The sequence below is a fragment of the Microbacterium sp. NPDC090281 genome, from assembly GCF_044769635.1.
Lineage (GTDB): Bacteria > Actinomycetota > Actinomycetes > Actinomycetales > Microbacteriaceae > Microbacterium.
This window is the reverse complement of the sequence record NZ_JBIVYH010000001.1, coordinates 1,986,532-2,099,938: the sequence shown is the minus strand read 5'-3', so window position 1 is coordinate 2,099,938 and position 113,407 is coordinate 1,986,532. Positions and strand designations below refer to the sequence as shown.

Sequence of the window (113,407 nt, the reverse complement as noted above, 5' to 3'; positions counted from 1 at the left end):
GGCGTCCAGGGCCGAGATGGCGGCGGCCTGGCCGGTGAGGTTCGCACTGGAGACGGCGAGAGGACCGGTCTCGGCCAGCAGTTCGAGGGCGACGCGTCCTTCCGGCATCCGGACCGCCACGGTTCCGAGGGTCTCCCCGAGGTCCCACACCAGCGAGGGCTGCGCGGGAAGCACGATCGTGAGTCCGCCCGGCCAGAACGCCTCGACGAGACGCTCCACCGGCTCGGGAACGGACTCGGCCAGGGCAGCGAGCGTCTCCTTCGTGCCGATCAGCACGGGCGGCGGCTGATCGCGACCTCGGCCCTTCGCGTCCAGCAGCCGCTGGACGGCGGTCGCGGAGAAGGCGTCGGCGGCGACGCCGTACACCGTGTCTGTGGGGATGACGATGAGGTCGCCACGGCCGATCGCCTGGCGCGCGTGGCGCATGCCGGCGAGCAGCTGCGACTCGTCGCTGCAGTCGAAGATGGTTGACATGACGGTTCGATTCTATGCGGCACGGATGATGCGGATGCTCTGAGTCAGCTGATCAAGGTCGGAGCGCGGTGGTGGTGCGATCCCGCGAGGTCAGGTCGCGATGCGTCGATGCCGCACGCCAGCCGTCTGCGGTGAGGATCTCTCTGATCGATTCCCCCTGCAGTTCGCCGTGCTCGATGACGAGCAGACCACCGGAGCGCAGCAAGCGGAGGGCCCGCGAGCTGAGGACCCGCACGATGTCGAGGCCGTCCTCTCCCCCGTACAGCGCCATGGCCGGGTCGAAGAGCCGTACCTCGGGATCGCGCGGGATGGCGGCGTCCGGCACGTACGGCGGATTCGAGATGACCACGGATGCCGTGCCGTCGAGCTCGGGGAACGCCTCGCCGAGGTCCGAAAGGATGAGCGTGAGGTTCTCGACCCCCTCGACGTTCCGGCTGGCCCAGGCATGAGCGTCTTCGGAGAGCTCAGCGGCGAAGATGCGCGCGTGCGGCACCTCGGTGGCCATCGCGAGGGCTATCGCGCCGCTGCCGGTGCCGAGATCGACGCCGATCGGTGCGGGTTCGGCCGAGTTCAGCAGTTCGTCGATCGCGTACTGCACGACGGTCTCGGTCTCGGGCCGCGGCACGAAGACTCCGGGCCCCACCGACAGCTCGAGATGCCGGAACGGCGCGGTGCCGGTGATGTGCTGCAACGGCTCTCGCGCCGCCCGCCTGTCCACCAGGGCGTCCAGTGTCGCAGCAGCCTCGTCGTCGATGCCGTCGCCGCGGATGATCGCCGCTTGAATCTCGCCCCGACGGTGGCCGAGCACGTGGCCTGCGAGAAGCTCGGCGTCGACGAGTGGATCCGGGACTCCGGCGTCAGCCAGGCGCTGCGCCGTCGAGCGGACGACCGCGGCGAGGGAGATGTCAGACATGGGTTCAAGCGTAGAGTGCGAGCAGCCGTCACAAAGCCTCCTCCATAGGTCCCCTCCCCTAGGCTGGTCCGGCAGCGACCCCCGCACAGGAAGGCTCCTCATGCCCGGTATCCACTCCGACATCACGACCGCTTTCGGCAACACGCCGCTCGTTCGCCTGAACCGGGTGACCGAGGGCCTCGGGGCCACCGTTCTCGCCAAGCTCGAGTACTACAACCCGGCCTCGAGCGTGAAGGACCGCATCGGCATCGCGATGATCAACGCCGCCGAGGCATCGGGCGAGCTCCTCCCCGGGGGAACGATCGTGGAGTCGACCAGCGGCAACACCGGAATCGCCCTCGCGATGGTCGGCGCCGCACGCGGCTACCGCGTCATCCTGACGATGCCCGCCTCGATGTCGAAGGAGCGTCGGATCCTGCTGAAGGCGTTCGGCGCGGAGATCGTACTCACCGACCCCACCAAGGGCATGAGCGGGGCGATCGAGGAGACCAAGCGCATCGTCGCCGAGACTCCCGGTGCGATCTGGATCCGCCAGTTCGAGAACGCAGCGAACCCGCAGATCCACCGCGAGACCACGGCGCAGGAGATCCTCCGCGACACCGACGGCGCCGTCGACATCCTCGTGGCCGGCGTCGGCACCGGCGGAACCGTGACAGGTACCGGCCAGGCGCTCAAGGCCGCGAAGCCCGGCGTCCAGGTGATCGCCGTGGAGCCCAAGGACTCACCCGTCCTCACCGAGGGACACCCCGGCCCGCACAAGATCCAGGGCATCGGCCCGAACTTCGTCCCCGACGTGCTCGACCGCGAGGTGCTCGACGAGATCCTCACCGCCGAGTTCGACGAGTCCATCCGTGTCGCGCGTGAGCTCGCCGCCAAGGAGGGCCTGCTCGTCGGCATGTCGTCCGGTGCGGCCGTCGCCGCCGCACTGAAGGTCGCGGCCCGTCCCGAGAACGCCGGCAAGACGATCGTCGTCATCATCCCCGACACCGGTGAGCGCTACCTCTCCACCGCGCTGTTCGAGGACCTGCGCGAAAGCTGAGACCGTCGATGGGCATGATCGGGCGAATGCGCGAGGACATCGCGGCGGCTCGCCTCAGGGATCCGGCCGCGCGCAGCGGCGTCGAGGTCGCTCTGCTGTACCCCGGACTGCACGCCATCTGGGCGCACCGCATCTCGCACGCGCTCTGGCGCCGTCGCCTGCGCCTGCTCGCACGTGCAGGCTCGCAGGTCTCGCGCTGGCTGACCGGGATCGAGATCCACCCCGGCGCGCGGATCGGCCGACGCTTCTTCATCGACCACGGCATGGGCGTGGTGATCGGCGAGACCGCAGTGGTGGGTGACGACGTGATGCTCTACCACGGCGTAACGCTCGGCGGACGCACACGAACCTCGGGCAAACGGCATCCCACGCTCGGAAACGGGGTGGCGGTGGGCGCCGGCGCCAAGATCCTCGGCGCCGTCACGATCGGGGCAGGCTCCGTGGTCGGTGCGAATGCGGTGGTCACTCGTGATGCCCCGGCCGACAGCATCCTCGTCGGCGTCCCGGCGAAGCCTCGTCATCGCACGGTCGGCGAAGACACCAGGGCCCTGCTCACCGCGCCGGACCACTACACGATCTGAGCAGGCCGGAGCCTGAGGCCTACTTGCGTGCGGTCTTGACCGACTCGACCTTCTTGCGAAGGAAGATGAGCGGGAGCAGGACGCTGCCGAGGGCCGTGATCAGCCACACGATGACCGACCCGAGCAGCCAGCCGGTCAGATCGGTGATCCGCAGTCCTCCGATGGGCAGCAGCACGACGATGATGAGGGAGATCAGCGTCGAGAAGATCCCGATGCCGCCCATCAGCACCGGCGCGTAGCGTGTGGCGATCTTGCCCACCCAGGGCGAGAGCACGCTCTGCAGGATCGCGAAGATCAGGATGCAGATGACGAAGCCCCACCACTTGTCCCACTCGATCTCGAAACCATCGAGCAGGAGGTCTGCGGCGATGAGGCCGAGACCGGCGGACACGACGTACATCAGGCCGCGGAACAGAAGTGTGATCACGGGCTGAGCATATCGCCCCGCATGCCGAGACTCACTGCGCCACGAAGAACGGGACGGCACCGGTCAGGATGCCGACAGCGAGCATGACCAGCGACACGATCACCGCGCGCCACAGCACCTTGCGGTGGTGGTCACCGAGGTTCACGCTCGCAAGCGAGACCAGGAGCAGGATCGCCGGCACGAGCGGGCTCTGCAAATGCACGGGCTGACCGGTGATCGATGCCCTCGCCATCTCGACCGGGTCGATGCCGAAGCTCGCCGCACTCTGCGCGAGCACGGGGAGGATGCCGAAGTAGAACGCGTCGTTCGACATGAAGAAGGTGAACGGGATCGACAGGACACCCGTGATCGGGGCGAGGAACGGGCCGAGCGCCGGCGGGAGCACGTTCGTGATCCAGGTCGCCATCGCATCGACCATCCCCGTACCGGTGAGAACGCCCACGAGGACTCCGGCTGCGATGACCATGGAGACCACACCCACGATGCTCGGTGCGTGCGCGACGATCTCCGACGCCTGATCTTTGATGCCCCGGAAGTTGATGACCAGCGCGATGCCGGCACCCACCATGAACACGTAGGGCAGCGGGAGGATGTCGAGCACCAGGAGCACCATCACCGCGACCGTGAGCACCAGGTTGAACCAGATGAGCTTCGGGCGGAGGGTCGGGCGAGCAGGATCCAACATCGTGTCTGCCATCGCGGTGTCGGCGGGATCGACGTTCGCCGCTGAGACCGGAGCGCGTCCACCGGCGACGACCACGAGGTTGCCCGTGCGCAGCGAGGCACGCGCGCCCGGCTTGGGCTCAGCGCCCCGGAAGATCTTCGGCACCGTCGACAGGGAGCCGCCGTCGGCACCCGCGAGCAGCCCATCGGAGCCGAGGCGACCGAGTCGACGGCGCTCCTGGAGTCCCAGAATCCACGCGAAGCCGAGCGTCACGATGAGACCTGCCCCGAGTGCAGGGAGCATTGGCACGAAGATGTCGGTCGGCTGCAACCCGAGCGCGGTCGCTGCGCGCACGGTGGGACCGCCCCACGGCACGATGTTCAACGTGCCGTTCATGAGGCCTGCCACGCAGGTGAGCACGACGGGGCTCATGCCCAGACGGAGGTAGATCGGCAGCATCGCCGAGGTGGTGATGATGAACGTCGTCGAACCGTCGCCGTCGAGCGAGACGGCACCGGCGAGGATCGCCGTTCCGAGCACGACCTTCGCGGGATCGTCTCCGAGCAGACGGGTGATCAACCTGATGAGCGGGTCGAACAGCCCGACATCGATCATGATGCCGAAGAACATGATCGCGAACATCAGCAACGCCGCAGTCGGCGCCATCGTGCCGATCGAGTCGAGGATCATGTCACCGAGGCCGAGGCCTGCCCCGGCGAAGAGTCCGAACGCGGTCGGAACGAGGATCAGGGCGACCATGGGCGTGAGGCGCTTCGTCATGATGAGCGTCATGAACGCGAGGACCATCGTGAACCCGAGGAGCACCAGTACCCACTCTGGCGGCACGAACGCCACATCGTACGTCGGCGCCTCTTCGGCGGCCGCGAACAGGCCGGTGAGTGCAGCGGGCATGCATTGACTCCTTCGTCATCGCTCCGTCGTCGACGACGGATCCCGATGAGACTAGGCAATCCTCGAGCTCCGGGTGCGGTATCCCGCATTCACGGCCCTTGTGCGCGTAGCGTGAGTTCTGCGCATATTGCGCACGGAAGGAGCACGGTGTCAGAGATGACAACGACCAGGCCGCGGTTCGCCACGCGCGCGCTGCTGCTGCACCTCGCCACCGTCGCTCTCGTCGTCGCGCTCTGCACCGGCGTCTATCTACTGCTCGCCGTCCAGCAGTTGCGGGCCGAGGCCGAATCCACCGCTCTGGGCATCGCCAGAACCGTGGCGGAGGATCCACAGGTGCGCGCCGAAGTCACCCGCATCTCCTCCTCGGACAGCGAGCCCGATGCCGATGCACTCCGCAACGGCAGCCTGCAGCGCATCTCCACCGATGTCACCTCGCGCACGGGGGCGCTTTTCGTCGTGATCACCGACGACAACGGCATCCGCCTCTCCCATCCCACACCTTCACGCATCGGCGAGGAGGTGAGCACCCCGTACGAGGAGGTGCTCGCCGGCGCGGAGGTCGTCGACTGGCAGACCGGCACCCTCGGCGAGTCCGCACGGGCGAAGGTACCGGTCCGCGACGCGGCCGGGACTCCGGTCGGCGAGGTCAGTGTCGGGTTCGAACGGGCCGGAGTCTTCGATGACCTCCCGCCGCTGCTCGCCGTGATCGGCTGCACGGCGATCGGCGCGCTGGGTCTGGCCTTCCTTGCGTTCCTCCTGCTGCGGCGTCGCTGGGAGCGGCTGACCCTCGGAGTTCAACCGGAAGAGCTCGTGGCACTGGTTCAGAACCAGACCGCGGTGCTCGACGGAGTGGACGACGGAGTGATCGCCATCGACGCGCAAGGGGTGGTGCGGGTGAGCAATGCCGCCGCCGATCGTCTGCTCGATCTCGACGACCCCGTGGGCCGCCCCCTCGACGCCCTCGGTCTTCCCGCGGCCGTACTCGCTGCCGCGCGTGGAGCGATCACGCGCTCCAATGCAATCGTCGGCGACCGGATGCTCTATCTCGACTCGCGTCCTGTGGAGCGCCAGGGCCTCGCGCTCGGCGAAGTGCTGATCGTGCGCGATCGCACCGACCTCGTCGCGCTGACGGAACGCCTGGAGACGGTCCGGACCATGACCGCGGCGTTGCGCGTGCAGCGGCACGAGTTCGCGAACCGCATGCACGTCGCAGCCGGACTCATCGATGCCGATCGGATATCGGATGCTCGCGCCTTCCTCGGCGAGCTCGTGGAACGCGGATCAGTCGCCTTTCCGGTCTCGGGTCTCCACCTCCTCGGGGATCCGTTCCTGCACTCCTTCCTCGGCACCAAGGGCGTGGAGGCGAGTGAGCGAGGTGTCGCGCTGCGGATCGCGGAGGACACCCAGCTGATCGGGAGTGTGATCGAAGCGGAAGACGTCGCGGCCGTTCTCGGCAACCTCGTCGACAATGCCGTGACTGCGGCCGTGTCGGGTGGCCGAGAACCGCGCTGGGTGGAGGTCGCGGTGCTGGACGACGGAGATGCGCTCGTATTCACCGTCTCCGACTCGGGAGCCGGTCTCGGTGACACCGACCAGGCAGCAACCGGACGAGCGGATGACGATACCGCTGACCGCGTGCACGGGCATGGGATTGGCCTGCCTCTCGCCACGGAGATCGCCCGCCGGAGCGGGGGCGATCTCTGGGTGATCGATCCAGGCGGTGACGACCATGGCGCAGTCTTCGCTGCCCGTATCGGCGGAGCCGTCGACCTGTCCCACGGCGAAAAGAAGGAGAAGAAATGACCGAGCCCCTCCGCGCGCTCATCCTCGACGATGATTTCCGCGTGGCCCAGCTGCACCAGAACATCGTCGACGATCACCCTGGCTTCACGGTGACCGAGACGGTGCGCTCGCTGGCCGAGGCTCGGGAGAGCATCCGCTCCTCGCGTCCCGACCTCCTCATCGCGGATGTCTTCCTCCCTGACGGGGACGGCATCGCACTGGTGCGTGACTCCGGAGTCGACGCGATCCTCATCTCGGCGGCCGACGATGCCCCGACAGTGCGCCGAGCTCTGAGGTCCGGTGCGGTGGGCTATCTCGTGAAGCCGTTCGAGCGGAGAGCTCTGTCAGGACTCCTCGACCGGTACTCCCGCTATCGCAACCTCCTCGCCGGCGACCGACCTCTCCGCCAGGAAGACCTCGACAGGGCACTCGCGATCCTGCACGGTGCGGGTGAGTCGATATCGATGTCGCGCTCGGCGACGGAGCAGCTCGTGCTCGCCGCGCTCGGCGACGAGGAGGCCTCGGCGGCAGAGGTCGGCGAACGCGTCGGCATCTCGCGGGCCACTGCACAGCGGCATCTGGCCGCATTGGCGGCCAGGACGATCGTGGAGGTACGCCTCAACTACGGCGCGACCGGACGCCCCGAGCATCGGTACGCAGCGCGCACCTGAGCCGAAGCGACGACGCGCTCGTCAGGAATCGGACCCGACCGCAGCCAGACGTGCTTCCTCGTCGGTCGTGATCGCGCTCTCGATCAGCGGATCGAGTGCCCCGTCCATCACCTGGTCGAGGTTGTAGGCCTTGAAGCCGGTGCGGTGATCCGCGATCCGGTTCTCCGGGAAGTTGTAGGTGCGGATGCGCTCAGAACGATCCATGCCGCGGATCTGCGACCGGCGAGCGTCGGATGCCGCAGCGTCCAGCTCTTCCTGCTGCCTCGCGAGCAGGCGGGCACGCAGCACGCGCATACCGGCTTCACGGTTCTGCAGCTGAGACTTCTCGTTCTGCATGGAGACGACGATGCCCGTCGGCACGTGCGTGATGCGGACGGCGGAGTCGGTCGTGTTCACCGACTGGCCGCCGGGCCCGGACGAGCGGAAGACGTCGATCTTGAGATCGTTCTGGTCGATCTGGATCTCTTCCGGCTCATCGACCTCAGGGAACACCAGCACACCGGTGGTGGAGGTGTGGATGCGGCCCTGCGACTCCGTGGCCGGCACACGCTGCACGCGGTGCACTCCGCCTTCGTACTTCAGGTGCGCCCAGACCCCTTGCGCCGGATCGGACGACGAGCCCTTGATCGCGACCTGAACATCCTTGTAGCCGCCGAGGTCGGACTCGTTGCGCTCCAGCAACTCGGTCTTCCAGCCCTTGGAGGCCGCGTACTGGATGTACATGCGCAGCAGATCGGCGGCGAACAGTGCGGACTCCGCACCGCCCTCCCCCGCCTTGATCTCCATGATCACGTCACGGGCATCATCCGGGTCGCGAGGGATCAGCAGACGCCGCAGACGCTCCTGAGAGTGCTGCAGCTCCTCCTCCATCGCCGGGATCTCCGCGGCGATCGACTCATCCTCGCGAGCGAACTCGCGCGCCGTCTCGAGGTCATCGGTCGCGGCGACCCATGCCTCGTACGCGGCGACGATCCGAGACAGCTCGGCGTAGCGACGATTGACGCGCTTCGCACGGGCGGCGTCGGCGTGCACCGCCGGGTCGGAGAGTTCCTCCTGCACCCGGCGATGCTCGTCGATCAGAGTCTGGACGGACTCGAACACGTCAGCGGCTCAGCGGATGTTGTTGTCGTGCCCGTGCGCGCCCGAGGGGAGCGTGGGGATCGACTTCTGCATCTGCACGAGGAACTCGACGTTCGAGTTGGTCTCCTTGAGCTTGCCGAGCACGACCTCGAGGGCCTGCTGCTGGTCGAGGCCGGCGAGGGCGCGACGCAGCTTCCACGTGATCTTGACCTCATCGGCCGAGAGCAGCATCTCTTCGCGGCGGGTGCTGGACGCGTTCACGTCGACCGCCGGGAAGATGCGCTTGTCCGCGAGGGCGCGGGACAGACGAAGCTCGCTGTTTCCGGTGCCCTTGAACTCCTCGAAGATGACCTCGTCCATCTTGGAGCCGGTCTCGACCAGCGCCGTGGCGAGGATCGTGAGGGATCCGCCGTTCTCGATGTTGCGCGCAGCACCGAAGAAGCGCTTGGGCGGGTACAGCGCCGAAGCGTCGACTCCACCGCTGAGCACGCGGCCGGAAGCGGGAGCCGCCAGGTTGTATGCCCGGCCGAGACGCGTGATCGAGTCGAGCAGCACGACGACGTCGCGACCGAGCTCGACGAGACGCTTCGCGCGCTCGATGGCGAGCTCGGCGACCGTGGTGTGGTCTTCTGCCGGACGGTCGAACGTCGAGGCGATGACCTCGCCCTTGACCGAGCGCTCCATGTCGGTGACCTCTTCGGGGCGCTCGTCGACAAGCACGACCATGAGGTGGACCTCGGGGTTGTTCTGGGCGATCGCGTTGGCGATCTGCTGCAGGACGATGGTCTTACCGGCCTTGGGCGGCGCGACGATGAGACCGCGCTGGCCCTTGCCGACCGGGGCGACCAGATCGATGATGCGCTGCGTCAGCTTCTCGGGCGCCGTCTCCATGCGCAGGCGCTCCTGCGGGTAGAGCGGGGTGAGCTTGCCGAACTCCACGCGGGTGGCCGCGTCATCGATCGAGAGGCCGTTGATCGAGTCGACCTTGACGAGGGCGTTGTACTTCTGGCGGCCCTGCTGCTCGCCCTCACGGGGCTGCTTGATGGAGCCGACGACCGCGTCGCCCTTGCGGAGGTTGTACTTCTTGACCTGTCCGAGCGAGACGTAGACGTCGCTGGGGCCAGCGAGGTAGCCGGTCGTGCGGACGAAGGCGTAGTTGTCGAGGACGTCGAGGATGCCGGCGATCGGGATCAGGACATCGTCCTCGCCGATCTCGGTGTCGAACTCGTCGGTCGGAACCCCGGTGCGGCGCTTGTTGCGCTGACGGTTGCGGTTGTTGCCACCGGCCTGGTCGTCGTCGGCCGCGGGCTGAGCCTGCTGCTGCTCCTGCGCCGCGCCGTTCTGTCCGCGTCCGCGGTTGCGGCTGCGGCTGCGGTTGCGACCGCGGCCACCCTGCTCCTCGCCACCTTCGGACGAGTCGGAGTCACCGTTCTGCTGAGCCTCGGCGGGCGCGGCGTCGGAGGTGGACTCCGCGGCCGGCTCTGCGGCGGGGGCCTCGGCGTCTGCAGCGGGCTTCTGCGCACCACGACGACCACGGCCGGTCGACTTGGGGGCGGTTTCCGCCGGAGCTTCGGTCACGGCCTCGGCTGCAGGCGCTTCCGCGGGAGCGGCCTCAGCGGCAGGAGCCTCGGCATCCGCCTTCTTCGCACGGCTGCGACGAGGGGCCTTCGCCTTCGGGGCGGCTTCGGTCGCCTCAGCGCCCGCCGGAGCGGACGCGGGGGCTGCCGTTTCAGGTGCGGCGTCGGACTTCGGCGCTGCCTTCTCAGCCTTCTCAGCCTTCGCGGCCTCGGCCTTCTCGGCCTTCGCCGCCGCCGTTGCGGTGCTCGCACGACGCGGTGCGCGCTTTCGCGGCGGGGCGGCCTCGGTCGTCGATGCTGCAGCTGACGCAGGCGCTTCGGCTGCAGGAGCCGACTGGTCGTTCTGGGTCTCGGAGAGGTTCTCCACGAGTACTCCCTTATATGTCATGGGGAATGAGCGTTGAACGCACACAACGGGTGCTGCGCGCGATCGCACGGGCTGACGCTCGGCGCCAGCCAGCCTTGGCACGTGTGCCACAGGGATTTGCGTGCGGGTCTTGCAAGAGTTGCAATGGGGCCAGATTCACGTAGTTACGTGGAGCCCTCCGCTCGAGTCCCCACTGTACCACCACGGACGTCGACTGCGAGCAGGAGCGCCTCCCACGGGGTGTCGGTGACTCGATCGGCAAGCTCGACCGCATCCTGGCGGCTGCCAGGACCGTCGGCGAGTACGAGCACGCTGGGGCCGGCGCCGGAGACGACCGCCGCGAAGCCCGCTGCGCGCAGCGCCTGAACGAGTCGCTGCGTCTCGGGCATGGCACCTGCCCGGTAGTCCTGGTGAAGCCGGTCGGCGGTCGCATCGAGCAGAAGCTCGGGGCTCTGCATCAGGGCCGCGATCAACAGTGCGGAGCGGGACACGTTGAACACCGCATCAGCGGTCGAGACCTGCGGCGGCTGCAGCGACCGCGCCTGCGACGTCGACATCGTGTAGGCGGGAACGAGCACCAGCGGCGACACGCCACGGTGCACGAGGAGCTTCTTGTGCTGCGCCCCGCGTTCTGACATCCAGGCGATGGTCAGGCCGCCGAACAGGGCAGGTGCCACGTTGTCGGGGTGGCCTTCGAGCTCGGTCGCGAGGCGGAGGAGGTCGGTGTCGCCGATCTCAACGTCGCCTTCGAGAAGGCCCTTCGCCGCGAGGACTCCAGCCGCCACGGCAGCCCCCGACGAGCCGAGACCGCGACCGTGCGGGACGCCGTTCTCGGCGACGATCCGCAGACCGGGAACCGGGCGCCCCACATCGGCGAAGACGTGGGCGATCGTACGGACGATCAGGTTCGAGCCGTCGCGCGGGATCTCGGTCGCGCCGGAACCGGTCACCTCGATCTCGAGCTCTCCCGCAGGCAGTGCCGTGACCTGGAGAGTGTCGTAGATGCTGAGCGCCAGGCCGAGCGTGTCGAACCCCGGACCGAGATTCGCGCTCGTCGCGGGGACTCGCACCTCGACGGTTCGTCCTTCGACGGCACGGCCCTCGGCAGGGACGAGAGCCGCTGTCATCGTCACTCGCCTTCCACCCGGAGCACCGAGACCACGCGGGCGACGACCGCACTGTCGGCCAGTGCCTCGACGGTGGCGCTGAGCGCCTGCTCGGTCGCACGGTGGGTGCCGATGATCAAGCGGGCCGTCGGCTCGTCCTCACCCTCGACGGTCTGCACGACCGTCGCTACCGAGACGCCGCCATCGCTGAGGGTCCCGGCGACGGTGGCGAGCACGCCGGGCGCATCCGCGACCTCGAGCGTGATCTGGTAGCGCGTGGTGACGTGCCCGATCGGCACGACCGGGAGGTTCGCCCTGGTGGACTCCCCCACCCCGACGCCGCCGGCGATGTGGCGACGAGCGGCCGAGACCACGTCGCCGAGCACGGCGGATGCGGTCTGCACGCCACCGGCACCCGCGCCGTAGAACATCAGGGAACCGGCGGCCTCGGCTTCGACGAAGACGGCGTTGTTGGCGCCGTGCACGGATGCGAGAGGATGCGACGTCGGCACCAGCGCCGGGTAAACCCGCACCGAGATCGACTCGGCACCGTTCGCCTCGATGCGCTCACACACCGCGAGCAGCTTGATCACGAAGCCCGCGGCGCGCGCCTCCTCGATCATGGATGCCGTGATCGAGGAGATGCCCTCGCGGTACACGGCCTCGAGCGGCACGGCGGTGTGGAAGGCGAGGCTCGCGAGGATCGCCGCCTTCTGCGCGGCGTCATAGCCCTCGACATCGGCGGTCGGGTCGGCCTCGGCATAGCCGAGCCGCTGGGCATCGGCGAGCACATCGGCGAAGTCGGCGCCCTCGGTGTCCATGCGGTCGAGGATGTAGTTCGTCGTGCCGTTCACGATGCCCATGATGCGCACCACCCGGTCGCCGGCGAGCGAGTCGCGCAGCGGGCGGATGATCGGGATCGCCCCCGCGGCAGCGGCTTCGTAGTACACGGACGCGCCAACGCGGTCTGCGGCCTCGAACAGCTCGGGACCGTGCGTCGCCAGCAGCGCCTTGTTGGCCGTGACGACGTCGGCGCCGGAGCCGATCGCCTGCAGGATGCTCGTACGCGCCGGCTCGATGCCACCGATGAGCTCGATCACGATGTCGGCCCCCAGGATCAGCGACTCGGCGTCGGTGGTGAAGAGCTCCTTGGGCAGGTCGACATCACGCGGAGCATCGACGTCGCGCACGGCGATGCCGGCGAGTTCGAGTTCGGCACCGGCACGGTCGGCGAGCTCGTCGCCGTGGCGCAGCAGGAGCGCCGCGACCTGAGAGCCGACCGCTCCGGCACCCAGCAGTGCCACGCGAAGTCGTCGGTATTCAGTCATGGTTGCTCCTTCGGAGGTGGGTCATTGGTCTCCCTCAGGGGCGTACGCCCCGTCGATGCCCGCGTCACGGGCCAGCACGTCGTCGATGGTCTCACCACGGACGATGACCGTCGAGCGTCCGTTGCGGACGGCGACGACTGGCGGACGCGGAACGTGGTTGTAGTTGCTGGACAGCGAGACGCAGTACGCGCCGGTCGCCGGTACGGCGAGCAGATCGCCGGGCACGAGGTCTTCCGGAAGGTACTCGTGGTCGACCACGATGTCGCCGGACTCGCAGTGCTTGCCGACCACACGGCTGAGGCGAGGCTCGCCCCCTCCGACGCGCGAAGCGAGTCGTGCGGAGTACTGCGCGCCGTACAGAGCCGGGCGCGCGTTGTCACTCATTCCGCCGTCGACGCTGATGTAGCGGCGCACGGCGCCGGAATCGATCGTCACGTCCTTGGTGGTGCCGACCTCGTAGATCGTGACACCGGCCGTGCCGACGATGGCGCGACCGGGCTCGAACGACAGCGCGGGAACGGGAATGCCCCGGGCGGCGCAGTCCTCCGCCACCGCGGTGATGATGGCGCCCGCGAGTTCCTCGATCGGTGTCGGGTCTTCGACGCGCGTGTAGGCGATGCCGAATCCGCCGCCGAGGTTGAGCTGCGGCACGGGACCGCCTTCGAGCAGCGACGCGTGCAGGTCGAGCACGCGGGAAGCTGATTCGCGGAAACCGGCGACACCGAAGATCTGTGAGCCGATGTGGCAGTGCAGACCGGCGAACACCAGGTCGGGGATCTCGCGGATGCGTGCGACCGCCTTCTCGGCCTCCGGAAGGGGGAAGCCGAACTTCTGGTCTTCGTGAGCGGTGGCGAGGAAGTCGTGGGTCTCGGCATGGACACCGCTGATCACGCGCACCATCACGCGCTGCGTGGCTCCGGTGCGGGCTGTGATCGCCGCGAGCCGCTCGATCTCGATGGCGCTGTCGACGATGATCGTGCCGACGCCGACCTCGACAGCCCGCTCCAGCTCGGTGACCGACTTGTTGTTGCCGTGGAAGCCGATGGAGTCCGCTGCGACTCCGGCCGCGAGGGCGACGGCGAGCTCTCCCCCGGTGCAGACGTCGACGCGCAGTCCCTCATCGACCACCCACCGTGCAACCGTCGTGCAGAGGAACGCCTTGCCCGCGTAGTACACCTGGGCCGTGGTGCCGTTCTCCGCCGCGGCCCTGTCGAAAGCGAGCCGGAACTGCCGCGCGCGACCACGCACCTCGTCTTCGTCGAGTACGAGCAGCGGCGTGCCATAGGTGCGTGCGAGCGTGGCGGCACTGACGCCTGCGATGTCGAGAGCGCCGTCGGCGTCGCGCACCGCGGAGGCGGGCCAGACGCCGTCGGCGAGATCGTTCGCGTCATCGGGGACGGCGAGCCATTCCGGAGCGAGCGAATCGGCAGGGAGAAGCACTGATCACCAATCGTGGGAAGGACCTCGGGCGGGGCGTGCACATCGAGGCTGACCCGATTCTAGGGCACCACCCGGATCACCTTGGCCAGGGTGACGCGCGGCGTCAAGCCCCTGCATCCGTCGGCGCACGCCTCCTAGGGTGGGGGCGTGGCGAACACCGAAACACCGACAGACTCCCCCGCACGTCCCGGGTTCATTCCGCGCATCACCGGACCGGTCATCGCATGGGCCCTCGCGCGACGCCCGGTACGCGCTGCCCTGCTGTACACCGAACGACGCGGCCCCATGCTCGCCGACAGCGTCACCTACCGCGCGCTCTTCAGCGTCTTCGCCGGTGTGCTGCTGGGCTTCTCCATCGCCGCGCTGTGGCTCGCCGGGAACCCGGTCGCGTGGCAGGCGATCATCGACGCCGTGCAGTCCGCGGTGCCTGGACTCATCGGCGAGGGCGGAGTGATCGACACGAAAGATCTCCGTGCGCCGGCGTCGCTGTCGATCGCCGGGATCGTGTCGCTCATCGCCCTCGTGGGGTCGGCCCTCGGCGCCATCGGCTCTCTGCGCACAGCGGTGCGCGTGCTCGCCGGCACAGTGCAGGACGACATCCTGTGGATCTGGGTGATCGTTCGCAACCTCGCACTCGCCATCGGTATCGGCCTCGCCTTCGTGGCCTCGGCCTTCCTCACCTTCGCCGGGCAGCTCGGTGTCGCCTGGATCACCGACCTGCTCGGTCTTCCCGCCGACTCCCCCGTCGCAGCGTGGACCGTGCGCCTGCTGTCGCTCGTCGTGGTGTTCGCGCTCGATGCCGTGATCATCATCGGCGTGTTCCGCCTTCTCTCCGGCCTGCGCCCCTCGACGCGTTCTCTGTGGTCGGGCGCGCTGCTCGGCGCCCTCGGGCTTCTGGCGCTGCAGGGGTTGTCCGGACTGTTCGTCGGCGGCGCGACGAGCAACCCGCTTCTCGCGTCGTTCGCGTCGCTGCTCGCGCTGCTGATCTGGCTGAACTTCTCAGCTCAGGTGATGCTGTTCGCCTGCGCCTACATAGTGACTGCCGAGGAGGAGAAGTCTGATCGGGTGCATGCCCGTTTCGCGGCGACGACGTTCCCGCAGCGCCGGCTGCAGCGCGCCGAGGTCGAGGTGCGGATCGCGACGGCGGAGCTCCGCGCCGCACAGAAGGCCGCATCGACCGATGGCTCCTCCTGACCCACCCACTCTCGTTATGACCGAATCGGGTATTCTGGTCATAACGAGAGGATGCCATGAACGCACGACGCACGTGGATCGAGCTCCCGCACGCTGTGGTCTCCGCCCTGGAGTGGCTCCCGCAGACGGACACCGGAGCGCCGGTGCTGCTCCTGCACGGCGGCGGTGCTGACAGCGCCGAACTCTCCTGGGGCGAGGTCGGCCCCGCCCTCGCCGAAGCCGGACACCGCGTCATCGCGCCCGACCACCCCGGTTTCGGACGCAGCCCTCATGCGGCCTGGTCCCTCACGCAGGAAGGACTCGTCAGGCATGTCGGCGAGCTCGTCGACGGTTTCGGTCTCGTCGACTACGCGATCGCCGGTCTCTCCCTGGGCGGCGGAATGGCACTCGGACATCTCCTCGATCAACCCGGCCGTGCCCGGACCGCCGTGCTGCTCGGCTGCTACGGCCTGATGCCTCGCCTGGCCGACGGGCTCATCGGCTCGATCACCCACTTCAGCACCTTCCTCCTGCTGCGTTCGGGGGTGCTGGGTGCGATGACCCACTCCTACGCGCGCAACAGCCGTGCGATGGAACGCGGCCTCCGCGACCTCGTTCGCGCGGAGCAGGCGCGTACACCGCAGCTGGTCGATGCAGTACTGGCGGAAGCGGCCACGGGCACCGGTCTGGAGACCTTCGGGGAATGGCAGCGCGACCAGGTGCTCTGGAATCGGCTGCGCACCGACTACACGCCCCGGTTGTCGTCGATTCGCACGCCCACACTCCTGGTGCACGGCGATCACGACTCGGGCGTTCCTCTCGCACGCATCGAGACCGCCGCGGACCTGCTGCCTGCCGGGTCGCTGCGGATCGCCCCCGGGGCCGGCCACTGGGTGCAGCGCGATCGCCCCGACCTCGTCATCCCCGCGATGATCGAACACCTGAACAGGAGCGACGATTGAACAGGAGCGACGATGCCGCGCCCGCGCGTCCCTGACCGCCGCGACCGCATCCTCGATGCCGCCGAGCAACTCGTGCTCGCACACGGCTTCGACTCGATGAGCGTGGCCTCGATCGCCGACGATGCCGGGATCGGCAAGGGAGCGGTGTATCTGGAGTTCGCCGGCAAGCGGGAGATCCTCGACGCCCTGCTGCAGCGCGGGACCGCACGCATGAACGAGCGCGTAAGTCGTGAACTGGGCGACCACCCGCGTCTGAGTTCCGCGTATCGTGCCTCCGCGCGTGCTCTGAGCGACGACGCGCTGATGACGGCGGCGTTCCTCGACGACCGCGGCGTCCTCGGCGCGCACGTCGCCGAAGTCACGGACGGCAGGTATCGCGAGCGGCAGCGGCGCGTCGTCGAATGGCTCCGCGGCCTGCAGGACCAGGGCGAGATCGTGGCGGACGTCGACGTGGAAGCGCTCGCCCTGGCGCTCTCGAGCGCATCGATCGGGCTGCTCTCTGCGGCGCGACTGCTCGGCCCGTTCGAGCCCGCACAGCTCGACCGGGCGATCGACACGATCGGTCGCATGGCCGAGACCTTCGAGAGGAACTGACGATGCATGTGGAGGCATTCGGCGCACGCGGCGGACGGCCGTTGCTGCTCCTGCACGGTGGAGGCGTCGCCGGATGGATGTGGGACCCGTTGCGCGCCTACCTCGACGGCGGACACCGTGTCGTCATCCCGGATCTGCCCGGTCACGGCCGCAGCGCAGGAGAGACGTACGTGTCCCACGCGGCGACCACGGCCGCACTTGCCCGCGTTCTGGATGATGAGGCCCGGCCGGCAACCGTCGTCGGGTTCTCGCTCGGTGCGCAGTTGGCGGTGCTGCTCGCCGCGGAGCGCCCCGATCTGGTGAGCAGCGTCGTCGTCGTCAGCGCGCAGGCCGTGCCGATGCGGGCCACTCGTCCGACCCTCGCACTCCTCGGCGCGATGGCAGGACTTGCGAAGAAGGAGTCGTTCGCGCGATTGCAGGCTCGGCAGCTGTTCGTGCCGGATGAGCTCCTGGACGACTACGTGCAGACGTCGGCGGCCATCTCGCGGGAGACACTCCTCCGATCCGTCGAGGAGAACCTGAGGTTCATCCCGCCCACAGCATGGAAGTCGTTCCCCGGAGCAGCCTCCATCCTCGTCGGCTCCGAAGAGAAGTCGCTGATGAAGCGTTCGTCCGAAACGCTCCACGCGGCGCTCCCCCACAGCACCTTGGAGGTCGTCGACGGCTGCGGTCACGGTATCCCGCTGCAGCGACCCGCGTGGCTCGCCGAGCACATCGAAGCTCTCGACGCTCGATCCGGAAACTACCAGAACTGACAGCTGTCGCCGGGGTCAGCTCGGGCAGACGCCCTTGTCCTGCAGCGAAGCATCGGTGACGATGGCTCCGTTCACGTCGATGTCGATCACTGCCGCGCCATCGACGATCTCGAGTCCGGTGAGCGTGAGGCCCGCCGGGAGCCGATCGGCGATGCACACCCGTTGCGGCTGCGTGAATCGCTGACCGAGCGGGCCCAGGATAGAGCCGGCCTTGTCGAGATCGATGTCGAGTCCGCCGACGCTCGCCGCGACCGGTGTGAGTTCGAGGTCGCCGTCGACAGCGCCGGGGGTGAACGTGAGCGAGAGCGGCACGGCCGCCCCGAGCAGGTCGATCGATCCGCTCACCGTCGCGTTCGGGGCATCGAACTCGACGGATTCGACCGGCAGATCTGTGCCGGCGAGCAAGGGGGCGAACTCGGCCTGATCGATGCGGATCGTGCCGGCGGCGCCGCCGAGATCACCGCCGCGCAGCGGCACGTCGGTCGCAGTCACGTCGGCGGCACCGGTGATGCCCTCGAGCGTGACGGAGTCGGTGGACAGGTGCAGCGTGTCGAGCGTGCCGCCGATCAGTTGGGGCAGCAGGATCCCCTCCGTCTCGACGTCGAGCTGCTGGTCGGACGGAAGATCGAGCTTCTCGACGACGATCGAGCGAACGACTCCGGGCAGTACCGCGCGAGCGATGAGTTCCGCCGCGACCGCGAGCACGGCGACCACGACGACAACGATCAGCAGCACCCACGGCCAACGGCGGCGCTTGTTCGGCGCGGCCTCCGTCGCTTCTTCGGAAGCGGAGCCCGGGATCACCAGCGTCGGGTGCTCGGCCCCTGCGTCCGGATACGGCAGGGTGTGGTTGTCGTCGCTCATGCCTGCCATCCTGCCGTACCCGGCAGGATGGCAGCGCCCCCTACATGCGCTCGGGTGCGGACACGCCGAGGAGGTCGAGTCCGTTGCGGAGCACCTGACCGGCAGCATCGTTCAACCAGAGACGGGTGCGGTGCACGCTCTCGATCGGGCCGTCGCTGAGCGGGATCACGCGGCAGTTGTCGTACCAGCGGTGGTAGAGACCCGCCAGTTCTTCGAGATAGCGCGCCACACGGTGCGGTTCGCGCACCTCGGCGGCGAACGCGACGATGCGCGGGAATTCCTGCAGCACGCCGAGAAGGGCTGCCTCGCTCTCGTGCGTGAGCGTCTGCGGAGCGAACTCCGAACGGTCAACGCCCGAATCCGCGGCATTGCGTGCGACATTGTGCGTGCGCGCGTGGGCGTACTGCACGTAGAAGACCGGGTTGTCGTTGGTGCGCTTCTGCAGCAGCTCGGGGTCGAGGTCGAGCGGCGAGTCGGCGGGCGAGCGCTCCAAGGAGTACCGCAGCGCATCGGTGCCGAGCCAGTCGAGCAGGTCGTCCATCTCGATGATGTTGCCGGCGCGCTTGCTGAGACGGGCGCCGTTGATCGACACCATCTGGCCGATCAGCACCTCGACGTTCTTCTCGGGGTCTTCTCCTGCAGCGCCCGCGACCGCCTTGAGGCGGTGCACGTAACCGTGGTGATCGGCGCCGAGCAGGTAGATCTTGTTCTGGAAACCGCGGTCGCCCTTGTTCAGGTAGTACGCGGCATCGGCGGCGAAGTACGTGTACTCGCCGTTCGAACGGCGGATGACGCGGTCCTTGTCGTCGCCGAAGTCGGTCGTGCGCACCCAGACGGCGCCGTCCTCGTCGAACACATGACCCTGTTCGCGGAGGCGATCGACGGCCTGATCGATCAGGCTCACGCCCGAGGCGTCCTTCTCGTGCAGCGTGCGCTCCGAGAACCAGACGTCGAACGGCACGTTGAAGCGCTCGAGAGAGCTCTTGATCTCGGCGAGCTGGAACTCGTAGGCGAGCTCCATCGCGACTCCCAGCTGCTCGTCTTCGGGAAGCTGCAGCAGGTCGGGGCGCGCTTCGAGCACGCGGCCGGCGAGCGTCGTGACGTACGCGCCGGGGTAGCCGCCTTCGGGCGTCGGCTCGCCCTTCGCCGCCGCGAGCACCGAGAGGGAGAAGCGATCCATCTGAGCGCCGGCGTCGTTGATGTAATACTCGCGGACGGCGTGGGCGCCACTCGCGAGGAGCAGACGCACGATCGAGTCGCCGAGGGCAGCCCAGCGCGTGTGTGCGATGTGCAGCGGGCCGGTCGGGTTGGCCGACACGAACTCGACGTTCACGCTGACGCCCGACTGCGACGTGTTCGTGCCGTATGCCGCACCGGCGTCGACGATGACCTTCGCCAGTGCGCCGGCGGCAGCAGCGTCGAGACGGATGTTGATGAACCCGGGACCTGCGACCTCGGTGCTCGCGATGCCTTCGACCTCGGCGAGGCCATCGGCGATCTGCTGCGCGAGCTCTCGCGGGTTGGTGCCGAACGGCTTGGCCAGACGCATCGCGATGTTCGAGGCCCAGTCGCCGTGGTCGCGGTTGCGCGGACGGTCGAGCACGATGTCGGATGCGGCGAGCTCGAACGGCTCGCCGGGACGTCGTTCCTCGGCGATCGGTGCGAGGACGGCGAGGAAGGCTTCGGCGAGGGTTTCGGGATTCATAGCGTCCCCAGTTTACGGGGCCGAGAGGCCGCATCCGACGGTCTGGAACGCGCGGAGTTTGCGTTCTGCTCCCGGTGATCTACTCTCATGCCATGAAGCCCGCTGCCGCCCGACGTCGAATGGGCGCCGTCGGCATCGTTATCGCCCTGCTCCTCGCCGTCGCGGCAGTCGTTCTGGGGGCGTGGCGACCATGGACTCCTGCCCCTTCCGCCGCCCCGATCGGCGCCGCAGCCGAAGGCGCGACCGGAGCCTCGTCAGTCATCGCCCCTGCCCCGCTCGTGCTCCCGGATCGCCCCACCGTCCTGGTCTTCGGCGACTCGTGGACGTATGGGTCCGCGGCAAGCGTTCCCACCCTCGGATACGCGTATCTCCTGGCAGATCTGCTCGGCGGCGAGACGATCGTTGACGGTGTCCGCGGAAGCGGCTACCTCAAGCCGGGGCTCGACGGCCCGACCTTCGGGGAACGGATCGCCGCACTCGATCCTGCACTCTCGCCGGACCTCGTGATCATCCAGGGCTCCATCAACGACCGTGCGCAGGGAGTGGCCGGATACCGCGAGGCCGTCACCGCAGCCTGGGACGCGATGGCCGCGACGTATCCGGATGCAACGATCGTGGTGCTCGGCCCGGCACCGCATGAACTTCCGGTGGGAGCCGCGACAGCGCGCATCGACACGGATCTGTCCGCACTCGCCGCCGCGCGGGGCTGGTGGTACATCTCCCCCATCGCCCAGGACTGGATCACCGAGCAGAACTACCTCGACGTCATCGACGTGGAGGTGGGACGCAAGCACCCATCGACCGAAGGACACCGCTATCTGGCCGAAAAGCTGGCAGCGGCGCTAGAGGAGCTGCGCGCCGCGCCGGTCACGGTGGCCGGTGGGTCGGAGACCACGCCCGACGAGTGATATTGTCGATCGGTACGCCTCCGTAGCTCAGTGGATAGAGCGCCGGTTTCCGGTACCGTAGGTCGCTGGTTCGATTCCAGTCGGGGGCACACACGCTGCATGACCTCAGAAAACCCCGCCCGAATGGGCGGGGTTTTCTGCGTCTGGCACGGCGCCACTTCACGACCCGGGGCCTCCCTCACTGCACCGCGGCGTAAGGAAGCCGCGCTACCGCGTGGGGTCAGGAGGCCACGAGCGGCAGCTGCAGGTAGGAGGCGCGTTCGCCGCCGGTGTGGATGACGTGCTCACCGCTGTTCGCGCCGACATACTCTCGGATGCCGGGCATCATCGTGCCCATCAGGTTCCGCGCACTGACGATGAACCGCAGCTGCTCCCCCGGGTGGAAGACGAGACCGACCGGAAGCAAGTCGATGTCGATCTCGACGACCTCGCCGGCCGAGATTTTCTCGATGCGGTCGAAGGAGTGCGCCGGCACGTCGTCGGTCGTCAGGGATTCATCGAGGTGGCGAGCGGAGACGCGGAGCCGACCGTCGGAACCCTTGTACTTGAGGATCGTGGCGCCGTGGTCGGTCAGGTCGTGGATGGCAGCGCTGCGGTTGGGGACGGTGAAGGCCTCGAGCGGAGTGCCGTGGGCGTCGAGCTTTTGCACGAGCACGAAGAGATCCATGTCGTCGGAGCCGCGGGCCTCGACCCAGAGGTGTGCCTTGGGGTACCCGACCAACACGGTCTCCTCGTCGAACCGCGTCAGGAACGAGACGGCGTTCGGGTTCGAGTCGGTGAGATACGAGACGGCCACCTCGTTCGTCGGCGCACCCGCGGTGAGGGTGCGCGTGCGGCCGTCGAGGTAGAACTTCACCGAGGAGACATCGGCCGGCGGGAACTGATCGGCGGGGAGGTCGACGACGTCGCCGCCTTCCAGATCGAGCACCGAGTAGCGCACGCGCGGTGTCTGCTCCCATCCGTTGTCGTGCCCCTTGAGGAAGTGGTCGAAGAAGAGACGGAGGTCGTCCGTGTGGTCTTCGTCGTAGTAGTCCGGCCATTCCTGCGTGTTGTGGATGCGCAGCCACTTCTCCTCCGAGGCGATCCGACGCCAGGCGCGGAAGGTGCCGGCGGTGTGCAACGTGTTGGAGTAGCTCGCGACGATGTAGGCCGGCACCGTGATCTGGTCGAACGCGGGGGTCTTGTTCTCCCACAGTTCGTTCATGAGCGGGTACTCGTCGACCTCGGCGAGGATGTCCTCCTTCCGACTCTTGCCGAAGAAGCTGCCCTCCTGAAGCTGGCGGGCGAATCCGGTGTCTGGCATCCCGCCACGCAGGGCGAGGTCGCGGTAGACGTCGCTCACACCCTCCCAGGGGTTGATGGCAGCCAAGTGCGGCGGCTGTTCGGCCGCGGCGAACCACTGGGAGACGGCGAGGTACGACGTGCCGGTCATCCCGACCTTGCCGCTGCACCACTCCTGCGCCGCCAACCACTCGATCAGGTCGTAGGCGTCGCGGCCGTCCTGCCGATCCCACAGCACGCTGTCGCCGTCGGAGTCCACGACGCCGCGGATGTCCGGATTGCAGACCGCATAGCCGTGCGCGCACCAGTAGGCGGGGTCCGCTCCCTCGAACTTCTCCAGCCCCGAGACGATGGCGTTGCTCAGGCCGACAAGTCCGAACACTCCCATGACGCTGCCCGATGTGCCCTGCGCCTTGCCATAGGGGCTCCAGCCGAAGATCACCGGCACCTTCTCGGCCCCGACCGGACGGAACACATCGACGTAGATCGTCGTGCCGTCCCGCAGCTCGACAGGCGTGTCCTTCTCGAAGACGATGTCGACCGGGAGCGGCATGAACGGCGGCGCAACGCGGAATCCTGCCTCAAGCGTGCGGGTCCCGGGTTCGAACGGTGTCAGCACGCCGGTGCGCGCCGGAGGGAGCGGTTGGGAGGGAACGAAGATGTGATGATCACTGGTCATGACGAATCCTTTGCTGTGATTCCCGGGACCGACTCTCGGGTCGCAGTGAGCGTACGTCCGATTCGATCAAAACTCAACACGCGTTGAGAAAAAGGAGCGATGGAGCTATCGTTGGTCTCGTGGAAGACCAGAATCAGGAGCAGCCCATCGCGCGCGTCCGTGGACGACGGCCCGGACCAGGAAGCACGAGGCAAGCCGTGCTCGACGCCGCGCGCTCGCGGTTCGCGGTGAACGGTTTCGCCGCCACGACGATCCGCCTCGTCGCAGCGGATGCCAGGGTCGACGCCTCGCAGGTCATGCAGTTCTTCCGCTCGAAGGACGATCTCTTCGCCGCCGTCATGGCGATACCTCGCTCGGCGTTGGACCGGTTCGACACTGCGTTCGAGGGCCCGAGTGAGCACCTGGGCGAGCGGGTGGTCCGCGCCTACCTCGATGCCTGGGAGGGGCCGGCAGAAGAATCCGAGCCACTCATGGCGATGCTCCGAGGGTCGATCGTCAACGAGCAGGCGAACGAGCAGCTGCGGGAGTTCATCCAATCGCGCCTGATCGAGCACGCGGGCGTCCCCGCCGCGGACGATGTGGTCCTGCGCGCCGGACTGGCGTCGGCGATGCTGGTCGGTGTCGTCACCAGTCGCCGGATCATCGGAGTGCCGATGCTCGCCGAGGCCGAGTCGGAGGAGATCGTCCGCCTCGTGGCACCCGCCATCCAGGCCATCCTCGCACCCAAGATCTCCATCGGGATCTAGCGCCCGTCGCCCGACTGCGGGAGCATCTCGATAAAGGAAAGGACCACCGACATGGTCTCACCCTCGCGCGACGACTCGACACAGCGCCGCAACAGCGTCTTCCGTCGACAGCGTCCTGCCGAGAACACGACTACCACGGCGACGACGAGGCGGACACGCTACGTCGATGCCGGGCACCTCGTGCGAGCCCCGCGTGACACCACCGTGGGCGACGCGCAGACCTTCACCGAGGGAGATGCCGAGCGCACCGCCCTCCTCCTCTATCCGCACCCGACCCCGGCGGACATCGCCGAGCTCGCCGAGTCCTGGCACTTGCACCCGCTCCTCGTGGAAGACCTGCTGCATGCCGGGCAGCGCCCGAAGCTGGAACGCTACGACGACACGCTTTTCCTCGTCGTGCGCTCCGCCTGGTACGTCGATTCCGCCGAGGATGTCGACTTCGCCGAGTTCCATATCCTCGTGCGCCCGCAGGCCGTAGCGATCTTCTGCCAGGACCGCCGCTGGATCGACGGCCTCGATGCCGACGATGCCTCCGGTGCGGCCGACCGCGGCGATCACACCCTCCTCGACGACGAGCGCCTCCTCGAACACGGCCCGGAAGCGGTACTGTACCGCCTGCTCGACGCCATCGTCGACGGCTACGCCCCGGTGCTCCGCGGACTCGAAGTCGACAAGGAACAGATCGAGCGGCAGGTCTTCAGCGGCGACGCGACCGTGACCGAGCGCATCTACCGCCTGAGCCAGGAAGTAATCGACCTGCGGCAGGCGACGTCAGGACTCACCGAGGTGCTGCACGCCCTGCGCAAGGGCTTCGACCGCTACGGCATCCCCGAAGCACTGCAGACCTACCTCCAAGACGTCGCCGATCATCTCAGCCGCGTCGACACGCAGGTCGCGGAACTCCGCGAATCGCTGTCACAGATCCTCACCGTCAACGGCACGCTCGTCGCCCAGCGTCAGAACGAGGACATGAAGAAGATCTCCGGCTGGGCCGCCATCCTGTTCGCCCCGACACTGATCGGCGCGATCTACGGCATGAACTTCGACAACATGCCCGAGCTGCACTGGACCTTCGGGTATCCCCTGGCGATCGGCGGCATGATCGCCTTCGCACTGGTACTGTTCCTGGTCTTCAAACGCCAGAAATGGATGTGACGCGACCGTCGATCACTATCACGAACGCGTCGGTTCTCGTTCGATGAGCGTGACCGGCACCGAGAACTCCTCGTCGGTCTCCGGCTGCTCGCGGATCCTCGAGTCGCCCCACCGCCTGGACCTGGTTCCGGTGGCAGCACAACGAAGGATCGATGCTCCCGGGCCGCCGAGGGGGACGGACTCCCACCCCACCCCGACAGGCTGGTCGGGTGCCCCTCCTCTCGATCGCCGGTTCGACGCGTGCTCCGCACCGTCTGCGCTCGGCGACCCCGGGGCGGTGGTCTTCCTGCGCCATTCACCCCTTCTCTCGCGTGAGGTCTTCCCGTGTCCCCGAATCCTTCCCCAGCCCGTTTCTCTCATGCTCCGCACGCCCTGTGGCAAGGCATCCGCTCCAATGCCCGCAGCGACGTCCTCGGCGGGTCGCTCCTCCTCGCGGCCACGTTCGCGGCTCTGATCGTCGCCAATAGTCCTGGCGCCTCCTGGTACGAATCGGTGCGGGACTTCACGTTCGGCATCCCTGAACTGCACCTCGAACTCAGCATCATGGCAGCGCTGCGGTTGGGGACGGTGAAGACCTCGAGCGGAGTGCCGTGGGCGTCGAGCCTTTGCACGAGCACGAAGAGATCCATGTCGTCGGAGCCGCGGGCCTCGACCCAGAGGTGTGCTTTGGGTAGCCGATCAACACGGTCTCCTCGTCGAACCGTGTCAGGAATGAGACGGCCCGCTGTCGTGTGCGGACGACGATCCTCAGCGCACTCCTTTCGCATGTTGCCGATCAGACTCACATTCACATGGCCCGCACGCTCGGTGCAAAGCACTGCGCGGCGAGCGATCTCGCTCGGCCAGAGTCTGATGAGGCCTGAGGCCTGAGGCCTCAGGCCTCATCTATCAACCCCTGCCGGGCGAGCACACGCCAGAAATCCTCTGGAATGTGTGCCGCGTAACGCTCGGCGGTACCGACGACCTGGTCGATCGTGCGCATGCCGACAACGATCGAGACGACGGCCGGATGCCGCAACGGATAGGCAACTGCCGCCTCGGGCAGCGCGACTCCGAACTCTTCGCAAACGTCGGCAATGGCGTTCGCCCGGGCGATCACCGCAGCAGGCGCAGGGCCATAATCGTATAGCGCATCAGCCGCGGGACGCGGGCGCGAGAGCAGCCCCGAGTTGTACACGGCAGCAGCGACGATACCGACCCCGCGCTCGACCGCGAGCGGCAGCAGGTCGTCAAGCGCGCCCTGCTCGAGTAGCGTGTAGCGCCCGGCAAGCATGATCACGTCGATGTCGTGACGGCGCACGAACTCGGTCGGCATAGCTGACTGGTTCATGCCTGCACCGACCGCCCCAACAATGCCTTCATCACGGAGCTCGATCAGCGCCGGGATCGCCTCCGCATGCGCCTGCGGTCCACGATCATCGGGATCGTGCAAGTAAGCGATGTCGATGCGATCGAGTCCGAGTCGCTCTAGGCTTTCGTCGACCGAGCGGCGGATGCCGTCGCGGCTCAGGTCCCATTCCCGCCGCGTCGTAGCGGGAACCACGAATCCCCCGTCGTCCATCGTGCCGTCGCTAAAGCCGCTCGGCACGAGAAGGCGCCCGACTTTCGTCGAAAGCACGAACTCATCGCGAGGACGGTTGGATAGCGCGGCACCGAGGCGGCGCTCGGACAGGCCCAACCCGTAGTGCGGTGCGGTGTCGAAGTAGCGGATGCCGGAGTCCCAGGCCGCATCGACCGCAGCATGTGCCTCGGCATCGGTGGTTTCGCGAAACAAGTTGCCCAGCTGCGCCGCACCGAATCCAAGCTCGGACAGAGACTGGCCGGCTCGCAGCGCGCGGCTCAGCATCGGTCGCTTCCAATAGACATAGTGATCCCTATCAGGCGGATCGTGCCCCCGAGCAGGACGTTCATCTTCATCCCATTCCGCATGACGAACACGATCAAAGTACTTTGTGGCGGTCCCACACCTCCCGTAACGAAGCCCCAGCGAGCAGTTCCTCGAGCACTGTGGATTCACGGGCTGCACGTTCTCGCGCCAATTCGAGGATTCGATCCTCGTGATCCGCTGGAACGACGACCACTCCATCGTCATCGGCCATGACGATCGCTTCGGGATCGATCCGGACGCCTCCGATCGTGACGGGAACATCGACCTCGAGGACCCTCATCCTCGCGCGGTAGTCGATCGGGCGCCTCGAAGCCGAGAAGGCAGGAAATCCGAGTGATGCGATGCGATCAGTGTCACGGAGGTTGCTGTCGGCGATAACGCCCACCACGCCAGCTCCGAGAGCAGCGGCACTGAAGAGCTCGCCCCAGAACGCCGAATCATTACTGGCGTCTGTGGCGATCACGACCAGCTGCCCCGCCGCGAGAGAATCGATGAAGTCGATCGTGTCGCGGTACGGGTCATCAAGATCATCGGCGAGCGATGGAGCGAACCGGATGGTTCGCGCGCGTCCAGTCGCTCTCATCCCCGGCGCAATCGGACTAAGACGGCAAGCGATCACCTGCCAGCGTAGGCCAGCCGCGTCACATGAATCGCTGAGAATCGCGGTCGTGAGCCGCTCGTCACCGGGCACAGGAACGAACCCACGATTGTTCGATGGCCTATCACGATTGTTCGATGGCATATTCCTTCTCCTGGTTGAAGCACGTGCTCGTACTCGATCTATTGCTGATTGAACGCCCGATTCCGGATGTCGCCAGGAAGGCGACCCACCGCCGCGGGTCCGGACACACGGGTGCCGAGTTCTTCGCGAAGGGGAGCTGGCGAAAGTATGGTCCTCGCAGAAGCGAGGGAACGACGACACTGCGAGCCTGATCGAGAGTCGGGATGAGGTTTGTGATCTCTGTCTCACCTTCCGCCGAAGCCTCCGAGTGCGATTCCTTTCGTCACGTACCTCTGGAAGACGAGGAAGACGAGGATGATCGGGATGGTGCCCATTGCGAGGCCGGCGAAGATCGCCGTGAAGTTCGAAGTGAACTGACTCTGGAACGAGAGGAGACCGAGCGGGATCGTCTGGCTATCGGGTGATTGCAGAAGCACGACCCCAAGTTGCGTCTCGCCCCACACGTTGATGAGCGAGAGGATGCCGACAGCGACGATCACGCCCCGCGACAGCGGCAGGACGATGGTCAAGTACGTACGCCACGGTCCCATTCCATCGATAGATGCAGCTTCCAGGAGTTCTTTTGGAAAGTCTGCAAAGGCAGCTGCGCAGATGAGCATGGTGCTCGGCAGCCCCAGCGCCCCATACGCGATACCGACAGCGACTGGGTTGTTGACGAGACCGACAGCGTTGAATCCTTGGTAGAGGGGCACCAGGAGGACGATGATCGGCATCACAGTTGCCGCGAGCACGATACGCAGGTACCAGGCTTGACGACGCGGCGTCGCATGGGAGATGAAGTATGCCGCCGTCACTCCGGCGGCGAGATTGACGATCAGCGCGCTCGCAGCGACGATCATGCTGTTCACGAAGAAGACAGACATTGCCCCGGAGCCGCTGGCGCCCAACCACGCTTCTCTGTAGCCGTCGAGCGTCAGGTCGCCGCCCAGCCCCAGACCACTGGTCGTGATGTCACCATTGTTGCGAAAACTGAGGAGGACGATCAGGACGAAGGGGATGATGGCCAGAACTGTCCAGGCAACCAAGCCGAATTGTGCAGAAGAACGACCGAGAGTAGAGCGAAGCGTCATTGTTTACTCCGTGTAAGGGCCAGACCGATGGCACCGAGAACGGTGAGAATAACGGCTCCGACCATCGCAAGCGCGGCCGCCGTTCCATAGTCGGCAAACTGGAACGCCTGTTTATAGACAGCGATGGGCAACGTTGTTGTCGATGTTCCAGGGCCGCCCCTCGTCATCGCCCAAACCGTCGTGAAGCCGTTGAAGGTCGCGATCAGGGTGAGAATCGCCGTCGTCGCGATCACCGGCTGGGCCAGTGGCAGCGAGATGCTGAAGAACGTGCGCACCGGCCCAGCTCCGTCAATACGGGCTGCCTCGTAGATGGTGGGCGGTACATCTTCAAGGGCACCAAGGATGAGGAGGAACGCGAACCCGACTGAGGACCAGATCGTAACCAGCACGACCGGAATCAGCGCGGTGCTGCCGGTTGCCAACAACGCAGATTCCCCGCTCAACCCAAAGAGTTTCCCCACCTCGTTGACCGCTCCGAACCGGGGCTGGAAAGCGGTCGACCAGAAGATCGCGGCGGCAGCGGCGGGGGCTATGCCAGGGAGGAACCAGATGACACGATAGGCAACGCTGCCCCAGACGCGGGCGCTGACGGCCGCCGCGAGTAGCGTCGCGACGGCGACTACACCTGCAGTGCTGCAGAACGCGTAGACCGTCGTAACGCGCAGCGCTTCCCACATCGCGGGGTCCGCCAGAATCTTGGTGTAGTTCTGAAGGCCAACGAACTCCAGTGGGCCAATGCCATGCCACTCGCTCAGGCTGATGACGATGGCCTGAATGATCGTCGCACCGAGAAAGACACCGAGCAGAATACCGGCAGGAACGACACCCAAAACGCCCCACCGTCCAGTGAGCGATCCGACCCTGCTGCGACCGCCCCGCCGACGCTTTCCCGACGGGGAGACAACCGCACCGGCGGGTTCCCGGGGCTGGGGAAGGGTAGTGAGAACAGCCATGAGTCAGCCTGCGTTCTCTCGTGTTTCGAGGAGGTGCGCCTGCTGCTTCGCCGCGACCTCGTCCGGGGTGAGGTCACCTGCGAACATCTGCTGCATCAACGGATCAATGAACTGCTGCCCGAAGCCACCGGGGACACTGGCCGTCCAACCGGGCTGACTGCCGTTCTCCTTGATATCGGCGAGGAATTCCTTGGAAAGGTCGGGCAGCTTCGCCAGAGCCTCTTCGGAGAGGGAGTTGACCGAGGGAAGCGCCGCTCCTGCACCGATGATCGCCTCTTCTTGCATCCGATCGCTGAGCACGAACTCGACGAACTTCTCTGCCCATTCCTTCTCCTTGGCCTGAGCGGGAATTCCGATGGCATCGCCGAAATACATCGAGATCTGAGTCGTCGCGTCATCATCCATCGGCGGCAACAGTGCCCAGGCCGGGGTGAACGCCGCATCCTCGAACGAGGCCAATGATGCCGTGGCCCCGAGCGCCATGCCTGCGAACCCTTGCACGAACGGGCCCTTCGCGATCGCAGAGTCCTGGCCCAGGAAACCGTCTTGGAACACACCCGACTTCGCCAGCTTGTCGATGCTTTCGAGCGTCTTCTCGAACGCGGGATCCGTGTACTTCGCAGTGGCCTTCACATCGGGGTTGAAGCTGGAAAGATAATTGGCCATCTGCTCTCCCGTCGCGATCGTGGGGAGCATGGCGTCGATCATCCAGCTAGCCTCGTAGCCCGAACTCCCACCGATCTGCATCGGCCCCAACCCCGCTTCGCGGAGGCGTTCGGCAGCATCGACCAACTGATCCACAGAAGTGAAACGGTGATTCTCCGGGGCGTCGATACCGACTCTCTCGAAGAGTGCTGGGTTGTAGAAGACGACGTTATAGCCGACCGAGGTGACCGTCGCGACGTACGGTACGCCGCTTACCTTCAAAGCGCTGCCGGCGTCACCGTACCGCTCGTCGAGATCAGAATTCTTCCAAACTGCGCTGAGGTCGGCGAGCGCGTCAGCTCGAGTGAGTTGGGTGAACGCTTCGCTGTTCACAGGCACGACTCCGACGTCCGGCGGTGAAGCGGATGCAAGCACGGAGAGGTTGGAACCGTTCTTCTGCTCCTGCGAAACCGTCACGAGCTTCACAGACACGTTCGGGTTCTCCTCCTCGAACTTGTCCGCGATGTATCCCATGATCGCTTCCGAGCCCGTCTGCTGCTGAACGGTCAGCGTGACCGGAGCATCGGTGTCGGGCGCGGCACCTGAAGAGTCGCCGCCTGCGGCGCACCCGGTGAGGGCAAGCGCACTGACGGCGCCGATAGCGGCTGTGAGGCGCAGGATGGTGTGACTGTTCATGTGTCCTCCTTGACATCAAATGAGTTCCGCAGTTACATAGTAAATGGAATTACCAACTGGTGGCAACCCCTGCCTTCAGTTGCACTCTCTGGAGGAGACGTATGAACAACGGCATGCAGATGCGACGACGCATCCCTGAGCTCCGATCGGACGCTGCATGGTTCGACGACGCCAAGCTGGGCATCATGTACTCGTGGGGGCTGTACTCTGTGCCGGGCTGGGCACCCACCGATCCACGGCTCGTCGAGCACTTCGCAGGGCGAACTCAGAGTTTAGAGAGCCCCTGGGCTCATATGTCACCGCTGGCGACATCCAGCTACGCGGAGTGGTATCAGAACTCGATGAACCTCGTAGGATCGCCCACATGGTTTTATCACCAGGCGCGCTGGGCTGGACGAACCTATGAGAGCTTTCGTCAAGAGTTCGAAGCAGCGACTGAATCAGTCGATCTGTCGAGTTGGGCAGAACTCGCGCGCGCAGCCGGCGCGAAGTATCTCTTGCCGCTCGCAAAGCACCATGACGGCTATCTGCTGTATCCGTCCGAGGTTTCGTCCCCGTACCGCCATGGTTTCCATTCTCCGCGCGACGTGATCGGTGAGCTTAAGTCACACACCATCGCCGCTGGGCTGCGATTCGGCGTCTACTACTCCGGCGGGTTGGACTGGACAGCGGCTGGCCTTCCTATCGCGCACAACGAGGATATGCTCGGCGACCGGGAAGCACGCACGGAACGTTTTTGGCCGGAGCGTTACGCGCGGCTGGCGAACGCGCATCTTCGTGAAGTCATCGACCGCTACGAACCCGCGGTGCTGTGGAACGACATCGGATACCCCGATCGCGGGGACGCCAGAGGCATCATCGCCCACCTCAGGTCCGTCGTGCCTGATGCCGTCGTCAATGACCGCTTCGATCACGAGGACTACGACTTCGATAGCCCGGAGTACAAACCGAACTTCGACTCGGATCGCAAGTGGGAGCTCTGCAGGGGCATCGGGATGTCTTTCGGATACAACCGCAATGAAGGTTCCGAGCACGCGCTAACCGGAAGAGAGGCCATCGATCTTCTGATCAGTGTTGTCTCCCGCGGCGGAAACCTGCTCTTTGGGGTTGGCCCCGACGACACCGGCGCGATCAGCGCAGAGCAGCAGCGTCCACTGCGCGAGCTCGGAAGCTGGCTGGACATAAATGGGGCCGCCATATATGACACCGCACCGCTGGCGGATCCGCCGCAGATCGCGGACGTGCGATTCACTGCGACCACTGAGCGGGTCTTCGCTCTGACCGAGCGGTCGCGCATAGATCTCGATCTCGGTGTCTCCCAAGTGCGGGCGCTCGACCCACGTATCCGCGCGCACCTCACAGAGGGGACCCTCGTGATTGACAACCCGACGGGTGCCGTAGCCGCTATCGAGTTGAGCTAGCCGAACTGATGACCAACACTGAATTGGAAGAGATGTCTGCGCCTATCCGGATCACGGAGCTCCGTCCAGTACTACTCAGCGCTGTTTATCCCCCGGGGGAAGAACTCAGGTGGATCGGCGGCACCATCAAGGGGTGGGATGCCGCGCTGGTCGAGGTCACCCTCGACGACGGCACCACCGGTCTCGGGGAGGCCGGGGCGGGCATCATGGCCGCGATGGCCGTGCCTGGGATCGTCGAGGCGTTCCGCGCGTATGTTATCGGCACGGAATTCACTCATGCGCTGGAGGTCGGGCCTCATCTGCGCGCTTACACCGCCTTCTGGGCACGAGGGGGCATCGCCAGTGGCGTTGCCGGAGCGATCGAGATCGCTGTGCTCGATGCGGCCGCCAAACGGGTTGGCGTCCCCGCTTATGAACTACTGGGCGGGCTCACGAAAGCACGAGTCGAGGCATACGCGAGTGGTGGTGTGGGCAGCACATTCGGCGAGGTCCGGCAATGGATACAACAGCAGCTCGATCACGGCTTCCGCACTGTCAAATTCCGGGCGATGCAGGATGTGGACACGACCCTGGCGCTCCTCGATGAGATCGTGCCCTCGCTTCCCGCCAACACGAGGTTCGTCTTAGACGGAGTGCAGGCAAGCTCCTCGCATCCCTGGTCGTGGAACGAAGCACTCATCGTGGCCGAAAGACTGGAGCGCGCCGGAGCCAGATGGTTCGAGGAACCCTGCGGTGCGGACGATATCGACGGGTATGCAGCACTGCGTGCGCACACTTCTGTGCCGATCTCAGGCATCGAATCATCCAGTCGCACGCAGGACTTCGAACGCTTGTTTGCGGCAGGGGCTGCGGATATCGCACAGCCCGACGCCACATTCGTCGGCGGCATTTCAGCGTTCCATGCAGTCGCGGACGCAGCTGCACGAGCCGAGATTGACGTCGTTCCGCACGTCTGGGGTTCGGGTGTCACCCTGATGGCCAACCTGCATGCAACTCTCAGTCACGATCAAGTGCGGCTATTCGAATTTTGCCGTCTCCCGAACCCGCTTCGGGAAGAGCTGCTGCTCGAGCCGATCGACATCGATGCCGACGGCTTCATCGCTGCGCCGTCGGCGATCGGACTTGGCGTCAGATTAACCCCCGAGATCGAGCACCGATTCTCGTATGACCAAGCATCCGGGCATGTGATCAGATGAGCCGACCCTGGTCTTTTGTCAAAGATTAGCGCAGGGGTTCCGAACGACTCGCCAGAGTTCTGAGGCGTTCGGAACCCCTGCTCGTGCACTCACTCCGCTCGCACCGATTTGCGGTGGATGAGTTCAGGCACCGGTGTCGAGATAGTCGTTTCCCCCGCTCCATCCGTCTGCGCTAGCCGTTCCACCGCTGCCGTACCCAACTCGAACAATGGCATCTTGACGGTTGTCAAAGGCGGCCACACGGCGTCGGCGTACCAAACATCGTGGAGCGCCACGACCGAGAGATCATGCGGAAGCGTGGCGCCCATGACGTGCAACTCAGCGAGCGCGCCTACCGCAGCATTCACGTTCGCTACGACCACGGCGGTCGGTCGTTCAGGCAACGCCCAGATGCGGCGGATTGCAGTGTGTCCGTCGGTGCTCAGATACCCGTCTTCCACTATCCATTCGCGTCGGACGTCCAGCCGATGCGAGCGAAGCCCGTCAACGAACCCCTGCTCGCGCCGATCGGCCGATTCGAATCCCGGCGCTCCACCAAGAAAACCGATCCGACGATGACCGTTGTCGACTAAGTGATCGACAGCTGTCCGGATTCCCAAAGCATCATCCAGCGTCACCGACGGTAGCTCGAGCCCTGCGACACCGGAGAGCACGGTGACGACGGACGCCCGAAGGTTCAGCAGCTCGTCGCGCTGTTCGTCGCTCATGTGGGGAGTCGGCTGGATCAGCACACCATCCGTTCTTCCCTCCTCGACCATGCGAGTCAGCCATCCTGGACGTTCAAAGGCCGTCTCTGCGCCGGCGATCACGACTTGAAGATCATTGCGGAGTGCAGCAAACTCAACGCCGCGGATTAGTTCGGCATACATCGCACTCGTCGGCTCCGGCGTCACCAGGGTGATTGCAGATTTGATGTTCATCCGCAGCGCCCGCGCGGCGCGGCGCGGCACATAGTTCATGTCCGCGATTGCGGCGAGCACCCGTTCCCGTGTTTCACGAGAGATGCGCAGCGTTGGATCTGAGTTGTAGACGCGGGACACGACGGCCGGCGAAACACCGGCCCGCTTGGCGACGTCCTGACTGGCAGACACAGAGCTCCTCGCCTTCGAGTGGTAAATCGATTATATGGTGCCACTCGCTCGAAACAGGCGGCTCGCTTGAAGATCTCGCCCGCCCACGCCGGGGCCCGGTCTCAGTCCGCTTACGCTGAGACGCACTGAAGACCTTCGCACGAGCAACCGGATGCCACAACTTCGCTGCCGTAGAAGCGGGCCGGCCGTCGAAGACACGAGCACTACGCTGATTGGGCAGCTCAACTGGTCAATGTTCCAGAGTACTCGGGGACGTCGCGACGTCCGACGTCTGTTGCGCCAGGCTCTCCCCGCGTATAGCACTGGCAGGGTCGTGACGACGGTCCGTTCAAGGCCGTGAGCCTTGTGGTCCACGCGGTAGGTGGACTACGTCCATGCCGTGAACGGATCAAAGAAGCTGGGCATCCGAATAACTCGTGCGGGAATGTCTCGTCCCAGTCCGAGCATTCCTGCCACGTGATGTTCCAGGTCGGGAGCCATCGATACCGCCCCGGGCATCGTCCTCCGGTCTGCGATGAAGACGTTCCCCGTTGGGCCGCGCCCATCCCGATAGGCTGGTCGGGTGCCCCTCCTCTCGATCGCCGGCTCGACGCGTGCTCCGCACCGTCTGCGCTCGGCGACCCCGATGAGGGAATGGATGCGGGTCGTCATGCACCCGGGAACGAACGGATGGACCAGCGTCTGGGGCACCCTCTCGCACGGTGAGATCGCCGGCTGCCCGCCGCCACGGAACTAGACCACGCCTCGAACGGGGCGGTGGTCTTCCTGCGCCATTCACCCCTTCTCTCGCGTGAGGTCTTTCCGTGTCCCCGAATCCTTCCCCTGCCCGTTTCTCCCTTGCTCCGCACGCCCTGTGGCAGGGCATCCGCTCCAATGCCCGCAGCGATGTCCTCGGCGGGTCTCTCCTTCTCGCCGCGACATTCGCCGCGCTCATCCTCGCCAATAGTCCTGGCGCCTCCTGGTACGAATCGGTGCGGGACTTCACGTTCGGCATCCCTGAGCTGCACCTCGAACTCAGCATCGGCGCATGGGCATCCGACGGCCTCCTGGCGATCTTCTTCTTCGTCGTCGGCCTCGAGCTGAAGGAGGAGTTCGTCGCCGGGCGTTTGCGCGACCCACGCCGGGCGGCCCTGCCGATCGCGGCGGCCGTGGGTGGCGTCGTGGTCCCGGCGGTGATCTTCGCCCTGATCAATGCCGGCAGCGGAGCGGATGCGCTGCGCGGCTGGGCGATTCCCACGGCGACGGACATCGCCTTCGCCGTCGCCGTGATCGCGGTGGTCGGCAAATTCCTCCCGCCGGCGCTCCGCGTGTTCCTGCTGACACTCGCGATCATCGATGACCTCATCGCGATCACCATCATCGCCACCTTCTACACCGACACCATCCGGTTCCCATGGCTGATCCTCGCGCTCCTGCCGCTGGCCGGTTTCGCCGCCCTCGTGGCGAAGGGCGTGCGAGCGTGGTGGCTCCTGCTCCCGCTCGCCGTCGCGGTGTGGGTATGCATCCATGCCTCCGGTATCCACGCGACCGTCGCCGGCGTGCTGCTCGGCTTCGTCGTTCCCGTCAGGGCGAGCGAACGCGCCAGAGTGCGCACGGGTACCGACGACGCAGGGCGACCGATCTACGACGGCATGGCAGCGCATTTCGCCGACCGCTGGGGCGTCGTGGCATCGCTGTTCGCCGTCCCCGTCTTCGCCTTCTTCGCGGCCGGCGTCACCATCGGCGGATTCGAGGGGCTCGCGTCCGCGTTCGCCGACCCGATCACGATCGGCATCATCGTCGGACTCGTCATCGGCAAGCCCATCGGCATCCTGGCCACGACGTTCCTGTTGAGTCGCCTCCCGGCACTGCGACTGGATGAGACGCTGCGCTGGCCCGACCTGACCGGCATGGCGTTCCTCGCGGGCATCGGCTTCACGGTCTCCCTGCTCGTCGGGGAACTCGCCTACGGATCGAGCTCGGTCGCCGACGAGCACGTGAAGATCGGCGTGCTCGTCGGCTCGTTCGTCGCCGCCGTCCTCGGCGGGATCGTCCTCGCGGCCCGCAACGCCCGCGCACGGCAACGGCACGCCCCCGCATCCATCACCATCGAGTGAGGAAGGGACCGACGCGAAGCAGGCTACGCACACGAGGCGCCTGATCCGCAGCAGGTACGCGTGCGGTCGCTGCTCACCACCCGGTGCTGAGCAGCGACTGCACGACGATCGCGAAACCGATCTGCAGACCCAGCAGCCACCGACGCGTCGACGGCCCGAAGAGTGCGAGACCGAGCGTCGCCCACGGCACGAACGGCAACCAGATGCGTTCGACCTCCGCCCGGCTCATGTTCGACAGGTCGGCGGCGAGCACCATCAGCCACCCGGCTGCGGCCAGCATCAGCAGAACGACGCGCGGATCCCACTTCGCTCCCCCGCGCCCGCCCGCCACGACGTCCCTCGCGACGAACTCGCTCCCGCGCTCACGTGTGCGCCCGCCGAGCATCCCGACCGCTGCAGCGCCGACCGCGGCGATCGAGGCACCGATGGCGGGGCCTGCGCTCACGCCGAATGCGGCGAGATTGCCCCACAGCCAATACCCCGGCGGTCGCCGCGATGCCACGCCATCCCAGTAGCGCTGCTGCAGCACAGGGAATGCCTCCCACCAGGCGAACCCGTTGATCGCGAACAGTCCGACGACCCCCAGAGCCGCAGCAGCGGCGATCGGCAACGGAACCCACGACTTTCCCGCCCACAGGACCGCGACGGCCAGGATGCCCAGCAACGGCAGGCCATACGACATCATCACGCAGTATCCGAGCAGCACGCCCGCCGTGAGCGACCACACCACCCGTCTCGCGCCGGTGGTCGCCGTGGCCAGGGCGAGTGCGCAGATCCCCCACGCCGCGACCGCCATGAACAGTCCGTCGCCCGACACCGCGATCCAGATCGCGGCGGGCGTGAACACCAGGAAGAGCACCGCCCTTCGCGCGTACTCCTCGGCCCCCAGCGCCCGCAGCGCGATCATGACCGCCATCACGGTGGTGGCGCCCAGCATCAGCACGACGAACCCCGCGGCGAGCGCACTGCCGAGCCCGAGCCGGACCAGCGCGACGAAGAACAGCAGCGCTCCCGGTGGGTGACCGGCGATGTGCACCGGCCAGTTGTCCGCGTGGGCGTAGGGGATGCGTTCGATGTATTCGCGCAGGGTGGCGCCGACATCGTCGATCTCCCGCGCGGTGCCCAGATACTCATACCGGTGATCGAGGATCGTGCCGATCCCGTCGAGACCGTCGACTGTGGCGAGCGCGAACAGCCACAACGCTGACGCGCCGAAGGCGATCAGCAGCAGGTGCCCCCACCGTGCTGACGATGCGATGCGGGGACCCCAGACGATCGCTGCGATGCCGAGAAGGACCGCGAGCGGCGTGCCGGGCCCCAGCCGCGGCATCCATTCCGCGTGCAGCGGCGGGAACGAGTTCACCCGCACGTTCCAGCCCGTCAGAGCGGGGACGGCGATGGCCGCGGCGATCAGGAGGAGCGCCCCCACGACGCCCCAGACCGCCAGCCGCGAACCGGCGCGGGATCTCACCTCGCTCACCCCACGGCCCTGTCGCGCAGCGGTTCGTGCGCGAACTCCCGCACGCCCTCCTCGAACCCGACCCGAGGATTCCATCCCAGCTCCGCCCTGATGCGGTCGGCGGATGCGGTGATGTGCCGAACGTCGCCCATCCGGAACTCGCCAGTGCGCGGTGGCTGCTCGCTGCCGAACGCGGCGGCCAGCCCATCGGCGAACTCGCCGATGGTGTGCGGCACGCCGGTGGCGACGTTGAACGCCCTCGCCGTCTCCGCCTCGGCCGTCTCGGTCCAATCGAGTGCGGCGATGTTGGCGCCGGCGACGTCGCGGACGTGGATGAAGTCCCGTCGCTGCTCCCCGTCTTCGAAGACCCGTGGCGTCTCGCCGCGTTCCAGCGCCGAGCGGAACAGCGACGCCACACCCGCATAGGGCGTCCCCTGCGGCATCGCCGGACCGTAGACGTTGTGGTACCGGAGAAGGGCGGCCCTTCCACCGCTCTGCGCCCAGGAGCGGGCGAGCAGCTCCTGCTCGAGCTTGGTCGCCGCATAGACATTGCGTGGATCGCACGGCTGGTTCTCAGAGATCGACAGCGGTCGAAGCGGTGCGCCGGTCCGTGCCGACAGCGGGTCGAAGTGTCCGGCCTCCAGGTCGGCCCTCGTGCGCGGCGGCGGCTGCACGATGCGGTCGTCGTCGAGATACAGCCCCTCTCCGTAGACGACCATCGACGAGGCGAGCACGAGCCTGTCCACGCCGGCCTCCGTCATCGCCGCGAGCAGCGTCGCCGTGCCGAGCGAGTTCGACGAGACGTAGTCGGGAGCGTCACGGATGCCGAGGCCCAGACCGACTTTGGCCGCCTGGTGGCACACCGCGTCGACGTCGATCAGTGCCCGGGCGACAGCATCTTCGTCACGCACGTCCGCGCGCACGAACTCGACCTCACCGTGCGGAGGGCGCTGTGCCGCCGCGTGCACATCGGGACGCAGCGAGTCGAGGACCCGCACCCGCCATCCGGCGTTCAGCGCTGCATCGACGACCGCGGAGCCGATGAAGCCAGCCCCACCGGTGACCAGGAGCCTCCCCGTCATACCCGCGCCCCCTGCTCGTGCTCCCCGCGACGGAGGAGCGCATCGACGACGTCGGGTGCGAGTCGGGGAACGACCGCGCGTCCGGTCGGGATCGCGTCGATGATCGCCGCGACCGCCGCGCTGAGGCGAGGCTGTGCTGCCGCCATCACGGCGAAGACCCGTTCCGCAGTCGCCGAGGTATCGGCATCCGCCCCTCCCCGCTCGGTGTCGGTGTCGGTCACGATCGCGAGATTCACGTGGGCGAGGCCCACCTCCGCGGCGAGCGCGGCTTCCGGCAGCTGCGTCATGTTGACCAGACGGGCCCCCATCGCACGGTGCCAGTCGGCTTCCGCTGCCGTCGAGAAGCGAGGCCCCTGGATCACGACGCTCGTGCCGCTCGCATGCACCCGCTCCCCCAGCGACTGCAGGGCCGTGAACGCGATCCGGCGCAGGTCGGCGTCGTACGGCTCAGCGAACGGCAGATGCTGCACCCCCGACACCCCTCCGATGCCGTCGAAGTACGTGTCGGCTCTGCCGTTCGTGCGATCGATCAGCTGATCGGTGAGCACGAAGTCACCCGGACGAAGCGAGGCATCCAGACCCCCGACGGCGTTCGTCGACAGCAGCACCCGCGCTCCCCTGCGCCGCAGCCCCCACAACAGTGGCCGAGGATCGACCAGATGCGGCGGCACGCGGTGCCCGACACCGTGGCGCGGCGCGAATCCCACCCGGCGCCCGTTCAGCAGCCCGGTCACGATCTCCGGAACCGTGCCCCACGGTGATCCACTCGGCGCGATCACGACCCGGTCGGCGAGATCGAGCTTCTCGAAACCCGATCCCCCGATCACCGCGAACTCGATCTCGACGTCGCTGGCGTCCTGCTGTGCATCACTCATCACCCCAGAGTGCGCGAGCGGCGGCCGTCCAGTGTCCCGATTTCCTTACATCGCGATGACATCTGACCCGTCATCACTCTGTAAGGGGATCGGCGACTCCGCGCCGCGTCTGCTTCGCATACTGGGGCCATGGGCACTCCCCGCACGAGAGACTCCGTCACCGAGCGCCTCTCGAACGCGCTCCAAGAGAGGTCCGAACGGGCGCGCGCCGCTCTCGGTTCCCCGTTGCGCACCACCAGGACGACGGTCGTCGTCGGCCGTCTGCTCGGGGCAGCGTTCCTCATCTGCTTCCTCACCGGGATCTACAGCAATCTGCTGCAGAGTCCGCTGCCATGGCTGTCCCCGCCGCCGGGGCCCGCCCACCTCTACGCGTGGACGCAGGGGACGCACGTGGTCGTCGGTGCGATGCTCATCCCCCTGCTGTTGGCCAAGCTCTGGGTCGTGTTCCCCAAACTCTTCACGTGGCCTCCGGTTCGGAGCCTCCCGCACCTTCTGGAACGTGCGAGCCTGGCGATCCTCGTCGCCACCGCCCTGATGGAGCCGATCACCGGAGTGCTCAACGCCCTGAAGTGGTACCCGTGGGACTTCTCGTTCCGCCGCACGCACTTCGCTCTCGCGTGGGTGCTCATCGGCGCCATGATCGTCCACGTCGCCGTGCACCTGCCGGCGATCATCCGCGCCTGGCGGAGCGGCGGTCCCGAGGACGCCGTAGAACCGGAGCAGGCTCAGACCCCGGAGGAGAAGCAGAGCCCTGAGGAAACGCAGAGCCCGGAACAGGATCCGCCCGAGAGCAGAGACCAGGATGCGGACGGAGACCAGACCGAGGGAGCGCCGAAGACGACCGCCGTCTCCCGGCGCCTGTTCCTCGGAGTCGTCGGGGGCGCCTCGGCGCTGACCGGTGCTGCCGCGCTCGCACACGCGGTCACCCCGATCGGCCCGTTCAGCCTGAAGGCACCCCGGGCCCGTGTGTATGCCGCACAAGGGGTCACCGTCAATCGTTCCGCCCGACAGGCCGAGGTGACAGAGCTCGCGAGCGACCCCGGATGGATGCTGCGACTCGGAACCGGCGACGGTGCGCTCGCCCTGAAGCGCGCTGACCTCGAGGCCCTGCCACAGCGGACAGAGGTGCTGCCCATCGCCTGCGTCGAGGGATGGACGATCGATGCGACCTGGACCGGCGTGCGACTCCGCGATCTGCTCGACCTCATCGGCATACCAGAGGATGCGACGATCCGCCTGCGCAGCATGCAGCGCCGCGGCGCGTTCCGGGAGACGACCATGCCGGCCGCGTACGCACGTGATCCGCGCACCCTGATCGCCCTGCGCCTGAACGGGGAGCCGCTGGACCTCGATCACGGGTATCCCGCACGGGTCATCGCTCCTGGAAGACCAGGGGTGCTCCAGACGAAGTGGCTCGAGTCCATCGAGGTGGCCTGATGCGTTACATCCGCCCTGCACTGCTCATCGTCGGAGGTCTGGTGCTCGCGTGGGGAGGATGGCTCCTCCTCTCGGCGCAGTCCGTCGACCAGCTGTTCAGCGTCGCGGTCTGGCTCGTCGCCGTGGTCGTGGTGCACGACGGGCTTCTGGCTGTGATCAGCGCCGCGCACCATAGGCTCGTCGGGCGTCGCTCAGACCTGGCGGCGGAGCCGGACGAAAGCGCGCCCTGACACGGTCCAGCTCTCGACGAGGTCGAGAGCTGAGCCGTGCAGCCGACGCCGCAGCGCCGCGGCCCCGATGTCGTACCAGGGGAAGGCGGAGCTTGATCGTCCGTCGTCGTCGACCACGGTGGCCACGAACCCGCGGTCGACTTCCGGGTCGGGATCGACCTCGACGAGGATGCTGCCGAGAGGGGTGATGATCTCGGCGCAGCGTTCGAGCAGCACTGCGGGTGACCCGCCGATGCCGATGTTGCCGTCGAGGAGGAGCAGCGACTCCCACGCACCCTCCTGCGGAAGCGCGTCGAAGACCGACAACTGCAGTGCCGGCAGTCCTCGTTCCCGCGCGTGCTCGACGGCGGTCCGCGAGACGTCGACGCCGAGACTGAGCTGCCCGGAGCGGATCGCCGCATGCAGGATCCGCCCCGGTCCGCAGCCCACGTCGAGCACCGGGCCCCTGATCCTCGAGATCACCGAGTCGTCGGCGGCATCGGCAGCGGCCAGGAACCGGCCGATCTCGACGCGTCGCTCGCCCCCCGCTGCCACCTCGACCAACCGCAGCACACCGCCTCCGTTGCGCAGAGCGACGTCGTACGGAGCGTCTCCGCCCGCGCCGAAGTGCGCAGTCGCCGGGGCACTCATGACGCACCGGCTTCGAGATCGACGCCCAGATGGGGCAACAGGCGGGCGAGGTGTCCCCCTGCCGGCAGCACCGACGACACCTCGCGCAGGGAGGCGAGGTCGTCGATGTCCGTCAAGGGCGGGGCGGAGGCGATTCTGAGCCAGGCGTCGACCAGGCGCTCGCGCTGGAGCAGCCCCGTGTCCGGCGCCGACATCGGAACCCCGCGCACCAGATCGCCGCGTGGGCGGCCGCCGAGTCGCTCCCGCGGCAGGTCGTCGAGGCCCAGCAGCCAGAATCCGCCGTCCTCGGCCGGACCGAACCAGGCGTCGACATCATCGGACCACTCGTCGGCGAAGGCGCGCAGGAGCACCGGATCCACCTGGGGCGTGTCCATGCCGATCAGCAGAACGCGGCCGGTGCAGGAATCCAGTGCCGCGGCGATCCGATCGTCGAGGCCCCCCGCGACCTGCGGGATCGAGTCGAAGCCGGCGGGGAGTGCGATCTCACCCTGGGCGCAGACGACGACCGGCAGCCCGGTCGCGCCGACGGCGGCGAGAGTATCTGCGAGGCTCGCCGCCGCGATCCTCGCCGCGTCTTCCAGCGTGAACGGCGGATGCAGGCGCGTCTTCACCCGCCCGGGGACGCACTCCTTGGCCATCACGACGATCGTCGTCGTCTTCGTGTTCGTGTTCGTCGTCTGGCTCATGCGAACCTCCGCAGGGCGCTGCGCATGTCGACGACGGCGGTGACGGTGCCGCGGACGGTGCCGGTGACCTTCGATCGTCCGAGTCGCGGCCGGTAGTCCACGTCGACCTCGTCGATCCGCAGCCCCTCCTTCCACCCCCGGAGCAGCAGTTCGAGGGGGTAGCCGCTGCGGCGGTCCTCCAGACCGAGGGCGAGAAGCTGCTCGCGTCGCCCGGCACGAAAGGGGCCGAGATCCTGCAGGGTGAGGCCGGTGCGACGGCGCACCATCGCGAGCAGCGCGGCATTCGCGACGCGGGCGTGCACGGGCCACGACGCCGAGCTCGTGACCCTGCGCCGACCGAAGACGAGGTCGCTCACCCCCCGGTGGACGGGCTCGGCGACCCGATCGAGCTGGCCGAGGTCGAAAGAACCATCGGCGTCGCAGAACGCGACTACCGGCGCGGTGGCGGCGCAGAGCCCCGCGTGCACCGCGGCCCCGTAGCCGCGCTGGTGCGCCTCGATGACCAGGGCACCGGCGGCGCGTGCGACCTCAGCCGAACCGTCGGTCGAGCCGTTGTCCACCACGATCGCCCTCGCGCCCCGCGGGAGCGCGGCGAGAACGCCCGGCAGTGCCGCCGCCTCGTCGAGGCACGGCAGGACGACGTCGGTGCGGAATCTCATACACCGACGCTAGGGATCGCGGTCTTCTCCGACCCCGCCAACTCCTTACGAACCGAGGAAGGATGCCGGGAACGGCCGGATTCCCCGCGAGGAAGAGCACCCTCGAACCTACGATGGGAGCATGGTCCAGCCGCTGTCCGACTCCCCCGAGCTCGCGGATCGTCGCGTCCTCGTGATCGAAGACGATGCGACCGTCTCCGAGATCGTGCGCACCTACCTGCAGGCCGCCTCGTACATCGTGGACATCGCCACAGACAGTTTCGCCGGACTCGCCGCCGTCTCCGCCGGTGCACCGGACCTCGTCGTGCTCGACCGGATGCTGCCGGGCATCGACGGCGCCGAGGTGTGCCGTCGCATCCGCGCCGACTCCTCCGTGCCGATCATCATGCTCACAGCGCTCGGCTCCGAGGACGACCGCATCGACGGCCTGGAGGCGGGAGCGGATGACTACGTCGTCAAGCCGTTCTCCCCCAAGGAGCTGGTGCTGCGCGTCAACTCGGTACTGCGCAGGAGCCTCCCGGAGTTCGCGCGCGAGGCGCCGTTCCAGATCGGCCCCTTCCATCTCGATCCCTCTGCCCGCATCGCGACCAAGCATGGTGCTCCGCTCGAGCTGTCGGTGCGTGAGTTCGATCTCTTCGCGTTCCTCCTCAAGCACCCTCGGCAGACTTTCGACCGGCCGACTCTGCTGCGAAGTGTCTGGGGCTGGGAGATCGGCGATCTGTCGACGGTGACCGTCACGACGCGTCGCCTGCGCGAGAAGATCGAGGAGGACCCTGGCAACCCGACGGTACTCGTCACCGTGTGGGGCGTCGGCTACCGCCTCGAGCTGGAGCCCGCCTGATGCCCGCCGCCGATGTCGCGGCGATCGCCGGTATCGCCCTGATCTGCGCACTGCTGGTCGGTGTGTTCGGTGTGATCGCGCTGTGGCTGCTTCGTCGCCGCTCGCTCGTGGTGCAGCTGTGCGTCGTCATCCTGGCGGTGGTTCTCGCCTTCGCTACCGGGGTGCTCGCTGTCGCCGAGGCCATGTACATCTCCCGCCACGACCTCCTCGTGGTCGTGGTGGTGACCGTGATCTCAGCCGTCGTGGCGCTCGGCGTGGCCGTGCTGCTCGCCATGCAGTTGCTGCGGGGCGTCCGCTCCCTCCAGAAGCTGACGCACTCGGTGGGCGACGGCGAACGCCTCGACACGACCGGCGCGATCGCCGTGAATGCCGACTTCGCCCGTGTGGCCGAAGAGCTCGTCACCACCAGTGAGCGACTCGCCGCCGCGAGGGACGAGGTGCAGCTCCTCGACCGCTCCCGGCGCGAGCTGATCGCTTGGATCTCGCACGACCTGCGCAGCCCGCTCGCCGGTCTGCGGGCGATGACGGAAGCCCTCGACGACGGGATGGCCGATGATCCGGCGAGATTCCATCGCCAGATGCGCCGTCAGGTCGACCACATGACCGATCTGGTGGACAGCCTCTTCCAGCTCTCCAAGATCACCTCCGGTACTCTCGTGCTCCACCCGGAGCCGATGTCGCTCCACGACCTGGTCAGCGACGCCGTCGCCGAGCTGGCACCCGTCGCCCATGCGCGGAGCATCGCGCTGGTCGAGCTCACGAGCCCCGATCACACGATCGTCGGCGATGCCAGGGAGCTTGCGCGCGTGATGATGAACCTCCTCGCGAACGCGATCGAGCACACCCCGAGCGGTGGGACAATCCGCATCAGCACTGCACGCGAGAACGAGGTGATGCTGCTGTCGGTGGAGGACTCGGGAACCGGCATCGCCCAGGCCGACCTCGACCGTGTGTTCGAACCCGGATGGCGCGGCACCGACGCCAGGACCCCTGGCACCGGAATCCATGGCGCGAGCGGTGCAGGACTCGGTCTCGCGATCGCCCGCGGCATCGTGGAGGCGCACGACGGCGTGATCAGCGCCCACCAGGCGAACGTAGGCTCACGCTTCGACATCCGCCTGCCCGCCGCACAGACGGTGACGGCATAGGGCCCTCCTGCCTGCACCCGAGGCGGACATGGTCGATCCGCTCAGTGGTGGAAGGCCGATTGGGGCTTCTCGGCGGGCATGGGCGATTCGAGCGCGTCGAGGTACGCGACCTCGGTCTCGATCGCCTGCAGCAGGTCGGCCGCGAGGTCCATGCTCAGCCCGTTGCGGACGACGATGCGCTGCACCGTGATCTGCTCGAGGTCGGCCGGCATCGGGTAGGCGGGGATGAGCCAGCCCTTCATCCGCAGCCGATCCTGCAGGTCGTAGAGCGTCCAATTCTTCGTGTGTCCCTCGATGAGCCGCCAGGCGAACACCGGGATGTCACTGCCGTCATTCCACAGCTCGAAGGCGTCGAGCTTGCCGATTCCCGCGGAGAGGAACTTCGCGACGTCCTGCGACGTCTGCTGCACGGCCCGGTACCCCTCGAACCCCAGCCGCAGGAACAGGTAGTACTGGAGCACCACCTGCGCGCCAGGACGGGAGAAGTTCAGGGCGAACGTGGGCATCTCGCCACCGAGATAGCTCACCTTGAACACCAGATCCTCCGGCAGCCACTGCGCGTCGCGCCAGACCACCCACCCGAGCCCGGGATATACGAGCCCGTACTTGTGCCCCGACGTGCTGATCGAATGCACCCGCTCGAGCCGGAAGTCCCACACCACATCGGGCTGCAGGAACGGCGCGATCATCGCTCCGGAGGCACCGTCGACGTGGATGGGGATGTCTAGCCCCGTGGTCTTCTGGATCTCGTCCAGAGCTGCGGCGATCTCGGCCACCGGCTCGTACATGCCGGTATAGGTCACTCCCATAATCGCGACCACGCCGATGGTGTTCTCATCGACGTACTTCGCCAGATCATGCCCGTCGAGCGTCTTGTGCTCCGCACTGATCGGCACGTACCGCGGCTCGACGTCGAAGTAGTTGCAGAACTTCTCCCAGCACACCTGCACCGCAGACGACATCACGAGGTTCGGGCTCGAAGCATCCTTCCCCGCCGCACGCCTCGCCTGCTGCCACCGCCGCTTGAACGCGAGGCCACCCAACATGCACGCCTCCGACGAGCCGATCGTCGAGGTGCCGATGCTCTTCTCCGCATCCGGCGCGTTCCAGAGATTCGCCAGCATGTGCCAGCAGTTCTCCTCGATCGCCGCCGTCTGCGGGTACTCATCCTTGTCGATCATGTTCTTGTCGAACGATGCGGCATAGACCTGCTTGGCGTCGTCGTCCATCCAGGTGCTCACGAACGTCGCGAGGTTCAACCGCGCGTTGCCGTCGAGGATCGTCTCGTCCTCCACGATCTGCTTCGCCGTCTCAGGGAGCGACTCGCCGGCGGGGATCACATGACGCGAGGTGAGCGTCGCCTCCCCCGCCCTCGTGAAGATCGGCTGCTCGTCGGCGGAGGGAGTGCTCATGTCCGGAACCTTTCGCTTCGCTTATCGCGTCACGCCACTCTTGCAACGGAAGCGGGCTAGCGCTACCGACGTTCGACCAGTCCCGCTCCTGCGATTCCACACATGTGCTCGGGGCACTCAGGCATCAGCTGCATGTTCGGCAGGCGCCCGCACGAGCATCTCGGGCGCCCGGGAGACGAGGAGCCAGGTGGGGAGAATCGCGATGCAGAGCACTGCCAGCACCGTCACGCTTCCCGTCACCGCGACCGCGATGAACAGGGCGATCCACCCGTCGCGGGAGATCGCGAGCACCATGCCGAGCACTCCTCCCGCGATCGCCACGACGATGGGGACGCCAGGGACGAGGGCATTGGCGAGAACCCCGATCGCCGTGCCGATGAACACGGCGGGGAAGATCCGGCCACCCCGGAAGCCCGCTGCCGCCGCGATGACAAGGGCGACGATCTTCACCGCGACGATGATGAAGAGCTGCCCAGAGTCGTAGTCGTCGCGGTCCATGACGAGGGTGGCTGTCTGCTCCAAACCCTTGAACAGGGTGATCGGCCCCCCGATAATTCCCAGTACCCCGAGGACCATGCCACCGAGAGTCACGTACAGCACCGGGTTCCGCAGCAGCCGGAACGTGCGATGCATGAGCGGGAAGACGGCAGCAGCGCCGATACCGAGAAGCGCGGCGAAGACCGCGATGACGGTGGCACTGAGCAGGTCGATGGCGGCGATGCTGTCGTACGACGGCATCGGTACCGCGAACGACGGTTGAGTCAGCAGCGACATCGTGACCGCACCGGCACCGGCGGCGAGCAGCGGGAGGAAGAGCTTGTCCCAGAGAGCCTGACCACCGGCCATCGCCCCCACGACACCGGTGAACACGAGGGCGGCGGCAACGGGCGTGCCGAACAGCGCGCCGATCGTCGCTGCCGCGGTGATGAGCACGATCAGCTGCCCGGAGACTCCCGGCCAGAACCTGGCGAAGACGGCGACGAGGATGCCGGTGTTGATCGCGATGATCGGGCTCTCCGGTCCCAGGCTCACCCCTCCGGCGAGCGCGAGCACGGCGACCAGGGCGAGAGAGGGCAGTGCGCTCAGAGGAAGGGGCGGCGCGATGAGCTCGGTGAGGGCTGAGTCCCGCCCGCCGTGCCCCGGAAGCAACCAGATCGCGATCCCCACGGCGAGTCCGGTGAGCGTGAGAACCGTGAAGATCCACCACGCCGAGTCGGGATCGAAGCCGGCCGCGTGCGGGAGTCCCTGCCACAGCGCATTCTGGAGGACCAGCGCCAGTTCCTCGACCACGAACAGGATCAGCGCGGAGACGACCCCGATGATGACCGCTGGCAGCGAGAGGACGACGAGCCGCCGAACGGTCGTCGCAGAAGTCAGTTCGCTCTCATCAGTGGCCATCGCGCCTCTTCCGCTGCTTGTGCTTCACAAGCGCAACGGCGCAGTGATCACCGCATTATCTCCACAGGTCGGCCTCTGCATCAATTCCCGCGTGGTGGCGGACGAAGGTACCCCGGGTGAATTCCTGACCGCACCCGCGTTTCGCTGGAGCGCCGCAGTTAGCCTGACCTGAAGCGGGAGCCACCGTGGAGTGGCCTCCTGTCGCACACGGCTGAGGGTGGTCGACTCAGCCCTGAACAAGGGAAGTCGCCCCATGGCCGAACTGATCGTCATCTCCTTCGACACCGAGCCTCAAGCAGAAGGCGCCTACGACGAGATCCTGTCCCTGCAGAACGACCTCGTCGTCGAGCTTGCAGGTCTCGCGCTCGTGAAGGTCGATGAGAAGGGCAAGACGAAGGTCGAGTACCCCGGTGCCGCGGGCAACGTGGGCGTTGGCGCCGCAGGCGGAGCGCTCTTCGGCGTGCTCATCGGCCTGCTGTTCTTCGTGCCGATCGCGGGTCTCCTCTTCGGCGGCCTCTTCGGAGCACTGTTCGCCGGGCTCGACAAGTCCGGCATCGATGCGGAGTTCCGCGACCGCGTGAAGAGCACGGTCTCCGCCGGGAAGTCGGCCGTCGTCGTGTACGCGACGAAGATCACGGAGGACAAGTTCGCTGCCGCGCTCGCGCCTTTCAACGGCACCGTCGTGCAGACCTCCCTCTCCGCCGAAGACGAGAAGGAGCTCATCCACGACCTCGGCGGCGCACAGTAACCAGCGCACTTCGATGCCGGGCACGGGCAGGGAGCGATCCGATCCCCGTGCCCGGCATCGGTGCATCCGCTCGATCCCGTATCCCCACGAAGCCACCCCACCAGAAGAAGGAACTTCCATGACCGCGGAACTGCCCGGTTCGATCCTGCCGCTTCCCGACCGTGATTATCAGGGACCGGTCGTCTTCGACGCGAAGAAGTCGGAGGCCGATTTCCCTCCGCTCGTCGCCAAGCGCCCGCCCAAGAGCGCCCCCAACGTTCTGGTGATCCTGCTCGACGACGTCGGCTTCGGTGCATCGAGCGCTTTCGGCGGACCGATCCACACGCCGACAGCGGAACGCCTCGCGAACTCCGGTCTGAAGTACACGCGGTTCCACACCACCGCACTGTGCTCCCCCACTCGAGCAGCGCTGCTCTCAGGGCGCAACCACCACGCCGTCGGCATGGGGCACATCACCGAGACCGCCACACCCTCGCCCGGATACCGCTCCACACGACCGAACTCCGCGGTGCCGCTGCCGGAGATCCTGCGCCAGAACGGTTACAACACCGCCCAGTTCGGCAAGTGTCATGAGGTGCCCGTGTGGGAGACCGGTCCCACCGGACCGTTCGACCACTGGCCCGCGTTCTCGGGCTTCGAGCGGTTCTACGGTTTCATCGGCGGGGAGACCAACCAGTGGACCCCTGCACTCGTCGATGGTGTGACCGCCGTCGAGCCACCGACGGATGAGGGATACCACCTCATGCCCGACCTGGCAGATAAGACCATCGACTACGTGCGGCAGCAGAAGAGCCTGACCCCGGACAAGCCGTTCTTCATCTACTTCGCGCCCGGGGCGACGCACGCCCCGCATCACGTGCCGAAGGACTGGATCGCGAAGTACAAGGGCGCGTTCGACCACGGTTGGGATGCGCAGCGCGAGCAGACGTTCGCCCGTCAGGTGGAGCTCGGAGTGATCGCAGCCGACTCGAAGCTCACCGAACGCCCTGAGGGTCTGCCGGCGTGGGATGACGTACCGGAGGAGCAGAAGCCGATCCTCGCGCACCAGATGGAGGTCTATGCGGCATTCCTGGAGTACGCCGATTTCCACACCGGCCGGGTCATCGACGCGTTGGAAGAGCAGGACATCCTCGATGAGACCCTTGTCTACTACATCATCGGCGACAACGGGGCGAGCGCGGAAGGCGGCATAAACGGCGCCTACATGCTGACCACCGCCTCCAACGGAGGCGGCCAGTTCGAGACCGTCGAGTTCTGGAACGAGCACCTCGACAAGGTCGGCGGCCCGGAGGCGTACAACCACTACTCCGTCGCCTGGGCGCATGCGATGTGCACGCCTTATCAGTGGACCAAGCAGGTGGCTTCGCACTACGGCGGCACGCGCAACGGCACCATCGTGCACTGGCCGAGCGCGATCGACGGCGCAGGCGAGGTCCGCAACCAGTGGCACCACGTCATCGACATCGCCCCGACCATCCTCGATGTCGCCGGACTCGCCGAGCCGCACACGGTGAACGGGGTCACCCAGATCCCGATGCACGGCGTCTCGATGGCGTACACGTTCAATGCGCCCGACGCCGACGAGCGGCATGTCACGCAGTACTTCGAGCTGATGGGCAACCGCGGCATCTATCACAAGGGGTGGACGGCACAGACGAAGCACCGCACCCCCTGGGACGTCGTCTCGAAAGCGCCCGACTTCTCCGCCGACGTGTGGGAACTGTACGACACCTCCGTCGACTGGACCCAGTCGAACAACCTGGCGGCCGAGCACCCCGAGAAGCTGGCGGAGATGCAGCAGATGTTCCTGATCGAGGCGGCGCGGCACAACGTGTTCCCGCTCGACGATCGGGCGGCCGAACGGATGAACCCTGCGATCGCCGGCCGGCCGACCCTGGTCACCGGCGACTCGTTGCGGCTCTACCCCGGCATGATCCGGCTCGGTGAGAACGTCGCATTGAACGTGAAGAACCGGTCCTACTCGGTGACCTCTCAGATCACGGTCCCCGCGGACGGCACGCTCGAGGGCGCGCTCGTCGCGCAGGGCGGGCGCACCGGCGGCTGGTCGTTCTTCGCGGAGGACGGGAAGCTCGGATACCACTACAACTACTGCGGGCTGGTCCGCACGACGGTGATCTCCGACAACCGGATCGGCGCTGGGGATCATCTCGTCCGCGTGGAGTTCGCCTATGACGGTGGCGGGATCGGGAAGGGCGGGGATGTCTCGCTGTTCATCGATGGCGTCGCGGCAGGCTCGGGACGCGTCGAACACACTCACCCGCTGTACTTCTCGTTCGACGAGGGCATGGACACCGGCGAAGACACCGGGATGCCGGCGTACGAGGGCTACAAGGAGTGGGGTGGCAAATTCAGCGGCACGCTCTCCTGGGCGGAAGTCGCGCTGGGCACCGACGATCACAACCACCTGGTCGACCCGGAGGAGCACCTGAACGCCGCGCTGCGGCATCAGTAGAGACCCCCGCTCACGAAAGGAGGACCCCGTCCGCGCGGACGGGGTCCTCGACCCACCAGAGACTCACCCACGCGGGGTGACCGAGACATGTCGACAACGCCGGGAGAATGCCACCCTGGAGCTTCTGCCGGCACTCGACGAGACCGAGGATCAGACATGACCGCACACCCCTCACTGCCTTCCTGGCGTGACACCCGCACCCGGAAAGACATCGAGGCGTTCGTAGCCTCCGTCACCGAGGGGCCCGACGCCGTCCCGGTAGAGGAGCGCGTCGCGGTGTTCGACAACGACGGCACCCTGTGGTCCGAGAAGCCGATGGTGACACAGCTGCACTACGTCGTGGAGCAGTGGCGGGCAGCAGCAGAGCGCACACCCGAACTCGCCGAACGCCAGCCCTACCTCGCAGCGGTGAGCGGCGACTTCGGATGGCTGGGCACCGCGATCGACAAGCACTACCGTGGCGACGACTCCGACCTGAAGATCATCATCCAGTCGCTCGTCGGGCTGACCGACGGGATGAGCGTGGAGGACTATGCGCGCTCCGTCGAGGAGTTCTACCGCACAGCGCAGCATCCGAGCCTGAAGCGCCCCTACTCCGAGACCGTGTACCAGCCCATGGTCGAGCTGCTCCGCTACTTGGAGCTCCACGGTTTCACCTGCTACATCGTCTCGGGGGGCGAGCGTGACTTCATGCGCCCCATGACGCAGGCGAACTACGGCATCCCGCCGGAGCGCGTCGTGGGATCCGCCTTCGGGCTCGCCTGGAACGAGGCCGACGCGACCGTGCGGTACTCATCGTCGCTCGCCTTCTTCGATGACGGCCCGGAGAAGCCCATCCGCATCTGGACCCGCATCGGCCGGCGCCCCCTGTTCGTCGGCGGTAACTCCAACGGCGACATGGCCATGATGGATTTCGCACGCCGCGGTCCACGGCCCGGCTTCGCGATCCTGGTCCACCACGACGACCCGTCGCGCGGCGACATCCCCTACGACGCGGGTGCGGAGAAGGCTCTCGCCGATGCCGAGGGCAAGGGGTACACGGTGGTGAGCGTCAAGGACGACTGGGCGAGCGTGTTCCCCGAATCCGCTTCAGCGAGTACCTGAGCCGTCACGCAGGAATGCCCGGGGAGCGCTGCTCTCCGGGCATTCCTGCGTGATCCGGTCGACCGATCAAGTAGTCGTCGAGGAGATGCGGGTGTCCGGGCCCGTAGCCTCATCATCTGCAGCGTCATCGTCTGCCGACTCCGGCTCCTCGGGGTCGTCCGTCACCGTTTCCGGTTCGTCGGTCTCGGCCACGTCGGCGACAGCGATCGGCTGCGGACGCCGCAACAGCTCGATCACTATGGCGAAGACGATGAGGCCGATCGTCACGCCGAACACCGTGCCGAACGAGACTGGTCGCGACGTGATGAGGATGAGCAGTGCGAGTGCCATCCCCACGATGAAGATCGGTCCGTGGAAACGCTCGACCGCCAGGCCGAACCGTCCGGTGGACAGCCCTCTTCGCTCCCAGGTGCTCCGGATCGCGGCGAACCCGCTCTCCAGGACTCCGCGGATGGCCACGGCGCCGCGGCTCGATCCCGCGATCCAGGCCCAGACGGCGACGAGTACCCCGACCAGAGCGAGCGCGACGATGGTCGAGCTCAGCAGAGACGTCACCTCATCGAACAGCGACTGGGCCGCCGCAGCCGGCATGATCGACGGGCTCACCGCTCCGATGAAGAACGTCCTTCCGATTCCCATCCCCGCTGAGAGGAGCAGGAAGGTGACGGCGAACGCGGCGCTGGTCCAGAAGAGGGCGCGCGTGCGATTCCGTGCGATCAGGACGCCGGCGACGACGAGACCGAGCACGACCCAGGGCAGCCAGAACCCTGCCGCGACCGCGATCTGGTAGATCGTGCGCACCAGGACCAGAGCATCAGCCTGGGCGATCGGGACGGATCTGTCGATCTCCGGAATCAGATCGGCGAATCCGACGCCCCGCTCGGTCAGCACCTCTTTGACGCGGTCGACGACCTGCCCGAGGTCGATGGACAGCACTCCGTCGTCAGCGAGCTGCAAGGCGGCGTCCGGGCTGTTCTGCAGGATCGCGACCGCGCGTTCATGGGTGAAGCGCAGCGACTGCGCCCAGATGTCGGCGAACTGGTCTGATGCCACGACGTCGTGGATCACGCCGTCGACGAGCGACGTGAGTCCGCTGGCCGCCGGAGCCTCCAACAGCGAGAGGGCGGACGAGGCGCGGGGCGGAAGATCGAGTTCGCGGATTCCGTCGAACACCTCGCCGACGATCGCATTGAAATCCACCTGCTCCTGGATCGCCGTGCTGACCTGATCCGCGACGAAGTCCTGCACATCGGGATCCTCGGCGAGAGGTGCGAACGTAGCGACGAATCGGTCGGCATCGACCAGCTGCAGACGAGCCCAGGTCCCCATCGCCGCGATCGGAGCCATCAGCACAGCCAGGGTCAGCACGATTCCGGCGACGATGCTTCTGCCCACCGGTCGGCGGGGCTTCTTGAGCTTCCCGTTCTCCTGCTCGAGGAGGAGGACGCGGGCACGCAGGTCTTCCAGTTCACTCATTCGTTCTCCTCCTCGAGGCACAGGGTTCAGCCATCGTCCGCACCGCGGACGATCCGTCTCGTCAGCTCAGGAGCTTCTGCTTCGCCGCGGCGAATTCCGTCTCGGAGAGCACCCCGGAGTCTTTGAGCGACGCGAGCTGCTGCAGCTTCGCGATCAGGTCGTCGGTGGCTGCCGGTGCAGCGGGGGGCGGCGACGAATACTGTGCTGCCGCGTTCTGCGCGGCAGCATCGACCTGCGCCTGCTGCTGCGCGGCCTCGTACTGCTGCTGCTCGTATTGACCCTGCGCACGCTGCTGCTGATTCCTCGACATCGCACCTCCGACGGCGCTTGCCGTGCCTGCGACGACGGCGGTCCTCGCGGCGAGGCCGATCAGGCCGGGACGACCGAATCTTCTCAAGGGCATGTCATTCACCTTCCTGGTCGAGGATGTCCATCATGGCGTTCACGACGGGTGCCGGCACGCGCTCGCTGCGGAGCACCTGCCCGCCGGCGGCGGCGAGATTCTGTGCGAGTGTGCGGGCGAAGGCGAGTTCGAGCACGACCAGAGCGGCAGACTGCCCGGGGGCGAGCGAGGCGGCCAGCGCCTCGACGTCTTCCTCGCCGGCGAGACCCGCCGCGATGGGCTCGAAGTCATCGAGCTCGAGTATCCCGTCCTCATCGTCGAGTTCGACGATCTCGACCTCTCCGGTCGCCGACTTCGCGAGCACGACGAAGTCGAGCAGTCGCACGACGCCGGTGTCGACGAGGTCCGTCAGTGCGCGAAAGGTCGCCGGGTCGGGACGCGCTCCTTCGAACCCGACGAGGTAGAACTCGGCGGGGCCGAAACGGAAGTCATTCATGGATTGTCCTTTCTCACGGGGCACACGGACCGCGACTGCGACCCATACTTACATCGCCGTCGCCGAGGCGATCGACATCCTCACCCCTAGCGGATGAGTGCTTCATCATCCGGCGCCGCGGTCTGACGGTTCTGACGCGGAATCCAGACTTTGCGGACGACGATCAGAAGAGAGGCTGTCAACGGGATCGCGACCAGCGCGCCGAGCAACCCGAGCAGCGTGGCGCCGATCATCGCCCCGATGATGACGAGCACCCCCGGCACAGCAGCAGCCTTGCCCATGACCCGCGGCGTGACCACGTACGCCTCGACCTGGATGTACACGAGATACGCGATCACGAAGACGAGTGCGGCGGTCGGACTCACGAAAAGTGTCGCGACTGCCCCGATCACCAGGAACACGAGCGAGCCGATCATCGGCACCAGCGTGATGAAGAACGCGACGATCGCCATGACAGCGGGGACGGACGAGCCGACGGCGAGCTGGATCACGAGAACGACCAGCGCATTGATCAGCGAGAGCGTCACTCCGCCGGCCACGACGCCGCCGACCGACTGCGTGATCTCCTCGAGCACCCCGGTGAACCGCGCCCGCCGGTACTGGGGGACGAGATTTGCGAACGCCACTTTGATGCTCGACAACGACGACACGAAGTACAGCGTCAGGACGACGACCATGACGAAGCTCGAGATGGCTCCGACGATGCCGAAGCCGGCTTTCAGGACCCCGCCGGAGATCGCGAGGAAGGAAGAGAGCGTCGTGAGCGAGTGGATGCCCTCGGAGACGACCGCCGACAGGTCGACGCCGAGGCTCACCTCCAGCGCGCGATACCAGTCGCTCTGCTGCATGGCGGCGATGGTCTCTGGTGCGCCCTCGACCGCGGCTGCGATCTGTCGGACCGTCGCCGGCACGAGGACGAGGAGGATCACCGCCACCGCGCCGAGGAACATGACCGCCACGATCGTCACGCCCATCGCCCTGCTCATCCCCCGTCGCTCGAAGGCGCGAACGGCTGGATCGAGGCCGAGCGCGAGGAACATGCCGAGGAAGATCGAGATGAGCACCGTCGAGATGCCGGCGATCGTGGCAGCAAGGGCGATCGCCAGCAGAACGCCGACCGCGACCGAGAAGCCGGATAGCAATGGATTCGCGGGCAGTACGCGCAGGAGGCGCGACGGTCCCCGCCTGCTCACTCGCTCCGCGGTCGACGCGGACTGCTCCTGATCCACAGGCTGCACGTTACGTCGCGATATGGATCCGGTGGGCGGCCACTCACCCGTTCCTGGTGACCGCCTCTCGGGTGGGGTCGCCCGCTCGGGGTGAGCGGCTCCCCCGCGTCCCGAGGCGCGCTGTCACTATCACCGTACGCAGTAACTCAACGAAAGGGGTCCGAAGTGTCCATTTGGGAAAGCTTCTGGGACATCATCTGGTGGTTCTTCTGGGTCTTCGTGTTCGTGTCGTACTTGATGGTGCTCTTCAACATCGTCGCCGACCTGTTCCGTGATCACACCCTGAACGGCTGGTGGAAGGCCGTGTGGATCATCTTCCTGATCTTCGTCCCGTTCCTCACGGCGCTCGTGTATCTGATCGCGCGCGGCAGAGGCATGGGCGAGCGCAGCGTGTCGTCGTACCGCGAGCAGCAGCACGCCGCCGACTCCTACATCCGCAGCGTCGCCGGATCCAGTCCCAGTGACGAGATCGACAAGGCATCCAAGCTGCTGGCCGCGGGAACCATCACCCCCGACGAGTTCGCGGCCATCAAGACGCGTGCGCTGAGCTGACATCGTGGCTGAGGTGGTCGATGTGACGAGCCTGCAGGCGCTCGGCGACGTCGAATTCGTCGTCGTTCGTCTCGAGCACGACCGCCTCAGCCCGAACCTTCTCGAGGCGCTGCTGCAGCAGGTGGAAAGCGGCGCGATCCGCCTCCTCGACTTCCTGATGATCCAGCGTTTCAGCGTCGAGGACTACCGCCTGATCGAGGTCGACCGAGATGAGTTCACGCTCGCGGGTCTCGCGCTCGACACACCAGGGCTCGTGTGCGAAGACGATGCCCGGCACTTCGTGGCGAGCGTCCCGATCGGCTCGCTGGCGGCACTCATCCTGGTGGAGCCCACCTGGGTGGAGCGGTTCGCCCGCGACATCGATCGCCGTGAAGACCGCATCCTGACGACTCAGCCGATTCCGGCCACGATCGCGAACACGATCCTCTCCTCCGCGCTGCGGCAACGGTGAGACCGGTGCGGTCTGCGGATCGGCGATCAGACGGTGGTACGCACGGCCTCTCGCCGTGACGACACCCCGAGCTTGCGGTAGATCGCACGTTGGTGTGTCTTCACGGTGTTGATCGACACGTCCAGTTCATGAGCGATCTCGTGCAGAGTGCGTGCGGTCTGGAGCTGCTGGAAGACATCGCGCTCCCGGTCGGAGAGAGCGTCGACTGCCGACCCGACCACATCGCTCGCGAGACACCCGCCGATGAAGTCCTCGAACTGGGTGCCGAAATGCACATGCTCGCCGAGCAGCTTACGCACAGCCGTCTCGCGCGGCCCGAAGGGAAGGCGGATGTTCTCCCCCGAGGAGACAGCGACGGCCGCTTCGCACAGTTCGTGCGCTTCGTCGTGATGTCCGGCATGACGGCGCAGCACGGCTGCGGTGATCAGCGTCGCGGACTTCACGTAGGACACCTCCCCGAATGCACGCAGGGATCGCAGCATCTCCAGCGCCGCGGAGTACTCGCCGGCGCGGCGCAGCACACCGGCGAGCGCGACATTGACGACGGGCAGGTCCGGGCAGTGGATGTACTTCCGCGCGATCCGCATCGCCCGATCCTGCCGGCCGACGGCTTCTTCGAGCAGGGCGACCGATGATTCCCGGAATGCCGGCCAGGATACGCCGTGCACGACCTCCAACGGGATGTCCTGGATGCCGATCGCCGCACGGCGGCAGGCGGCGACATCACCCGTCTCCGCAGCGGCGTAGGCGATCATCATGCGCGCCACGCTCGTGAAAGAGCGGTCGGAACTGCCGTTCGCGATCACGGTGCCGAATTCACGAATCGCATCCTCGAACTCACCCGACCAATAGGAGACGTAGCCCGCCGCGGCGGCCGCACTCCCTCCGGCGTACGTGCTCCAGGGAAGGCCGACGTCGTCCACTCCCTTGGTGGCGAGGACCGACTGCCTGGCCTCGAGGAAGCGACCGGCCCAGGTCTGACCGAAGGCGAGATGCCCCAGCGACCGCTTCGCCAGCTCACGATCTCCCGAGTTCTGCGCCTCCCTGGCCGCGGCCGAGAAATACTCCAGCGGGATCATCGGGTTGCCGCGGTGTCGGATCTCGGTCCATCCGAGCAGATAGTTGAGTGCTGCCCTGTCGCCGAGTTCCGTCGAGTCCGCGTCGAGCAGCATCTGCTGCACCTTCGCGCTCGCACTCGCGACCTCTGTGCGCTCGTCGGCGATGAACAGCCGGGCGATCTGCAGCACCGCTGGCTCCTCACCGTCGGCCGTCCGAGCGACCATCGCCTCGGCACGTCGGAACAGCTCGCGGGCTACGCGATGATCACCGAGCACGTCGCTCGCGCACGCGCGCACCAACAGAACCTGCGCGTCATCGGGGACGCGGCGCAGCATCTCCATCGCCGTGCGCTCGATCTCATCCGCCCTGGACCCGACCACGAGTCCGAGCCAGTGGCGAAGGAGCGTCTCCCGGGCCGTGACGAGTTCCCCCGCACGGAGTGAGTGAGTGATCGACGCTGTCGGGTCCGTCGACTCCAGGGCAGCCGCCGCACGACGGTGGCACGCAGCAGCGCGCTCTACGTCCATACCCAGGATCTCGGCGCATCGTCTCGCGAACGAGGTGTGCCATCGGTACACGACTCCGTGCGGGCTTTCGAACCGGTCGAGGAACAGCCCGAGCCGCACACACGTCTCCAGCAGCACGGCGGCATCGGGGCGCCCGGTCACCGCGGCCGCGAGCTCAGGGGTCAGCTCACCGCAGACGCTCCCCTCGAGAACGAAGTCGGCGACGTCGGGCGGGAGCGTTCCGAGCACGTGCTCCCGCACGTAATTGCCGAGGAAGCTTGCGGCGCTCTGCGCACGCGGATCGGGTTTGGCTCCGCCGATCAACATCAGCCTGACGGCGATCGGCCATCCCCGCGTCTCCTCGAAGATGGTCTCCGGGGCAAGATCGACTGGTTCCCTGTCGAGCAGCAGCTGCACCTCCTCTTCTGTGAAGCTGAGCATGTCGGCGCCGACGAAAGAATCCGGATGCATGATGCGATGTCGCGAGAGTGTCACTTCGAGCAGCGTCGTCCCGACCAGCACGACCCGCAGACTCTCCGGCGCCTGCTCCGCCAGCATCCCCAGGAGCCCCTTGCGCCAGTCCTCCCCGGCTCGCTGCGCATCGTCGATGATCAGGTGTACGCGCTCGTCGGAGTCTTCCAGCGCCCTGCAGATCTCCTGATAAGCCCGGTACGGGTCGTCGAGATCACGGTCAAGGTCGAGAAGACTCCTCGAGCGCTCGGCACCGGTGAGCAGCGCGTTCACGACGCCCTGGGTCAACCGCGAGGGGTCGGAGTCGAACGTGTTGAGTCCGAGCCACGCCACTTGCTCGAGTCCGGAAGCCCAATCGGCCACCGAAGTCGTCTTCCCGAATCCGCTCGGGGCGCTGATCACGGTCAGCGGATCGTTCGCAGCGGCCTCGGCTATGGCCGCGCTCACCCGATCACGACGGATGGCACCGGGCTGGGGTGCCGGCGGCCGGAATCGCACCGTGGGTCCCGGTCTCGTCGAGCGTACTGGGTGCGACATGGCACCAAAGCTAGTGGCGTGCGGGATACACCTTCAAGGGCATCCCCCGGGTGATATTTACTCGACAGCGCCCGCCCCGGCATCACGTTTGAGTGCATCGGCCGTGCGGATGAAGAGGATGATCCAGGTGAACACGACGGTCCCGGCCACCAACTCGACCGCCGTGAGCGTGTAGTAGCCGACGGCGAAGAACACCGACAGCACGACGATCAGCAGGGTGAACACATACCCCAGCAGCAGGAACGTGCGCGAGACGCCCGGCACCCACCAGCGCACCGCGATGACGAGCACCGCATAGGCGACCACCATTCCCGAAGCAACGCCGGTATGGAGCCCGAAGTGCTCGTCGACGGGGAACACCCCGACCATCCCGAGGAAGATGCCGACGATGATGAGACAGGTGCGAACCGAACTCACCCCGCGCGGATGCGTCGTCGGGATCGCCTTCGTCGCGTAGCGGGCGAGTGTCGTCACGAGGATTCCGGCGACGATCAACGTCAGGTTGAACGCGCGTGCCGAGAGGTCGTCGGTCATACCGAGCGCGCTGAGATTCTCCTTCCACCATTGCGGATCGCTGGCCGTCAGCATGCTCGCCAGGATTCCCAGGACCAGGAACACTGCGAGCACTGTGGCCAGCAGCTGCAGGTCCAGGTGCGTCGCGGAATAGTAGGTCACATACGCCGTGAGTCCGGCTGCGGCACCGGCGAGCATCAGGACCGGCAGAGGGAACACGACCGCCCCGATGAGGCCGGCCTCGATGATCGTCGCAGCGAGCGTCCACCCGAGCAGAGCGATCATGGCATGCGCGAAGGCGAAGGCTGCGATGTCGATGATGTCGAGCACGCCGAGCCGCTTGTGCCTGGCCGGGTCGGCGGCGATGATGCGCCCCAGCACGAACACGATGATCGCCGTGACTGCCGAAGCGATAGCCGCGAACTGCCCGAGCGAATCAGGGCCGGAGATGGGTGCCGAATGCAGACGGAACACCACGAGGGCCACGAGCCCCGCCAGGACGAAGGCGAAGATCGAGATCTGGAGCCCGATGGCCTCCCGCGCGCGCTCCCGTGTCGCCCCATGCGAGCGGGCCGCCGTGAGAAGGTCGGGTGAGGGTGACGTCGACGACATGCTGTCAGTTTCGGGCTCTGCCCCCCTTCTTAGCCAGCGGCGTTCATCCTCATCGGGCGATGTCGGGTACAAGCCCGCCGCGCTCACCCGGCCGGGATGAGGTGTGCACCCGCAGGGAGCGCGCACCGAGCATCCTGGAGCGATGATGTGGAGGAGCCTACGACCGAGCGGTCGACGATCGTGACCCTGGATGCCCTGTTCCCCGATGGGCTCTCACCGTGGCAGATCGTGCTGGCGGTGCTGTCCATCCTCATCGGCTGGCTGCTCTCCCGCTTCGCCCGCAAGGGCGTGCTCAAGCTGACGAAACGGACACCGGGGATATCCGACTCCGTTGCGCAGCTGGCGGCCCGGTTCACCCAGTACGCCCTGCTCCTGGTCGGCATCGGTGTCGGACTGGCTTTCCTCGGTGCCAATGTGCAGCCGCTCCTCGCGATGACGGCCATCGCCGTGGTCGTCCTGATCCTCGTCCTCCGCGGCGTCGCTGACAACTTCGCGGCCGGGGTGCTGATCCAATCCCGCCAGTCCGTGAAGATCGGCGAGGAGATCGAGATCGAGGGTCCGGACGGACTGGTCCGCGGCGTCGTCCAGGAGCTCAATGGACGCGCAGTGATCCTGTCGACCGTGGACGGCCGAACTGTGCATGTGCCCAACGCAGCACTGCTCACCGGGGTTCTGGTGAACGATTCCCGTCACGGCGCGAGGCGCAGCGCCGTGGATATCCGAGTCGCGCGGTCGGACGGTCTCGATGTCGACGATGTGGTCGCAATCGTCTCTCGCGCGGCCGGTGCGGTCGAAGGGGTTCATGCGCGCGAGCATCCAGGGGTATCGTTCGCCTCGATCTCGCCGACGAGATGGATGCTCACGCTCCAGATCTGGCATCACCCGCTTCACGGGTCCGCGGTCGTGTCAGCCACGGTTCGCGGCGTCGCGGAGGCGCTCGAATCCGCCGGGGTGAAGGCTGTCGTCGCGCCGCAGCAGGGATCGCCGCCGCTCGTGATTCCTGAGCCCTTCTGAGCTCGTCGACTACGCTGTCCGCGTGACCACCTCGCCTGCGCCGGAGCGCTCCCCCGACCGGATGCTCTCCCCCAGTCTGCGGGTGATGCTCATGCTCGCGGCGAGCGCGGTGACCCTGGCCGGCGTCTACTTCGCGCGGGATCTCTTCGGACCCATCGCACTCGCGATCGTGATCGTGGTCATCTGCGAGCCCCTCCGCCGTCCACTCGATCGACGCGGCTGGCCCCAGTGGGCGAGCACCACGGCGGTCATCGTGGTCGCCTACCTGATCCTCTTGATCATGGGGGCGCTGCTCTGGCTCGCCGGCACGCAGTTCGCCCGACTGATCGGCGATCTCGTCTCGGAAGGCGGCCTTGCAAAAACCGTCGACGACTTCGTCGGCTGGCTGCAGACCCTGGGCCTGGACCAGGAGGCCTCGGATGCCGCGGCCTCGGTCCTTGATCCCACGACGCTGCTCGGGCTCGCCCGCAGCATCGGCGGCACAGTGGTGAGTGTCGCGACGGCGCTGTTCTTCGTGTGCGCGTACATCATCTTCATGGCCGTCGACGCTGCCCGATACGGGCAGGCTCCATCAGTCTTCGGGGCGACCAAAGGCGCCGTCATCGCACGGGTCTCACGCCTGAACACCGGCGTCCGCCGCTACTACATCGTCAACGCGAGCTTCGGTGCGGTCGTCGCGATCATCGACGGTCTGGCTCTTTGGTGGATGGGAGTCCCGGCCCCAGTCGTGTGGGCGATCCTCGCCTTCGTCACGAACTTCATCCCGAACATCGGCTTCGTCCTGGGCCTCGTCCCGCCGGCGATCCTGGCCTTCGTCGTCGGCGGTTGGCCCCTGCTACTCGGTGTCATCGCCGTGTACTGCGTCGTGAACGTGGTCCTTCAGGTGCTCGTCCAGCCGAAGTTCGTCAGCGATGCCGTCGATCTCAGTCTCACGCTCAGCTTCTTCTCGGTGATCTTCTGGACCTTCATCATCGGCCCGCTCGGTGCGATCCTCTCCATCCCGCTCACGCTGCTCGTCCGGACGCTCGTCTTCGAGGGCGATCCCGATGCCACCTGGCTGCGATGGCTCTCCGGTGACCGCACGGCCGTGCCTCCGGCACCTGAGCCTGCCGAGACGCCGCGACCTCGCCGGCACCGCACCCTCCGCCGAGGCTGACGGTCTCGCTGCGTGCCGCATGATCCGGGTAAATCACCAGGGGTGAGGTTGCGGCCGATACATGGTCCGTGGAACCCTCCCGGTGGGATCGTGGAGGCGGGAGCGCTCGACCGGAGCGCTGGCGGATGGAGGCGATGTGCAACGTCCACTCGCGGGATTGACCAAGCGGAATTTCGTCACGGAACTCACCGCGGGGGTCACCCTGCTCGCCATCGCGATCCCTCTGAACATCGGCTACGCGCAGATCGCCGGCCTCCCGCCCACTGCCGGTCTCTACGCACTGATCGTCCCCACGATCGTCTATGCCCTCATCGTCTCCTCCCGACAGCTGGTCGCCTCGCCTGATGCCGCGGCCGCCGCACTCGTCGCCTCCTCGATCGGGGGCCTCGCCGCCGCCGGCAGCGCCGACTACGCCACCCTCGCGCTTGCCCAGGCGATCATCTGCGGTGTCATGTTCCTGCTGCTCGCGGTCTTCAAGCTCGGCTTCCTCGCCAACTTCCTCTCCAAGCCGATCCTCGTCGGGTTCGTCGGCGGGCTCGCGCTCGACATCATGGTCAGCCAGGTGGCCAAGATGCTCGGCGTCAAGATCGACTCCGGAAAGGACTTCATCGGCAAGGTCGGCGACCTCGTCAGCGGGTTCACGACACTCAACGGCTGGGCTGTTCTGATCTCGGTCTGCTCGGTCACCGTGCTGCTGCTGGGACGCAGGTTGCTCCGTGCCGTGCCTTGGGCGCTGATCGTCCTGGTGGCGACGACCCTCGTCGTGGTCCTGACCGGGCTCGACCAGCGCGGAGTCGACGTTCTCGGAGAGGTTCCTGCAGGGCCGCCGGTGCTCACCTGGCCGATGATCGACTGGTCCCTCTGGCTCATGCTGATTCCCTCCGCGATCGCTTTGACGCTCGTCACGACGGCGGAGGGGCTCCTCGTGTCGCGGTCGTACTCCGAGAAGCACGGATACCCGTTCCACGCGAACCGGGATCTCCTCGCGTTCGGCGCGTCGAACATCGTCGCCGGCGCACAGGGCAGCTTCGCCGTCGGCTCGTCGACCTCCCGCACCGCGGCGATGGACCAGGCGGGTTCGCGCACGCAGTTCCCGGCGCTGATCCTCGCGGCAGGCACCCTGCTGCTGCTCATGTTCGGGACGGCGCTACTCGCCGACATCCCATCTCCGGCGATCGGTGCGATCGTCGGAGTGGCCATCATCCCCCTGCTCGGTATCCGCGACTTCATCGATCTGTGGCGCAAAGACCGGTTCGAGTTCCTCATCGGCGCCACCTGCTTCCTCGTCACCCTCCTGATCGGCTCGATACCCGGCATCCTCGTGGCATTCGTCCTCGCGCTCATCAACATCGCCAAGCGCGCGTCGAACCCGGCCATCGACGTGCTCGAATCCAGCGGCGATCCCGGCGAATCGCTGCTCGAGGACGCCCCGGCGGGAACGGTGACCGCTCCCAGTGTGATCGTGATCCGGCTGGCTGCGCCGCTGTTCTTCGCCAACGGTGCTGTCTTCTCATCGGCGGTGAAAGAGGCCATCCGCTCTGCAGGAGAGGGGAAGGTCCGCCATCTCGTCGTCGACATGGAGGCCGTCACCGACGTCGACGTCACGGGTGCTGAGTCGTTCGTCGCACTCAAAGAATGGCTCGCGCGTCAGTCGGTCTCCCTCGCGTTCAGCAGGGTGCGGCCGAACACGCTGCATCGCCTCACCGATCTCGGGCTGCTCGAATCGGAAGACGTCTACGCGACCAACCGCGAAGCGATCACGCAACTGGCCGCCTCCTCGTCGGAGTCGGCACCGGAGAGAGGACGATGATGGGCACCGCAATCGGGGAGATGCTCCCCCTCGCGCTCGGCGTCGCGATCAGTCCCATTCCCATCATCGCGGCGATCCTGATGCTGCTCTCGCCGAAGGCACGCGTGACGAGCGTCGGCTTCCTCCTCGGCTGGGTCATCGGGATCGTCGCCGCCGTCACCGTCTTCACGCTCGTGTCGTCGGTGCTCCCGGAAGACGACCCAGACGCTTCCCGCCCCATCCGCGGCGTGGTGCAACTCGTCCTCGGATTGCTGCTCTTCCTCCTCGCGTTCGGGCAATGGCGCAAGCGCCCCAAGGCGGGCGAAGACGCCGAGCTTCCGAAATGGATGAAGGCCATAGACACGGTCACGTTCCCGATGGCGTTCGGACTCGGGTTCCTCCTGTCCGCGCTCAACCCGAAGAACCTGATCATGGCGGCGGGAGCGGGCACCGACATCGGCGGTGCGGCACTTTCTGCCGGGTCGACCGTCGTCGTGGTCGTCATCTACACCCTCATCGCTTCATCGACCGTGCTGATTCCGGTTGTCGGCTACCTCATCGCGGCCGATCGACTTCGCGCACCGCTGGATGCCCTGCGTGGCTGGCTGGCCGCGGAGAACGCGGTCATCATGGCCGTCCTGCTCCTGGTGATCGGTGTGTCGATGATCGGCAAGGGCATCGGCAGCTTCTAGAAGCACCACCAGCCGGGTCGCCCGGCGCACAGGAGGGACGACGACATGGGTGAATTGATACTCGCTCTGGTCCCGGTGGCTCTCGGCGTCGTCCTGAGCCCGCTTGCGATCATGGCGCTTGTCGCCGTACTCCTCTCGCGCAACGCGCGCATGAACGGCATCACGTACCTCGTGGGGTGGTTCGTCGGCTTGGGCGGGCTCATGGCTCTGTGTCTCTGGCTGTTCCCGCTGCTCGCGGTGCACCAGCTGGGCGAGCCGCCGCTGTGGGTTCCGACCGTGCGTGTGATCCTCGGCGTGTTCCTGATAGGGTCCGCCGTCTGGGTGTACCGCAAGGGACGCGTGCACATCGCACGAATGGCAGCGGCATCGTCACCGCGCGACGTCGTCGCCGCCTCACCGCAGCTGCCGGGTTGGCTGCACTCCGTGGAATCCTTCCGGCCGGGGCGCACCCTGCTTCTCGGGCTCGGGCTCTTCGTGTTGAATCCGGTCGATGCCTCGTGCGCAATCCTCGCCGCACTCGACATCTCCCTGTCGGGCGTCGGCCAGACCACCGGCCTGTGGGTCGCGGTCGTCTTCGTCATCATCGGCACTCTTCCCATCGCGCTGCCTGTGCTCTACGTGGTGGTGCGCGGCGCCGAGGCTCAGCCGCTCCTCGACCGGGTGCGGACCTGGATCGCCGGAAACACCCACGTCCTGAACGCAGCGCTGCTCCTCGTGATCGGCGCCCTCCAGCTCGAGAAGGGAATCGCCGCCTTGATCTGACCCGCATCGGACCACCGAGAGATCACCGGACGAGCGGTGATGAGCTCCGGTTACCAGACGACCCCCGCGGTAGTGCATCGGCCGACGGGACAACGCACAGTTCAACGAGATGAAGGAGACCGAAGATGGCTCGGGAATTCCAGGGCAAGATCGAACTCGACGTGCGCGACTCCGTCGCGGACTGGGACGCGTTCCGCCCGACAACGCCGCCGACGGGCGCACCGAACGTCCTCGTCGTGCTCTACGACGACACAGGTATGGCCGCGTGGTCGCCCTACGGCGGGCGCATCAACATGCCGACGATGGATCGACTCGCCCAGAACGGCCTGACGTACTCGCAGTGGCATACGACCGCCCTGTGTTCACCGACCCGCTCCACCTTCCTGACCGGGCGCAACCATCATCTGAACGGGTTCGCGACGATCTCGGAGTCATCGACCGGTTTCCCGGGCTACAACTCGCACATCCCCGATTCCAACGCCACGATGGCACACGTGCTCCGCGATGCCGGGTGGTCGACGTTCTGGGTCGGGAAGAACCACAACGTCCCGATCGATGAGTGGACCGCAGGAGCCTCGAAGAAGCACTGGCCGCTGGCCCAGGGTTACGACCGGTTCTACGGATTCATCGGCGGCGAGACCAACAACTGGTACCCCTCGCTCGCCGAGGACAACCACTACATCGATCAGCCGTACCTGCCTGAGCAGGGCTATCACCTCTCGAAGGATCTCGCCGATCAGGCGCTCACCATGATCCGCGACGTCAAGCAGACGGAGCCGGGCAAGCCCTGGTACCTGTGGTTCTGTCCTGGCGCCAACCACGCACCCCACCATGCCCCACAGGAGTACATCGACAAGTACAAGGGTCAGTTCGACGACGGCTACGAGGCTTACCGCGAGTGGGTGCTCGCGCGCATGGTCGAAAAGGGCATCCTCCCGGCCGACACCGACCTGACCGAACTGAACCCGATGGCCGACGGGATGTTCAATCCGACCGACGAGGTTCGTCCGTGGGACACGCTGAACGCCGAGGAGAAAGCGATGTTCTCCCGGATGGCCGAGGTGTATGCCGGCTTCAGCGAGTACACCGACTCCCAGGTCGGCCGCATCGTCGACTACCTGGAGGAATCGGGGCAGCTCGACAACACGCTCATCCTGTACTGCGCCGACAACGGCGCATCCGGCGAGGGCAGCCCGAACGGATCCGTGAACGAGGGCAAGATCTTCGGCGGATATCCCGACGACGAGGCGGAGAACCTTCGACTCGTCGACAAGCTCGGGTCGCCAGACACCTACAACCACTACCCGACCGGGTGGGCGGCGGCGTTCTCGACTCCGTACAAGATGTTCAAGCGCTACACCTACCAGGGTGGTGTCTGCGATCCCTTGGTGATCCACTGGCCCGCGGGTATCAAGGCCCGCGGCGAAGTGCGTCATCAGTACCACCACTCGACCGACATCGTGCCGACCATCCTCGAGGCATGCGGTGTGGAGTTCCCCGACGTCTACAACGGTGTCGAGCAGACACCCCTGTCCGGCGTCTCCATGGCGTACTCGTTCGACGCCGAGCCGGAGGGTCCGACGCAGAAGACGACGCAGTACTACGAGATGCTCGGCCAGCGCGGTATCTGGCACGAGGGGTGGAAGGCCGTCACGGTGCACGGCCCGATGAGCGGGGTGAGCAACTTCGACAAGGACGAATGGGAGCTTTACCACACGGATATCGATCGGGCCGAGGCGAAGAACCTGGCGGGAGAGCACCCCGACAAGCTCGAGGAGCTCAAGGCGCTCTGGATGGAGGAAGCGAGGACGAACAACGTCCTGCCTCTGAACGATCTGCAGATCATCGGCAACCCGAAGGATTTCGAGACCTTCGTCGCGATGGAGTTCCATCAGCCCGCACCACCCTCCGGACAGTTCGTGTACTACCCGGGCACGAGCGAGGTGCCTGAGCGGTCGGCAGCCAACACCCACGGCGTCTCGTACAAGATCGCGGCAGAGGTCGAGTTCACTCCCGAGACCGAGGGCGTGATCTTCGCCCACGGCTCCCGGTTCGGAGGGCACGCGCTGGTCGTGAAGGACGGGCAGGTGCACTACGTGTACAACTTCTTGGGGATTCCACCGGAAGACCGCGTATCAGCTCCCGTACCGACGTCCGGAAAGCACATCATCGGCGTCGAGTTCACGAAGGAAGGCATGGGTGAGCACCGCGAGGGCGTCGGTCCGGTGAAGCTGTACATCGATGATCAGGTCGTCGGAGAGAAGCAGATCCGCACCGTCCTCGGGCACTTCTCACTCTGCGGCGAGGGGCTGACCATCGGCCGGGACAGCGCTGATCCCGTGTCGTCGCTGTACGGGTACGGCTTCGACTTCACCGGTGGTGAGATCACCAAGGTCGTCTTCGACATCGCAGACGACGCTTACCTCGATCTGGAATCGCACCTGGCTGCAGCCCTGGCGCGGGACTGAGGATCGTCTGGCCGCGGCGGCTGCGCACGCTCACTCGATACCGAGTGCGTGCGCAGCCGCTGTCACCCCTTCACGGTCGGAGACCCCGAGCTTCCGATAGATGTTGCGCACATGAGTCTTCACGGTGTTCGGGGAGATGAACTCCTGCTGGGCGATCTCGCGAAGCGTGGCATTCTGACTCAACGCCGCGAGCACAATGCGTTCGCGTCGCGTGAGTTCTTCGTTGATGAGCACCCCCGCCGCGGCGAGACGCTCACGGACGCAGTCGGCGAAACGTCCGCGGGCGCCGGGGGTGGCGCGTGCGGCGAGCAGACGCCAGACGACCGGTCCTGCGTCTGCGAAGCGTCTGACATGCTCCTCCGGCTCCGCCAGGGCCAGCGCGAACGCGAGTGACACCTGCGCCTGGTCGGGGTGTCCGGCTTGGACATCGAGACAGGCCGACACCAACCACGCATCGACCATCGACACGGGCAGCAGGCACTGCGCGCTCCCCTCCAGCACGGGAGCGATGGCGCGCCTGGCGCGGGCGAAGTCCTGGTCGTCGAGAGCCGCGATCGCACGGAGCACCGCGACGTCGCCGGTGGAACCGATGGCGCGCTCGATCTCGACGATGAAGCGGTCTCTCAGGGAATGCTCGCCGAGACGGTCGAACGCTCGTACCGCGGAAGCGCTCATCATCGCGTACCAGTGAACCGGCAGCGGCATCTCTTCGCGAGGCGAAAGGTTCTCCAGCAGAGTGATCGCCGCCGCATGAGTGTCGATCGCGGAGTCGGCGTCCAGGAGCGCGATCATCCCTCGCAAGCCCCGCGCGATCGCGGGCTCTGCCCCCGACTCGATGATGCCGGTCGCCACCTGCAGCGTCTCGTCGACGTCGCCGACGACCATCCGCTCGAGTGGGACCCAGTAACGCCACACCCTCGTGACCTGGTAGAAGGAGTCGTCAGGATTGCCGAGATCGGCCCAGCGCTGGTCGAGGCGTGCCCCCGAACGGAGTACCTCGCTCATTCGTCCGCGGAACAGCTCGGCGGTGTTCAGGATGGCCGCGGCTTGCAGTTCGGCTGCCCCGGTGCCGGCGGCGAGCGCGTGGTCGGACGCGAACCCGGCGAACCGGCCGGCGCGATCCAGGTGCCCCACATACAGCTCGGCCATGGCGGCCTGGAGGAACACGTAGGTGTCAAGCTGCGATTCACCGGTGACCTCGTCCAGTACGAGCTCCAGACGGTCGAGGGTGTCGGGGATTCCCCCGCGCCGGACCGCGATGTGCAGGTCCAGGCCCTTCCGCCACTGCCGAACGACTGCTGATCCGTCCCCGCTCGTCGGCGAGTCGAGCACAGCTGCCGCCGCGGACGCATCGCCTCGCGCAAGTCGTGCGGAGGCGATCAGCAGCTGCACGGAGGGTTCGGCGAGCATGGAACGCGGAAGCTCAGCGGTCGCGGCGATCACTTCGCAGGCATACCCCATGAGAACGAGCTGCATCCCGCATTGGCGCAGGATCAGGGACGTCGAGGATGCGTCGCGGCTGCGCGTCGCATGAGACAGTGCGAGCCGGTATTCCTGCTCGGCAGCGAACCACTCTGCTGCCGCCTTCTCGAGCGCATCCACCACGCCGTGCCCGCGTTCCTTCAGCCGGGAGTACAGAAACTCGCGCAACAGCGGGTGGTAGTGATACCCCGTCGGCTCGTCGCGATTCCGGCTGATGAGCACGTTGAGGCGGATGAGTTGCTCGATCAGGGCCGCTGCGGGCGCCCCGCCGGTCAGCCGAGAGGCGAGATCGGGGGTGAACGATTCGGGGACGGAGGTCAGCACGAGGAACTCACTGAGTTCGTGGTCGAGGTCTGCAAAGACCTCCTCCACGAAGTAGTCGGTCACCGTCGGCGAATCGCCGCGCAACGGGAGCACGGTCGCGAACGAGTCATGAAGCGCGGCCAGCTCCAGAAGCCGGAGCCCTGCCGCCCATCCCTCTGTTCGAAGGAGCACCGATGTGATCTCGCCCTGCGAGAGGCTCACACCTCTCCCGAGGAAGAACGACCTCACCTCTGCCGGGGTGAAGGCGAGGTCTTTGGCATCGAGTTCCAGCGCGATCCCGGCGATGCGTCGTCGCGCGAGCGGGATCCGGCGCGTTCCGCGTCCGGAGAGCACGACATGCGCGTTCCCCGGTACAGCGTTCACGAAAGCGGACAGCATGTCGCCGAGCCAATCGGTCTCGACGAGGTGAACGTCGTCGAGGATGATGACGATGCGTAGCTCGGCGGCTCGCAAGGACCGCGCCAGCGCACGGGCCGTATCGGTCGACCACGTACGGGCGATTCTCGCCAGGCTCGCCCGCAGCCGCTCGTCGTCGACACGTTCCAGCGCGAGTCGCAATGACTCCAGATCTGTGTCGCCGCGTTGCAGCGTGAGCCAGACCACCGCCGTGTCCACGTCTTCATCGGCGTCGAGCACGTGCGCCCACTGAGTGAGCAGTCGCGTCTTTCCCGCACCGGCCGGCGCCGACAGCACCGTCAACGTCCAAGGCTCATCCATAGCGGCCGTGAGCCGGGACAGCAGTCGAGGCCGTTCGACGTCACCCGCGATCGCTGAGGGCATGAGAGCCCCAGCCGAATCCGGGTCTGGCAATACTGATGTCATCGGAACCCCCCGTAACATGTTAGGCGATACTCGCCCCTCTCCCATACGAAGTATCCCACCCCGGGGAATACGGGCTCAAGCGACTTTCGTCTAGCCACGGGTCACACGGATGACGTCCGCCGGCTCCTGACGAGGAGCGAGACGACAGAGGGGACCACCGCGCCGAAGAGAAGTGCGAGCCCGACGCCGATCAGGGTCTCGACGGCACGCTCGACGAACCGCTCTCCCGGGGGCTCCGGGGACGTCGTCATGATGAGTGTCAACGCGAGGAAGGTCGTGAATCCGGGGACGATGTACCAACGGCTCTCCTGGATCGCACATGCCGCCCCGATGACGAGTCCGACCACGATCCCGACGACCGCATCAGCGGGGCTGAGCACAGCCATCGCCGCCGCAGCGAGAGCGCCGATCAACACGGAGGCCGCACGCCCGATACTTCGCGCGATGAGCTGGCCCCGCACCGGTCTCATGACCAGAAGCACGGCACCCGTCGCCCATCCGACGTGTTCGAGATCGAGCAGGAAGCCGAGCGTCGCCGCTGCCGCTGCGGCGGTGCCGAGCAGTACTCCGTAGACCAGCATGGCTCGACCGCGCGGAACGGGAGGCGGCGGATGGGGCTTCTCATCGCGTTCCGGCCAGAGCAGTGTGAGGATCCACGCGTAGACCGAACCGCCGACGATGCACGCCGCGAATCCGAGCACGGACGACGACCACGAGAAGCTCAACCCTATTCCGGTCATCGGCAGCGCCAGAACGAGGACCAACTGACCCCAGCGCCCACGGGTCGCATTCAGGCTTGCGAGAACCGCGAGCCCGAAGACCGCGGCGACAGCGATGACGGGCCACGTCGACAGGAGCGATCCGAGAAGCAGACCGACCGCGCTGAGCGCACCGACGAACGGTATGACCGCCCGACCACGCCGACGCGGCGGAAGACCGAACGCCGCCGCCGGAACCACCCCGATTCCGAAGGCGACGGCCAGCGACAGGTCGAAGGGAGCGACGGCCATCGCTGGCACCGCGAAGAGGAGCCCGAGACTGAACCGAGACCACCGCCAGCTCAGACCTGCGTGCTCGTCCACCCTGTCCACCTCGGCCCTACTGTCACCCGCATGTCGCTCGACACGACAGCCCCCTCTCACGAGGGACAGCTGGCCGCCCCACTTGTGTGGAGCCAGCCTAGGGACGTCATCGGGCGAGCGTCAGGGCGCGTCGGTCACTTCACCCTGGTGAAGGCCGGGAGCTGTGGCCGCGATCGTCGATTCGGCGGCGGCGATGCCCTCCCGCACGGAGTCGTGGACGCGCCCCGCGGATTCGAGACCCGAGAACCACGGCGTACGCTCGGCGACGGCCGTCGCGGCCTCCGGCAGAGCGGCGAGGTGCAGCACGACTCCGAGCTGAGAGAGCTCGCGGTCGACGTTCTCCAGCGCCTCGAGCACGGTGATCGTCATCACCTCCTGCTGCTTCAGCCCGAGCACGAGCGCGTGGACCGGATCGGCCTGCGCGCTGACCGTCTCGAGGATCATCCGCTCGTTCGCCATCGCATTCGCCGTGTAGAGACCGCGTTCCAGGTGGAGTCCCAGAGCACCGCCCGATCGGCCGACGATGGTCGCCTTCGGTACGTTCACTTCCCGCAGCACGAGTATCAGGGTCACGACGACGCCGATGGCGACAGCCGGCAGCAGACCCGCCGTGAGACCGAGGAGGGCGACGGAGAGCGCGATCCAGAAGTCCACGCGGCTGATCCGAGCCCAGCGCACGAGTTCGGGGATGTTGATGAGACCTGCGACCGCGACGAACACCATCGCGGCGAGCGTGGCCTCGGGCAGAAGGCTGAGAACCGGTCCGAGAAACAGGGCGACGAGAACTGCGAGCACCACGGTGACGAGGGTCGCCACCTGCGAGCGCGCCCCTGCGCTCTGATTGACCGCGCTCTGGGAGAAGCCGCCGGCCGCGGGCATCGTTCCGAAGAAGGCCCCGACGGTGTTCGCGGCTCCGGTCGCGAACAGCTCCTGGTCGCTGTCGATCTGGGGCTCGGTGACGACCCGGAGACTGCGAGCGACGGCCGCGGATTCGAGGAACGCCATCACGGCGATCGCGAGCGCTCCAGGCACGAGTGCCACCGCCTGGGTGAAGTCAGGTATGCCCGGAACGGGCAGGCCGCCCGGCACCGGTGCGATCAGGTCGACTCCGAGCTCATCGATGCCGGCCAGCCAGACCAGGAGGATGCCGCCGACCACCACGACCAGCGTGCCAGGGATCTTGGGGGCGAAGCGCTTGAGGACGAGGATCACCGCGATCGATCCGGCGGACAGGGCGATCGTCGGCCAGTTCACACTTCCGAACGCCTGCGCCACCGCCCCGAGCGACTTGAGGAAGCCATGGCCGGAGAAGTTGTAGCTCTCCCCCAGCAGCTTCGGCAGCTGCCCGACAGCGACCGTCGCACCGACGCCGATCTTCAGTCCCAGGACCGTGGCGCCGCTGATGTTCTCCACGAGCGAGCCGAGCCGGCACAGCCGCGCGATCAGCAGAATCGCGCCCACGAGCAGCGTCAACATCATCAGAGCGCCGATCGCGTCGTCCGATCCGGCGGCCACTCCAGCGGAAACCAGGGTCGTCGCCGTCAGCGTCGCGATGGTCGAGGTCGTCGAGACACTCATCGCCCGGCTCCCGCCGAGGAATGCGTAGACGAGCATCGGCAGGATGCAGGTGTACAGGCCGACCTGCACGGGCAGATTCGCGATCGTCGCATAGGCCATCGCCTGCGGGATGACCACGGCACCCGCCGAGAGCCCCGCGACGACATCGCGGAGAATCCAGTTCCGGTGATAGCCCTCGACCGTACTGAACAGCCATGGCGGTCGTCTCGTCACGCTCCTCCACCTCTCCGTCATCGGGTCGTCAGAAGCGTACTGCCGCGAGAACCCGGAGGAACACGGGTCGAGAGCTCGAATGATCGGCTCACCCTGGTGAAGTCCCGCCAGGAGCAGTGCGCGGACTCCTGAGTACCGAGTATCGTCCGACGAGCCGCCGATATCGCGCGGAACAACTTTTTTGAAGGAGTAGTCATGAGTTTTTGGGGATCGTTCTGGGACATCATCTGGTGGTTCTTCCTGGCGTTCATCTTCATCTCCTACCTGTTCGCCCTGTTCGCGATCATCGCCGATCTCTTCCGTGACCGGAAGCTCAACGGCTGGTGGAAGGCCGTGTGGATCATCTTCCTGATCTTCGTCCCGTTCCTCACCGCGCTCGTTTACCTGATCGCACGTGGCTCCGGGATGGCGGAGCGCAGCAATGCCGAGGCCGCGAACGCCCGCAGCGCCGCTGACGCGTACATCCAGCAGGTCGCCGGCGCGAGCCCGAGCGAGGAGATCGCGAAGGCGAAGGCACTCCTGGACTCCGGCACCATCACGGCCGAGGAGTACAACACCATCAAGGCCAAGGTTCTCCGCTAGAAGCTGGACTGTGGGCGTGCTCGGCTGGTCCGGGCACGCCCATCGTTTCCCGTTTCAAGTTGTGCACAACTGAATCGCGTGCAATGCTTGCATCATGCCGGTGACCGATGAGATGGTGTGCTTCTCGCTCTATTCCGCTGCGCGTGCCACGACGCAGGCCTACCGCGCTCTGCTCGCCCCCTGGGGGCTGACCTACCCGCAGTACCTGGTGCTCGCCGCTCTCTGGCTCGACGGGGACCAGACGATCAGCTCCCTGGGAGAGGTGATGCGCCTGGATTCCGGAACCCTCTCCCCTCTCGTCCGCCGTCTCGAGCAGGCTGGGCTCGTGACGAAGTCCCGGAGCCGAGAAGACGAGCGCGTCGTCACGGTGACGCTCACCGACAAGGGACAAGACCTTCGCTCTGAGGTCGCACCGATCCACTCCACGATCACGTCGATCTCCGGGCTTCACGACGACGACCACCGCAGGCGGCTCATCGCCGAACTGCACGACATCACCGACCGCCTCCAGAAGGCGACCAATGACCTCGGCAGCGCCCACCAGGGCGACGCCCGCTGACCACGCCTCAGACAGAACGGAATCGCCATGCGCGCACTCATCCACCCCTCATTCGGCATCCCGGAAGAGGTCCTCCGAGTCGAAGACCGCCCCCTTCCCGAGCCCGGCACAGGCCAGGTGCGCCTGCGGGTCGTGCTCTCCCCCATCCACAACCACGATCTCTGGACGGTCCGCGGAACCTACGGCTTCAAGCCCGAGCTGCCCGCTGCGTCCGGCACCGAGGCTCTGGGCGTCGTCGATGCGCTCGGCGCGGGCGTCGAACATCTCGCGGTCGGCCAGCGAGTGGCCACCGGTGGCACCTTCGGCGCGTGGGCCGAGTACATCGTGACGAACGCCGCCGGGGTCATCCCCGTCCCGGACGGGCTCCCCGACGAGACGGCCGCGCAGCTCGTGTCGATGCCGTTCAGCACGATCACGCTCCTGGACTTCCTCGGTGCGCAGGAGGGCGATTGGATCGTCCAGAACGCCGCGAACGGCGCCGTCGGACGCATGCTCGCGCAGCTCGGCTCGGCGCGTGGCGTGAACGTCGTCGGCCTGGTGCGTCGAACCGCGGGGGTCGAGGAGCTCCACGAGCAGGGCATCGACAGGATCGTCGCCACCGATCAGCCCGATTGGAAGGAGCAGGTGGAAGCCCTCACCGACGGCGCACCCATCATCGCGGGCGTCGACTCCGTCGGGGGCCCCGCCGCCGGGCAGGTGCTCTCGCTCCTCTCCGAGGGCGGAACCCTCGTCGCCTTCGGCGCGATGGACTCCCCGACCATGGAGATCGCCTCTTCCGATGTGATCTTCAAGCAGGCCACGGTGAAGGGCTTCTGGGGCAGCAAGGTGATCCCGAGTCTCGATCCGACCACTCGCAGCGCGCTGTTCGGCGAGCTCTTCCAGCGTCTCTCCGACGGCAGCCTGACTCTGCCCGTCGCTGGCGTCTTCGATGCCGCCGACATCAGCGCGGCAGTGCAGGCGAGCAACACCCCGGGACGCGTCGGCAAGGTGCTGCTCCGCTTCTGAGCGCGTCGCGCCCGCTGGGGCTTTCCGATGTCGGCGCTCAGGAGCAGAGTGTGCGCATGGAGATCTCACTCACCCAGCCCGAAGGACTCGTCGTCAGCCCCGCTTTCAGCCACGTGGCCGTCGTACCGCCCGGGGCGACGACGGTCTACGTCGGCGGTCAGAACGGTGTCGATGCCACCGGATCGATCGTCTCTGCCGATGCCGGCGAGCAATCCCTGCGCGCCGTCGAGAACGCCAGAATCGCCCTCGAATCCGTCGGCGCCGGACTCGACGACGTGATCAGCTGGACCGTTCTGATCCACCAGGACGCAGACCTGCGCGCGGCATACGGAGCGGTGGCATCGAGGCTCGCACGGGAAGGAGCACCACCCCTCGTGACCGCAGCCCTCGTGGCAGGACTCGGAGTTCCCGGTGCCCTCATCGAGGTGAGCGCGGTCGCAGCCGTCATCCGCGACTGAGCGGGGTGTGCGCCGCGGGTGGACACCCGCGATGACGTGACTGCTAGATCCGGCCCCGCACCGGCGTCCGTGCGGCGGTGTCCGTCTCGTCGGGCATCGTCATCTCCGCGCGCACGCCGAGAAGCCGCACCTCGCGTTCGGTGTCGAGTGTCGCCCCGAGCGCCACTGCCGCAGAGACGAAGTCCTCACGAGCGGCGGTGGACCCGGCCAGTTTGCGGCCCATCGTCTTGGTCTCGAAGGGGGCGTATCGCACCTTGAGGTGGACTCTGACAACCGGTCTGCCCTCGGCGGCGCAGTCATCGAATGCCTGGGCGGCGAGGTCGCGGATCGCCGCCTCGACCTGCTCCGGGTTCGTCAGATTCTGCTGGAAGGTCGTCTCGCGACTGTGGCTGCGCGCGACCCAGGGCGTGTCGTCGACCGCGCTCGGCCCCTGCCCTGATCCCAGCCCGTGATACCAGACGCCCATCCGCGGACCGAACTCGGTCACCAGCGTCTGCTCGTCGGCGTCAGCGAGCTCGCGGACGGTCGTGATGCCGTGTGCCGCCAGACGTTTCTGCACCTTCGACCCGACGCCCCAGAGGTCGCGCGTCGCCTTCTCCCCCATGACCTCGAACCAGTTGTCCGCCGTGAGCCGGAAGACGCCACGGGGCTTGCCGAACTCGGTCGCGATCTTCGCTCGCACCTTGTTGTCACCGATGCCGACCGAGCAGTACAGCTCTGTCGCGTCGAACACGGCGGCCTGCGCAGACCTCGCCACGGCTTCCGGGTCATCCGTCGTCACACCGAGGAAGCACTCGTCCCAGCCGATGACCTCGAGCACCACGTCGGGCAGAGCTCGAAGAGCGGCCATCACCTCGCCGGAGGCCACCGCGTACGCCTCGTGGTCGACCGGGAGGAAGACAGCGTCTTCCGGTGCTTTCCGTGCGGCGATCTTCAAAGGCATCCCCGAACCGATGCCGAACGCCCTCGCCTCATATGAGGCTGTGGAAACGACGGCGCGCTCTGTGGGGTCACCCCGGCCTCCGACGATCACCGGGAGGCCGACGAGCTCCGGTCGGCGCAGTACCTCGACCGCGGCGATGAACTGGTCCATGTCCACGTGCAGCACCCAGTCGGCCATGCAACGAGTGTGACGGCTGTCGGGGCCGATGTCACCCCACGATCGTCAGCTGATCGCCACACCGATCGCAGTGCCGGCCACGGCGAGCAGAGGCAACGCGCCCTGCATCGTCGCGGCTCGCACCTTGGAACGGTCGGAGAGAACCAGAACGAGAGCTGCAGCGAACATCATCGCGGTTCCCGCGAATACCAGCGTCAGCCCGACGGTCTGGGCACCCACGATCACGAGACCGATCCCGAGAAGCGTCGTCAACGCCAGGAACAGGTTGTAGAACCCCTGGTTGAATGCCAACTGCTTCATGGTGACGGCATCCGCCTCACTGGCGACGCCGAAGGTCTTCCTCGTCTCCGGGTCGGTCCACCTCAGCGATTCGAGCGCGAAGATGAAGACGTGGAACGCAGCGGCAGCTGCGGCGAGGACGAGTCCGACGATGAGCATGGGCTGATTCTCCCGTCCATGGACGCTCGGAGCAAGCCGACCGCCACCGGGACCTAGACGAGGAAGATCGGGAGCAGCCCGGGATTGTGTGCGTGCACGAGCACCGCGAACACGACGGCGTCGAACAGCAGGTGCACAGTGACGACGTAGGCGAGCGAATGCGTGCGGAGGAAGATGTATCCCTGGAGCAGCGCGAACGGGATGGTCAGCAGCGGTCCCCACTCGCGGTAGCCCAGCTCCCAGAGGAACGACACGAACACGATCGCCTGCAACAGGTTCGCGACGAGATCGGGGAAGTGCCGACGCAGCAGGGCGAACACCGTGCAGATGAAGAACAGTTCGTCCCAGATACCGACGGCTCCGACGCCGACGAAGAGCCTCGCGATGAGGTCGGGCGTGTCGACCACCGGCCAGTTCTGGTAGACCCCGCTGGTGATGAAGTAGAAGGGCAGGATCAGCCAGCCGAGCACCAGCACCGCCACGAGCCAGCCCCACTGCAACCGCCCCCAGCGCTTGTGGGTCCGCCAAGGGAAGCTGATCGCGCGATCGCGGTAGACGAACCTCGAGATGACGTACGGCACCGCGACCGCACCGCCCAGCGCGAGGGTGAATCGCAGCATCGCGAGGTTGTCGAGCTCCGCTGCCAACGGGATGATGCTCACGATCAGAAGACCGATCGCGATCAGGGAGAGGTCCCGTGTGAGAGACGGCGGCCTGTGCACACCGACCACGTTCGCGGTCTCCCGCCGAGCCCCCACGCGCACGACCTGATCCTCGGGCTGCCTGCCCCGCTCGATCAGCCCCGCCACAGCTATGCCCACCGCGAGCAGCGTCCACCCGATCCAGGGGATCTCCAGCACGAAGAACGCAGGAGCTGCGGCGCACACGAGCAGCGCCGGCACGAAGCCCCACTGCTGCCTCGTGTCTCGCCGCACGTCGGTCACGGGCGGGCCCTGCGCCGATACACGAGGTCGCGGATGTGTCGGCCCTTGGCGATGCCCTTGCGCTCGAACGCGGTCATCACGCGTCCGTCGAAGCGATCGGCCCACTCGTCGTCGAACGCCCTCTCGAACAGCGGTTCGGCATCGAGCACCTCGCGCATCTGCAGTGCGTAGTCCTCCCAGTCGGTCGCGAGCCGCAGCAGTCCACCCTCACGCAGTGCCCTCGCCGCGGTGTCTCCGAATCCGGGTCGCACCAAGCGTCGTTTGGTGTGCTTCTTCTTGTGCCACGGGTCGGGGAAGAAGATCCATACCTCGCGGGCGGCGGCCTCCGGCAGGTACGACGTCAGCACCTCCGGGGCATTCGCCTCGACCACGCGCAGGTTCCGGGCGCCTTCGCGGTCAGCGTCGAGCATCGTCCGCGCGAGGCCCGCGCGGAACACCTCGACGGCCAGGAAATCGTCGTCCGGCCGAGATGAGGCCGCAGCGACGATCGCGTGCCCCTGACCCGAACCGACCTCGACGTAGAGGTCGGCCGTGCGTCCGTACTCGACCGACGGGTCGAGTCGGGCCTCCGGGTGCACGGAAGTCCAGGCGACGTCTCGCGGCACGTCGAGCAGGTAGTGCGGGCCGAGCTCGGAGAAGGCGCGTTCCTGCGCGTCGGACATCCGTCCGCTGCGGCGCACGAACGACACCGGCTCGTCTCGGAAGGTACGGGGTTCGGGCATGATTCCAGGGTAGCCGTCGGCGCCTCGACCTCCCGCGCCTTCCGGAGCGTCGCTCAGGCTGCCGGTGCCGTCACGAAATCGATGAGCTCTTCCACGCGACCGAGCAGTGCGGGCTCCAGATCCCGATACGTCGTGACCTTCGAGAGAATGTGCTGCCATGCGCGAGCGGTGTCGGCCTGGGTCTCGTGCGGCCAGCCGAACGCGCGGCAGATCCCGACCTTCCACTCGATGCCGCGCGGGATCTCGGGCCACTTCGCGATGCCGAGCGCGCGCGGAGTCACGCACTGCCAGACGTCGACGAAGGGATGCCCGACGATGCGGAGATGACGGCCGTGCGGGCCGCGCTCGACGGCCGCAGCGATTCGCGACTCCTTGGAACCGGGGACCAGGTGGTCCACCAGCACACCGTAGCGACGCGTCGCGCTCGGCGGTTCGGCGGCCAGAAGGTCGTCGAGCAGGTCGACACCCTGCAGGAACTCGACGACCACGCCTTCGGCGCGCAGGTCGGCCCCCCACACCTTCTCGACGAGTTCGGCGTCGTGCTTACCCTCGACGAGGATGCGGCTGGGCAGGGCGACGCGGGCTCGCTGATCGGCGACGACGAACGATCCGGATGCGGTGCGACGCGGGCCCTGCGCCTTCGCTGCCGGGACGACCAGGCGAACCGGAGCTCCGTCGATGAGGAATCCACCGCCGAGAGGGAACAGTCTTCGGCGTCCGAGGCGGTCCTCCAGCTCGACGTTCCCACCCTGCACGCGCGTCACCGCACCACAGAATCCGTCGTCGGCGACCTCCACCACGAGATCCGCCTCGGCCGCGACCTGCGGCACCTGCTTCGCGCCGCGGTCGCGCCAGCCTGTCGCCAGCACATCCGAACCGTACATGTCGTCCATGCCTCCCAGCGTATGTGCCTCCGCTGAGGGCGAACGGCGAACCCGCGCCGAGTGCTGTCGCGTGTCGGGCCCAGTGCATAGACTCATCACATGGTGCTCGGCTGCCGGTCGGAGGGAACACGATGACGAAACGGTGGCTCGCGCTGGCCGCACTCACGCTGGCCGCAGTCGCCGGAGCATTCGGCGCTTCTGCGGCATCGGCCACCGACCCGGTCACCCTCGACGCCGGGTACGTCACCGACCAGGCCGACGTGCTGAGCGCGGATGAAGAGGCAACCGTCGAAGCCCGCCTCCAGGAGCTGACCGACAACTCGAACGCCGATCTCTTCGTCGTTCTCGTCGACGACTTCACCAATCCCACCGACAACGTGCAGTGGGCCGACACGGTCGCTCAGAACAACAACCTCGGCACCGAGCAGTACCTCCTCGCGATCGCTGTCGACGGGCGCAGCTATTACATCTCCGCGGCGCCCGATGGCCCGGTGAGCTTCAGCCAGCTCGACAGCATCGAAGACAAGATGGTTCCCCTCGCGGCCGACTCCGACTGGGTCGGGGCGATCACGCTCGCCGCCGACGAGATCCAGGGAGACGGCGGTGCCGGCGCACTTCGCATCGGCCTGATCGTCGTCGCCGTCATCGCGGTCGCCCTGCTGCTCTGGCTCGTCATCGCCCTGGTGCGCCGCGCCCGCCGCAAGGCCGAGATCCGCGAGCGCGGAGCGATGCCGGAGACACCGGACCCTGCTGACCCGTTCTCCACGCTCACCGACCAGCAGGTCGAGACGCAGGCAGGGCTCGCACTCGTGCAGGCCGACGACGCCATCACCTCGAGCCGGGAAGAGCTCGGTTTCGCCGTCGCCCAGTTCGGCGAAGGAGCGACCGAGGAGTTCACACGCGTCGTCGATGCCGCGAAGGCGAAGATCTCCGAGGCTTTCGACCTCAAGCAGAAGCTCGACGACGAGATCGAGGACACGATCCACGACCGCCGTGCCTGGCACATCCGGATCATCCAGATCGCTGACGAGATCGACGATGTGCTCGATGACAACACGGCGGCGTTCGACGCCCTCCGAAAGCTCGAGCAGAATGCGCCGCAGGAACTCGAGCGGGTTCGCGGTGAGCGTGCGGCATTGGACACCGTCCTCGCCTCAGCCGCACCGGCCCTCGCCGCCCTGTCGGCGACATACGACCCCGCGGCACTCAGCATGGTGGCGGACAACCCCGGCCAAGCCCGAGAGCGCGCCGAGCTCGCAGATCGTTCGATCGAGGCAGCCGTTCAGGCGATCTCCGCCGGCCGATCAGGAGAAGCGGCCTTCGCCATCCGAACCGCCGAACAGTCCGTGGCTCAGGCCGCTCAGCTCGCCCAGGCGGTGACGACACTCGGCACCGAACTCGCAGCGATCGAGACCCAGTCCCAGGCCCTCGTCGCCGAGCTGCAGGGAGACCTGGCGGCGGCGCAGCAGCTGCCCGATCCCACCGGCGCCATCGCGACCGCTGCCTCCGTGACCGCACAGCAGCTCCAGCTCGCGCAGGCGGACCTTTCGAGCTCCGCACGCAATCCGCAGCGGGTGCTGGAGGCGCTCACCGCCGCGAATGCCCAGATCGATGCCGCCATCGCGCAGGGCCGAGAGGGCGTCGAACGCGCCCGCCGGGTGCAACAGGTGCTCGAACAGACCCTCGCCCAGGCGAACTCCGAGATCCGAGCGGCACGGGAGTTCATCGAGACTCGTCGCGGGACGGTGGGTTCCACCGCACGCACTCGTCTCGCCAACGCCGACGCCAGCCTGACCCAGGCGCTGAGTCTGCGCGCGACCGATCCCGACGCCGCGTTGGCCGAAGCCAATCGGGCGCTAGCGCTCGCGGGCCAGGCAACCTCTGCTGCGCAGTCCGACGTCCAGGCCTACGCCCCTCCCGGCTACGACCAGAACGGCGGCGGCCCCTTCGGCGGCTCCTCGTCAGGAGGCTCGGGAATCGGCGGCGATATCCTCGGTGGCATCATCGGCGGGTTGCTCGCCGGTGGCGGCGGCGGATCCTCGCGCCGCGGAAGCAGCAGCGGCTGGCGATCCTCCGGAGGCGGAGGCTTCCGCAGCTCGGGCTTCGGCGGCGGCGGCTCGCGCAGCAGCGGCCGCAGCGGTCGATCGGGAGGTAGACGCTTCTGATCCGCTACACAGACACTTACGACAAGCTCTCGAAGACGCCCTCTGAAAGGAATCACGCATGACCAAGCAGTCCATCTTCGGACGTATCTCGACCCTCGTCCGCGCGAACATCAACTCCCTGCTGGACTCCGCAGAAGACCCGCAGAAGATGATCGACCAGCTCGTTCGCGACTACACGAACAGCATCGCCGACGCCGAGTCCGCCATCGCGGAGACCATCGGCAACCTGCGCCTGCTGGAGCGCGACCACGAGGAAGACGTCCAGGCGTCGACCGAATGGGGCAACAAGGCCCTCGCCGCCAGCCGCAAGGCGGACGAGATGCGCGGAAGCGGCAATGCCGCGGACGCCGACAAGTTCGACAACCTCGCCAAGATCGCTCTGCAGCGCCAGATCAGTGCGGAGCGTGAGGCCACGGGTGCTGAGCCGCAGATCGCCGCGCAGACCGAGATCGTCGACAAGCTCAAGAGCGGCCTGAACGGCATGAAGGACAAGCTCGTCGAGCTCAAGAACAAGCGCAGCGAGCTCCTGGCGCGCGCCAAGGTCGCCGAGGCGCAGACCAAGGTGCAGGACGCGGTGGGTTCGATCAACGTGCTCGACCCCACCAGCGAGCTGGGCCGGTTCGAGGACAAGGTCCGCCGCCAGGAGGCCATCGCGCAGGGCAAGATCGAGCTCGCAGCATCGAGCCTCGACGCCCAGTTCGAGAGCCTGGAAGACCTCGGCGAGCTGACCGAGGTCGAAGCTCGTCTCGCCGAGCTCAAGGCCGGCGGGAGCGCTCCCCGTCAGGCCATCGAAGGCAACTGACACGACTGGCGGATGCCCCGGCCGCGTGCCGGGGCATCCGCCCTCTCTTCTTCGGAGGCACCCATGGTGCGATTCCTCGTCATCCCGCAGTGGCAGGGCTCGCCCGCACCGCGCGCGATGCTTCTCACCGACGGCGCCGCGGCGATCGCCGGTGATCTCCCCCGGGCTGCGACGACCGTGCTCGACGTCCCGGTCGAGGCCGGTGAGTCACTCGGAACCGGAGTCCGCCGCCTGAGCGCTCTGCTGCGCACCCGTGAACTCGTGCATGGACACGTCGACTCCGACACCGTGGTGATCGGCGGCGACTGCAGCGTCACCGTCGCCGCCCTCGACTCGCTGCCCGGAGGTACCGACGGCCTCGCGGTGGTGTGGTGCGATGCCCACGCCGACATGCACACCCCTGAGACCTCGCCGTCGGGCGCTTTCTCGGGCATGGCGCTGCGTGCGCTGCTCGGCGAGGGTGAGGAGCAGCTGGTGCTCTCTCCCCCGATTCCGGCCGACCGTGTGGTGACGGTCGGTATGCGCAATCTCGACGACGCGGAAGTCGAGCAGCTCGAACCGCTGTCGAATCTCTCGGTTGCCGACCTCGAACGACCCGATGCGCTGCTCGACGCCGTCCGCGCGACAGGCGCTTCACGCGTGTGGGTGCACATCGATGTGGATGTGCTCGACCCCTCCGACTTCGCCGGCGTGTCGTCATCGGTGCCGTTCGGCCTCTCCCCTGCTGCTCTGAGCACCGCGATCCGTGCGCTGCGCACCGAGATCCCCCTCGCGGGGGCGACGATCTCCGGGTTTGCACCGAGGTCTCCGGCCGACGCGGTCGACGACCTCGGAGCACTGCTTCGCCTCGTAGGAGCCGTGGCATGACCGCGGGCACGGACTGGCGACCCGCGGCAGAGAAGGCCCTCGCCCGCGGACGACGCTGCGACCGTCGCATCCCTGCCTTCCTGCTGCGCTCACCGGTCAGTCGTCTCGGCTATGCATGGGGTACCGCGGTCGGCTGGATCTGGGGCTCGCTCTGGAGCACCGGCCCCGTCGAACGTCGCGCAGGACTCTGGGTCTTCCAGGGCATGCCGAAGTGGACGTTCAACCGTGGCGGGGTGTGCGTCGGCGGATGCTTCCTCACCGGCGACGTGCGCCCGACGGATGCCGTTCTCCGCCACGAGGCCGTGCACAAGGCGCAATGGCTGCGTTACGGCTTCCTGATGCCGGTGCTGTATCTGTTCGCCGGGAGAGACCCGCTCTGCAATCGCTTTGAGATCGAAGCGGGGCTGGAAGACGGCAACTACGTACGGCGATCGCGCTGACGGAGCGCAGTCTGCCGATCAGAAGAGCGCAGATCAGCGATCGACGGGCAGCAGACCGAAGCGCTCAGGAGCATGGATGAGCGCTGGCGCGATCTCCAACGAACTCGTCAGGTGCTCGACGATGTCGGCAGTTCCCAGGTAGCCGCCGAGCAACGTCACGTGAGTCTCGATCTCGTCGTCGCACATCATCTCGTCCGCCCAGGCACAGGTCGCACGCGCCAGGGCCTGTCCGGGAGCGCACGCCCGGCCGCTGCCGGGGGCGCCGGAGCGCTGTTCGCGAGCGAGCCAGGTGACCGTCATCCGACCGGGTGCATCGATGATGCCGATGTCGGCGACCTCGGGCACCTCGATGAAGATGCGGCCGGAAGCGCACAGCGGCAGAGTCGTCAGGAACAACTCGAGCTCGGTGAGCGACTGCTCGTCGGCAGTCACCAGGTGGTGCGCGCGCTGACGTGCTGCGCGGCGTTCGGCGCGCGTGCCGCGGGTCTCGAGCGAGGTGTTCATGGTGTATTTATCGTACACCAAGTGAAGGCTTGCCTAACCTTGCATCAGCTGGATGCCAGCCGCGCGGTCTCCTGCGAGGAAAAGGGCTCGACGAGCGCCGCCGACAGCGCAGCCAATTCGGACTCGGTCATCCCCTGCGCGCGCAGATACCCGGCAGCGGAACCCCACCGTTCGTCGACCTGCTGCAGCAGACGACGCATGACGGGTGCCGGAGATTGCGTCGCGAGGGCCACCGCGTGCACCGCTTCCGGGTGCTGGGTCCGCAGGTATTCGGCGATCCGCTGCGTGCGTTGAACAGGAAGCTGAGACTCGGTGAGCGCGTAATCGGCGATCACGGCTTCCCGATCGGCACCGACAGCGGAGAGCGCGAGAGCGACGGTCACGCCCGTCCGGTCTTTGCCGACGGTGCAGTGCACCAACGTGCGCTCCCCCGCGGCGATGATGCGGATGGCCTCGACGAGCCGTTCCCCACTCTCTTCGAGGAGATGCAGATAGAGGTCTTCCAGGCTGGTGTCGGCCTCGAAGAACGATCGGACGGACCCCAGGAACAGAGGAAGGTGCGTCGTGTCCGGCCCCTCGATCTCGGTCGGCTCCGCCGCGACCTCTTCACCGTCACGAAGATCGACGATGTGCTGCACGTTCGCGCGCAGCGCGGCGGCGCCCGTGGTGGTCGCACCCGAGAGCTGTCCGGACCGCAGCAGCACGCCGGGGCGGATACGACCGCCCTTCGCGGGGATGCCACCGACGTCGCGGACGTTCGAGACGCCCTCGACCTCGAGGATGGTCATGCCTGCGCCTGCGGGGCGCGAACCGGCACGGGGTAGCGACCGGCGATCACGACCCGGTTGAACGCGTTGATGGAGACACAGGCCCAGCTGAGAGCCGCGTACTCCTTCTCGGTGAAAACGCCGCCGACGAGGTCGTAGACCTCGTCGGAGATCCCCTCGTCGGCGATGAAGGTGAAAGCCTCGGCGAGTTCGAGCGCCGCGCGCTCCCGGTCGCTGAAGACACCGCTCTCGCGCCAGGTCGGGATCTGCGTGAGCGTATCGGCGTCGATGCCGGCGGCGACCGCCCTGTCGACATGGATCCGCGCGCAGTAGGCGCACCCGTTGAGCTGCGAGCAGTGGATCATGACGATCTCCTTGAGACGATCATCGATGCCGTTGGCCGCGCAGATCTGCCCCACCGTCTTCGAGAACGCGTCAAGTGCCTGATACGCGGCAGGCTCGGTCTTGGACAGGTGCACACGCGTCTCGCTCATGACTCCATGATATTCGGCGTGCGGCGGCGAGGCCCAGTGCGGTGCATCATCGATGAAATGCAGATCGCCAACGAAACTACGTAACTCTGAGTCATAATGCGAGACGGCATGGCGCAATCACTTGCGATTCTGCTCTCACATTTCCTGCATGTCTGCACGAGGGCGCAGAATATGGACGTGGCGATCGACATCAGCGAGTTCAGCTATCTTCCCGCACAAGCCGATGCGCTCGGCGTCCCGCTCCCCGAAGTGGAGCGACTCACGCTCTCCCTCGCCGACGGCCGCACATTGAGCGCCCTGAGGTTCGGAACCGACGCCCCGCGCGTGACGCTGCTGCACGGAGCAGGCTTGAACGCACACACCTGGGACACCACATCACTCGCTCTGCAGCAGCCCCTGCTCGCGATCGACCTCGCCGGCCATGGCGACTCCTCCTGGCGAGGCGACATCGACTACACACCGCGCACGCTCGCCGGCGACGTGGCCGCAGCTCTCGACGCCTGGACCACGCAGCCGCAGGTGGTCGTCGGACAGTCGCTCGGCGGGCTGACGGGTGCCGCCCTCGCGGCCGCTCGACCCGACCTCGTGTCCGAGCTCATCATCATCGACATCACCCCGGGCATCGACGTCACGGCTGGGCCCGCAGCTCTGAGGGAGTTCTACGCCGGCCCCACCGACTTCGCCTCTCGCGACGAGCTGGTCGACAAGGCGATGTCGCTCGGGTTCGGTGGTTCCCGTCCGGAGACCGAGCGCGGCGTCTTCCTGAACACGCGCGTGCGCGCGGACGGGCGCGTGGAGTGGAAGCACCACTTCGCGCATCTCGCCGCGCAGACCCTCGCAGCCCATGACGCCGGATCGGCGACGGCTCCGTCTGCGCTGCACGAGACGGGGTGGGACGACCTCGCCGCAGTCAGCGCCCCCATCACGCTCGTGCGCGCCGCACGCGGGTTCGTGAGCGAAGCGGATGCCGCAGAGTTCCAGCAGCGTGTACCCGACGCTCGCCTCGTGGTCCTCGACGCGACGCACAACGTGCAGGAGACGGCACCGGTCGCTCTGGCCGCCCTCATCGAATCGGCATCCTCCGCCCGCGGAATATGACGTTCCGTTCCACACCCGACCCGCACCCCGCCACGCAACCCTAGGCTCGATCCAACGGCACACAGCACCTGCCGCACCGAGAGGAAACGCCCATGTTCCGACGCACCCGACGTCTCGCGCTGATATCCGCGCTCGCGGCCACCGCCGTGATCCTGAGCGCCTGCTCCGGCACTCCCGACCAGGAGCCCACCAGCGCCCCGAGCACACCCGACCCGAGCGCCACCCTCCACGTCGGTCTCGTCCTCGAACCGACCAACCTCGACATCCGGCACACCAGCGGCGCCGCGCTCGAGCAGATCCTCATCGACAACATCTACGAAGGCCTCGTGACCCGCACGCAGGACAACGAGATCGAGGGTCGCCTCGCCTCCGACTACGAGGTGTCATCCGACGGTCTCACCTACACGTTCACCCTGAACGACGGAGTCGTCTTCCACGACGGCACGCCGCTCACGTCTGCCGACGTCGTCTCCTCGTACGAGACAGTACGCACCGATGCGACCGTGCAGGGCAACGCCGATTTCGCCTCGGTCACATCGATCACGGCACCGGACCCCACCACGGTCGAGATCGTGCTGTCCGCCCCGAATCAGAACTTCCTGTTCGCACTCACCGGTCCCGCAGGCCTCGTGTTCAAGAGCGGTGACACCACCGACCTCAAGACGGCGGAGAACGGCACCGGACCCTTCACGCTCACGCGCTGGAACAAGGGCAGCACCATCACCTTCGCGCGAAACGACGCCTATTGGGGCGAGCAGGCCGGTGTCGCCCAGGTCGAGTTCCAGTACATCCCCGACTTCACCGCCGGCGTCAACGCGGCACTGGCAGGAGATGTCGACGTGCTCACCGCCGTCGACCCGAACCTCGCACCTCAGCTCGAGGACTCCGGCGACTTCGCTCTGACGAAGGGGCGCACGACCGACAAGGCGACCCTGGCGTTCAACAACAAGAAGGCGCCCCTCGACGACGTCCGCGTGCGCGAAGCGCTGCGCCTGGCCATCGACCATGAGGCACTCATCGACGCCGTCGGTGCCGGTACCGCGCTGTACGGTCCGATCCCCGAGCTCGACCCCGGCTACGAAGACCTGTCGGATGTGATCTCCTACGACCCGGAGAAGGCGAAGAAGCTGCTCGCCGAAGCCGGCCAGGAAGACCTGGAGCTGACCCTCACGATCCCTTCGTTCTATGGCACGACGGTGCCCAAGGTGCTGATCTCGGACTTCAAGAAGGTGGGCGTGACCCTCGACGTCAAGTCGGTCGAGTTCCCGACGTGGCTCGAGGACGTCTACACCAACCACGACTACGACCTCAGCTTCGTGCTGCACGTCGAGCCGCGCGACTTCGGCAACTTCGCGAACCCCGACTACTACTTCGGATACGACAACGCCAAGGTCCAGGATCTGTACGCGAAGGCCCTCGCGGAGGTCGACCCGAAGAAGTCGGCCGAACTCCTCGCACAGGCCGCGAAGATCGTCTCAGAGGATCACGCCGCCGACTGGCTGTACAACGGTGAGACCATCACCGCCGTGAGCCCGATCGTGACCGGCTTCCCCGAGGACTCGATCAACTCGCGCATCAACCTGGCCGGAGTCACCGTCTCCGCTGAGAAGTAGCGAGCGGTCACCCCTTCGTGATCCGCTACACGCTCGTCCGAGGAGCCCTGCTCATAGCAGGGCTCCTCGTGTCGAGCGTGCTCATCTTCCTGACCCTTCGCGTCTTCCCCGGTGACGTCGCGCAGCTCATCGCCGGCACGCAGGCCTCGCCGTCCGAAGTCGATGCGCTCCGCGAGTCCCTCGGCCTCAACCGCCCCCTGCTCGCGCAGTACACCGACTGGATCGGCGGGATCTTCCGCGGCGACCTCGGCACCTCATTGCTCTCCGGAGCATCGGTCGGAGAGGAGCTGTTCCTCAAGGCTCAGGTCACTGTTCCGCTCGGCATCATGTCGCTTCTGATCGCGGTACTCATCGCCGTCCCCTTCGGCATCCTCGCCGCGCTCCTGCGCAACCGCCGGGGCGGCACTGCGCTCAGCGTCGGCGCCCAGACTCTGGCAGCAGTACCCGTCGTCTGGGCCGGGATGATGCTCATCGTCGTGTTCTCGGTCTGGCTGGGATGGCTGCCGCCGCAGGGCTTCCCCCGCACCGGATGGTCGACCCCCGGCAAAGCGATCGAATCGCTGCTGCTCCCTGCGCTGACGATCGGCATCGTCGAGGGCGCCATGTTGATGCGCTTCGTCCGCAGCGCGACCCTGCAGGCCGCAGGGCAGGACTTCGTCCGCACCGCGGCGGCCAAGGGACTCACCCGCACCCGGGCCCTCATCCAGCACGGCATCCCCGCCGTCGGCCTGTCGATCATCACGGTCCTCGGGCTCCAGGTGGCCGGCATCATCGTCGGCTCGGTCGTGATCGAGCAGCTGTTCACCCTCCCGGGGATCGGACGCATGCTCGTGGCCGATGTCGGAACCCGCGATCTCATCAAGGTGCAGAGCGAGCTCCTCGTGCTCACCGGATTCGTGCTGATCGTGGGTTTCGCGGTCGACCTCCTGCATCGCGCGATCGACCCCCGACAGCGGGAGGCCGCATGACTCCGCGCTGGCTCAGCCGACTCTGGGGTACCTCGACCGGACGCTTCGGGATCATCGTCGTCATCGTGATCGTCATGGCCGCGCTCGTATCGCTGTTCTGGACGCCGTTCGACCCTCAGGCCTCGGATATCGGCGATCGATGGCTGCCGCCGAGCTGGCCGCATGTGCTCGGCACGGACGACACCGGCCGCGACATCCTGAGCCTGCTCATGGCGGGAGCACGCACGACCGTCTTCGTGAGCATCGGCGCCGGAATCGTGGCCACCGTGGTCGGCATCGCTCTCGCCGCGCTCGGAGCGCTGACCGCGCGCTGGATGCGGGAGACCGTCTCGGTGCTCGTCGACATCCTGATCGCCTTCCCCGTGCTGCTGATCGCCATGATGATCTCGTCGGTCTGGGGCGGATCGCTCTGGGTCGTGATCTGGGCCGTGGGCATCGGCTTCGGCGTGAACATCGCCAGGGTCACACGACCCGAGCTGCGCCGCGTGCAGCAGAGCGACTTCGTCCTCGCCGCACGCGCGTCTGGTCTGACACCGGCGCAGAGCCTCGTGCGCCATCTCCTGCCCAACGTCGCCCCGGTGTTCATCGTGCAGCTGTCGTGGTCGATGGCCGTCGCCGTGCTGGCTGAAGCGGGTCTGTCGTACCTCGGATTCGGCGCGTCGGTGGTCGAGCCGAGCTGGGGCCTGCTGCTCGCCGACCTCCAGCGGTACATCGGGGTGCATCCACTGTCGGTGATCTGGCCGGGACTCACGATCACGATCACGGTGCTCGCATTGAACCTCCTCGGCGACGGCCTGCGCGAGGCGACCGACCCCACCCTTCGGCACCGCGCCGCCGAGATCCACACCCCGGGGGTGGTCGCATGAGCCTGTCGGTGCAGAACCTCGTGATCGAGATCGACGGACGTCGAGTCGTCGACGGCGTCTCCTTCGAGGTACCGGACGGCGCGCGACTCGGACTGATCGGCGAGTCCGGCTCCGGCAAGTCACTCACGGCCCTCGCCGTGCTGGGTCTGCTCCCCGACGGCGCGACCGCGAGCGGCAGCATCCGCTGGAGAGGAACCGAGCTGATCGGGATGCCTGATCGCGCGCTCGCCCGCCTTCGCGGCGACGACATCGGCATCGTGTTCCAGGAGCCACGCACCGCCCTGAACCCGATCAGGACGGTCGGCCGGCAGATCGCGGAGTCGATCCGCATCCACGAGGGCCTGGGACGCCGCGAGGCGAGGGACCGGGCGATCGCAGAGGCCACCCGCGTGCGGCTGCCCGACCCCGAGTCAATCATCGATCGCTACCCCCACCAGCTCTCCGGTGGCCAGCGGCAGCGCGTCGCCATCGCGATGGCGCTCGCCTGTCGGCCGCGCCTGTTGATCGCCGACGAGCCGACGACGGCGCTCGATGTGACGATCCAGGCCGAGATCCTCTCCCTGCTGCTCTCGCTCGTCGCCGACGAGGGCATGTCTTTGGTCTTCATCACGCATGACCTCGCCGTCCTCGCCCAGGTCGCGACCGAGGGCGTCGTGCTCGAACACGGGAAAGTCGTCGAGGCGGCGCCCGTCTCGACGCTTCTGTCGTCTCCCGCCTCACCGATCACCCAGGGGCTGCTGCGTGACGCGACCGCGACGCTCTGGCGCCCGGACGGCGGTGCCGCATGACTCTGATCGAGGCCCGGGGACTCGGCCGCGAATTCGTCGTCCCGAAGCGCTCCGCATTCGAGCGCACACGCACGCAGACCGCTCTGGCGCCCACCGACCTCGACATCGTCGAAGGGTCATCCGTCGGCATCATCGGCGAATCGGGATCCGGCAAGTCCACCCTCGTGCGACTGCTGCTCGGGCTCGACCGGCCGTCCTCCGGCACCGTGGCCATCGACGGGCGGCCTGTCGATGCCGCAGCATCTGCGAGGTCGCTGCACTGGCTGCGCCGCGAGACCGGGCTCGTGTTCCAAGACCCGTATGCCTCACTCGACCCGCGCATGACGGCGGGTCAGATCGTCCGCGAACCGCTGTGGGCGCTGGGCATCGACGGCGACCACCGTGCGCGAGTGCGCGAAGTGCTCGCGCAGGTGGGTCTCGAGCCCGAGATGGGCGACCGCTACCCGCACGAGTTCTCCGGCGGACAGCGACAGCGGGTCGCACTGGCGCGGGCGATCGTGCACGGCCCGCGGATCCTGGTGGGCGACGAGCCGCTGTCGGCGCTCGATGTGACGGTGCGCGCACAGATCCTGGCGCTGCTGATCGAGCTGCGACAGACCACCGACCTCACCCTCGTGCTCGTGTCACATGACATCGGCGTGGTGCAGAATCTCTGCGACACGGTCGTCGTGATGAAGGACGGGCACATCGTCGAGCGAGGTTCCACGAGTGACGTGCTCCTGCATCCGACGCAGGACTACACGAAGGCGCTGCTGTCGGCGATACCCGTGATCCCCGGCACACCCGGTCGTTGAGCGAGCACCACCTCAGCGCCGCGAGCCGAAGAGACTTCCTCGTCGCCGCCCCGTCGGCTTGAGCACGCGGCGCATGTAGACCGTTCCGAGGTCGCGGCCGAACTTGTACCCGACGCGTCCCATCCGTCCTGCCTCGACGAAACCGAGCTTCTCGTGCAGTCGGATCGAAGCCTCCGCACCGTGGTCGCTGATGACGGCGACCATCTCGCGCAGACCGATCTGCTCGCACTCGTCGATGAGGGCCTGCAGCAAAGCCGCACCGAGCCCCTTGCCGCCCGCGCCGGGACCGAGGTAGATCGAGTCCTCGACCGTGTACTTGTAGGCGTTCTTCCCCGCCCAGGGCTGCGCGAGCGCGTACCCGATGACCGCACCACCCGATGAAACGGCCACGAGGAACGGCAGCTCCAGGCGAGTGAGCAGAGCGTACTTGTCACGCCAATACGGGATGCTGCTGCGCCGCTCATCGAGCGTCACCGCCGAGTTGCTCACGAAGTGGTTGTAGATCTCCCGCACGTGGGGCAGGTCTGCGGGCCGGACGGCGCGAATCGTGTACGAGAAGACCTCGGGCGCTGGTGCCGGCCGCAGGTGGCGCGGCAGAACGCGGCGACGGTCCCCCGGCTCGAACTGCATGCGCTCAGCTTAGAGAGGGAGCGGCTTCGCCTTCCACCCGCCAGTCCACCGGATCTGCGCCTTGTTCTTCGAGCAGGGCGTTCGCCCGGGAGAACGGCTGGGATCCGAAGAAGCCGCGACGGGCTGAGAGCGGAGACGGGTGCGCCGAGGAGATCACGGGCGTCTCGCCGAGCAGCGGCTGCAGGTTCGCCGCATCCTTGCCCCAGAGGATCGCGACGAGCGGCTGATCGCGGGCGACGAGTGTGCGGATCGCGAGCTCGGTGACCTGCTCCCAACCCCAGCCGCGGTGCGATGCGGCAGCACCTGGGCGCACGGTGAGCACGCGGTTGAGCAGGAGGACGCCCTGATCGCTCCACGCGGTGAGATCGCCGTGCGGCGCGGGCGGGAGGCCGAGGTCGCTCTCCCGCTCCTTGTAGATGTTCGAGAGACTGCGCGGCAGCGGACGCACCTCGCGATCGACCGCGAACGACAGGCCGATGGGATGCCCGGGCGTGGGGTACGGGTCCTGTCCGGTGATCAGCACCCGCACGTCGGACAGCGGCCGCTGGAAGGCTCTGAGCACGTTCCCGCCGGCCGGCAGGTAACCGTGCCCTGCCTCCTGCTCGGCGCGGAGCCGTTCACCGAGAGCCGTGATCGTCTCCTGGGCAGGAGCAAGCGCCTCAGCCCAACCGGCATCGATCAGACCGTCGTCGGCGAGCTGTGCGAGAGTCTGCGCCATCGTCAGTCAGTCGATGGAGCGCACTCGCAGCGGACCGCGGGCGAGCAGATGCTGTGCCGACTGCGCGACCGGCCGCATCGTGATCAGGTCGAGGTTCACGTGCCCAGGGGACTCGAGAGCGTACGCGATCACGTCGGCGACGTCGTCGGCCACGAGCGGGGCATCGACTCCCGAGTACACGGCCTCGGCGGCGACGGCATCCCCACCCAGACGGTTGAGCGTGAACTCCTCGGTGTGCACCATCCCCGGAGCCACCTCGACGACGCGGATCGGCTCGCCGTTGAGCTCTTGTCGGAGAACCTTCACCAGCATCCCCTCCGCGGCCTTCGCGGCGTTGTAGCCCGCGCCCCCGGCATAGGCCGTCTGCGCGGCAGTGGAGGTGACGAAGATAGTGTCGGCATGGCCGTCCGCCTCGGCCGCACGACGCAGCAGGGGAAGAAGGCCTGCCACGAGGCGCTGGCTCGCCAGGACGTTCGCATCGAACATCCACTGCCAGTCCTCGACCGAGGCATCCTCGATGCGGTCGGTCCCGCGGGCTCCTCCGGCCACCTGCACGAGAGCGTGGACCGGACCCGACCTGTCGAGTTCCCGCACGAGCGCCTCGACGGCTGCGGCATCCGTCAGGTCGCAGGCGATGGCCGAGGCTCCGGTCTCCGCGGCGAGAGCGGACAGCCGATCCTCCCGCCGCGCCACCCCCACGACGTCCCATCCCCGGGCACGGAGCGCACGCACCGTCGCCGCGCCGATGCCCGAACTCGCACCTGTCACCACTGCACGTCTGTTCACCATGCCTCCACCGTACGGCGTTCCCCACGGATTGCGGACTCCCCCACGGGGCTGTCGCGGATCGCTCAGCCGCGTGATTCCGGGGCTCCGCTCTGTTACGTCACATTTCCCGTCTGTTGTTGACAAGCACCGATATTCCGTACTGTCGCTGGAACGGCATCCGCCACCCGACCTTCCGACCACTCCTGGGGGAATCACATGTCCGCACCCGAGTCCTGGCGTTTCGAGACCAAGCAGATCCACTCGGGCGCTGCCCCCGACCCGGTCACCAAGGCGCGTGCCACGCCGATCTACCAGACCACGTCGTACGTGTTCGACAGCGCAGACCACGCGGCGAACCTCTTCGCCCTGGCGGAGTTCGGCAACATCTACACCCGCATCCAGAACCCGACGCAGGATGTCCTGGAGCAGCGTCTCGCCGCACTCGAAGGCGGCACCGGCGCTCTCGTGCTCGCCAGCGGTCAGGCAGCATCGACCTTCGCCGTACTGAACATCGCCGAGGCGGGCGACCACTTCGTCGCCTCGAGCTCGATCTACGGCGGAACCTACAACCTCTTCAAGTACACGCTCGCGAAGCTCGGCATCGAGGTCACGTTCGTGGAGAACCAGGACGACGCCGAGGAGTGGCGCCGTGCGGTCCGCCCGAACACGAAGCTGTTCTTCGCGGAGACGATCGGCAACCCGCAGATCAACATCCTCGACATCCGCACGGTGGCCGATGTCGCACACGAGAACGGTGTGCCGCTGATCGTCGACAACACGATCGCCACGCCGTACCTGATCCGTCCGTTCGAGTTCGGCGCCGACATCGTCGTGCACTCCGTCACCAAGTTCCTCGGCGGCCATGGAACCACCATCGGCGGCGCCATCATCGACGGCGGAAAGTTCGAGTGGTCGAAGAACGTCGACAAGTTCCCCGGCCTCACGGTTCCGGACCCGTCGTACCACGGTGCCAGTTACACCGCCGCGGTCGGCGACCCGCTCGCCTACATCATCAAGGCCCGCGTGCAGCTGCTGCGCGACCTCGGATCGGCCATCGCCCCGCAGAGCGCGTGGAACCTCATCCAGGGCATCGAGACGCTGTCGCTGCGCATCGAGCGCCACGTGCAGAACGCGCAGGAGATCGCGGAATGGCTCGACAGCCGCGATGACGTCGCGACGGTCAACTACTCGGGCCTGCCCTCGTCGCCCTGGTACGCCAAGGCCAACGAGTACGCCCCCAAGGGCGTCGGCGCGGTGCTCTCCTTCGAGCTGAAGGGCGGTGTCGAAGCCGGTCGCGAGTTCGTGAACAGCCTCTCGCTGTTCAGCCACCTCGCCAACATCGGTGACGTGCGCTCGCTCGTCATCCACCCGGCATCCACCACGCACGCGCAGCTCACGCCCGAGCAGCAGCTGACCGCCGGCGTCACGCCGGGGCTCGTGCGCCTCTCCGTCGGCATCGAGAACGTCGATGACCTCAAGGCCGACCTGGAGCAGGCTCTCGCAGCCGCACGCGCCGTGTCCGAGGCCGCTCGCGCCTGACCCGCTCGCACAGCGAAGATGCCCCGAAGCCTCGTGCTCCGGGGCATCTTCGCGTGCAGGTGACGGCGTCACCCGGCCGACCCACAGGCGGTTCCATCGAGAATGGGATCCCGCCGTGAGGAGAGCATGATCGACGTCGAACACCGACCGCCGCGCGTCCGGCGACCCAGGACCGCCGCCGCCCGATGGCTCGCCGTCGCCAGCGTCGTGCTGCTGCTCGTCGTGGCCTGCGGTTGGATTCCCGGGATCGTGGGCACGACTGTCGCGGCCGCACTCCCCTGGCTCGGTCTCGTCCTTCTCGCGCTGCTGGTCGTCGCGCTGTTCTTCGCCCGCCGAGTGATCGTCCTCATCCTGGTCCCCACCCTCCTGTGGGTCCTCGCGATGGCACCGGCGCTTCCCGGCCTTCCCGGTCAGACGGGCTCGGAGTCGGCATCCGCGTCCGAGCTGACGGTCGTGAGCCAGAACGTGCGCGCCCGATCCGGCGGGGCCGCGGAGTCTGCGGCCGCGCTCGCGCAGAGCGATGCCGACGTCATCGCCCTCGTCGAGCTCGACGGAGACAGCCTCTCCGCGGCGCAGGACGCCCTCGCTGCCGAATACCCGCACTCGTACACCGTGGGAACCGTCGGCGTCTGGAGCCGGTATCCGCTCGCGAACGCCGAGCCGCTCACGTTGGGGCTCAGCTGGAAACGCGCGCTCCGGGTCGAGGTACAGGCTCCATCGGCTCCGGTCGCCGTGTACGTGCTGCATGCGGCATCGGTGCGGCCAGGACATCAGCAGGACCGCGACACGATGCTGAGCGGCATAGCGGAACAGGTCGCCGCCGATCCCGCGGAATCTCTCATCGCCGTCGGCGATTTCAACGCGCCGTCGACCGATCCGAATCTGGCCGCCCTGCGTGCGGAGGCGGACTGGGTGCGGCCGACCGATGGGACCCTCGGATTCACTTGGCCCGTCGCCTTCCCCCTCGTGCGGATCGACCAGGTCTTCGTGCGGGGGCTCGATGTCATCACCTCGGGCACGATGCGCGCCGGGAACAGCGACCATCTCGCCACCCTGACTCGAGTGCGCTGACCTCGACTGAGCCGGCCCGAGTGCGCAGAATCCGACTTCTCGATCGGCCGGCTCCGCAGAGCCGGAACGGACATCGGGTCGTAACCTGCCACCGGTGGGTCCTGGACCACGCGACAATGGAAGCATGGACTGGCAGACGACCTCCGAGGACACGGTGCCGTCGGCACCCGTGACGGAGGCCGACGTGCGGCTGCTCCGTGCCCGTCCACCGGCGACCGGTGCGTGGCGCGACGGCGACCCGGTCGGAGGCAGGCGCTTCGCCGCATTCGGCTCCTTCGCCACCGAAAGCGGGGCGGAGCTTCCCGGCATCCGCATCGCCTACGAGTCCTGGGGCCAGCTGAACACCGCTCGCGACAACGCCATCCTGGTGCTGCACGCGCTCACCGGCGACAGCCATGTGCGTGGCGCCGCCGGGGCAGGGCACCCGACCGTCGGCTGGTGGGAGGACATCACCGGCCCCGGCGCCCCTCTGGACACGGATCGATGGTTCGTGATCGCACCGAACATGCTGGGCGGCTGCCAGGGGTCAACGGGACCGGCGAGTGTCGCCCCCGATGGCTACGAATGGGCATCGCGCTTTCCCTACCTCACCATCCGCGATCAGGTCGCGGCACAGGTCGGGCTCGCGGACGCTCTCGGCATCGGCAGCTGGGCCGCGGTCATCGGCGGCTCGATGGGCGGCATGCACGCCCTGGAGTGGGCAGCGACACATCCCGACCGTGTGCAGCGGCTCGCGGTCCTCTCTTCTCCCCCGGTGACGACCGCCGACCAGATCGCCTTGAACACGGTGCAGCTGGAGACGATCCGGATGGACCCGCGGTTCCAGGGTGGCGAGTACTACGACCTCGGCGACGGAGATGGTCCGCATCGCGGCCTGGCGCTGGCACGACGGATGGCGCTGCTGAACTACCGCAGCCCGATCGAGCTCAACCAGCGCTTCCAGCGGTCCTGGCAATCGGATGTGTCGCCACTCGGCCACGGCGGACGCTTCGCGGTCGAGTCGTACCTCGACTTCCACGGCAACAAGTTCACCCGGCGCTTCGACGCCAACAGCTACATCACGCTCGTCGAGGCCATGAACTCGCACGATGTCGGCCGCGGACGCGGCGGTGTCGAAGAGGCGCTGCATGCGGTCACGGCCACGACGCTCGTGCTCGGCATCGACAGCGACCGTCTGTTCCCGGTCGACGGGCAGCAGCGCATCGCTCGCAGCATCCCGAACGTGATCGACGGCGAAGCTGTGGTCGTCACCAGCGACTTCGGGCATGACGGCTTCCTCATCGAGACCGAGGCCGTCGGCTCGAACCTCCGGCGACTGCTCGAGAGCTGAGCTGCGACGCTCAGCCGGCGATGAACCGCCACGGCAGCGCGCCCGCTTCGAGACGCCCCTGCTCCCAGGCGAAGTCGCGACCGGCGGCTGTGTCGAGCACTCGAGTCTGGAACAGCTGTGCCGCGCCACCGGAGGAGAGAGCGGATGCCAGGTCGGTGAAGGCGCTGAGCTGGTGCAGCGTGATCCAGGTCGGCGGATAGAGCATCCACTCCCCCGCTCCGTGCCGAGCCAGCGCCTCGGACGGCGTCACCCAGGCGATCTCCGCCACCTCATCCGCGCTGGGCGATGGCTCGTCGTCCGGCGCCTCCGCCAGGAAGAACCATGTGCGGATGCGCGTCGGCGCCTCGATCGGCGGCTGCCACTCCGACAGCACCACGAGGCCGTCGACCACGAGCCCCACCTCCTCGAAGGTCTCCCTGATCGCCGCCCGACGGGCATCCTCGCCCTCCGAGTCGCCATCGCGGCAGTCGCCGGATTCGACCTTGCCACCGGGGAAGACCCAGGCGCCGGCGAAAGAGCCACGATCGGGTCGACGGATCACCAAGACCTCGAAACCGGGATCCGCGGCACGCAGCAACACGACGGTACCGGCGACAGGCAGGGAGTGTTCGGGGGCGTCCACCCCGTCACTCTACGACGCGACGAGAGCGGCTGCAGCGGGGCGACGAGCCTCGATGCGATATGACAGCAGCGCGATGAGCAGGCCGGCGGCGGCCAGTACCGCTCCCGCCCACGCGGGCGCGGTGAAGCCCCAGCCGACGGAGATCACGACACCTCCGAGGAAGGCACCGAGACTGTTCCCGATGTTCAGGGCGGAGTGGTTCATCGCCGCCGCGATCGACTGGTTGTCGCCGGCCACGTCCATCAGGCGCGTCTGGATCGTCGGACTCAACACGGACGAGACGAACCCGACGACGAGCACCACCGCGCCCAGGCTCACGATCCAGAACGACAGGAAGGCCAGAAGGGCGAAGACGAGCGTCATCGCAGCGAGCCCGAACAGCAGTGTTCGTCGCAGATCGATGTCGGCGAGGTGCCCGCCGACCAGGTTGCCCGCGGTCATTCCGATCCCCATCAGCACGAGGATGATCGGCACTGCCCATTCCGGTGACCCCGCGACCTCGGTCACCAGAGGCGCGATGTAGCTGTAGACCGCGAAGAAGCCGCCGAAGCCGATCGCACCGACGCCGAGCGTGAACCACACCTGAGGGATGCGGAAGACCCGCAGCTCCTGCCGCATCGTGCGGCCGGGGTCGCCGGGGTGCTCAGGGACGAACAGTGCGATGCAGACGGTCGCGAGGGCGAAAACCAGCGCCACGACAGCGAAAGCGGCGCGCCAACCCCACTGCTGCCCGAGGAAGGTCCCCAGCGGCACGCCGACGACATTGGCGACGGTGAGCCCGGTGAGGATGAACGCCACGCCCTTGGCACGGTTGCCCGGACCCATGACATCGGCGGCGACGAGTGCGCCGATGCCGAAGTAGGCACCGTGCGGGAGTCCGGCGAGGAACCGTGACGCCGCGACGAGCTCGAACGTCGGCAGGAACACCGTCAACGCGTTGAACACCGTCAATGCGAGGGCGAGCACGATCATCACCCGATGCCGCGGGTAGCGCGCGACGAAGCCGGCGATGGTCGGCGCACCGACCACCACTCCGAGCGCGTACAGCGAGATCAGCCAACCGGCCTGGCTCAGCGCATCTTCCTGGCTGGTCGCCCAGACGGAGGGCAGCAGGTCGGCGGCGATGTTGGGCAGCAGGCCCATGACCACGAATTCGGTCATGCCGATGCCGAAGCTGCCGATGGCGAGAGAGAGGAGCGCCCACTTCGCCGCACCCCTCGATTCAGTCGAGGGATTCACCGGATCAGCTTAGCGGCCGTCGGACTCCTCGATCGCGCGCCGCGTGCGGTCGCGCCTCATGAAGACATCCACGTCATCCTGGGTCTCGACGACGAACCCGTGGCGCTCGTAGAGCGCGCGTGCCGGACTGCCCTGAAGCACGTTGAGTCGATAGAGCTCGGAGTCGGCGAGGACCATGGCCAGGATGCGACTGCCGACACCGCGCCCCTGGTAAGAGGTCGCGATGTAGAAGTGCTCCAGCCAGCAGGCATCGCCGTCCGGACGGATGGCGACTGAGCCGACATCGGCCCCGTCCACGACGACGATCCGGGTGTCGGCCGGCTCGAACGCATCACGGAACCGCTGCCGGACACGGGTCTCGTCGTAACGCCCGAGCCGCTCCAGGTCGTCGCGGAGCACGTCGGCCCGCAACTCGGCGATCCACTCGACATCGTCGGCCGACGCCGGGCGGAGAGCGACCGCGACGGACGAATGGGGATCAGTCACCGGACTGCTCGGGCGCCGAATCCTCGATCGCCGCCTCCAGACGCTCGATCTTCGCGTCGAGCTCCCCGGAGTACCCGGGGCGGATGTCGGCCTTGAGCACGAGTGAGACCCGCGACCCGAACGGCATGACCGCCTCGGTCGCGCGCTTCACGACGTCCATCACCGTGTCCCAGTCGGGTCCCTCGATCTCGGTGAACATGCTCGTGGTGCGGTGCGGCAGTCCCGACTCACGTACGACGCGCACGGCAGCTGCCACCGCATCGTGCACGGAGGCGTCGGTGCGCTCTGTCCCTTCGGCCGGGATACCGCTCGGGGCGACGGAGAAGGCGATCAGCATGGTTTCACTCCTGGGGTTTCGGTTGACGGACGGGCACGCGCAGAAGAGCGCGGACTCCGAGGATGAGAAGGACGACGAGGAGGATGTTCCGCACAGTGAGCACGGCGACGGCGAGGGCGTCGGCGCGCAGCAGGGCGTCGTAGCCGAGCGGATAGACCATGCAGGTGAGCAGGCAGAGCGCGAGGACCACTACCGCCGGCACTCGCGCCCTGACCCGATCGAGCACGATCCACAGGATCACCGGGGCGATCAACCAGGTCTGGAACTGCGGAGACCCGACCTTGTTGGTGACGATGAGCAGCGTGACCAGGGTGAGAGCGAGCGGCGGGAACATCCTCGGGAACGATGCCCCGCGCGCAGCCTTGAACGCACCGAGCGCGGTGACTGCCAGCACCGCGATCACCATCAGCGGTGTGAGCGCCGCAGCGACGGCATCCACCCCCGGCGCGGTGATCTGGAAGGTGAGGATCTCGAAGCTGTACTCGATTCGTGCGGCCCCGGCGACGGCGAGCCAGAGGAAGGGCGTCGCCGCCACGGCCTCGATCTGCAGTCCCCGCCCGGTCTGCTCGGTCAGGAATCCGAGGATCTCGGTATCCGCTCCGAGGAGGAACAGCGCCGCGACGACCCCGGCGGTGACAAGGGCTGCGGCTAGCACGACCCGCACGCGCGCCCGCACCGCGACGACCGCTGCGAGCACGAGCGCGCCGGGCCAGATCTTGATCCAGGCGCCGATCGTGAGGATCGCTGCGCCGAGAGCCGGTCGCGACACGAGCCAGAGTCCGCCGATCACCGCGAGCGGCACCGTGATCGCGTCGATCCGGTACAGCGCGATGGGGCCGAGCAGAAGCAGTGCGGCGCACCAGAACCAGGCGGCGACCCTTCGCGCGTGAGACGGAGAACGCCCGACGAGCACACCGAAGGCGATCGCATCGAGGACGATCACCAGCGCGGCCCACCCCACCAGGTAGGCACTCGAAACGCCGAGAACCGGCACGAGGGGGGCGGCGAGTGCGGCGGCGATGAGCATCGGCACGAGGGCGACTTGCGGGTAGACCCACGTCTCGGTGATGCCGACGATCGGTCCGCCGCCGAGCGCCGATGAAGCCCAGGGCTCGTACACGAGCACGACGTCGCCCATGGGCTGGCTCGGGTACACCCAGCCGAGCCAGGCGGTGAGCAGATGCACGAGCAGGAACGCGCACCACAGCACCGCGACCCTGATCGTCGAAGCGCGGTTCATGCCAGAACGTCCGCGACCGCGTACGGCAGGGCTTCCGCGACGTCCATCGCGACGATCGGATGGCCCACCCCGCCGTCGCGCACCCCGGCGGCGATCCGGCCGGCATGACCGTGCACCCACGCTCCTGCCGCGGCGACCTCGGCGATCGGGCTTGCGGGATTCGCCGCGAGCACTGCGCCCAGCACTCCGGCGAGCACGTCTCCCGTCCCCGCGGTGGCCAGCCATCCGGTCCCCGCGTCGACGGCGATGACAGTTCCGTCCGGAGCCGCGATCAGCGTGCGGGCCCCCTTGAGCAGCACGGTGCCCCCGAGTGTGCCTGCCATGTGCCGCGCGGCCTGCGCGCGATCCTCCTCGGCCGCGGACACTCCCAGCTTCTCCTGCAGCCGGGCGAACTCCCGCGCGTGGGGCGTCACGAGGAACGGCGCCGTCGTCCCCTCGGCGAGATCGAGCGCTCCGGCGTCGATCACGACGCTGGCGGTGCCGGAAAGGACCTCACGCAGCGCGCTGGACTCGGCCTCGCTGCGGTGTGTCGGGTCGGTCCCCGAGCCGATCACCCAGGCGTCGACCCGCGAGCGGCCCGCATCCGCCCCGACCACCGTCTCCGGGCGTCGGGCGAGAACGGCATCCGCCACCCGCTCCGCGCCCACGAAACGGACGAAACCGGCCCCCGTTCGCCATGCTGCCTCGACGCCGAGCACTGCGGCGCCGGGATAAGCGGGTGATCCGGTGCGAAGAGCCACGACGCCGCGGGCGTACTTGTCGTCATCCACGGTCGGTGCACGGAACAACCGCGCCGTGTCGCCACGTGTCCACTCGTGCACCTCGAACATGACTCCACGTTAGTGCGACGGCCCGTCCTGCACCCGCGCGGCGGTAGCGTCGAATGGTGAGTCTTCTCTTCTCCCCGTTGAGCATCCGTTCCGTCCATTTCCGCAACCGCCTCTGGGTCTCTCCGATGTGCATGTACAGCGCGGTCGACGGCGTCGTGCAGGAGTGGCACCACACGCATCTCGCCCAGTTCGCCTCCGGCGGCGCCGGCCTCATCATCGCGGAGGCGACCGCCGTCGTCCCGGAGGGTCGGATCTCTCCGCGCGACGTCGGACTGTGGAACGACGAGCAGCGCGACGCCCTGGCCCCCATCGTCCAGGCGATCCACGACCGCGGAGCCCACGCCGGGATCCAGCTCGCGCACGCGGGACGCAAGGCATCGACCTGGTGGCCGTGGGCGGCGGAGCGAGGATCCGTGCCGGATGCCGAGGGAGGATGGCAGACATCCGCACCATCGGCGATCGCGTTCGACGGGTTCGACGAGCCGGTCGCCCTCGACATCGCGGGCATCGATCGGGTGGTCGAGGCCTTCGCGGCATCAGCACGCCGTGCACTCCATGCCGGCTTCGATGTGCTGGAGATCCACGGCGCGCACGGCTACCTCCTGCACCAGTTCCTCTCGCCGCTGTCGAACCTGCGCGACGACGAGTACGGGGGCAGCCTCGAGAACCGCGCGCGACTGCTCCTTCGTGTCGTGGAAGCCGTGCGTCAGACCGCCGGCGCCGAGGTGCCGCTGTTCGTCCGGATCTCCGCCACCGACCACGCGGACGGCGGCTTCACGCCCGAGGAGGCGGCCACAGTCGGCGGATGGGCGGCGCAGCGCGGAGCCGACCTCATCGACGTCTCCAGCGGAGGCCTCGTCGCGCACCAGCAGATCAGTGTCTTCCCGGGGTACCAGGTGCCTCTCGCCGAGACCGTGCGTCAGGGCGGCCGGATCCCGGTGTCGGCGGTCGGTCTCATCACCGCGGCCGCACACGCCGAGCAGGTACTCGTCGATGGTGCGGCGGATGCGATCTTCGCCGGACGGGAGTGGCTGCGCGATCCGCATTTCGCACTTCGGGCCGCGCACGAACTGGGCGCCGAGATCGCGTGGCCGCCGCAGTACGAGCGCGCACGCCCGCGCTGAGCGCTCCTTCATGACGAAGGCCGCCGACCCCCTGCGGGGTCGACGGCCTTCGAACTGCGTTCCTGGATCAGCGTCCGCGGAAGCGACGGGTCGCGTCCTGCACCTCTCCGACCAGTTCCTCCAGGATGTCTTCCAGGAACAGCACAGCGGTCGTGTTCCCCTGGGCGTCGCGCACCTTGGCCAGGTGTCGGCCCGCACGGCGCATGACCGCGAGGGCGTCCTCCAGGTCGGTGTCCTCCTGCACAGGCACCATGTGGTGGATGCGCTTGGCCGGGAGCGGTTCGACCATCTTGGTCTCCGCATCCGGCCCCTCGGACGCGCGAAGGATGTCCTTCAGGTGCACGTATCCGATCGGCACCGCTTCGTCGTCGACGATCACGTAGCGCGAGAAGCCGTAGCGGGCGACGGCTTTCTCGATGTCATCCGGGGTGGTCGACTGCGGCAGGGTCACCAGATCACTCAGCGGCACCGCGACGTCACGCGCCTTCTTGTCGGTGAACTCGACCGCAGCGGCGACCGTTCCCGCCGTATCCATGAGAAGACCCTCACGTCGAGATTGACTGACGATGGTCGCGACCTCGTCGAGCGTGAACGTCGATGCCGCCTCGTTCTTCGGCTCAACGCGGAACAGACGCAGCACGCCGTTCGCCGCCGCGTTGAGCACCCAGATCACCGGCATGAAGACCTTCGACACCCACACGAGCGGCGGCGCGAGGATCAGCACGGCTCGATCCGGCACCGAGAACGCCAGGTTCTTCGGCACCATCTCACCGAACACCACGTGCAAGAACGACACGATCAGCAGCGCGATCGTGAACGAGACCGCGTCGACGGCACCATCCGGCCAGCCGAGCGCGTGCAGCGGAACGGAGAGCAGGTGGTGGATCGCAGGTTCGGAGACATTCAGGATGAGCAGCGAGCAGATCGTGATGCCGAGCTGCGACGTCGCGAGCATGAGCGTCGCGTGCTCCATCGCGTAGAGAGCCGTCTTGGCCGCACGTGAACCCTGATCGGCGCGGGGCTCGATCTGCGAGCGCCTCGCGGAGATCACCGCGAACTCGGCGCCGACGAAGAACGCGTTCGCGACCAGCAGCACGACGAGCCAGGCGAGTCCTCCCCAATCGTTCATCGGGTGGCCTCCTCTGCGCCGTCGACCGGACTCGGAACGTAGCGGACTCGATCGACGCGTCTGCCGTCCATCCGGACCACCTGCAGGGTGCCGCTGTCCAGCGGCACCTCGTCGCCGACCGAGGGGACTCGCTCGAGCACGCTCATGACGTAGCCGCCGACCGTGTCGTACACATCGCCTTCCGGCACCTCGACTCCGGCGCGGCGGCGCAGCTCGTCCGGTCGCAGCTCACCGGGGAACGTGACGCCCTCGCGATTGCGGATGACACCAGCCCTGGTGCGGTCGTGCTCGTCGGACACCTCGCCGACGAGTTCCTCCACCAGGTCTTCCAACGTCACGAGTCCGGCAGTACCGCCGTACTCGTCGACGACGACGGCCAGCTGATAGCCGCGGGCACGGAGCTCCGCGATCAGACCGTCGACGTGCGCGGTCTCCGGAACGCGGAGCGGCTCGGTCGCCAGTGCACCGACGGGAACCTCCGTTCGCCGCTCGCGCGGAACCGAGATCGCCGCCTTCAGATGCACGACGCCCATGATGTCGTCGAGATCTTCGTCATACACGGGGAAGCGGCTGTGGCCGGTGCGTCGCGCGAGCTGGATGACGTCGTCCGCGGAGTCGCCGGCGGCGATCGCGTGCATGCTCGGGCGAGCCGTCATCACATCGGCGGCGGTGAGCCGCGAGAACATCAGGGTGCGATCGAGCAGCGAGGCCGTGTCGGCTTCCAGCAGACCTGCGTTGGCGGAGCGACGGACGAGCGAGGACAGCTCCTCGGCGCTGCGGGCGCCGGAGAGTTCTTCCTTCGGCTCGATACCCATGCTGCGCAGCACGCCGTTGGCGCTGCCGTTGAGCACGACGACTGCGGGCTTGAAGACGGTCGTGAACGCGACCTGGAAAGGGATGACGAGCTTCGCCGTGGCGAGCGGCAGGGCGAGCGCGAAGTTCTTGGGGACCAGCTCACCGAGGATCATCGAGAGCACGGTGGCGACCAGCATCGCCACGATCGTCGCGAAGGGCGCTATCGCCGCTTCGGGGAAGTTCCACGTGTGAAGTGTCGGGCGGAGGAGGTTCGACAGCGCCGGCTCCATCGTGTATCCGGTGAGCAGCGTCGTCAGCGTGATGCCCAGCTGGGCGGCGGACAGATGCGTCGAGGTGTGCCTGAGGGCGCTGATCGTGAGCGAGAGCCGCGATTCTCCACGCGCCTGCCTGGCCTCGAGATCGGCGCGATCGAGGTTCACCAGCGCGAACTCGCTCGCGACGAAGAGGCCGGTGCCGACCGTGAGCAGAAGCCCCACGCCCAACATGATGTAGTCCATCAGCGGTTCCTCTCGTGTGAGAGAGGCGGACAGTGGGGCGATGTTCTACAACTGGGAGGGTCGTCCATTATGCCGACGATTGTACCGAAGACGGCTGGGTGTGCGCTCGCCCGATCACCAGCTGACCGGAAGCGCCTTGCCCTCCTCGTAGCCCGCTGCCGACTGCAGACCCACCACGGCGCGGTCATGGAACTCCGGCACGGATGCGGCACCCGCGTAGGTGAACGACGAGCGCACGCCCGAGGTGATCATGTCGAGCAGATCCTCGATGCCGGGGCGCAGCGGGTCGAGATAGATCTTCGACGAGGAGATGCCTTCGGCGAAGAGCTCCTTGCGCGCACGCTCGTAGGCGTCGAGCCGACCGAAGCGCGCCTGCACAGCCTTGGTCGATGCCATGCCCCAGGATTCCTTGAACAGGCGTCCCTCGGCATCGCGCTGCAGCTCTCCCGGCGCCTCGATCGTCCCGGCGAACCAGGATCCGACCATGACGGATGCCGCGCCGGCAGCGAGAGCGAGGGCCACATCCCGCGGGTAGCGCACTCCGCCGTCGGCCCAGACGTGGGCGCCGAGCTCGCGCGCCGCCTGCGCGGTCTCGAGCACGGCGGAGAACTGCGGACGGCCGACGGCCGTCATCATGCGGGTGGTGCACATCGCGCCAGGACCCACGCCGACCTTGAGGATCGAGGCACCCGCATCGACCAGGTCGGCGACGCCGTCGGCGGTGACGACGTTGCCGGCCACGACCGGCAGACCGAGGCCGAGCTCGGCGACTGCGCGCAGTGCCCGCAGCATGCCCTCCTGATGCCCGTGAGCCGTGTCGACGACCAGCACGTCCACTCCGGCCGCTGCCAGCGCCTTGGCCTTCGCGGCGACATCGCCGTTGATCCCGACAGCCGCGGCGACGGCGAGCCGGCCATCGGCGTCGACGGCAGGACGGTAGAGGGTCGAGCGCAGCGCGCTGCGTGCGCTCAATGTGCCGACGAGATGACCGTGGTGCACGACGGTCACCATCTCGACGTCCGCGTCGGTGATGACGTCGAACGCGTGTCGCTCCGACCCGATGTCCTCCGCGTCGATCGACGGGGTGCCGCGGTGGACGAGATCGCCGAGCTGCGCATCGGGCAATGCCGTGGCGAGCCTGGTCGCGGGGAGGATGCCGAGGATGTCCGCGACGTCGATCGGTGCCGACCCGCGCGCGACGACGATCCCGTGTCCGCTCGTCGCAGGGAGCAGACGCAGCGCATCGGCGGCAGATGCCTCGGGGGGAAGCACGATCGGGGTGTCCCAGAGCACCGGCTGCGACTTCACCTCACGGATAGCGGCATCCAGGTCCTGCAGCGGCAGGTCCTGCGGGAGGACGCCGAGCGCGCCACGCCGTGCGAGCACCGCTGCGATGCGAGGACCGGTCACGGAATTCATGTTCGCTGCCACGAGCGGCAGGGTCGCAGGAGTGCCGTCCTGCGGGGCGAGATCGACCTGGAGACGGCTGGTGACCGCGGATCGGCGCGGCACCAGGAAGACGTCCGAGTAGGTCAGATCGACGGTCGGCTGCGCTCCAGAGAACTTCATGCTTCAACGGTACCCAGATCACGACGCCGTGGGCGCCCGGTTCGACGATTCACCTGGCGAAACACGTTAGGCTTGTCAGTCGAGAGTGTGCGGGCCCGAACGCATCCTGCGTCGACGTCCGCACCGAAGAGCTTCAGCGATGAAAGAGGGCGATCGAGAGTGTCGAACCAGGTGACCGGCGTCGGCGGCGACGGGGGGTTCGGAGCCAATTCCTGGCTCGTTGAAGAGCTCTACGAGCAGTTCAAGGTGAACCGCGATTCCGTCGACAAGGAATGGTGGCCGATCCTCGAGAAGTACCACTCCGACACGGCATCCGCCGCTCCCTCTGCATCCACAGACGCACCGGCACAGCCGGCCCATCCCGTCACGGCTCCGATCCCCGTGATCGGCTCCCAGCCGGTGGCCCGCACGACGGCGAAGCCCGCCGCTGCGGCCCCTATCCCCGCGCAGGCGCCGAAGCCTGCCGCGAAGTCCGAGTCGAAAGAGGCTCCGTCCCCCGTCGATGAGGACAAGGTCACCCCGCTGCGCGGGCTGCCCAAGACCCTCGCAGCCAACATGGACGAGTCGCTCACCGTCCCGACCGCCACCAGCGTGCGCACGGTGCCGGCGAAGCTGATGATCGACAACCGCATCGTCATCAACAACCACATGGCGCGCACCCGCGGCGGCAAGATCAGCTTCACCCACCTCATCGGCTGGGCGCTCATCCGCACTCTCGACGAGTTCCGCAGTCAGAACGTGTTCTACGCCGAAGTCGACGGCAAGCCCTCCGTGGTCGCACCCGCGCACGTCAACCTCGGCATCGCGATCGACCTGCCCAAGCCCGACGGCACTCGCGCCCTCATGGTGCCCAGCATCAAGCACGCGGACACGCTCTCGTTCACCGAGTACCTCGGCGCCTATGAAGACCTGGTCACCCGCGCCCGCGGCAACAAGCTGACCGCCGGCGACTTCCAGGGCACCACGGTGTCGCTGACCAACCCGGGCGGCATCGGCACCGTGCACTCCGTGCCGCGTCTGATGAAGGGCCAGGGCTGCATCATCGGCGCCGGTGCCCTCGAGTATCCGGCCGAGTTCCAGGGCGCCAGCGCGCGCACGCTCAACGAGCTGGCGATCGGCAAGACGATCACGCTCACGAGCACCTACGACCACCGCGTCATCCAGGGCGCCGGCTCCGGCGAATTCCTCAAGAAGGTGCACGAGCTGCTCATCGGGCAGCGCGGCTTCTACGACGACATCTTCGCAGCCCTCCGCATCCCCTACGCGCCGATCCGCTGGAACCCCGACATCGCCGTCGACCTCGCAGAGCGCGTCGACAAGCAGTCCCGTGTGCAGGAGCTCATCAACTCCTTCCGCGTGCGCGGTCACCTCATGGCCGACATCGACCCGCTCGAGTACGTGCAGCGCTCGCACCCCGACCTCGAGATCGAGAGCCACGGCCTCACCTTCTGGGACCTCGACCGTGAATTCGTCACGGGTGGTTTCGGTGGTCGCCGGGTCGCGAAGCTCCGCGACATCCTCGGTGTGCTCCGCGACTCGTACTGCCGCACGCTCGGCATCGAGTACATGCACATCCAGGATCCGGAGCAGCGTCGCTGGTTCCAGGAGAAGGTCGAGGTCAAGTACCAGAAGCCCGGCCACGACGAGCAGTTGCGGGTACTCCGCAAGCTCAACGAGGCCGAAGCCTTCGAGACCTTCCTGCAGACCAAGTTCGTCGGCCAGAAGCGTTTCTCGCTCGAGGGCGGCGAGTCGCTGATTCCGCTGCTCGACGAGATCCTGCAGGGTGCGGCCACCGCGGGCCTCGAGGGTGCCGCCATCGGTATGGCCCACCGCGGCCGCCTGAACGTGCTCACCAACATCGCCGGCAAGACGTACGGTCAGGTGTTCCGCGAGTTCGAGGGCACCCAGACCCCCGGCAACCAGCGTGGATCCGGTGACGTCAAGTACCACCTCGGCACCGAGGGCACCTTCGTCGCCGACGACGAGTCCGAGCTCCCGGTCTACCTCGCAGCCAACCCCTCGCACCTCGAGACGGTCGACGGCGTGCTGGAGGGCATCGTCCGCGCGAAGCAGGACCGCAAGCCGATCGGCACGTTCGCCTGGCTGCCGATCCTGGTGCACGGCGATGCAGCATTCGCCGGCCAGGGAATCGTCGTCGAGACCCTGCAGATGTCGCAGCTGCGCGGTTACCGCACCGGTGGCACGATCCACGTGGTCGTCAACAACCAGGTCGGCTTCACGACCACGCCGAACGACGGCCGCACCTCGATCTACGCGACCGACGTCGCCAAGACGATCCAGGCACCGGTGTTCCACGTGAACGGTGACGACCCCGAGGCCGTGATCCACGTCGCACAGCTCGCGTTCGAGTATCGCGAGCGCTTCCACCGCGACGTCGTCATCGACCTGGTCTGCTACCGCCGACGCGGTCACAACGAGGGCGACGATCCCTCGATGACGCAGCCACTGATGACCGACCTCATCCAGGCGAAGCGGTCCGTCCGCCGCCTGTACACCGAGTCGCTCGTCGGCCGCGGCGACATCACCGAGCAGGAGTACGACGAGGCCAAGGCCGACTTCCAGAACCGTCTGGAGATCGCCTTCGCCGAGACACACGCCGCCGAGACCGGCGCCCTGCCGATCGCCCCAGAGCTCCCACCTGTCGACGATCAGGTCGGCGCGCCCGAGGTCACCGGCGTACCGAGCGAGGTCATCCAGCTGATCGGCGACGCGTTCGTGAACAAGCCCGAGGGCTTCACGGTGCACCCGAAGATCCAGCAGCTGCTGGAGAAGCGTCTCGACATGAGCCGCAACGGCGGCATCGACTGGGGCTTCGGCGAGCTGCTCGCGTTCGGCTCCCTCCTGGTGGAGGGCACCCCGGTGCGCCTCGCCGGTCAGGATGCGCGTCGTGGCACGTTCGTGCAGCGCCACGCGACCCTGCACGACCGTTCGAACGGCCAGGAATGGCTGCCGCTGTCGAACCTCTCCGACGCGCAGGGACGCTTCTTCGTCTACGACTCGCTGCTCAGCGAGTACGCCGCGCTCGGCTTCGAGTACGGCTACTCGGTGGAGGCTCCCGAGGCACTCGTCCTCTGGGAGGCGCAGTTCGGCGACTTCGTCAACGGCGCCCAGTCGGTCATCGATGAGTACATCTCGGCCGCCGAGCAGAAGTGGGGTCAGCAGTCAAGCGTCGCCCTGCTCCTCCCCCACGGCTACGAGGGTCAGGGACCGGACCACTCGTCCGCTCGCATCGAGCGCTTCCTGCAGCTGTGCGCGCAGGAGAACATGATCGTCGCGCGCCCGTCGACCCCCGCGTCGTACTTCCACCTGCTGCGCCGCCAGGCCTATGCGCGTCCGCGCAAGCCGCTGATCGTGTTCACCCCGAAGGCGATGCTGCGTCTGCGCGGAGCGACGAGTCCTGTCGAGGCGTTCACTCAGGGTCGCTTCGAGCCGGTGATCGACGACAACCGCGGCCTCGACCGCTCCGCCGTCAAGCGCGTGCTCGTGCACTCCGGCAAGGTGCACTGGGATCTGCGGGCCGAGCTCGAGAAGAACCCGAACCCCGAGGTCGCGCTGGTCCGGCTCGAGCAGCTGTACCCGACGCCGATCGACGAACTCAAGGCCATCACCGACTCCTACCCGAACGCCGAGCTGGTGTGGGTGCAGGAGGAGCCGGAGAACCAGGGCGCCTGGCCGTTCCTCGCTCTCGCCTTCGCCGATGTTCCCGGAGACCGTTCGTTCCGTCCGATCGCACGCTCGGCATCGGCATCGCCGGCGACCGGATCGTCGAAGGT

Annotated in this window: 104 protein-coding genes and 1 tRNA gene (2 of these 105 running past the window's edge); 50 read left to right on the top strand and 55 right to left on the bottom strand. The window is 67.2% G+C overall.

What is annotated here, in order from left to right; translation table 11 throughout:
• Positions 1–474, bottom strand: partial view of an L-threonylcarbamoyladenylate synthase gene (locus ACIQTX_RS10060; protein WP_402971805.1) — the 5' portion only. Its footprint begins 252 nt before the window's first position; 474 of the gene's 726 nt are visible here — the first part of the coding sequence; the start codon lies at positions 472–474; its stop codon lies off the left edge, out of view.
• Positions 475–526: 52 nt separating this feature from the next.
• Complete coding sequence (gene prmC / locus ACIQTX_RS10055) at positions 527–1,387, bottom strand: peptide chain release factor N(5)-glutamine methyltransferase (protein WP_402971803.1); 861 nt, start codon at positions 1,385–1,387, stop codon at positions 527–529.
• 100 nt (positions 1,388–1,487) lie between these two features.
• On the opposite strand from prmC, the gene cysK reads away from it, so the two are divergent.
• A complete protein-coding gene (gene cysK / locus ACIQTX_RS10050) occupies positions 1,488–2,426 on the top strand; it encodes a cysteine synthase A (RefSeq protein WP_105525619.1) in 939 nt (312 codons plus the stop codon).
• An 8-nt stretch (positions 2,427–2,434) separates the two neighbouring features.
• Positions 2,435–3,007, top strand: coding sequence for a serine O-acetyltransferase EpsC (epsC, locus tag ACIQTX_RS10045; RefSeq protein ID WP_402971800.1), 573 nt, complete (start codon positions 2,435–2,437; stop codon positions 3,005–3,007).
• A gap of 19 nt (positions 3,008–3,026) precedes the next feature.
• Here epsC and ACIQTX_RS10040 read toward each other — a convergent pair whose 3' ends face one another.
• Together ACIQTX_RS10040 and ACIQTX_RS10035 are read right to left on the bottom strand one after the other, a co-directional pair.
• Positions 3,027–3,434: a phage holin family protein gene (locus tag ACIQTX_RS10040; RefSeq protein ID WP_028502895.1), complete on the bottom strand. Its 408-nt coding sequence runs from the start codon at positions 3,432–3,434 to the stop codon at positions 3,027–3,029.
• A gap of 31 nt (positions 3,435–3,465) precedes the next feature.
• Entirely contained in the window at positions 3,466–5,010 is a 1,545-nt protein-coding gene (locus ACIQTX_RS10035) for a CitMHS family transporter (protein WP_402971798.1), read from the bottom strand.
• Positions 5,011–5,166: 156 nt separating this feature from the next.
• On the opposite strand from ACIQTX_RS10035, the gene ACIQTX_RS10030 reads away from it, so the two are divergent.
• Together ACIQTX_RS10030 and ACIQTX_RS10025 are read left to right on the top strand one after the other, a co-directional pair.
• Complete coding sequence (locus ACIQTX_RS10030; protein ID WP_402973027.1) at positions 5,167–6,813, top strand: ATP-binding protein; 1,647 nt, start codon at positions 5,167–5,169, stop codon at positions 6,811–6,813.
• Positions 6,810–7,463 (top strand): response regulator, encoded by a 654-nt coding sequence (locus ACIQTX_RS10025; RefSeq protein WP_402971796.1) that lies wholly within the window; start codon positions 6,810–6,812, stop codon positions 7,461–7,463. Before ACIQTX_RS10030 ends, ACIQTX_RS10025 begins: the two co-directional genes overlap by 4 nt.
• Positions 7,464–7,484: 21 nt before the next feature.
• Here the strand turns inward: ACIQTX_RS10025 and prfA are convergent, their stop codons facing one another.
• From prfA to lysA, 5 genes are all read right to left on the bottom strand, one after another.
• Positions 7,485–8,564 carry a peptide chain release factor 1 gene (prfA, locus tag ACIQTX_RS10020; protein ID WP_028502899.1) on the bottom strand — a complete coding sequence of 360 codons (1,080 nt, stop codon included), beginning with the start codon at positions 8,562–8,564 and terminating at the stop codon, positions 7,485–7,487.
• Between the two features lie 9 nt (positions 8,565–8,573).
• On the bottom strand, positions 8,574–10,508 hold the full coding sequence (rho, locus tag ACIQTX_RS10015) for a transcription termination factor Rho (RefSeq protein ID WP_402971794.1): 1,935 nt from the start codon (positions 10,506–10,508) through the stop codon (positions 8,574–8,576).
• 143 nt (positions 10,509–10,651) lie between these two features.
• Complete coding sequence (thrB, locus tag ACIQTX_RS10010; protein WP_028502901.1) at positions 10,652–11,614, bottom strand: homoserine kinase; 963 nt, start codon at positions 11,612–11,614, stop codon at positions 10,652–10,654.
• A gap of 2 nt (positions 11,615–11,616) precedes the next feature.
• Complete coding sequence (locus ACIQTX_RS10005) at positions 11,617–12,921, bottom strand: homoserine dehydrogenase (protein WP_402971792.1); 1,305 nt, start codon at positions 12,919–12,921, stop codon at positions 11,617–11,619.
• 21 nt (positions 12,922–12,942) lie between these two features.
• Positions 12,943–14,361, bottom strand: a complete 1,419-nt coding sequence (gene lysA / locus ACIQTX_RS10000) for a diaminopimelate decarboxylase (protein ID WP_402971790.1) — start codon at positions 14,359–14,361, stop codon at positions 12,943–12,945.
• A 147-nt stretch (positions 14,362–14,508) separates the two neighbouring features.
• On the opposite strand from lysA, the gene ACIQTX_RS09995 reads away from it, so the two are divergent.
• From ACIQTX_RS09995 to ACIQTX_RS09980, 4 genes are read left to right on the top strand one after another with little or no spacing between them, the layout of a single operon-like run.
• Positions 14,509–15,555: a YihY/virulence factor BrkB family protein gene (locus tag ACIQTX_RS09995; protein ID WP_402971788.1), complete on the top strand. Its 1,047-nt coding sequence runs from the start codon at positions 14,509–14,511 to the stop codon at positions 15,553–15,555.
• 56 nt (positions 15,556–15,611) lie between these two features.
• A complete protein-coding gene (locus ACIQTX_RS09990; RefSeq protein ID WP_402971786.1) occupies positions 15,612–16,496 on the top strand; it encodes an alpha/beta fold hydrolase in 885 nt (294 codons plus the stop codon).
• A gap of 12 nt (positions 16,497–16,508) precedes the next feature.
• The gene (locus tag ACIQTX_RS09985) at positions 16,509–17,090 is read left to right on the top strand and encodes a TetR/AcrR family transcriptional regulator (RefSeq protein WP_402971784.1); all 582 of its coding nucleotides are present in this window, start codon (positions 16,509–16,511) and stop codon (positions 17,088–17,090) included.
• A 2-nt stretch (positions 17,091–17,092) separates the two neighbouring features.
• Positions 17,093–17,845 carry an alpha/beta fold hydrolase gene (locus tag ACIQTX_RS09980; RefSeq protein ID WP_402971783.1) on the top strand — a complete coding sequence of 251 codons (753 nt, stop codon included), beginning with the start codon at positions 17,093–17,095 and terminating at the stop codon, positions 17,843–17,845.
• Positions 17,846–17,860: 15 nt separating this feature from the next.
• Here the strand turns inward: ACIQTX_RS09980 and ACIQTX_RS09975 are convergent, their stop codons facing one another.
• Positions 17,861–18,709 (bottom strand): DUF2993 domain-containing protein, encoded by an 849-nt coding sequence (locus ACIQTX_RS09975; protein ID WP_402971782.1) that lies wholly within the window; start codon positions 18,707–18,709, stop codon positions 17,861–17,863.
• Positions 18,710–18,749: 40 nt separating this feature from the next.
• Positions 18,750–20,414 carry an arginine--tRNA ligase gene (gene argS, locus ACIQTX_RS09970; RefSeq protein ID WP_402971780.1) on the bottom strand — a complete coding sequence of 555 codons (1,665 nt, stop codon included), beginning with the start codon at positions 20,412–20,414 and terminating at the stop codon, positions 18,750–18,752.
• A gap of 92 nt (positions 20,415–20,506) precedes the next feature.
• On the opposite strand from argS, the gene ACIQTX_RS09965 reads away from it, so the two are divergent.
• Both ACIQTX_RS09965 and ACIQTX_RS09960 read left to right on the top strand, forming a co-directional pair.
• A complete protein-coding gene (locus ACIQTX_RS09965; protein ID WP_402971778.1) occupies positions 20,507–21,322 on the top strand; it encodes an SGNH/GDSL hydrolase family protein in 816 nt (271 codons plus the stop codon).
• A 16-nt stretch (positions 21,323–21,338) separates the two neighbouring features.
• A tRNA-Arg gene (locus tag ACIQTX_RS09960) sits at positions 21,339–21,411 on the top strand.
• A gap of 131 nt (positions 21,412–21,542) precedes the next feature.
• On the opposite strand, the gene ACIQTX_RS09955 is transcribed toward ACIQTX_RS09960, so the two are convergent.
• A complete protein-coding gene (locus ACIQTX_RS09955; protein WP_402971776.1) occupies positions 21,543–23,282 on the bottom strand; it encodes a CocE/NonD family hydrolase in 1,740 nt (579 codons plus the stop codon).
• Positions 23,283–23,401: 119 nt separating this feature from the next.
• Between ACIQTX_RS09955 and ACIQTX_RS09950 the strand changes: the two genes are divergently transcribed.
• Both ACIQTX_RS09950 and ACIQTX_RS09945 read left to right on the top strand, forming a co-directional pair.
• Positions 23,402–24,028, top strand: a complete 627-nt coding sequence (locus tag ACIQTX_RS09950) for a TetR family transcriptional regulator (RefSeq protein WP_105525636.1) — start codon at positions 23,402–23,404, stop codon at positions 24,026–24,028.
• Positions 24,029–24,079: 51 nt separating this feature from the next.
• Positions 24,080–25,183, top strand: coding sequence for a magnesium and cobalt transport protein CorA (locus tag ACIQTX_RS09945; RefSeq protein ID WP_402971774.1), 1,104 nt, complete (start codon positions 24,080–24,082; stop codon positions 25,181–25,183).
• Positions 25,184–26,057: 874 nt separating this feature from the next.
• Here the strand turns inward: ACIQTX_RS09945 and ACIQTX_RS09940 are convergent.
• From ACIQTX_RS09940 to ACIQTX_RS09920, 5 genes are all read right to left on the bottom strand, one after another.
• On the bottom strand, positions 26,058–27,029 hold the full coding sequence (locus ACIQTX_RS09940) for an aldo/keto reductase (RefSeq protein WP_402971772.1): 972 nt from the start codon (positions 27,027–27,029) through the stop codon (positions 26,058–26,060).
• A 94-nt stretch (positions 27,030–27,123) separates the two neighbouring features.
• Positions 27,124–27,813 (bottom strand): RraA family protein, encoded by a 690-nt coding sequence (locus ACIQTX_RS09935; RefSeq protein WP_402971770.1) that lies wholly within the window; start codon positions 27,811–27,813, stop codon positions 27,124–27,126.
• Between the two features lie 224 nt (positions 27,814–28,037).
• Positions 28,038–28,883: a carbohydrate ABC transporter permease gene (locus ACIQTX_RS09930; protein WP_402971768.1), complete on the bottom strand. Its 846-nt coding sequence runs from the start codon at positions 28,881–28,883 to the stop codon at positions 28,038–28,040.
• The gene (locus ACIQTX_RS09925) at positions 28,880–29,836 is read right to left on the bottom strand and encodes a carbohydrate ABC transporter permease (RefSeq protein WP_402971766.1); all 957 of its coding nucleotides are present in this window, start codon (positions 29,834–29,836) and stop codon (positions 28,880–28,882) included. The genes ACIQTX_RS09930 and ACIQTX_RS09925 overlap by 4 nt, the downstream gene beginning before the upstream one ends.
• Positions 29,837–29,839: 3 nt before the next feature.
• Entirely contained in the window at positions 29,840–31,015 is a 1,176-nt protein-coding gene (locus ACIQTX_RS09920; RefSeq protein WP_402973024.1) for an extracellular solute-binding protein, read from the bottom strand.
• A gap of 263 nt (positions 31,016–31,278) precedes the next feature.
• Here ACIQTX_RS09920 and ACIQTX_RS09915 point away from each other — a divergent pair, with 263 nt between their 5' ends.
• Positions 31,279–32,598: an alpha-L-fucosidase gene (locus tag ACIQTX_RS09915; protein WP_402971764.1), complete on the top strand. Its 1,320-nt coding sequence runs from the start codon at positions 31,279–31,281 to the stop codon at positions 32,596–32,598.
• 8 nt (positions 32,599–32,606) lie between these two features.
• Positions 32,607–33,794, top strand: a complete 1,188-nt coding sequence (locus tag ACIQTX_RS09910; protein WP_402971762.1) for a mandelate racemase/muconate lactonizing enzyme family protein — start codon at positions 32,607–32,609, stop codon at positions 33,792–33,794.
• A gap of 89 nt (positions 33,795–33,883) precedes the next feature.
• Here ACIQTX_RS09910 and ACIQTX_RS09905 read toward each other — a convergent pair whose 3' ends face one another.
• Positions 33,884–34,885: a LacI family DNA-binding transcriptional regulator gene (locus ACIQTX_RS09905; protein WP_402971760.1), complete on the bottom strand. Its 1,002-nt coding sequence runs from the start codon at positions 34,883–34,885 to the stop codon at positions 33,884–33,886.
• Positions 34,886–35,447: 562 nt separating this feature from the next.
• Here ACIQTX_RS09905 and ACIQTX_RS09900 point away from each other — a divergent pair.
• Entirely contained in the window at positions 35,448–35,621 is a 174-nt protein-coding gene (locus tag ACIQTX_RS09900; RefSeq protein WP_402971758.1) for a hypothetical protein, read from the top strand.
• A gap of 67 nt (positions 35,622–35,688) precedes the next feature.
• Complete coding sequence (gene nhaA, locus ACIQTX_RS09895) at positions 35,689–36,981, top strand: Na+/H+ antiporter NhaA (RefSeq protein WP_402971756.1); 1,293 nt, start codon at positions 35,689–35,691, stop codon at positions 36,979–36,981.
• A 73-nt stretch (positions 36,982–37,054) separates the two neighbouring features.
• On the opposite strand, the gene ACIQTX_RS09890 is transcribed toward nhaA, so the two are convergent.
• The 3 genes from ACIQTX_RS09890 to ACIQTX_RS09880 are packed head-to-tail and all read right to left on the bottom strand — an operon-like array spanning position 37,055 to position 40,397.
• Positions 37,055–38,461, bottom strand: coding sequence for a hypothetical protein (locus tag ACIQTX_RS09890; protein ID WP_402971754.1), 1,407 nt, complete (start codon positions 38,459–38,461; stop codon positions 37,055–37,057).
• The gene (locus tag ACIQTX_RS09885; protein ID WP_402971752.1) at positions 38,458–39,522 is read right to left on the bottom strand and encodes an NAD-dependent epimerase/dehydratase family protein; all 1,065 of its coding nucleotides are present in this window, start codon (positions 39,520–39,522) and stop codon (positions 38,458–38,460) included. The genes ACIQTX_RS09890 and ACIQTX_RS09885 overlap by 4 nt, the downstream gene beginning before the upstream one ends.
• On the bottom strand, positions 39,519–40,397 hold the full coding sequence (locus ACIQTX_RS09880) for an MTAP family purine nucleoside phosphorylase (RefSeq protein WP_402971750.1): 879 nt from the start codon (positions 40,395–40,397) through the stop codon (positions 39,519–39,521). The genes ACIQTX_RS09885 and ACIQTX_RS09880 overlap by 4 nt, the downstream gene beginning before the upstream one ends.
• 129 nt (positions 40,398–40,526) lie before the next feature.
• Between ACIQTX_RS09880 and ACIQTX_RS09875 the strand changes: the two genes are divergently transcribed.
• The gene (locus ACIQTX_RS09875; protein WP_402971748.1) at positions 40,527–41,834 is read left to right on the top strand and encodes a molybdopterin-dependent oxidoreductase; all 1,308 of its coding nucleotides are present in this window, start codon (positions 40,527–40,529) and stop codon (positions 41,832–41,834) included.
• Entirely contained in the window at positions 41,834–42,064 is a 231-nt protein-coding gene (locus ACIQTX_RS09870; protein WP_402971746.1) for a hypothetical protein, read from the top strand. The genes ACIQTX_RS09875 and ACIQTX_RS09870 overlap by 1 nt, the downstream gene beginning before the upstream one ends.
• Here ACIQTX_RS09870 and ACIQTX_RS09865 read toward each other — a convergent pair.
• From ACIQTX_RS09865 to ACIQTX_RS09855, 3 genes are read right to left on the bottom strand one after another with little or no spacing between them, the layout of a single operon-like run.
• Complete coding sequence (locus tag ACIQTX_RS09865; RefSeq protein WP_402971744.1) at positions 42,026–42,694, bottom strand: class I SAM-dependent methyltransferase; 669 nt, start codon at positions 42,692–42,694, stop codon at positions 42,026–42,028. The genes ACIQTX_RS09870 and ACIQTX_RS09865 overlap by 39 nt on opposite strands.
• A complete protein-coding gene (locus ACIQTX_RS09860; RefSeq protein ID WP_402971742.1) occupies positions 42,691–43,380 on the bottom strand; it encodes a DUF2064 domain-containing protein in 690 nt (229 codons plus the stop codon). Before ACIQTX_RS09860 ends, ACIQTX_RS09865 begins: the two co-directional genes overlap by 4 nt.
• Complete coding sequence (locus ACIQTX_RS09855; protein WP_402971740.1) at positions 43,377–44,039, bottom strand: glycosyltransferase family 2 protein; 663 nt, start codon at positions 44,037–44,039, stop codon at positions 43,377–43,379. The genes ACIQTX_RS09860 and ACIQTX_RS09855 overlap by 4 nt, the downstream gene beginning before the upstream one ends.
• 121 nt (positions 44,040–44,160) lie before the next feature.
• Here ACIQTX_RS09855 and ACIQTX_RS09850 point away from each other — a divergent pair, with 121 nt between their 5' ends.
• Positions 44,161–44,880 carry a response regulator transcription factor gene (locus ACIQTX_RS09850; protein WP_402971738.1) on the top strand — a complete coding sequence of 240 codons (720 nt, stop codon included), beginning with the start codon at positions 44,161–44,163 and terminating at the stop codon, positions 44,878–44,880.
• Positions 44,880–46,028, top strand: coding sequence for a sensor histidine kinase (locus ACIQTX_RS09845; protein ID WP_402971736.1), 1,149 nt, complete (start codon positions 44,880–44,882; stop codon positions 46,026–46,028). Before ACIQTX_RS09850 ends, ACIQTX_RS09845 begins: the two co-directional genes overlap by 1 nt.
• Positions 46,029–46,069: 41 nt before the next feature.
• Here ACIQTX_RS09845 and ACIQTX_RS09840 read toward each other — a convergent pair whose 3' ends face one another.
• Positions 46,070–47,440, bottom strand: coding sequence for a glutamate decarboxylase (locus ACIQTX_RS09840; RefSeq protein WP_402971734.1), 1,371 nt, complete (start codon positions 47,438–47,440; stop codon positions 46,070–46,072).
• 117 nt (positions 47,441–47,557) lie between these two features.
• Positions 47,558–48,838 carry an ion channel protein gene (locus ACIQTX_RS09835; RefSeq protein WP_402971732.1) on the bottom strand — a complete coding sequence of 427 codons (1,281 nt, stop codon included), beginning with the start codon at positions 48,836–48,838 and terminating at the stop codon, positions 47,558–47,560.
• Between the two features lie 253 nt (positions 48,839–49,091).
• Between ACIQTX_RS09835 and ACIQTX_RS09830 the strand changes: the two genes are divergently transcribed.
• From ACIQTX_RS09830 to ACIQTX_RS09820, 3 genes are all read left to right on the top strand, one after another.
• Entirely contained in the window at positions 49,092–49,586 is a 495-nt protein-coding gene (locus ACIQTX_RS09830) for a DUF1269 domain-containing protein (protein ID WP_028502914.1), read from the top strand.
• 118 nt (positions 49,587–49,704) lie between these two features.
• Entirely contained in the window at positions 49,705–52,059 is a 2,355-nt protein-coding gene (locus ACIQTX_RS09825; RefSeq protein ID WP_402971729.1) for an arylsulfatase, read from the top strand.
• Between the two features lie 156 nt (positions 52,060–52,215).
• On the top strand, positions 52,216–53,163 hold the full coding sequence (locus ACIQTX_RS09820) for an HAD family hydrolase (RefSeq protein ID WP_402971727.1): 948 nt from the start codon (positions 52,216–52,218) through the stop codon (positions 53,161–53,163).
• A gap of 66 nt (positions 53,164–53,229) precedes the next feature.
• Here ACIQTX_RS09820 and ACIQTX_RS09815 read toward each other — a convergent pair whose 3' ends face one another.
• From ACIQTX_RS09815 to ACIQTX_RS09800, 4 genes are all read right to left on the bottom strand, one after another.
• Entirely contained in the window at positions 53,230–54,639 is a 1,410-nt protein-coding gene (locus tag ACIQTX_RS09815) for a hypothetical protein (protein ID WP_402971725.1), read from the bottom strand.
• Between the two features lie 61 nt (positions 54,640–54,700).
• A complete protein-coding gene (locus ACIQTX_RS09810; protein ID WP_402971723.1) occupies positions 54,701–55,042 on the bottom strand; it encodes an SHOCT domain-containing protein in 342 nt (113 codons plus the stop codon).
• 1 nt (position 55,043) lies between these two features.
• A complete protein-coding gene (locus ACIQTX_RS09805; protein WP_402971721.1) occupies positions 55,044–55,478 on the bottom strand; it encodes a DUF6325 family protein in 435 nt (144 codons plus the stop codon).
• An 86-nt stretch (positions 55,479–55,564) separates the two neighbouring features.
• A complete protein-coding gene (locus ACIQTX_RS09800; RefSeq protein WP_402971719.1) occupies positions 55,565–56,707 on the bottom strand; it encodes an AI-2E family transporter in 1,143 nt (380 codons plus the stop codon).
• Between the two features lie 165 nt (positions 56,708–56,872).
• Between ACIQTX_RS09800 and ACIQTX_RS09795 the strand changes: the two genes are divergently transcribed.
• Both ACIQTX_RS09795 and ACIQTX_RS09790 read left to right on the top strand, forming a co-directional pair.
• A complete protein-coding gene (locus ACIQTX_RS09795) occupies positions 56,873–57,259 on the top strand; it encodes an SHOCT domain-containing protein (protein WP_105527857.1) in 387 nt (128 codons plus the stop codon).
• Between the two features lie 4 nt (positions 57,260–57,263).
• Positions 57,264–57,710 (top strand): DUF6325 family protein, encoded by a 447-nt coding sequence (locus tag ACIQTX_RS09790; protein WP_402971717.1) that lies wholly within the window; start codon positions 57,264–57,266, stop codon positions 57,708–57,710.
• Between the two features lie 26 nt (positions 57,711–57,736).
• Here ACIQTX_RS09790 and ACIQTX_RS09785 read toward each other — a convergent pair whose 3' ends face one another.
• Positions 57,737–60,283: a LuxR C-terminal-related transcriptional regulator gene (locus ACIQTX_RS09785; RefSeq protein WP_402971715.1), complete on the bottom strand. Its 2,547-nt coding sequence runs from the start codon at positions 60,281–60,283 to the stop codon at positions 57,737–57,739.
• A 57-nt stretch (positions 60,284–60,340) separates the two neighbouring features.
• Positions 60,341–61,408 (bottom strand): DUF998 domain-containing protein, encoded by a 1,068-nt coding sequence (locus ACIQTX_RS09780; RefSeq protein WP_402971713.1) that lies wholly within the window; start codon positions 61,406–61,408, stop codon positions 60,341–60,343.
• A gap of 147 nt (positions 61,409–61,555) precedes the next feature.
• Between ACIQTX_RS09780 and ACIQTX_RS09775 the strand changes: the two genes are divergently transcribed.
• The 6 genes from ACIQTX_RS09775 (at position 61,556) to ACIQTX_RS09750 (ending at position 69,289) form a co-directional block, all read left to right on the top strand.
• Positions 61,556–62,422, top strand: coding sequence for a mechanosensitive ion channel family protein (locus tag ACIQTX_RS09775; RefSeq protein WP_402971711.1), 867 nt, complete (start codon positions 61,556–61,558; stop codon positions 62,420–62,422).
• Between the two features lie 22 nt (positions 62,423–62,444).
• Positions 62,445–63,578 carry an AI-2E family transporter gene (locus ACIQTX_RS09770; RefSeq protein WP_402971709.1) on the top strand — a complete coding sequence of 378 codons (1,134 nt, stop codon included), beginning with the start codon at positions 62,445–62,447 and terminating at the stop codon, positions 63,576–63,578.
• A 157-nt stretch (positions 63,579–63,735) separates the two neighbouring features.
• Positions 63,736–65,388, top strand: a complete 1,653-nt coding sequence (locus ACIQTX_RS09765) for a SulP family inorganic anion transporter (protein WP_402971707.1) — start codon at positions 63,736–63,738, stop codon at positions 65,386–65,388.
• Entirely contained in the window at positions 65,388–66,059 is a 672-nt protein-coding gene (locus ACIQTX_RS09760) for a GAP family protein (protein ID WP_105527862.1), read from the top strand. The genes ACIQTX_RS09765 and ACIQTX_RS09760 overlap by 1 nt, the downstream gene beginning before the upstream one ends.
• Before the next feature lie 45 nt (positions 66,060–66,104).
• Positions 66,105–66,821, top strand: coding sequence for a GAP family protein (locus ACIQTX_RS09755; protein ID WP_402971704.1), 717 nt, complete (start codon positions 66,105–66,107; stop codon positions 66,819–66,821).
• Positions 66,822–66,946: 125 nt separating this feature from the next.
• On the top strand, positions 66,947–69,289 hold the full coding sequence (locus tag ACIQTX_RS09750) for an arylsulfatase (protein ID WP_402971702.1): 2,343 nt from the start codon (positions 66,947–66,949) through the stop codon (positions 69,287–69,289).
• 30 nt (positions 69,290–69,319) lie between these two features.
• Here ACIQTX_RS09750 and ACIQTX_RS09745 read toward each other — a convergent pair whose 3' ends face one another.
• From ACIQTX_RS09745 to ACIQTX_RS09735, 3 genes are all read right to left on the bottom strand, one after another.
• Entirely contained in the window at positions 69,320–71,875 is a 2,556-nt protein-coding gene (locus tag ACIQTX_RS09745; protein ID WP_402971700.1) for a LuxR C-terminal-related transcriptional regulator, read from the bottom strand.
• A 143-nt stretch (positions 71,876–72,018) separates the two neighbouring features.
• On the bottom strand, positions 72,019–72,999 hold the full coding sequence (locus tag ACIQTX_RS09740) for an FUSC family protein (protein WP_402971698.1): 981 nt from the start codon (positions 72,997–72,999) through the stop codon (positions 72,019–72,021).
• 120 nt (positions 73,000–73,119) lie between these two features.
• Positions 73,120–74,790: a SulP family inorganic anion transporter gene (locus ACIQTX_RS09735; protein ID WP_402971696.1), complete on the bottom strand. Its 1,671-nt coding sequence runs from the start codon at positions 74,788–74,790 to the stop codon at positions 73,120–73,122.
• A 195-nt stretch (positions 74,791–74,985) separates the two neighbouring features.
• Here ACIQTX_RS09735 and ACIQTX_RS09730 point away from each other — a divergent pair, with 195 nt between their 5' ends.
• The 4 genes from ACIQTX_RS09730 (at position 74,986) to ACIQTX_RS09715 (ending at position 77,394) form a co-directional block, all read left to right on the top strand.
• Positions 74,986–75,372, top strand: a complete 387-nt coding sequence (locus ACIQTX_RS09730) for an SHOCT domain-containing protein (RefSeq protein ID WP_402971694.1) — start codon at positions 74,986–74,988, stop codon at positions 75,370–75,372.
• A 94-nt stretch (positions 75,373–75,466) separates the two neighbouring features.
• A complete protein-coding gene (locus tag ACIQTX_RS09725) occupies positions 75,467–75,931 on the top strand; it encodes a MarR family winged helix-turn-helix transcriptional regulator (RefSeq protein WP_402971692.1) in 465 nt (154 codons plus the stop codon).
• 27 nt (positions 75,932–75,958) lie between these two features.
• Entirely contained in the window at positions 75,959–76,936 is a 978-nt protein-coding gene (locus ACIQTX_RS09720; protein WP_402971690.1) for a zinc-binding dehydrogenase, read from the top strand.
• Positions 76,937–76,992: 56 nt separating this feature from the next.
• Positions 76,993–77,394, top strand: coding sequence for a RidA family protein (locus tag ACIQTX_RS09715; RefSeq protein WP_402971688.1), 402 nt, complete (start codon positions 76,993–76,995; stop codon positions 77,392–77,394).
• 43 nt (positions 77,395–77,437) lie between these two features.
• Here ACIQTX_RS09715 and ACIQTX_RS09710 read toward each other — a convergent pair whose 3' ends face one another.
• The 5 genes from ACIQTX_RS09710 to ACIQTX_RS09690 are packed head-to-tail and all read right to left on the bottom strand — an operon-like array spanning position 77,438 to position 81,511.
• Complete coding sequence (locus tag ACIQTX_RS09710) at positions 77,438–78,514, bottom strand: DNA polymerase IV (RefSeq protein WP_402971686.1); 1,077 nt, start codon at positions 78,512–78,514, stop codon at positions 77,438–77,440.
• 45 nt (positions 78,515–78,559) lie between these two features.
• Entirely contained in the window at positions 78,560–78,952 is a 393-nt protein-coding gene (locus ACIQTX_RS09705) for a DUF1304 domain-containing protein (protein WP_402971684.1), read from the bottom strand.
• Between the two features lie 53 nt (positions 78,953–79,005).
• Positions 79,006–79,896: a CPBP family intramembrane glutamic endopeptidase gene (locus tag ACIQTX_RS09700; protein ID WP_402971682.1), complete on the bottom strand. Its 891-nt coding sequence runs from the start codon at positions 79,894–79,896 to the stop codon at positions 79,006–79,008.
• A complete protein-coding gene (gene trmB / locus ACIQTX_RS09695) occupies positions 79,893–80,618 on the bottom strand; it encodes a tRNA (guanosine(46)-N7)-methyltransferase TrmB (protein ID WP_402971680.1) in 726 nt (241 codons plus the stop codon). The genes ACIQTX_RS09700 and trmB overlap by 4 nt, the downstream gene beginning before the upstream one ends.
• A 53-nt stretch (positions 80,619–80,671) precedes the next feature.
• A complete protein-coding gene (locus ACIQTX_RS09690) occupies positions 80,672–81,511 on the bottom strand; it encodes a DUF3097 domain-containing protein (RefSeq protein ID WP_105527872.1) in 840 nt (279 codons plus the stop codon).
• Between the two features lie 122 nt (positions 81,512–81,633).
• Between ACIQTX_RS09690 and ACIQTX_RS09685 the strand changes: the two genes are divergently transcribed.
• From ACIQTX_RS09685 to ACIQTX_RS09670, 4 genes are all read left to right on the top strand, one after another.
• Complete coding sequence (locus tag ACIQTX_RS09685; RefSeq protein ID WP_402971678.1) at positions 81,634–83,667, top strand: TPM domain-containing protein; 2,034 nt, start codon at positions 81,634–81,636, stop codon at positions 83,665–83,667.
• A gap of 58 nt (positions 83,668–83,725) precedes the next feature.
• Entirely contained in the window at positions 83,726–84,469 is a 744-nt protein-coding gene (locus ACIQTX_RS09680; RefSeq protein WP_028502939.1) for a PspA/IM30 family protein, read from the top strand.
• A gap of 63 nt (positions 84,470–84,532) precedes the next feature.
• The gene (locus tag ACIQTX_RS09675) at positions 84,533–85,336 is read left to right on the top strand and encodes an arginase family protein (protein WP_402971675.1); all 804 of its coding nucleotides are present in this window, start codon (positions 84,533–84,535) and stop codon (positions 85,334–85,336) included.
• Entirely contained in the window at positions 85,333–85,776 is a 444-nt protein-coding gene (locus ACIQTX_RS09670) for a Fe-S oxidoreductase (RefSeq protein ID WP_402971673.1), read from the top strand. The genes ACIQTX_RS09675 and ACIQTX_RS09670 overlap by 4 nt, the downstream gene beginning before the upstream one ends.
• A gap of 33 nt (positions 85,777–85,809) precedes the next feature.
• Here ACIQTX_RS09670 and ACIQTX_RS09665 read toward each other — a convergent pair whose 3' ends face one another.
• From ACIQTX_RS09665 to ACIQTX_RS09655, 3 genes are read right to left on the bottom strand one after another with little or no spacing between them, the layout of a single operon-like run.
• A complete protein-coding gene (locus ACIQTX_RS09665; RefSeq protein ID WP_402971671.1) occupies positions 85,810–86,280 on the bottom strand; it encodes an SIP domain-containing protein in 471 nt (156 codons plus the stop codon).
• Positions 86,281–86,324: 44 nt separating this feature from the next.
• Positions 86,325–87,068: a tyrosine-protein phosphatase gene (locus tag ACIQTX_RS09660; protein ID WP_402971669.1), complete on the bottom strand. Its 744-nt coding sequence runs from the start codon at positions 87,066–87,068 to the stop codon at positions 86,325–86,327.
• Positions 87,065–87,541: a carboxymuconolactone decarboxylase family protein gene (locus ACIQTX_RS09655; protein ID WP_028502944.1), complete on the bottom strand. Its 477-nt coding sequence runs from the start codon at positions 87,539–87,541 to the stop codon at positions 87,065–87,067. The genes ACIQTX_RS09660 and ACIQTX_RS09655 overlap by 4 nt, the downstream gene beginning before the upstream one ends.
• Positions 87,542–87,712: 171 nt before the next feature.
• Between ACIQTX_RS09655 and ACIQTX_RS09650 the strand changes: the two genes are divergently transcribed.
• From ACIQTX_RS09650 to ACIQTX_RS09625, 6 genes are all read left to right on the top strand, one after another.
• Positions 87,713–88,639, top strand: a complete 927-nt coding sequence (locus ACIQTX_RS09650) for an alpha/beta fold hydrolase (protein WP_402971667.1) — start codon at positions 87,713–87,715, stop codon at positions 88,637–88,639.
• A 92-nt stretch (positions 88,640–88,731) separates the two neighbouring features.
• The gene (locus ACIQTX_RS09645; RefSeq protein WP_402971665.1) at positions 88,732–90,252 is read left to right on the top strand and encodes an ABC transporter substrate-binding protein; all 1,521 of its coding nucleotides are present in this window, start codon (positions 88,732–88,734) and stop codon (positions 90,250–90,252) included.
• A 17-nt stretch (positions 90,253–90,269) separates the two neighbouring features.
• Positions 90,270–91,220 carry an ABC transporter permease gene (locus ACIQTX_RS09640; RefSeq protein WP_402971663.1) on the top strand — a complete coding sequence of 317 codons (951 nt, stop codon included), beginning with the start codon at positions 90,270–90,272 and terminating at the stop codon, positions 91,218–91,220.
• Positions 91,217–92,086: an ABC transporter permease gene (locus ACIQTX_RS09635; protein WP_402971661.1), complete on the top strand. Its 870-nt coding sequence runs from the start codon at positions 91,217–91,219 to the stop codon at positions 92,084–92,086. The genes ACIQTX_RS09640 and ACIQTX_RS09635 overlap by 4 nt, the downstream gene beginning before the upstream one ends.
• A complete protein-coding gene (locus ACIQTX_RS09630; RefSeq protein WP_402971659.1) occupies positions 92,083–92,874 on the top strand; it encodes an ATP-binding cassette domain-containing protein in 792 nt (263 codons plus the stop codon). The genes ACIQTX_RS09635 and ACIQTX_RS09630 overlap by 4 nt, the downstream gene beginning before the upstream one ends.
• Positions 92,871–93,668, top strand: coding sequence for an ABC transporter ATP-binding protein (locus ACIQTX_RS09625; RefSeq protein WP_402971657.1), 798 nt, complete (start codon positions 92,871–92,873; stop codon positions 93,666–93,668). The genes ACIQTX_RS09630 and ACIQTX_RS09625 overlap by 4 nt, the downstream gene beginning before the upstream one ends.
• A 12-nt stretch (positions 93,669–93,680) precedes the next feature.
• Here ACIQTX_RS09625 and ACIQTX_RS09620 read toward each other — a convergent pair whose 3' ends face one another.
• From ACIQTX_RS09620 to ACIQTX_RS09610, 3 genes are read right to left on the bottom strand one after another with little or no spacing between them, the layout of a single operon-like run.
• Entirely contained in the window at positions 93,681–94,298 is a 618-nt protein-coding gene (locus ACIQTX_RS09620; protein ID WP_402971655.1) for a GNAT family N-acetyltransferase, read from the bottom strand.
• Positions 94,299–94,302: 4 nt separating this feature from the next.
• Positions 94,303–95,016, bottom strand: coding sequence for a uracil-DNA glycosylase (locus tag ACIQTX_RS09615; RefSeq protein ID WP_402971654.1), 714 nt, complete (start codon positions 95,014–95,016; stop codon positions 94,303–94,305).
• A gap of 6 nt (positions 95,017–95,022) precedes the next feature.
• Positions 95,023–95,805 carry an SDR family oxidoreductase gene (locus ACIQTX_RS09610; RefSeq protein WP_028502953.1) on the bottom strand — a complete coding sequence of 261 codons (783 nt, stop codon included), beginning with the start codon at positions 95,803–95,805 and terminating at the stop codon, positions 95,023–95,025.
• Positions 95,806–96,000: 195 nt separating this feature from the next.
• Between ACIQTX_RS09610 and ACIQTX_RS09605 the strand changes: the two genes are divergently transcribed.
• The 3 genes from ACIQTX_RS09605 (at position 96,001) to ACIQTX_RS09595 (ending at position 99,724) form a co-directional block, all read left to right on the top strand.
• Positions 96,001–97,323 (top strand): bifunctional o-acetylhomoserine/o-acetylserine sulfhydrylase, encoded by a 1,323-nt coding sequence (locus ACIQTX_RS09605; RefSeq protein ID WP_028502954.1) that lies wholly within the window; start codon positions 96,001–96,003, stop codon positions 97,321–97,323.
• Positions 97,324–97,449: 126 nt separating this feature from the next.
• The gene (locus tag ACIQTX_RS09600; RefSeq protein ID WP_402971651.1) at positions 97,450–98,394 is read left to right on the top strand and encodes an endonuclease/exonuclease/phosphatase family protein; all 945 of its coding nucleotides are present in this window, start codon (positions 97,450–97,452) and stop codon (positions 98,392–98,394) included.
• Between the two features lie 124 nt (positions 98,395–98,518).
• Positions 98,519–99,724, top strand: coding sequence for a homoserine O-acetyltransferase (locus ACIQTX_RS09595; protein WP_105527888.1), 1,206 nt, complete (start codon positions 98,519–98,521; stop codon positions 99,722–99,724).
• A 10-nt stretch (positions 99,725–99,734) separates the two neighbouring features.
• Here ACIQTX_RS09595 and ACIQTX_RS09590 read toward each other — a convergent pair whose 3' ends face one another.
• The 6 genes from ACIQTX_RS09590 to ACIQTX_RS09565 are packed head-to-tail and all read right to left on the bottom strand — an operon-like array spanning position 99,735 to position 104,478.
• Positions 99,735–100,346: an NUDIX domain-containing protein gene (locus ACIQTX_RS09590; RefSeq protein ID WP_402971648.1), complete on the bottom strand. Its 612-nt coding sequence runs from the start codon at positions 100,344–100,346 to the stop codon at positions 99,735–99,737.
• A 9-nt stretch (positions 100,347–100,355) separates the two neighbouring features.
• Complete coding sequence (locus ACIQTX_RS09585; RefSeq protein ID WP_028502958.1) at positions 100,356–101,585, bottom strand: MFS transporter; 1,230 nt, start codon at positions 101,583–101,585, stop codon at positions 100,356–100,358.
• A gap of 9 nt (positions 101,586–101,594) precedes the next feature.
• Positions 101,595–102,071 carry a GNAT family N-acetyltransferase gene (locus ACIQTX_RS09580; RefSeq protein WP_402971646.1) on the bottom strand — a complete coding sequence of 159 codons (477 nt, stop codon included), beginning with the start codon at positions 102,069–102,071 and terminating at the stop codon, positions 101,595–101,597.
• A complete protein-coding gene (locus ACIQTX_RS09575; RefSeq protein WP_402971644.1) occupies positions 102,064–102,408 on the bottom strand; it encodes an MTH1187 family thiamine-binding protein in 345 nt (114 codons plus the stop codon). Before ACIQTX_RS09575 ends, ACIQTX_RS09580 begins: the two co-directional genes overlap by 8 nt.
• Positions 102,409–102,412: 4 nt before the next feature.
• The gene (locus tag ACIQTX_RS09570; RefSeq protein ID WP_402971642.1) at positions 102,413–103,648 is read right to left on the bottom strand and encodes a hypothetical protein; all 1,236 of its coding nucleotides are present in this window, start codon (positions 103,646–103,648) and stop codon (positions 102,413–102,415) included.
• Positions 103,645–104,478, bottom strand: coding sequence for an NAD(P)H-hydrate dehydratase (locus ACIQTX_RS09565; RefSeq protein WP_402971640.1), 834 nt, complete (start codon positions 104,476–104,478; stop codon positions 103,645–103,647). Before ACIQTX_RS09565 ends, ACIQTX_RS09570 begins: the two co-directional genes overlap by 4 nt.
• A gap of 56 nt (positions 104,479–104,534) precedes the next feature.
• Here ACIQTX_RS09565 and ACIQTX_RS09560 point away from each other — a divergent pair, with 56 nt between their 5' ends.
• Positions 104,535–105,602, top strand: coding sequence for an NADH:flavin oxidoreductase/NADH oxidase (locus tag ACIQTX_RS09560; RefSeq protein ID WP_402971638.1), 1,068 nt, complete (start codon positions 104,535–104,537; stop codon positions 105,600–105,602).
• A gap of 67 nt (positions 105,603–105,669) precedes the next feature.
• Here the strand turns inward: ACIQTX_RS09560 and ACIQTX_RS09555 are convergent, their stop codons facing one another.
• The 3 genes from ACIQTX_RS09555 to ACIQTX_RS09545 form a co-directional block, all read right to left on the bottom strand.
• On the bottom strand, positions 105,670–106,731 hold the full coding sequence (locus ACIQTX_RS09555) for a hemolysin family protein (protein ID WP_028502964.1): 1,062 nt from the start codon (positions 106,729–106,731) through the stop codon (positions 105,670–105,672).
• On the bottom strand, positions 106,728–108,044 hold the full coding sequence (locus ACIQTX_RS09550) for a hemolysin family protein (RefSeq protein ID WP_105527896.1): 1,317 nt from the start codon (positions 108,042–108,044) through the stop codon (positions 106,728–106,730). The genes ACIQTX_RS09555 and ACIQTX_RS09550 overlap by 4 nt, the downstream gene beginning before the upstream one ends.
• Before the next feature lie 114 nt (positions 108,045–108,158).
• Complete coding sequence (locus ACIQTX_RS09545; protein WP_028502966.1) at positions 108,159–109,613, bottom strand: GuaB1 family IMP dehydrogenase-related protein; 1,455 nt, start codon at positions 109,611–109,613, stop codon at positions 108,159–108,161.
• A 159-nt stretch (positions 109,614–109,772) separates the two neighbouring features.
• Between ACIQTX_RS09545 and ACIQTX_RS09540 the strand changes: the two genes are divergently transcribed.
• Positions 109,773–113,407 carry the 5' portion of a multifunctional oxoglutarate decarboxylase/oxoglutarate dehydrogenase thiamine pyrophosphate-binding subunit/dihydrolipoyllysine-residue succinyltransferase subunit gene (locus ACIQTX_RS09540; protein WP_402971635.1) on the top strand. It continues 52 nt past the right edge of the window, so the window shows 3,635 of its 3,687 coding nt (coding positions 1–3,635); the start codon lies at positions 109,773–109,775; the stop codon falls past the right edge of the window.

What these genes read in the sequence shown, in the direction of transcription:
- prmC (WP_402971803.1), bottom strand. Translation starts at nt 1,387, where the DNA reads ATGTCTGACATCTCCCTCGCCGCGGTCGTCCGCTCGACGGCGCAGCGC.
- cysK (WP_105525619.1), top strand. Translation starts at nt 1,488, where the DNA reads ATGCCCGGTATCCACTCCGACATCACGACCGCTTTCGGCAACACGCCG.
- epsC (WP_402971800.1), top strand. Translation starts at nt 2,435, where the DNA reads ATGGGCATGATCGGGCGAATGCGCGAGGACATCGCGGCGGCTCGCCTC.
- ACIQTX_RS10035 (WP_402971798.1), bottom strand. Translation starts at nt 5,010, where the DNA reads ATGCCCGCTGCACTCACCGGCCTGTTCGCGGCCGCCGAAGAGGCGCCG.
- ACIQTX_RS10030 (WP_402973027.1), top strand. Translation starts at nt 5,167, where the DNA reads ATGACAACGACCAGGCCGCGGTTCGCCACGCGCGCGCTGCTGCTGCAC.
- ACIQTX_RS10025 (WP_402971796.1), top strand. Translation starts at nt 6,810, where the DNA reads ATGACCGAGCCCCTCCGCGCGCTCATCCTCGACGATGATTTCCGCGTG.
- rho (WP_402971794.1), bottom strand. Translation starts at nt 10,508, where the DNA reads ATGACATATAAGGGAGTACTCGTGGAGAACCTCTCCGAGACCCAGAAC.
- thrB (WP_028502901.1), bottom strand. Translation starts at nt 11,614, where the DNA reads ATGACAGCGGCTCTCGTCCCTGCCGAGGGCCGTGCCGTCGAAGGACGA.
- ACIQTX_RS10005 (WP_402971792.1), bottom strand. Translation starts at nt 12,921, where the DNA reads ATGACTGAATACCGACGACTTCGCGTGGCACTGCTGGGTGCCGGAGCG.
- ACIQTX_RS09990 (WP_402971786.1), top strand. Translation starts at nt 15,612, where the DNA reads ATGAACGCACGACGCACGTGGATCGAGCTCCCGCACGCTGTGGTCTCC.
- ACIQTX_RS09985 (WP_402971784.1), top strand. Translation starts at nt 16,509, where the DNA reads ATGCCGCGCCCGCGCGTCCCTGACCGCCGCGACCGCATCCTCGATGCC.
- ACIQTX_RS09980 (WP_402971783.1), top strand. Translation starts at nt 17,093, where the DNA reads ATGCATGTGGAGGCATTCGGCGCACGCGGCGGACGGCCGTTGCTGCTC.
- ACIQTX_RS09975 (WP_402971782.1), bottom strand. Translation starts at nt 18,709, where the DNA reads ATGAGCGACGACAACCACACCCTGCCGTATCCGGACGCAGGGGCCGAG.
- argS (WP_402971780.1), bottom strand. Translation starts at nt 20,414, where the DNA reads ATGAATCCCGAAACCCTCGCCGAAGCCTTCCTCGCCGTCCTCGCACCG.
- ACIQTX_RS09965 (WP_402971778.1), top strand. Translation starts at nt 20,507, where the DNA reads ATGAAGCCCGCTGCCGCCCGACGTCGAATGGGCGCCGTCGGCATCGTT.
- ACIQTX_RS09955 (WP_402971776.1), bottom strand. Translation starts at nt 23,282, where the DNA reads ATGACCAGTGATCATCACATCTTCGTTCCCTCCCAACCGCTCCCTCCG.
- ACIQTX_RS09945 (WP_402971774.1), top strand. Translation starts at nt 24,080, where the DNA reads ATGGTCTCACCCTCGCGCGACGACTCGACACAGCGCCGCAACAGCGTC.
- ACIQTX_RS09940 (WP_402971772.1), bottom strand. Translation starts at nt 27,029, where the DNA reads ATGCTGAGCCGCGCGCTGCGAGCCGGCCAGTCTCTGTCCGAGCTTGGA.
- ACIQTX_RS09935 (WP_402971770.1), bottom strand. Translation starts at nt 27,813, where the DNA reads ATGCCATCGAACAATCGTGATAGGCCATCGAACAATCGTGGGTTCGTT.
- ACIQTX_RS09930 (WP_402971768.1), bottom strand. Translation starts at nt 28,883, where the DNA reads ATGACGCTTCGCTCTACTCTCGGTCGTTCTTCTGCACAATTCGGCTTG.
- ACIQTX_RS09925 (WP_402971766.1), bottom strand. Translation starts at nt 29,836, where the DNA reads ATGGCTGTTCTCACTACCCTTCCCCAGCCCCGGGAACCCGCCGGTGCG.
- ACIQTX_RS09920 (WP_402973024.1), bottom strand. Translation starts at nt 31,015, where the DNA reads ATGGGATACATCGCGGACAAGTTCGAGGAGGAGAACCCGAACGTGTCT.
- ACIQTX_RS09915 (WP_402971764.1), top strand. Translation starts at nt 31,279, where the DNA reads ATGAACAACGGCATGCAGATGCGACGACGCATCCCTGAGCTCCGATCG.
- ACIQTX_RS09910 (WP_402971762.1), top strand. Translation starts at nt 32,607, where the DNA reads ATGACCAACACTGAATTGGAAGAGATGTCTGCGCCTATCCGGATCACG.
- ACIQTX_RS09885 (WP_402971752.1), bottom strand. Translation starts at nt 39,522, where the DNA reads ATGACGGGGAGGCTCCTGGTCACCGGTGGGGCTGGCTTCATCGGCTCC.
- ACIQTX_RS09880 (WP_402971750.1), bottom strand. Translation starts at nt 40,397, where the DNA reads ATGAGTGATGCACAGCAGGACGCCAGCGACGTCGAGATCGAGTTCGCG.
- ACIQTX_RS09875 (WP_402971748.1), top strand. Translation starts at nt 40,527, where the DNA reads ATGGGCACTCCCCGCACGAGAGACTCCGTCACCGAGCGCCTCTCGAAC.
- ACIQTX_RS09870 (WP_402971746.1), top strand. Translation starts at nt 41,834, where the DNA reads ATGCGTTACATCCGCCCTGCACTGCTCATCGTCGGAGGTCTGGTGCTC.
- ACIQTX_RS09865 (WP_402971744.1), bottom strand. Translation starts at nt 42,694, where the DNA reads ATGAGTGCCCCGGCGACTGCGCACTTCGGCGCGGGCGGAGACGCTCCG.
- ACIQTX_RS09860 (WP_402971742.1), bottom strand. Translation starts at nt 43,380, where the DNA reads ATGAGCCAGACGACGAACACGAACACGAAGACGACGACGATCGTCGTG.
- ACIQTX_RS09855 (WP_402971740.1), bottom strand. Translation starts at nt 44,039, where the DNA reads ATGAGATTCCGCACCGACGTCGTCCTGCCGTGCCTCGACGAGGCGGCG.
- ACIQTX_RS09850 (WP_402971738.1), top strand. Translation starts at nt 44,161, where the DNA reads ATGGTCCAGCCGCTGTCCGACTCCCCCGAGCTCGCGGATCGTCGCGTC.
- ACIQTX_RS09845 (WP_402971736.1), top strand. Translation starts at nt 44,880, where the DNA reads ATGCCCGCCGCCGATGTCGCGGCGATCGCCGGTATCGCCCTGATCTGC.
- ACIQTX_RS09840 (WP_402971734.1), bottom strand. Translation starts at nt 47,440, where the DNA reads ATGAGCACTCCCTCCGCCGACGAGCAGCCGATCTTCACGAGGGCGGGG.
- ACIQTX_RS09835 (WP_402971732.1), bottom strand. Translation starts at nt 48,838, where the DNA reads ATGGCCACTGATGAGAGCGAACTGACTTCTGCGACGACCGTTCGGCGG.
- ACIQTX_RS09830 (WP_028502914.1), top strand. Translation starts at nt 49,092, where the DNA reads ATGGCCGAACTGATCGTCATCTCCTTCGACACCGAGCCTCAAGCAGAA.
- ACIQTX_RS09825 (WP_402971729.1), top strand. Translation starts at nt 49,705, where the DNA reads ATGACCGCGGAACTGCCCGGTTCGATCCTGCCGCTTCCCGACCGTGAT.
- ACIQTX_RS09820 (WP_402971727.1), top strand. Translation starts at nt 52,216, where the DNA reads ATGACCGCACACCCCTCACTGCCTTCCTGGCGTGACACCCGCACCCGG.
- ACIQTX_RS09815 (WP_402971725.1), bottom strand. Translation starts at nt 54,639, where the DNA reads ATGAGTGAACTGGAAGACCTGCGTGCCCGCGTCCTCCTCCTCGAGCAG.
- ACIQTX_RS09810 (WP_402971723.1), bottom strand. Translation starts at nt 55,042, where the DNA reads ATGCCCTTGAGAAGATTCGGTCGTCCCGGCCTGATCGGCCTCGCCGCG.
- ACIQTX_RS09805 (WP_402971721.1), bottom strand. Translation starts at nt 55,478, where the DNA reads ATGAATGACTTCCGTTTCGGCCCCGCCGAGTTCTACCTCGTCGGGTTC.
- ACIQTX_RS09785 (WP_402971715.1), bottom strand. Translation starts at nt 60,283, where the DNA reads ATGTCGCACCCAGTACGCTCGACGAGACCGGGACCCACGGTGCGATTC.
- ACIQTX_RS09780 (WP_402971713.1), bottom strand. Translation starts at nt 61,408, where the DNA reads ATGTCGTCGACGTCACCCTCACCCGACCTTCTCACGGCGGCCCGCTCG.
- ACIQTX_RS09760 (WP_105527862.1), top strand. Translation starts at nt 65,388, where the DNA reads ATGGGCACCGCAATCGGGGAGATGCTCCCCCTCGCGCTCGGCGTCGCG.
- ACIQTX_RS09755 (WP_402971704.1), top strand. Translation starts at nt 66,105, where the DNA reads ATGGGTGAATTGATACTCGCTCTGGTCCCGGTGGCTCTCGGCGTCGTC.
- ACIQTX_RS09750 (WP_402971702.1), top strand. Translation starts at nt 66,947, where the DNA reads ATGGCTCGGGAATTCCAGGGCAAGATCGAACTCGACGTGCGCGACTCC.
- ACIQTX_RS09745 (WP_402971700.1), bottom strand. Translation starts at nt 71,875, where the DNA reads ATGCCCTCAGCGATCGCGGGTGACGTCGAACGGCCTCGACTGCTGTCC.
- ACIQTX_RS09730 (WP_402971694.1), top strand. Translation starts at nt 74,986, where the DNA reads ATGAGTTTTTGGGGATCGTTCTGGGACATCATCTGGTGGTTCTTCCTG.
- ACIQTX_RS09725 (WP_402971692.1), top strand. Translation starts at nt 75,467, where the DNA reads ATGCCGGTGACCGATGAGATGGTGTGCTTCTCGCTCTATTCCGCTGCG.
- ACIQTX_RS09720 (WP_402971690.1), top strand. Translation starts at nt 75,959, where the DNA reads ATGCGCGCACTCATCCACCCCTCATTCGGCATCCCGGAAGAGGTCCTC.
- ACIQTX_RS09715 (WP_402971688.1), top strand. Translation starts at nt 76,993, where the DNA reads ATGGAGATCTCACTCACCCAGCCCGAAGGACTCGTCGTCAGCCCCGCT.
- ACIQTX_RS09710 (WP_402971686.1), bottom strand. Translation starts at nt 78,514, where the DNA reads ATGGCCGACTGGGTGCTGCACGTGGACATGGACCAGTTCATCGCCGCG.
- ACIQTX_RS09705 (WP_402971684.1), bottom strand. Translation starts at nt 78,952, where the DNA reads ATGCTCATCGTCGGACTCGTCCTCGCCGCAGCTGCCGCTGCGTTCCAC.
- trmB (WP_402971680.1), bottom strand. Translation starts at nt 80,618, where the DNA reads ATGCCCGAACCCCGTACCTTCCGAGACGAGCCGGTGTCGTTCGTGCGC.
- ACIQTX_RS09690 (WP_105527872.1), bottom strand. Translation starts at nt 81,511, where the DNA reads ATGGACGACATGTACGGTTCGGATGTGCTGGCGACAGGCTGGCGCGAC.
- ACIQTX_RS09685 (WP_402971678.1), top strand. Translation starts at nt 81,634, where the DNA reads ATGACGAAACGGTGGCTCGCGCTGGCCGCACTCACGCTGGCCGCAGTC.
- ACIQTX_RS09680 (WP_028502939.1), top strand. Translation starts at nt 83,726, where the DNA reads ATGACCAAGCAGTCCATCTTCGGACGTATCTCGACCCTCGTCCGCGCG.
- ACIQTX_RS09675 (WP_402971675.1), top strand. Translation starts at nt 84,533, where the DNA reads ATGGTGCGATTCCTCGTCATCCCGCAGTGGCAGGGCTCGCCCGCACCG.
- ACIQTX_RS09670 (WP_402971673.1), top strand. Translation starts at nt 85,333, where the DNA reads ATGACCGCGGGCACGGACTGGCGACCCGCGGCAGAGAAGGCCCTCGCC.
- ACIQTX_RS09665 (WP_402971671.1), bottom strand. Translation starts at nt 86,280, where the DNA reads ATGAACACCTCGCTCGAGACCCGCGGCACGCGCGCCGAACGCCGCGCA.
- ACIQTX_RS09660 (WP_402971669.1), bottom strand. Translation starts at nt 87,068, where the DNA reads ATGACCATCCTCGAGGTCGAGGGCGTCTCGAACGTCCGCGACGTCGGT.
- ACIQTX_RS09655 (WP_028502944.1), bottom strand. Translation starts at nt 87,541, where the DNA reads ATGAGCGAGACGCGTGTGCACCTGTCCAAGACCGAGCCTGCCGCGTAT.
- ACIQTX_RS09650 (WP_402971667.1), top strand. Translation starts at nt 87,713, where the DNA reads ATGGACGTGGCGATCGACATCAGCGAGTTCAGCTATCTTCCCGCACAA.
- ACIQTX_RS09645 (WP_402971665.1), top strand. Translation starts at nt 88,732, where the DNA reads ATGTTCCGACGCACCCGACGTCTCGCGCTGATATCCGCGCTCGCGGCC.
- ACIQTX_RS09635 (WP_402971661.1), top strand. Translation starts at nt 91,217, where the DNA reads ATGACTCCGCGCTGGCTCAGCCGACTCTGGGGTACCTCGACCGGACGC.
- ACIQTX_RS09630 (WP_402971659.1), top strand. Translation starts at nt 92,083, where the DNA reads ATGAGCCTGTCGGTGCAGAACCTCGTGATCGAGATCGACGGACGTCGA.
- ACIQTX_RS09625 (WP_402971657.1), top strand. Translation starts at nt 92,871, where the DNA reads ATGACTCTGATCGAGGCCCGGGGACTCGGCCGCGAATTCGTCGTCCCG.
- ACIQTX_RS09620 (WP_402971655.1), bottom strand. Translation starts at nt 94,298, where the DNA reads ATGCAGTTCGAGCCGGGGGACCGTCGCCGCGTTCTGCCGCGCCACCTG.
- ACIQTX_RS09615 (WP_402971654.1), bottom strand. Translation starts at nt 95,016, where the DNA reads ATGGCGCAGACTCTCGCACAGCTCGCCGACGACGGTCTGATCGATGCC.
- ACIQTX_RS09610 (WP_028502953.1), bottom strand. Translation starts at nt 95,805, where the DNA reads ATGGTGAACAGACGTGCAGTGGTGACAGGTGCGAGTTCGGGCATCGGC.
- ACIQTX_RS09605 (WP_028502954.1), top strand. Translation starts at nt 96,001, where the DNA reads ATGTCCGCACCCGAGTCCTGGCGTTTCGAGACCAAGCAGATCCACTCG.
- ACIQTX_RS09600 (WP_402971651.1), top strand. Translation starts at nt 97,450, where the DNA reads ATGATCGACGTCGAACACCGACCGCCGCGCGTCCGGCGACCCAGGACC.
- ACIQTX_RS09595 (WP_105527888.1), top strand. Translation starts at nt 98,519, where the DNA reads ATGGACTGGCAGACGACCTCCGAGGACACGGTGCCGTCGGCACCCGTG.
- ACIQTX_RS09575 (WP_402971644.1), bottom strand. Translation starts at nt 102,408, where the DNA reads ATGCTGATCGCCTTCTCCGTCGCCCCGAGCGGTATCCCGGCCGAAGGG.
- ACIQTX_RS09570 (WP_402971642.1), bottom strand. Translation starts at nt 103,648, where the DNA reads ATGAACCGCGCTTCGACGATCAGGGTCGCGGTGCTGTGGTGCGCGTTC.
- ACIQTX_RS09565 (WP_402971640.1), bottom strand. Translation starts at nt 104,478, where the DNA reads ATGTTCGAGGTGCACGAGTGGACACGTGGCGACACGGCGCGGTTGTTC.
- ACIQTX_RS09555 (WP_028502964.1), bottom strand. Translation starts at nt 106,731, where the DNA reads ATGAACGATTGGGGAGGACTCGCCTGGCTCGTCGTGCTGCTGGTCGCG.
- ACIQTX_RS09550 (WP_105527896.1), bottom strand. Translation starts at nt 108,044, where the DNA reads ATGGACTACATCATGTTGGGCGTGGGGCTTCTGCTCACGGTCGGCACC.
- ACIQTX_RS09545 (WP_028502966.1), bottom strand. Translation starts at nt 109,613, where the DNA reads ATGAAGTTCTCTGGAGCGCAGCCGACCGTCGATCTGACCTACTCGGAC.